This is a genomic window from Bacillus sp. 3255 (assembly GCF_031456485.1).
Taxonomy (GTDB): domain Bacteria; phylum Bacillota; class Bacilli; order Paenibacillales; family NBRC-103111; genus Paenibacillus_E.
This window is the reverse complement of sequence record NZ_JAVDUS010000001.1, coordinates 1-115,343: the sequence shown is the minus strand read 5'-3', so window position 1 is coordinate 115,343 and position 115,343 is coordinate 1. Positions and strand designations below refer to the sequence as shown.

Genomic DNA, 115,343 nt, shown 5'->3' with positions numbered 1-115,343 from the left:
TAGATCCTTGGTTTTTAGTTGGTGATTATCCTGACTTGACTAATCTGATTCTAACAGCTAGAAAAATCAATGATTCAATGCCTACCCATGTACTAGGACGAATTAGAGATATTATGAGACTGCATGATATAAAAGATATTTCAAAAATTGGAATATATGGTCTGACGTATAAAGAAAATGTTGATGATACAAGGGAGAGTCCAACAATTCAATTATTGGAAAGAATGGATGAGCATCTAGCTTTTGGAGTAAAAGTATTCGATCCAATGGTTAGAACAAGAATTGTAGACCATCAATTCATGAATTTTGAGGATTTTATTAATGAAATAGAAGTGCTTGTTATTATGGTTGGGCACGACCACATAAAGATGAACATGGATCTTATCAAAGAAAAACATGTATTAGACACAAGAAATGTTTGTACTTTTGAGTCGTGTTATAAGTTATAGCTTTCATTTTAATATTTCTAAATATGTGAATTGATATTAAAAAAGTCAAATGCTGATGATTGTAATCTTACAGGCTATGAGGCTTTAAGTTAACCACATGAAAAATAGTAAAGGGTTATCAAACATGACACATAACAATAAATTTTACTCACAATATTCAGAATCACTAAAAAGAAAGAAAATCATCGATATTAACTCGATGCTTTGTATTTTGTATTTTTTTCAATTCGGGTTGTTATTGCCTCTATCTAAATTTGTCGGATTACAAAGTATTATTCTAATATTTACAGTTTTAATAATTATTGTACTCGTAAAAAATAACTGGGGCGAAAAAATTAACCTATCAATGTTTTTTTTAATTATTATTCCTATACTTATTATTGGAATAAAATATTTTTTATATCCTAATAACAACGAAAATGCAATACAAATTTTAATGTATTTTGTTACAATTGGAATATCTGGAATTGTGATAGGAAGCTATCCAATTTCTTTAGAGAAATTCTTGGATTTTGGGTATAAAATTGGGGTTCTCAATTTTTTTTTACTTTTTTTGGATCCGTTTTTTGGGTTTTATGAAATAAATTATATGAGATTCGGATATGCTCTTTTACCTTCTGTTTTATTTATTTTTGTAAAGGTCTATAAGAATAAGAGAATGAGGGGAAAGATACTGCCTTTGATTTTCTTTTTAATTTCATTATTTGAAATATTTCTATTCGGAGCGCGAGGATGTTTTATAGCAACAATGTTTTTTGTTGCGATATATTTGATGATTGTGGATAAGAAGCATTATTTACTGAAAGGGTTATTGATTAGCTTAGGATTTGTTATGTGGATATATTTATATCAAGTATTAATATTTATTGCAAATCTTATATCATCGTTAGGTTTTTCTTCATATTCTATATCAAAATATATTAGGGCATTTGAAGAAGGAATTGCTGGAACCTCTTCAGGAAGAGCTGAATTATATGCACTAGCAATAGAAAATATTAAAGAATCTCCATTGATAGGTAATCAATTTACTTCTAGTAATTCTGAATCTTCATTTGAATATTACCATAACATATTCTTACAAATTGGTTCTGAGTTTGGTGTAGTTGTTTTAGCGTTTTTTGCAGTTTTTATTTTGTTTAGTTTGATAAAGAGTTTACTTTTTTCAAATCTAAACAAAAAAATAGTTTATATGATAATGTTTTCGGTTGTTTTTGGAAGATTGATGTTTAGTTCAGATTATTGGCAAAGACCTGAGTTCTGGCTTTTTATGGGGATATATTTCAGAGGTACTCTAGCTAGTAGAGTTGATGTGAGGAACAATAAAAATGAAATTAACGTTATGTGAAAAAAAAATCAAGAAATTTTTTAGTGATGTAGTTATTAATACTTTCGCCTTTGCCTTGCTAATTGTAGCGCAACAAATTATCGCTTTTCCAACAATAGCCAAGTTTGGTGATGCAAATGCGTTTGGAGATATACTGGCCTTAATGGCAATTGCTAACATTCAGTCCGTGTTTTTTGGCGAAAGTCTGGGCAACACGCGGTTACTTTTAAATGATCAATATAATTTAGAGATTGAGTATAGAAAACTAAATATTATATTACTTTTATTAAGTTTCATTTTGTCAATTCTTATGTTTTTTATGATTACAAAATCATTTAATTTACTCGACGTTTTTACCTTCGCTGCTATCTCTGTTTTTTCTTCAATAAGACTATATAATGTTGCTTTGTTCAGATTAAATAAAAAATTCAAGAAAATATTATTCTTAAATGTACTTTATTCTGCCGGGATTATTGTAGGGTTAGGAATTTCACTAATTTTTAATAAATTTTTAATGGTGTTTTTTATTGCAGAATTGTTTGCACTAGTAATAATGAATAAGGTTAAGTTTCCCAAAATTCTCCCTATCAAATTAAGTTTTAATAAAATAATAATTAAAACATATTTTAACCTTAGTATAAGTTCATCAATATCCTATACTTCGAACTTACTAGATAGATTTATTATATACCCTATCTTAGGTGCTCATGATGTATCTGTATTCTATAGTGCATCAATTATTGGCAGACTAGGTGCGCTTGTAATTAATCCGATTACAGGGGTAATTTTATCATGGATGCCTGATGTTAATAAAGAAAGTAGATCAAGAATTTTAATCATTACTCTAACAATTAGTAGTATATTTGCTGCATTGTATTTTTTTCTTATTATGCTATTCTCTCCGATGATAATCAAACTTCTTTATCCACAGTATTATATAGAAGCATTAAACTATATTTTGATAATTTGCATTACGCATTCTATAAGTATAGTTAATTCGCTTATCAAACCAGTACTTCTTAAAACTGTTAATTTAAATGTCCTGACAGGAATGAATCTTCTCTATGCAATTTTGATAATTTGTTTGGGGGCTCTATTAGCTTTAAGAATGGGTCTTTATGGGTTTGCGATAGCCTTCTTAGTTTCAACATTGTTAATTACTTTGATAAGATTAATTTATGTTTATATAATATTGAAGAAAGATAACAACCCTAGTCAAATTAGAAGTGGAAATCAAGTAGAGTCTGGTGCAAAATGATGATAGTGAAAAGTCATCGAAAGAGATTCAATAATTAAATTAAGAAGTACCTCTTTCAGAAAAATTAATATGATTAATCCTCTTAATACTTCTTAATATCGACGATGATAGCATTATCTATACTCCTAATTGACAATTACTATTTACTGTATATTGCTGTATATGTATCCAGGCTTTCTTTTTACTCAAGTTCTTCATTTAAATCATCGCGTTAAATGGTATTATTATGATAATAATATTGACATCTGAGGGTTGGTACCATGTCTCAAAAATCAGGCCGTGATGGATAAACTCAAATATCGTCGTTAGACGGGCTCGTGCAGGATACAAGCGCCTAGCAAGTCTTTTTATAATGTATAACTCCAATTCTTGAGGAAATAGGCCTACAAACCCCTCCTCTAGACCCTCAAAGTTTGTGGAATCTTTATGTATATTTTATAATATAAAGATAACTTTAACTTTGAGGAGGGAATTCATAGGATGATACTTATGTCGATTTGGCATCGTTTCTGGTACAAGTATAATTTAGAGCTGTTTGATAGTTGTATGGATAAGGAAATGAAGCTGAAATTGTTGCATAAGGCCCAGTATCATGAACAAAGATTGAATTTCTCATAATCTACAGAAGTAAACCAAGCTGACGTTTGTTATTACAGACGGCAGCTTTTTCGTTTTCGCTTATTTTGTAAATTTTCTTCGTTTAAATCCCCAGTATTTAATCCAAAGTGCCCCTTCATCATCTTTATAGAGCTTAATTCCAGTTAAGCTAAGCGGTGTCCAAAACTCTTTGAAATAGTAATTTGGCATGGGTTTAGCCCTCCATATTTATTTCTTAGGTTTAACATAGCAGTTCTTAATTGAGAAGTAAGTCGATTTTCGTCGGAAACGGAAAAATTTCCCTTAAAAGTTCACATTCATAATGTGACTTATAGTTCTTTAGAGCTTATAATAGTACGTATTCCCTATATAATATGGTTGGTGATTGATAGCTTGAGAAAGAAAAAGTGGAAAAAGCCACTGCTATGGGTATTAAGTGGTGTATTTGCGTTCGTTGTCATTGGGTATTTTGGAGTAAATATGACTATATCTTACGTGCTGAAGTCAATGGTTCCGCAGGTGCCGGTTGTCATAAGCGATCTAGCTGATGAGGAGAATAGCCTCCGGGGGACTATAACCGGAAATAGTGCGAATGAGAACGTCAAGGATACAGCTAATTCTAATTCCCTCCCAGATACTCAGGAGACAACGGAAAAGAGAGAGGATCATGCAGCAACTACTGTCTCCCCTAAAGATGCATCACATACAGCTGTTGAATCTCCTAATATTGAAATTCAAGATACTCAATCGAATGAGAAGGACCCAAAGGCAGTAAATGATGAATTAGGCTACCAAGCTCAAATCACAACTGAAAAAGCCAAAGTGGTTGAAGATTCGATATCTGTGAAGGAAAAGGTGGCTGTTACTTCGGTCCTCCTGAAGAAGTTGAGCTCTTCTGAGCTTCAACTTTTAGCCAAGTTGGCAGGAGGCGGGTTGACGGTTGAGGAGAAGAAGTCGGCCAAGGAGATCATTTTGAACAAGCTATCTGAGGATGAGTATAATCAATTAATTCAGATTGCTGCGAAGTATGGTTTGAGCCAGGGGAAAAATTATCAAGATTCGCAAAAGGAGTCTCACAAGTGAGAAGAAGATGGTTGTTACTTTTGCTCGGAGTGGGAGTTCTGGGAGTTGGCGGGTACGCGGGCTACACCTATTCGGTGAATGTGATCGCAGATAAGCTTGCAGCTCAACTCTTAGCTGAGACTGAAGCTAACCAGCAATTACTTGAGCAGGTGGAATTGCCGGCAATGCCACAATCCTCGGGGGATGTTTCTCTTCAAGGTAACGCAGATGCTCATGCACCAAACGCACTAGATAAGTTAAGTTCTCAATCTTCGAGTGCAAGTCCGAATACTAGGAAAGAAGACTCTTCGAAGAAACAAGCTTCAACTGCTGAAGAGGGAACTGATTCTGAGAGTGAAGGTAACGAGCAATCTAGCTTGGTTTTCGGCAGTAAGCAGGAAGCTGTGAAGTTTGCGATGAGTCGATTCTCAGCGTCCGAGTTGAACAAATTCCGGCAAATGGCTAGCGGAGGATTGACTTCTGAAGAGAAGGCGGAGCTGAAGAAGATAGCTTTTTCCAAGTTTACAGCAGCGGAGATAGCAGCAGTTCAAAAAGCAGTTACAACCAAATAACTATAAGAGGTGTCGATCTAGTGAAAGCGAAAAATCGAATGACAGCCACAGCAGGATTATCTTTAGCGTTGTTCATGGGAATGAGCACGGGAGCATCTGCAGCACAATCTCCAATCGATTTGAATGTTTATCAAGTTCCTATGCATTTTACCGTTGATGGCAAGGAGTATGCACCACCGGAGGGACAGCAGGGGTTCATCTATGAAGGCAGCACCTATGTGCCGATCAGGTTCATTTCTTACTCTTTGGATAAAGCAGTGAAATGGGATGCAGATACATATACAGTTACAATTGCTGAGCCTAATGATACGGACAAAATTAACATCAAAGAGTACAAGCTCAACGCGCAGGTTTACTCAAAAAGCAATGATAAATTCGATAAATCTAAGCTGGTATCCAGTAAGTTGAATGTGTACAAAGAGAAGATTTCCTATGTTTTTGATGGGGCATCGAAAAGTCCTTCTGAGGATTTACCTGGATACATTGTCGATGGCAATTTATATGTGCCTATGCGTTTTTTCTCGGAGTCTGTAGGCAAAACGATTAATTGGGATCCGGTAACTTACACGGTTTCAGCTGTAACGACTCCGGTTAAGAAGGATCCTGAGGTGAAGGGGCCGGAAACGCCTAAAACGGAACCGCAGGTTCCGGCTGCAGGAGGCGGCGGGGCAGTTGGTGGTGGAGGTTCCGCTGGCGGCGGAAGCGGTACAGTTGGTGATGGCGACGTGGCTAAGCCATCTTATGATTCGATTAAGTCTGAAGCGGAGACTCAGCTAAGAGAGCTTGAAGCGAAAAGCAAGGCGGAGCTCACGGAGCTATATAATCAATATAAAAGCACGAAAGATGCAAGCTTAATTGATGAAGCCTTTTCCAAGGTCGCTGAAGCTGACGCTGCTTTTGATCAAATTATGAGCGATTTGAATTCGAAGCTTTCCGATAATGGATATGATACAAGCATTATTGATACATACAAGGATCAATATGAACAAATCAAAACGGATGCGCAGGCTGATATCATTTCTAAATAAACCATAATCGGGGTGCTCCTTAGAGGGGGCATCCCGATTTATTTGCGCCCATTTTCATGTGGAACAAACACCAAATAGGCGATCGCACACATACTCTGTATTAGGCTATTGACTATACAAGAATGCGAGTGATTTCAGTTATGACGAAACCTGAAGAGCAAGAATTTCGCCCGCCGGTTGGCGGTGGTGGTTTACATGGGGGCGGCATCGGTCATGGCGGCCTGGGTGGCCACGGATTTGGGCATGGACATGGTCCAATTGGGCATGTAGGCCCTGGATTCGTTGGACATGGGCATGGCTTTTATCCGCATTATCCGCATTACGGATATGGCGGCTTTAACAATGTATTTCCATGGATTGCGGCCCCCCTACTCTTGAGTGCGACTCAGCCCTACTATCCATATCCTCCGTATCCAGAGTATCCTTATCAACCATATCCATATTATCCATATCCGCCGGTATATCCTGGTATTTAACTCCTTCAAAGCTTTTAAACCGAGGTGCTCTCTCAATGAGGAAGCGCCTCGTTTTTTTTGTTAGAATCGTTACTTGCCTAAGAAGGAGAATCTGTAATACGCAATATACAAAATGAGACATGATTGGTAAAATAGTCGTTAGGTCCTATATTTATTGCTTTTTCAGGAAAGGAGAAATAGATACGAACATTATTCGACAATCAAAAGCTTTTTGCATTTGTCTTTCCCTCTTGCTAATGCTATCCAGCATCGGTTTAGGCAATCTAACCTTTTTTGTCCCGACGGCATCTGCTTCAACGGATGTAAAGGCGATGGTATCCGGTGGAATGAACCACGCTCTGGCGTTGAAATCTGACGGCTCGGTGTGGGCCTGGGGTGACAATTCGAGCGGTCAATTGGGCAGCGGCGCCTCGGAGGGGCAGATGCCCAGCCCGCAGCAAGTCAGGTATGCGAGCGGAGAAACATTAACCGGCTTCGTCAAAGTGGCGGCAGGCGGCAATCATTCCATGGGTCTGAGAAGCGACGGCACTTTGTGGGAATGGGGAGGCTGGATTACAGCTAATAACAATGCGGTAAACATCGTAACTCCGCGTCAGGTGACGCTCCCCAAGCCCGTGAAGGACATGGTCACTGGCGGCTACTTCTGTTTAGCACTTTTGGAAGATGGAACCGTATGGGGTTGGGGGAAGAACGATTGGGGGCAGATGGCTACTGGCATTGGCGGGCTGCTTACAAGCTTTTATGAGGAGCCTGTGCAAGTAGTTGGCCCCCTTGGAATTGGTCATCTCACGGATGTTGTGAAGCTCGTTGCCTCCGATTCGTATGCAGCGGCCTTAACAAGTGACGGTAAGCTGTACGGATGGGGGAATAACTCTTCCAACCCTCTGGCTATCTTAGACTTCCTCGAAATTAATTGGAAGCTAAGTGTGCCGACGCTAATTACCGCCTTTCCGGAGCCAGTTGTTGATTTGGATGCTGGTGCTTATGGATTAGGAGCAGTTCTTGAGAGCGGTAAGGTGTGGGCAACTGCCGATCCGTGGGCTCATAACGGCCAAGTGTTTACCGGCGATGGCGATACCTCGACTCCCATGGTTACGGATGCCAAACAAGTCGCTATGGGAGCCAATTCGGCAGCGGCTTTAACAACCTCCGGTAAGGTTTGGACAAGAGGCGTCAACGGTACGGACGATAACCCTTCATCGTCTTTTATTCTAGGGAATCCGACTGTCTACTATCAGAGTCTGCAAGCACAAGTTATGGGCCCGAATGGAGAAGGTTATCTTACCGATGCCATTTACTTAGCTGAAGGAAATAATACGGCGTACGTGATCCGAGAGGACGGAACGCTATGGAGCTGGGGGAGCAACCAATACGGGCAATTGGGAATTGGAGTTGCAGGAGACGGCGTAAAAGCTAACGCTAGCAAGGTGCCTGCTGCAGTATCGGTCGATGGTGCGCAGTTTCGGTTAAGCCCATCCGCCGTTGCCAGCCTGAAGGCGATATCGCTGAATGGAGCAGCTATAAGCGGATTTTCCCCCGATGTGAAGCAGTACGCGTTGGGCATAGACTCCGGAACTGCTTCGGTGAGGATTGCTGCCGAGCCTTCGGATTCGGATTCCACAGTTAGGATTAATCATAGCCCGGTAGGCAACGAAGGCTATGCTGAGGTTGCTTTGCGAACGGGCACGAATGTTATTGGGATTGAGGTTACGGCATCTGATGGATTTTCCAAGGAAGCGTACAATGTGAAGCTATATGTAGGACCCGGCTCAGAAATTCCTGATAACGACTGGCAAATCCGGGTAGACGAAGATAATTCCGCAATGACGCAGTCTATCAATCTTCCTGATGGAGGAAGTATATTGATTCAGAGTCTGCCGACCGCCGATTCTCAAATTATCCGAAGTAAGCATAATGGCGAGATGCGGAAGGTGCTCACGTTCTCTAATCATAAGACAGTATCCGTGTTACCCATGGCAGATTCGGGTGATAATTTTGCCCTGGTGAGTAACGTTTCAAGTGGTATCGAGCTAGTCCAAATGGATCAGGATCTGAACCTGCAGACACCAAGTACGGTTATGGTTGGGAATGATAGCACATGGACCGGTAAAACCGCTTTGAAGGCTAAATCAACCTCCGACGGCGGTATAGTCATTATCGGTAAAGCAACGCAATCATCCGGATGGACAATGCCTTATATCGTGAAACTGGACGCGACTTGGAAAGTAGTAATGGAGACCGGTTTCGTCGTAAGTGAAGATTTGCCGGATGTTATCTATGATGTTGTCGAGGATGGGGCGGGCGGCTATGTCGTTACCGGCACGTTATCCGTTGGCGGAGATTCTCCATCACTGTGGGTAGCTCATTTGGCGAACGATGGTGAAATGGATAATGTGAAAACTTTCCAGCGTAATATTTATCAAGAAGGTCAAAGCATTGTTCATACGGAAGACGAAGGCTACTTGGTCGCCGGTACATCCGCATCCAGCGGAAATATGACGGATTTATCCGGAATATGGTTATTGAAGCTAGATTCTTCTTTGAATTTGGTATGGGATACTTTCACGGAGAGTAATGGACCTGTCTCTGTCAAATCGTTGATCCCTTTATCAGAAGGAGGATACGCAGCGGCAGGAATGCGTGATGGCATGGCTGACTTGACGGCATTCAGCGAGGAAGGATACGAGCTATGGCATCATTCTGACGAGTCCGGCAAGGAGTGGCTTCACGTGATCCGGACGCTGGACGGCGGTTTTATGACCGCTGGGGCAGTCGCGGATGGCAAGGCCTTGTATAAGAAATGGTCGGGGCCGAATCTGCGCTTGTCTTACATCAGCCTCGATGAGCAGACGGTTTCAGTTCCAGCTACAGTGGCCAATCCCCAAGAGCCGGATAAGATTCGTCTTGAAGTCGAGGGCAGCAGTTCATCTGTGGCACTAGTCCCCTATTTGGCGAAGTCTGAAATGAAGTTGACGGTTGACGGCACATTATCTGGCAGCGGAGAAACCATTCATATTGATTTGCCAGCCGGTACTTCTTCCAAGACGGTTGAATTAACGGTACAGACACCGGACAGTAGATATGCCAGATCGTATCTCGTTGAATTGATTGTCATCCCCGTCAATAAGGAAGATCTTCATGCCGCGATTCTTGAAGCGGAGACTTTTTTGGAAAAGGCTGTAGCAGGGACAGAAGTCGGTCAGTATCCATCCGAGGCGATAGAAAGCCTAAGAGAAGTGCTGGAAGATGCAATCCTTGTATATGATGAAGCAGGGAGCAGTCAATCGGAAGTCGACCGTGCATGGTCATACTTAAATGAAATGCTCGATTCCTTGCCTTATCAACAAATTCCGTATGCGGATAAGATTACGTTAGCCTCGACTTTGCAGCAAGCCTCGCAGTTGATGAAGCAAACGGTGAAAGGCTCCGTTCCCGGGGCTACGCCACCTTCGGCGTTTGATATGCTGCAAGCTGCTTATGTGACGGCGAAGACTGTTATGTTAAATTTTAACGCAGGTCAACAGCAAGTAGATTCAGCTTCTGAGAGTTTAATAGAAAGTATTGTGAGCTTTCAAAACGCAGTTATTCTCCCTTCTCCCGCATACTTTGAGGATTTTGAGGGCGGAGACGGCGGGTATCGCACGGAAGGTGAAAATTCTACTTGGGCTTACGGAACGCCGAACTACAGCTCGGGTCCTGCAGGTGCATACTCGGGGACAGCCGTTTGGGGAACGAATCTAACTGGGGATTATAAGGCTGAGGAGCGAAGCTTTCTCCTGTCTGGTCCCATTGACGCGTCCGGAAGCCGTGTTTCCAAAGTAGTCATTTCGGCTCAGGTATGGGAACAAACGGAGAAGGATTACGATTATATTTATATTGATGTCAGCAAGGACGGCGGCCAAACATGGCAAACGGTACATAAGTATACTGGTGGCAGGGATTCGGATGGAGGTGAAGGCGAGGGCGAAGGTGAAGTTAGGGAACCTTCTTCTCGGGTTTCAACCGACTGGAGAAAGCTGAATTTCGATTTGGACAGCAGTTACGCGGTACCGAATTTACAAATGAGATTTCATTTATCTACGGATGGATCGATACAAGCCCCTGGTATCTACGTAGATGATGTAGCTGTGTACGTTGTTGAAAACTCACTGAGACTTGAGCTTCTTACAGCAGAACAGACCATCGCTAATCTTACAGAAGGACAGCTTCCAGGTGAGTACAGGTACGGTGCCGGCAGTATGCTGCAAAGTTCATACGTTCAGGCTCGGCAGGTCGACCAGGACCCGAATTCAGACGCAGCCGAACGTGAAGCTCAATTGAATAAGCTTCATCATACTTTGGATCAAGCCGCGCAATTAAAGGTGAATACGCCACTGGGGACTACCGTTCCTAACGGCAGCATCGTTTCTTACGGCGGACATAAGTGGATCATGCTGGATAATGATTCGGGCAAAATGGTTTCTTTGGAAAATACAGGTACTTCAGCATGGAGTGAAGATGGTTCTAACGCTTTTGATCCTGAAGCTGAAGGCACATTGGCTTATAAGCTGAATCATTCTTTTCTGGAAGCTTTTGAACATCAGGATTGGATGCAGGAGCATGCTTGGGACGTAAACGGCATAGATGGCCGGAGTTGGGATGGAACCACATCGGTATCTGCTAAAGTGGGCTTGCTTTCCGCTAATGACTATTTGCAATACGGGTCAGTCTACCCTGGCGGAAGCGGTATGCTGGGTGATCTTGCACATGTATGGACATTAACTCCTGCATACCTCGCTAACTCTGAATCCATGAGCCGGCAGGGATTATATCAAGTCGTTGTTACTGGCGATCTGAGCGGGGCTTCCCCTCAAGTTGAAGGGGGTGTTAAACCTGTCATTTATGTAAGGACAGATCTTGTTCAGGCTGCTGGCAGCGGAACGTATGATGCTCCTTTTACACTCATGCCCGACACGGAAGATCTCCAAGTAGCGCGCACGGCTTCCCTATTGACTGATTGGTTCCAAAGCATTAATCCGGGGATAGATTCCGTGACTAATGAGGTGTATGCTGAGCGCTTAATGCTGCCTCAAAATGATGCGAACGGCGTTGTGCTACGCTGGGATTCAAATCAATCGAATGTGGTCGATCCGTTGACAGGCGAAGTTAAGAAGCCGTTGCCCGGGCAGTCTGACACCGAAGTCGAATTGACGGCAGTCGTGAGCAAAAATATGTCGGTTCGTAACGTGAATTTCACGCTGGTAGTAAAAGCGAACCCAATCTCGGAAGCCGAGATTGTAGCAGCCGACAAAGCGTCGCTAACGCTGGCATCGATCCTGGGAAGTAACGCGGATGCAAACCAAGTCACGACGAATCTCGTTCTGCCTAAGACAGGCGCGCTCGGATCCACGATTACGTGGGAAAGTGATAGCGTGGCGATCACGGCGGATGGAACGGTAACCCGGCCTGTAGCTGCAACCGGCGATGCGATCGTTCACTTGACGGCAACATTAATCAAAGGTGAGACGAAGCAGTACGCTGAATTCAAGTTTACGGTGCTTAGTAAAGAACCGATCCAGTATGGCGCCCCCTATGCAGTCACAGCTAATGAGCCGCTTATCTTCTCGGACGGTGTAGTGCTTGATTTGCAGGGCTTATCCATACCTGCTGGTACAACAGTAACCGCGGAATTAGTGAATCCGGATGTAACGGGGACAACGTTAAAGCAAGCGGGCCCTGTCATCAAATTCACTTTCCACGGGATGGATACGAATCAGCTTGAGATCCCAGTTAGACTGCAGTTCCCTGTCACACCCGGGACGGATCTTTCCAAGATCGGTATTTTCTATCTCAACGAGATGAACGGAAAATGGGAGTACCAGAGGACAAACCGTTCAAGTGGTGTTGTTACGACCTTGGTGTCTCATTTTTCCACTTACGGTGTCTTTACTGCCGATCAAGTATCGGCTCCTATCGCGAACCCGGCCAGTGGTTCGATTCTGCAAGCTGGTAAGTCGGTACAGCTTGCCACGGCTACCGATGGTGCGAATATTTACTATACGCTGGACGGATCTGATCCTACCTCAGAGAGCACCTTGTACGATTCTGGACACATGCCAACAGCTATAGATGCGAACGGTCTGACAGTTCGAGCTATCGCACAAAAGAATGGTATGCTGGACAGTGTGGTGCAGGCCTTTGCTTACACAACATCGACGGCAAGTGACAATGCCAAACTGAGGAGCATTCTGGCAAGCACAGAACGTTCATTCTCTAACTTGCTCGTGGTAACACCAGACGTTGCTACAGAAAGCAGCATTTATGCAGCTACAGTATCCAACGACGTATATTCCGTATACGTCAACGCTTTGGCAGAGCACCTTGGAGCCAATGTAAGTATGTATAAGGACGGACATCCGGTTACCGTAAGTGATGCTGTGTACTTGAATGTGGGTGTGAATCCGATTCTTATATCGGTAACTGCGGAGAACGGCAATCAGCGCGCGTATACACTGAACGTCAACAGGCTGGGATCCCATAATGCGGATATTAGTGATATTCAATATGGAGGTGTCCCGCTAGGACAATCTGGCCATACCTTTACGTTGAATGTGGATTGGCACGTGACAAACGTATCTCTGCTTGTCCACTTGTCGGATCCGAATGCTCAAATGTCCGTAACGGATGTGACCTACGATATGAATGGCATTAATATCACGAATATTAGTTTTGATGCAAGCCAGAACCTATATCCCCTTGTAATAACGGCACAGGACGGAACGGTTAAAACGTATCAACTGCAAATTGTGCGAAGCCGCGAGCCCTCTAAGGAGCTATTAGACACGAACCATGACGGTTTTATATCTATTGAAGACGTGACTAGGCTGGTGTTCGAACAGTTTGATGTCGATGGAAATGGATTTGATGCTAACGACGTAACTTATTTATTAAGCCAAATCGGACCGCTGTTCGTGAATAAGGAATAGGCTTGCTATCATCGATTGAGTGAAACACGGCAGCTTTGTTTATAAGAAAAAGGAGTAGCCTGCAGCTTGAGGAAGCTGAAAGCTATTCCTTTTTTTTAAATGGCTGAATCTGTTTGCGCAGTCAAGTAAGCTTATACCCATACGATCAATAATCCACAGGAGTAGTACTTTCGTACAACGACAAGAATATCCCTACAAAGTGAGAAAATTACCTGGAAAGAAATGGTATATAATTTTCCGAGATAAGTTGGTAATTAAGCTAAAATATGCCCGCCTTCCACATGGAGAACGGTTCCGGTCACGAAACCATTTTGGATCAGGTACAGTACGCTTTGCGCGACATCTTCCGCTTTCCCTACCCTGTTCACAGGGAGTTTGTCGGCGATCGCCCTATATAATTTAGCACGCGCGTCTTCTGGCATTTTGCTGCGTGATGGCGTATCGATGATACCGGGGGAAACGGTATTCACCCGGATTGGAGCAAGTTCCAAAGCTAGAGTCTGACTCAGGCTCGATACGGCTGCATTGACTGCGCCAAGTGCCGATGAACCCACCATCGCTTTGTAGGCGACAACTCCGGAGAACAGGGTGATTGAGCCGTTCGGCGAAAGTTTCGGAGCGCCGTATTTCGCTGCGTAGTATTGGCCCCAAAATTTGTTTTCAAAAAGCTGCCGCGCTTTGGCCGTATCCGTTTGTAGAAAAGATCCGCCGAATGTTTCGGCTGCACTGACAACCAGATGGTCGAACGGGCCCGTTTTTTCAAAAAAAGCTTTTACTTGCTCTTCATTTGTCGTATCCAGCGTATAAGCCGAAGCATTGGAGCCAAGAAACTCTTTTGCTTTTTGTAATTTATCTTCCGAGCGGCTCGCAATGATCACCTCCGCGCCAAGTGCGATGGCTTGCTTGGCTGTTTCCAAACCGATTCCGGAACTGCCGCCGATGATGATAATTTTTTGATTTTGTAACATGTGATTTCCTCCTTGTAGGTAGTTGAATTAAAATTTCAGTACATTTTTTAGATGTGCGTGGAGTTCGGTTACATACTTGTCGATGTTTGGGTTTTTGATGACATCGTAGCAGGCGAAGCTCTTTAAAGGGTGCATACCGAGAAACTCCTGAACGCGATGCAAGTGTCCCAGTGCCCCTTCCAAGCCGTCTCCTTTAAAAAACTGCGTAGGATCGTTAAATGCCTTTTCCGGCGCGTTCCAGGTAGTCGACAACATATAGGTTTTGTTCGTTAACAATCCGCCTCGTCCATATTGATCAGCACCCTTAAAAAATAAACCGTACGCAAACACTTCATCCATGTACGTTTTTAATAGCCCCGGCACGCTGAACCAATAGATGGGGGTTTGGTAGATAATCGTATCAGCCCAGATAAACTTCTGCTGCTCTTCTTCGACGGAATAGCCTTTTTGCAGCGTGGTTGTTTTTACGCTGTTGTTTTCTTGTAACAAACTAACCATACTGTCCACTAGAGTTTGATTCAGCTTTCCCTCGGATGAGCCGTATTTTTGGTGACCGTTAATGATTAAGATATTTTTCATTGTCAAAAATCTCCTTTGTAGTTTAGTTTTCAGTTACGACGCCGAGAAATGTGCCATGAGTAAAAGGAAGCAAGGATGCCATTAATTTCCTCCTCATGGTAGGGACGTTGTTGTTTGATAACAACGATATTATATATACATTAACTTTACTTTGGGAAGTAGTAGTATTTATTTCATATAGTTTCCGAAAGTGAATTAATGTGATATGATTAGGAAAATTCAAATAAAAAAAGTACGGGGGGACAGGTTCCCATGCATGAAGTAGAACCAATCGAACTGAACAAAGGAACACCGGGACAGCCTTGTCCTATTGCCAAAACACTGGATGTCATTGGGACAAAATGGACATTTTTGATTATTCGGGATTTGCTTATCGAAGGCACGTTGCGGTTCAGCGATTTGCTGAAGGCCATGGAGGGGATCAGTCCCAAAACACTCTCGCTCCGATTGAAGGAACTTGAGGACCATGGCATATTGGTAAGGAAGGTATATCCGGAGGTTCCTCCGCGTGTCGAATATACGTTGACGGAAAAGGGAAAGCGGTTGGAAGGCATATTTATTGAGTTAAAGAGATTCGGCTTGCAGCTATGAAAGATTGAGATGCATCATCAAATAAAAACAGAGCGCTAACGGAAAAGTGTATTCCGCTATTGCTCTGTTTTTGTGCCGTCCGGGTCATAAAGAAACCGGGTGGAGGTTAGGTTGCGACTTAATACGTTGACAGGCGAAACAGCTCACGCCCGGGATTCGCGCGCGTAACTCATCAACAACAACGCAAATTCAGCGAATAAGAGCTGCTATTTCCGTTAGAAGTTCGAGGAACAGCGGAGGCCGCCCTCGAAGGATAATCGATCTACCTTCGATAGGTGACCTCTCTTTTGCTATGGAAGCTTTAGAACCTTATGCCTGTTTTTTCAATTGTTTCAAGAATAATTCGGCATAATAGCTCAAAGTGAACTCAGCTTCGCTCGAAATATGCTCCTGCTGTTGCGTCTTATTTTTGCCAAGCAATTCGAGATATTTTTCTAAAAACTTGATCGCTTGCTGATCCATATTCTTATCCAGATGATGCTTTACTTGCTTCAGAGTGTTCGATAACTGGGAAGCAAGAGGACCCGTCAGGCCGCCGGTTCTTAAGAACTGATCCGTATAGGTTTCCAATACGGTCATCAGCCCCGGTGTAACCGTAATGCGATTGGACGCTTCGGATTCTCCGGCTGCGTTCGCGGCTTTGATGTAATATACGTATTGAACGCCAGGCACGGCCGTACGGTCGTAATACGTATGGACCTTGGCGTATCCTAGATTTTCGACTACACCATTGGCTTCCCGGTAGACGTTGACTTGGGTTTCCCCGCCATGGGAAGTCCAGATGAGCCCGACGAATGTATCGCCCACCAGTCCGACCGTCAGATCGGAAGGAGTGGCAGGCACCGGCATAGCGATCCGCAACTCGGACGTTTGCGCCGATTCGCCTCTTTCGTTAACCGAGGAAACCTTATACAGGTACCCTGTGCTGCTAATATTGACGCTGTCATCGACATAGGCAGATGAGGCGCTGTTGCCAATTAGAGCGTATGTCTCCTCACCATCTGCCTTTCTGTAAATGTTGTAGCTTTCCGCGCCCGCTGATGCTTGCCATTGGATAGCAAACGAGGAAGTCGAAACCTGTCCGGACGCCAGTCCCGCAGGCGTTTCGGGCATAATCAGAGGTGCTTTGGTGGTTGCCGTGATGATGCCGGAGGCTGCGGATTCGCCGCCAATCCCGGTTGCCGTCACTTTATACGTATAGGAGGTGGAGGGACTCACCGTTCTATCCGCATATACGGCGCCTGCGACCGTGCCGATTTTACTGTAATTTCCGTCGGGTTCAGTCGCCCGATAGAGACTATAGCTGAGCGCGCCTGCTACAGGCGCCCATTCCAGCTCGACGGAAAGGCTTCTTGCCGCCGTTACGCTAAGATTCGAAGGCGCTGCAGGTGCAGGCTGCGATGCGTCAAAGGTAAAAATCTCCACCGCGCGTGATAGCGGAGATTCCCCTCCGGCGTTCAAGGCGGATACTTGATAACGGTAAGTGACACCTTGCTCCACAGCCGTATCTGTATACGCCGCAGATTCGGTGCCGGCCATTGCTTTCCATACAGGCTCCTTGGAGGAGGAACGGTAGATGAGGTAAGCGTCCGCTCCATTCACAGGCAGCCAATTCAGCTGCACGGCTGAGGCGCTTGTCAGCACGCCGGCCAGGTCGGATGGAGCGGCTGCCGGGGGCTCAGCTCCCGGATTGACCGGCTTCAGGATAATAAAATACGGACATTTCGACGTGTTGTTATTCGAGCCCATCACCACATGCTCGCCTGCAGTGAACCGCTTCTTATAGAGCTTGTACTCAACAGGCTGGCTGTCTGCAATTGTCTCTCCCGTAAGCTCATAGGCAGACGTCAACCACTCAGGCTCTGTCGTAATTCGGGCATCGTAAGCGACATACACATCGGCATCTGCAGATAAATAGAAGGACACCAAATCGTCATTCGTCGCGCTTCTCGAGGCGACGGCCGTACGTATCCATTCCTGACCTTTTAAATGCTCCGGCATCGACAAGAACTTATAGATCTTGCTGCCGGTCATGCGGTCTCCGAATACAACGTCCCCCAGCTGCAGATTGCTTTGCACCGACCAGTTCGCTTCGTTGGCGCTGCCGCTGGAGCTATTGTCGTTGATCACCACATTGCGGAGCATGGCTCCATCGATGCTGGGTGCCGGTTCCGGCTCCGGTTCAGGTTCCGGCTCGACGACCGGCGGCGTAAATGGAGGACCGGACCATACCGGCGGCTTCATTGGGTAGTGAGCAGGGAAGCCGGGAGCCGCAAGCTCATTCAAATATGCCTCGAGATTGGTATAACCGTCCCCATTTAGATCGCCGTTCCGATCCTCGGCATCTCCCGGATTCAGCCCATTCGCAAGCTCCCATGCATCGGGCATGCCGTCCCGGTCTTGATCGGCGGGCGCTGTGTCCCTCTTGATCGGCGGAAAGCCGCCCATATCCTGCTCATCTCCGATAATAACGCCGGTCTGATTTCTCACACTGTTCGTTACTCGCGTATCCACCGCATCGCGTACGAGGGATGAACCCGCGTGATCCAATATGGACGCATAGGCTTCTTCCGGAGCTTGCGTGTTAACGAGTGGGTATTCGAAGCGTTCCGGCATGACAACGCTCGGCTTCTCCGCTTCGATGATGCCTGTGCCGGTGTCTGTCCCGTCCAGTCGGCCGTTCTTGTTGCTGTCTATCCGGTTGTTGTGGAGATACACCTGATAGTTCTCGTTGCCGCGAACGACGGCGTATTCGGGATCCGCTGAATTCCTGCCGGCGATAAAATAGTTTCCGACCACATTCCCATAGCCCTTCGTCCCGGATTCGCCGCCTGCTACATAAGGGAAGCCGCCCCAGTTGTAGACGATATTGTTCACGAAGTCGATTTGGCCTTTCGTTTTCGGATTTCGATCGTTGTTGTGGGCATACAGGTTGTGGTGCATCGTGATCGTATTCATTTCGATCAAGCCGCCCATCGAATGGGTGAGCAGTCCTTCCGAGATGATGGACCATTGGACGGTAATATTTTTGGAGCGCGGATTCTCGTAGTCCTTGCTTTTGATAGAAAGCACCTCGTCCGTCCCCCATGAGAAAGTGGAGTGGTCGATGATGACGTTCTGACAGTCTTCAAAATACATCGTATCGTCGTTAACGTTTAATTTCCCCATGCGAAAGCGTAAGTACCGAATGACAATATCGTTGGAATCGATGAACCGGATATTATTTCCCCGGATGGTGACGCCGTCTCCCGGTGCCGTCTGGCCTGCGATCGTAATATGAGATTTGTTCGTCACGACAATCTGTGGGATCGTAATCTCTCCGGATATGTCGAAAACGATCGTGCGAGGCGTGCTGCCGGCCGTCATGAGCGCATCATGAAAAGTACCGGGACCCGTAAGCTCATAGCTTGTGACGTGATAAACTTCGCCGCCGCGGCCCCCTGCAGCTGCATAACCGAAGCCCTCAGCCCCTGGGAAAGCCGGGAGCAGGGAGTTGTTAGCTTGTGCGGTCGGCATGCTCAGCGGAAACAACGATAATGCCATAACCATAATTAACATCAGTGCCAAATAACGCTTCATTGACTGCCTCCTTATGAATCTGTATTGGATCGTTTGGCGATGCGCTTGTCCGTCCTCCTTTTGACTGAAATGATGGGTGCCCGCAAGTTTCAGTATAGAGAGCGCTTTCACGAAGAGGCAACCAATCATAAAACCATGGAGTGCACATTTTATGGATTTGAAGGCGATTATTGGATTGGTTGATGCCAGGGAGGACTGGTTGATTGAACTTTGCAGCCGGATGTGTTATTAGGTAGCGTAAAACATCTGGAAGATTGCGAGAATGTATAGAGAACAGTAATTGCGGGAGTAAGCCGGCTTTTTAAGTATAAAAAAAAGAATCCGGCATGTTGGTTTGCAGGCTTCTTCCTCTGCCTCCCTCTCTCCTTATTTATAATAATTATAAAAAAGTATTGACTTCAGCCCACCCCTTATTTATAATCATTATTAACTGATATGGATTATCAGTGGACAAGCAGTTGATATGGATGAAAGGGTGCAGCCTATGTACGATGTCATTATTATTGGAGCCGGACCAGCAGGTGCTTCCGCAGCCATTTATACAGCAAGAGGAAACTTGAAAACACTTGTGATCGACAAATCGCCGAACAATGGGGCGCTCGCTATCACACACAAAATTGCTAACTATCCGGGTGTACCGGGCGAGATGTCGGGTAAGGATTTGCTCGATACGATGCGTGAGCAGGCGAAAGGCTTCGGGGCGGAGTTTATTCAGACGACGATAACAGCTGTCGATGTGGAGGATGAAACGAAGGTCATTTTCACCGCTGACGGGATTTATGAAGGCAAATCGGTCATCGTTGCAACAGGCTCCAAAGGACGGAACCGGATGCTGCCAGGCGAAGAAAATTTGCTCGGACGCGGGGTAAGTACATGCGCAACGTGTGACGGAGCCTTCTTCGAAGGCAAGACGGTAGCCGTTATCGGCGATTCGGAAGAAGCGTTGGAAGAGGCGCAAGCCCTTAGCAAATTCACGGATAAAATATATTTCGTCGTGCCGCGTCCGGAGCTGCAAGGTGTTCACCATATGCCGGAGCTGCCGGGAACGGAAATGTTTTACAAAGCCAAGCCGCTTGAAGTTCTGGGCGACAATCAGGTGGAGGGACTGCGAATTCGGACAGGCGCCGGCAGCGAGGAAGTGCTTAAGGTCGATGGCCTTTTCGTTTTCTTGTCTGGCAGTAAACCGGGCACGGACTTCCTGCAGGATCAAGTGCCGCTTGATGAGGATGGCTTTATGATTCTGGATGCTTCCATGCAATCATCGGTTCCTGGCGTATTCGGAGCCGGAGAAGTAAGACGCACCCCTGTGAAACAAGCCGTCGTTGCTGCAGCCGATGGAGCGATCGCGGCAATGGCCGTCGACAAATTTATTAATAAAAGGGCTCAAATGATCCCTCAATACAAATAATTTCAACCTATTCTAAGGAGAGATGATCGATGTCTAATGTTATCGTTTATTCCAGCACGAATTGCCCTTATTGCCAGCAGTTGAAAAAATACTTAACCGATCAGCAAGTGGCGTATGAAGAAAGAAACATCGACTTGAACGATCAATACGGCCAAGAGCTGCACGACATGGGCCTCATGTCTTTGCCGGTAACGGTGATTGGCGAACACAAAATTCTGGGACTGAACGTCACGAAGCTGAAGAAAGCTTTGGCCGAAGTTACAGCTTAATTTAACACGTTGACCAACCAAACATACATCAGGAGGAGACCATCATGACACAATCAACCGTTCAATCTGTACCATCATTTGCGAAAATAGGGCTGCCAGCCCCTAATTTTTCCCTGCTGTCCACGAAAAACATGGAGACCTTGGAAGAGAAAATTTCCCTCGAGGATTATAGAGGCAAATGGCTTGTGCTCTTCTTCTGGCCATTCGATTTCACGTTCGTATGTCCGACTGAAATTACAGCGTTCAGCGATCACTATGAGGAGTTCCTTGATTTGGATTGCGAAATCGTCGGAGCTTCCGTCGACAGCGTGTACACGCACAGAGCGTGGACACAAACGCCGCGCGACCAGAACGGCATCGGTCCTGTGAAGTTCCCGCTCGTCAGCGACTTCTCCAAAGAAACGGCCCGCGCTTACGGTGTGCTGGACGATGCAACCGGCGCGGCTCACCGCGGCTTGTTCATCATCGATCCGGACGGCGTGCTGCGCTACCAGGTTGTGACCGATATGAACGTAGGCCGCTCCGTCGACGAGACGCTGCGCGTGCTGCAAGCTCTGCAAGCAGGCGGTCTTTGCCCGGCGAACTGGAAGCCAGGCGACAAAACGCTATAAGTTCAAAGATAGAAGCAGCAAGCCCCGGTTCGCGCGCCACTCGCGGACCGGGGTTTATTCTGTATTCAAGCCCGCATTTGCAGTATAATAGAGAAGCAAATGAGGCGAAGGCAGAAAGGTTAGATCGATGATGCAGTCCTTATCGGACAAGTTATTTATGGGTTCTTTGATTTTACTTATGATTTCCGTTGTCGTCAGCGGCATCGGCTTTCAATTTGTGAATTGGCGCTCGCAAGTGACAGACGAGATGGAGGGAGAGATGAGCGACAGCTCCGCCCGGAAGAAAGCGGTCATGGACCGTCAGGATAAGAGCCTGAAGCGGGTGCTGCGCTCGTACTTATTTTGGATTTCCATCGCAGGCATTCTTATCTCCATCCTGCTCTCTCGATTGTAAGCTCTTCATACAGGAATAAGGCGTACAGCGGCTCTATCCGAGCGCGGCTGTACGCCTTATTTGTTTTAACCCGATTCGCGGGCAATGAGACGCGAGGAGAGGATGATTTTCTCGGTCTGTCTCCCCGGATGCTTCAACCTGTACAGCAGCGTTTCCACGGCCCGGATACCGAGCGATTCCTTCGCCAGCTCAATGGTGCTGAGCGGCGGGTGCGCATATGCGGAAGTTTCGATGTTGTCGATGCCGATAACTTTCACTTGACCTGGGATGTTGATACCGGTACGCCTCAAGATGTGCATAAGCTCCAGCGCCAAATGATCGTTCGCACAGATGATGCCGTCCGGCAGGTTCTCAGCGGTTAGGGCAGCTGCTTTGCGTTCGAGGAAGGGAACGATTTGCTGAGGGTGATAAGGGACGTTCCATTTCTTCAAGGAACAATCCTCGCCCGATGCAGCGAAATCTTCCATCGCATGGCGGCAGCCCCAATAGCGCTCCTTGAAGCTTACGGCGAATGTATCGTCGCCTATGAACAGGAGCCGTCTGGCGCCTGCGGATAACAGGCGCTGGCAGGCCATTTTGCCGGAATCCAAATTGTTATTCAGCACGCAATCCACATCCACCAGCGGTTCGGAATGATCGATTAAGACGAGCGGTATCCCTGTTTGCTTGAGCGAGATGACGGAGCTAGGGGGAAACGTTCCCGCCAGCAAATGACCTGCGCAATGATCGGGATTCACGTAGGAAGGGATCTTCAAATGCTCTTGATGATGCGCCGGAACGGGAATGATCAGATGCTCGTAGCCCAGCTCCTTGCTGGCTGCGCCGATGCCGGCGAGAACCTTCCCCCAGAACGGATTATCCTGTTGGTACATAGCTTGAATCCAAACCAGGATGTAAGGAGGATGACCGTGCTCGCGAGATTGCTGCGCATGTGCATCCGCTTGAGAGGCCGGCTGAGACGGGGCCGTTTGGATGAGGTAGCCCATGGCTTTGGCGGTCTCTTGAATTCGCAGCCGGTTCTCTTCGCTGACACCGGATTTGCCGGAAAGCGCTTGGGACACGGTATATTTGGACAAGCCGAGGCGGTCGGCGATTTGCTGCATCGATACTTTTTTGCTCAAAGCGTACCAGCTCCATGGGAATATTAGATGATTACATAACGAAACTAACAAGCTATATTGTTGATGATAGGAGGGGAGTTGTCAATGTTTGAGCAAGTGAACTTACTTCTTGGAAAAATCAATTGACGGATCACCATCGAATCAGTAAAGTATGGGATGAAAATAATATGTTAGGCTAACAAAACAAACAAAAACAAATTATCGTTTTGGAGGTTGACCAATATGAGTACGTGTCTTATTTTCTACGATGCCGGATTTCCGTATGAAGGAACCCGGCCGGACAGCGACAGCTTGCAGGCACTTCGGCAAGCCGGCCGCATCGTTGGGGCGGAGGAGCTTGAAGCGGCTTTGCGGCAAGGAGCGGATACGCTGCTGCATCTGCATGGCCGCTATTTCCCCAAAGCGGCATGGGGAGCGCTCATGGCGCATGTGAAGGAGGGCAAAGGGCTGATCCATATCGGGAGCGCACCGTTCCGCACGCCTGTGTACTTGAGCGGCACCGGCTGGATCGAGGAGACGGAGCAGACGGCTTATCACCAGCTCTTGCAAATTCATGAGGTGCTCACCGTCGATCCGGCTCCGATCGCGCGCTATGCCGCTCATCCGGAACTGCCGCTACTTGCGGGCAAGGAAGGGCTGTTCAGCATCCAGCCGACGGTCGGTATGGCCTTGCACGTTACGCGCTCGGATGATCATCCGGGGCAGATCGGCTCCAGCGGTCCGATGGATGCGCACCTTCTGCCGCTGTTGAAAGGCATCTCCCCGGAAGGCCGTGAGGTGGCGGCGCCGGTCGTGCTTCTGGAGAATACGAAGGGGGATTTCGCGGGAGGCCGCTGGATTTTCGCCAACCTCGTGACGAACGGCCACTTCTGGTCGCAAGGCGGCGCGGAGCTGCTGACGGAGTTGGCTGCCTTCACGGCGCGGGGCGTAACCGAAATATGGTTCAAGCCGAACTATGCTTGCTACGACCCCGGCGATCGCGCGGCGCTGACGGTGCAATTGCAAACGCTGCCGAATCGCCGGGAAAACCGTATATCGGATAATACCTCGTGGACATTCTCAGTGACCGTGAAGAAGGACGGGGCTTCGGAGCCGCTATGGTCGACAAGCTTTGCCATGGACGCTTCTCGCGAATTGACCTACCGGAAGCTCAATGTACCGGCAGATCTGGAGCCAGGCTATTACACGGCTGTCTGCACGGCTGCTTCCAATACGGGCGAAACGCGTGCGCTGCAGCAAGGCTTCTGGGGCAACGATGGCGAATTGCTCCGCCAAGGTACGCCGCTTACTTGTGATCGCGATTATTTCATCAAGGACGGGCGTCCGCTTCCGATCGTCGGCATGACTTACATGACGAGCGATGTCGCGAGGAAGTTTCTGTTCATGCCGAATGTTGCCGTCTGGGACCGGGATATTGCGCAGATGGCCAAGGCGGGCATCAATTTGCTGCGGACAGGGATCTGGTCGGCTTGGCGGCAGGTCATGTTCATCGACGGGCATCCTTACGAAGAGGTGCTGCGTGCCATAGACGCTTTCATTCTCACATGCAAAAGGCATGGAATGGAAGTCACGTTCAACTTCTTCGCCTTCACGCCTGAGCTGTGGGAAGGGGTGAATCCCTACCTGGATCCGCGCAGTGTGGAAGCCCAGAAACGGTTTATTTCCTCGATCGTCTCACGGCATAAGGAAACGACGAATGTCCATTGGGATTTGATCAATGAGCCTTCGATGTTTAATCCGCAGAAGCCGTTCGCCGGCCCGCAATCCGCGCATGACCGGTTCGAGCAGGAGGCTTTCGCTGTCTGGCTGGAGAACCGCCATGGCAATATCCGCAAGTTGCAGGAGCACTGGAATATGACGCCGGACGAGCTGCCGGATTTCCGAAGCGCGCGCTTGCCGGACGCTGCCGAAATGAACATGAAAACGACGGAAACGCTGGAGAAAAAGGGCGGGCCGTGGCTCGATTACACGTATTTCACGATGGATATGCATAATCGCTGGGCGCGGGAGCTGATTTCGACGATTCGCAGCATCAATCCGGCGCATCTGGCCACCGTCGGCCAGGATGAAGGGTTGGGGGCTCAGCGCCCGTCGCCGTTCTTCTATGAGGAAGCGGTGGACTATACGACGGTACATACCTGGTGGCTGATGGATCAGCTCGTCTGGGACGGCATTTTCGGCAAAGCGCCCAACAAGCCGAGTCTCATTCAAGAAACGGGCATCATGTACGTCGAAACGGCCGACGGCCGCGCCAAGCGATCGGAGCTGGAGCTGCGTAACATTTTGGAGCGGAAATATGCATATGCGTTCTCTACGGGCGGAGCGGGCGCCGTGCAATGGATATGGAATATTAATTTCTATATGAACAATATTAATGAATCGCATATCGGAGCGCTGCGGGCGGACGGCACTGAGAAGCCGGAGGCCGACGTCTCTTACGATTTCGGCGCTTTCATGGGCGGCATTCGCGATCTGTTCAAGGGGCGGAAGCTGGAGGAGGTCGTAGCGGTATTCCCGTATGCCAACGATTTCTCTACGAGAAAGCTGGCCGGGGAGGCGACAGCCAAGCTAACGCGTGCGCTTGCGTATGCGCTCAACGTACCTTTCCGCGGCATGGGGGAATATCACTTGGACGCGTTGGAGCAAGATCATCCTAAGCTGATTATCGTCCCAAGCGCTCACAATTTTAGCGACGAGGCCTTGGCGAAGTTGACCGGGCATGTGCGCGAGAATGGCGGAACGCTGTTGTTCACAGGTCCTCTCGGTCTTAACGAATACTGGACGCCGGTGACGCGCTTAGCGGATATTGTGGGGGAGACGGTACTCAGCAACGTGCTGCGGGAAGAGATGATGCTGCTGGACGGCAAGCTGCATCCGGTTTCGTTCGGCGGGGCGCGCATTGCCCAGGTGAACAAAGAAATCCCCGTTGGCGGCGGAAGCTCCCGGTTTAATGAAGTAACCCGTTATGCGCTTGGCAAAGGGCAGCTCATCTGGTGTCCGCTGCCGGTTGAATTGAATGAACGAAGCGCATCGCTTGAAGCGCTCTATCAATATGCGCTTGCGGAAGCGGGCTTGAAAGAGGAATTGAGCTGGCTGAAAGGCGGAGAGCTGCCGGGCATTTATGGGCGCAAGCTAAACTTTCACCAGGGTGCCTTATACATTTTCGTCTCGGAGTATAGCGCAGATACGGAGCTTGAAGTGAAGGATCCCGACACGGGCCGAATCTATACATTCGAGCTGGAAGCGGAACGGACCGTGATGTTTGCGGCAGATAGCGAAGGCGCTTTGACAGCCGTTTACAGGCCTCATCAAGTTCATATCGACGTGAAATAATAGCGAAAAGCCTCTGAACCTGAGCGCCGGCGGGAGCCGGCATCGTGTTCGGAGGCTTTTATGAATTTACACGATTTCATCGATGCAAGAGCTGCAGACCATTTTACCTTTGAAATACGTCATATTCTCGAAATTACCGCAAAAAACGCATGCGGGCATATACTTTTTGAGGGTAATGCGCTCCGGGTCGACATAAACCTCGATGGCATCGCCGATATCGATGTGAAGTGTTCGCCGCAATTCAATCGGCAGGACAATACGTCCCAACTCATCTACTTTTCTAACAATCCCTGTTGATCTCATGATTTACATCCTCCTATAACCGTATGAATGGAATCGATCTGTTTGATAGATACTAGTATTCCACATTTGGACTGGAATTCCTTTTATTTACTTGCATGTATTTGTATAAATTTTGCATACGGCCATCGAGTTTCCTATAATGAAGACAACTATTTTCGGATTAATTTAAAATAAATCGTGCATCTCTCTTATATAAACGGCTGCCCGCTATTGGTACTATAGACGTAAGCAAGACATCAATGACGAAATAGGGGGATTACACACGATGATGAAATGGAAGCGTTCTCTAGGCGTCGTATTAGCGACCGCGTTAGCAGGATCATTGGTAGCCTGTGCGAATGGCGGCAATACAAATAGCAATGCAGCACCGAATAACACAACAGCACCGGCAACGGCAGCGGCTTCGAATGAGCCGGTTAAGCTGCGCATTATGTGGTGGGGGGCAACGGTTCGTCACGAGGCGACGCTTGCCGCACTGAAGCTGTACACGGAGAAGCACCCGAACGTTACGTTCGAGCCCGAGTACTCCGGTATTGACGGTTATTTGGACAAGCTGTCCACACAAGCGGCGGCGAATAACGCGCCTGATATTATGCAGCTGGATCCGGGCTGGATTTCCGATTGGGCAGGCCGCAATCAATTGGCTCCGCTGACAGGTGTCAATGTGGAGAAGATCGATGCCAAAGTGCTGTCCGGGGGGCAGGCCGGTGGGAAGCAATATGCCATGCCGCTAGGCTCCGTTGCTTACGGGATGATTTATGACAAAGCGGCGATGGACAAGCTTGGTCTGAAGGCGCCGCAAAACGGCTGGACATGGGATGACTTCTTCGCCCTTGCCAAAGAAGCGAAAACGAAGCTGCCGGAAGGACAATACTTCACAAAAGATTATGCAGGGGATTATTTCGCTTATTCGGCTTACCAATATGCCAAAGGCAAAGGCATGGTCGTATCGGCAGACGGTAAATTCAATGTCGACCAAGCTTCTTTCCTGGAGTGGACGCGCAATTTCGAGGAGCTCCGCAAAGCGGGAATCGTGCCTCCGGCTGACGTGAACTCCTCGGACAAAGAGTTTGATCCGAAAATGGACTTGATGGTAAACGGCAAAATTTTGTTCCGCATGGGCTTCTCCAGTAACTATGGTTCTTGGGACAGCTTGAAAAAAGGCGCGTACGCGCTTGTCACAATGCCGCGCAGCGTGGAAGCGGGCGGATGGTTGAAGCCTTCGTTGTACTTGGGCGTTTCTGCGACATCCAAGAAAGCCGAAGAAGCCAAGAAATTCGTGGATTGGTTCGTGAACGATCCGGAAGCTGCGAAACTTTTGACTACGGTACGCGGTTTGCCGGTTAACAAAGAGATTGCCGCCTCCTTGGAATCCAGCATGAGCGATGTCGACAAAATCGGTTCGGCTCTCCTGCACGCGACGGAGAAAGACGGCCAAACGTGGAATCCAGGCGTGAAGGGCTGGACGAACTACATCGATAAAGACTGGCCGCTTATCCGCGATCAGCTCAGCTTCGGGAAAACAACGCCGGAGAAAGCCTTCGAACAATTGAAGGTAGCTGCGCAAGCTTACGAGAAATAAGGCACAATGGAGTCCGGGACATGCCTGTTCCGGCTCTTGCCTTTTATAAGGAGGAGCGGATGGCTGTGACGATTCGAATTCAGGATATCGTAGACCACTTGATTGAGCCGGTCGGAAAGCTGGATGTAACGGTAGATACGTTAAAATTCGGGGACCCTTCTGCTGAAGTGAAAGGGATCGCAACCGCCTTCATGCCGACTTATGAGGTGATTCGGCAGGCCATTGCGAGAGGGGCGAATTTGCTGATTGCGCATGAAGCTCCTTTTTATCATCATCATGATCAGACCCAGTTCCTCGCGAACGACCCGGTGTATCTCGAGAAGGTTAGGCTGATCGAACAATCGGGCATTGCCGTCTTCCGGTTTCACGATTATTGGCACCGGTATCGCCCGGATGGCATTATGGAGGGCTTAATTGAAGCGTTGGAATGGCAGCCTCATATAACGGAGAACAGACCGGCCGCAGCATTGGCTGCAGTGCCTGCTATGACGGTGAAAGCGCTGGCCGAGTATGTCAAAAGCAAGCTGAACCTCTCTTACGTCCGGGTTGCCGGGGATTTGAACATGACCTGCACGCGCGTCGGTCTGCTTGCGGGCTACAGAGGCGGAGGCGGGATGGCCATTCCCCTCTATCAGGATGGGGTCGATGTCATTCTCGCGGGTGAAGGGCCGGAGTGGGAGACGCCGGAATATGTGCGGGATGCCGTGCAGCAAGGGGGGCGTAAGGCGCTGATTATGCTGGGGCATGCGGAAAGCGAAGCGTCCGGTATGCGCTATTTGGCTGATCGGCTGGCGGCCAGGTTCCCGGATTTGCCTGTTCATTATTTGGAAGAACAACCTGTCTTTCATTCGTTATAACGGCATTATTTTCATACCTTTGGAGAGGACGATTATGTTATGAGTGAACGCAATGTGAATCAGACCGGCTATAATGCCTGGCTTGAATATCCTCCCCTGTCAGGGGGGCAATTCCCGCTGTACAGCCGTATAGTTTGTACGGAACAGCATGAAGTCATTCGTACGGCGGCAGAAGAATTAACTCGCGGCATCGGAAAGCTATTGGGCACGGAAATTGCCGTGGCGTCGAACGCCGAGGGGCATCCGGCTATCGCCTTGGGCACGTTCGGCAGCGGAAATGAGCTTGTCGATTCGGCATTCGGGGAAGAACGCCGTTTGGCTGTCGGACCTGAAGGTTTTGCTATTAAGACGGTTGAGGACGGCGGCCATATCGTAATCGGAGCGTCCGCGGCTTCCGGCGTTTTGTACGGAGCTTTTCATTTGCTGCGTCTGTTCAGTACGGGGCAGCCGGTGACCGGCTTGGACATAGTCGAGAATCCGGTTAACCAACTGCGGATGATCAATCAATGGGATAATATCGATGGGAGTATCGAGCGGGGCTACGCCGGTAAGTCGATTTTCTATGAGAATAACCGTATTACTTCGGATTTGACGCGGATTCGTGATTATGCGAGGCTGCTGGCTTCCTCCGGGATTAATGCGATTTCCATCAACAATGTGAATGTGCATAAATGGGAAACGATGTTTCTAACCGGGGAGTATCTGCCGGATGTCGCCAAAGTCGCCGCGGTGTTCCGCGCGTACGGCATCAAGCTGTTTTTGAGCATTAACTATGCGAGTCCGCTCGAAATCGGCGGCTTATCGACGGCCGACCCGTTGGACCCTGCCGTGTGCGAATGGTGGAAGGGCAAAGCGGCGGAAGTGTATGCGGCCATTCCGGACTTCGGCGGCTTCCTGGTGAAGGCCGATTCGGAGAATCGGCCGGGGCCGTTCACGTATGACCGCGATCATGCGGACGGCTCGAACATGCTGGCAGAGGCGTTGGCACCGTACGGCGGCATTGTTATTTGGCGCTGCTTTGTATACAACTGCAAGCAGGACTGGCGCGACCGAGCGACAGACCGGGCGCGGGCGGCGTATGATCACTTCAAGCCGCTGGACGGCCGATTCCTGGACAATGTCATTCTGCAGGTGAAGAACGGCCCGATGGACTTCCAAGTACGCGAGCCGGTGTCTCCGTTGATCGGAGCTATGGAAACTACGAACCAAATGATCGAATTCCAGATCACCCAGGAATATACCGGCCAGCAGCGCCACTTGTGCTACCTCGTGCCGCAGTGGAAAGAGGTGCTGGACTTCGAGACGTATGCGAAGGGCGAAGGGTCCAGCATTAAACGGATCGTTGACGGCTCTCTGCATGGCAACCGGTACAGCGGCTTTGCCGCTGTGTCCAATATCGGGAACGATGAGAATTGGACGGGACACCTGCTGGCGCAGGCAAACTTGTACGGGTACGGCCGATTGGCATGGAATCCGGAGCTGTCCGCAGAAGCGATTGCGGAGGAATGGATTCGTCTGACGTTCGGCGGGAATGAGCAGCTCGTCAGCGTTGTGCTGAGTATGCTCATGGATTCTTGGAGCATCTATGAAGCTTACACGTCGCCGCTCGGCGTGGGCTGGATGGTGAATCCGGACCATCACTACGGACCGAACGTGGATGGCTATGAATATTCGAAGTGGGGCACGTACCACTTCGCGGATTGCCATGGCATCGGTGTCGACCGGACGAAGGCCACCGGTACAGGGTATGCCGCGCAGTACGAAGGGGCGAACTCCGACATGTACGAGTCGGTGGCAAGCTGCCCGGATGAGCTGCTGCTGTTCTTCCATCACGTGCCATATACGCATGTGCTGCATTCCGGCCAAACGGTGATTCAGCATATTTATAACACTCATTTCGAGGGAGTCCAGCAGGCGGAGCAGCTGGTTGCGAGATGGGCGAGCCTCGAGGGCCTTATGGGCGAGGGGCTGCACAAGCAGGTCGCGGACCGGCTTGCGGAGCAGGCTTCGCATGCTCGGGAGTGGCGCGACATGATTAACACCTATTTCTTCCGTAAAAGCGGCATTGCCGATGCTTTGGGAAGAAAGATTTATTAGGTGTTCAGCAGTTAAAATGCCTATAGGGTAGCGAATGCAGCAAAAGCACCTATATGAGATTATTGCGAGAAAACAACCTATGTTAAGGTAGTGAAAAAACAACCCCACTGCTGCTTTCGTTGAAAGTAGCAATGGGGTTGTTTTGTTGCATGGATGCCAACATCCTCTGATGCCCCTTAGCTCACCGGCCGCCCCTTCCCCCAGCCAGCCTATACATGGAAAAACTCCCGTTATTCCGCCACCCAACTCCCTAAAAGAACGAATAACTGGAATACCTCCAGTTAAAATCAACACTAGTTGAACAAATGTGGCAATTTTGGCGAAATTAGCAGGAGAAATTCCAGTTGTGACTGTGGCGTGAGGAGGATTTCGACAATTTAACAGGAGAAATTCCAGTTACGGTGATCCGAGACAAGGCAAAGGATCAAAATAAATAATCGATCGCCTCCCGAGTCAGTTCATATCGGACAATTCTAACTTTACTTTCCCCATAGACAGGAGATAACAAGCCTTTAGCGCACATGCGCTTCAATAGGAGGATGGCCGTCTTGTGATCGACTTCGAGATGAAGCTCCACATCCTTCGGACGGATGGATTGAGCTCGATGTATAGCAAGGCGGATGATTTCTTTTTCGGTGAACAAAATACGCGGTATAGGTCCGGCGCCCGATATATATTTGCTCAGGACCATACGCAGCAAGGTGATGCAAAGTTCAGGTCGCTGCTCAACGTCATCGTAAGCGAAGGATATGACATGGAAGCCGACGGCGTGGAGAAACGTCTCGCGATTTAATTCCCTGCAATAGTTAGGCCGATCCATGTCGCGCACATGGGTGCCGAAGCCTTTGATTTCGATGACCAACTTAACAAATCCCGGCAGCCAAGCGAAATCGGCAAAATAGGGTCGTCCCCGCCAATCTAGTACTTCGTACTCCGGATGGAGATCTTGGAAGCTGCTCTGCAGCGGCCACCATACGTTGCTTAGAAACAGTTTTTCACCGTGCCGGTGACCCCTCTCCAGTCTGCCTTTGCGCTCGGCCGATCTCTTTTCCGTATGTTGATGGATAAAAGCGGCATGTGCTTCTTCAAACGTCATCATCAATGTCAACTCCCTCAATAAAAGTAGAAAACGCCCCATATCCACGCAACCGGCATGGAAAGGGACGTTCTTCGTCACTATTCATTATAAACTCTCCGACTATTCCAGTACCAGCTTAACTGTTGGGGAAAAGGCTGTCCGGGAGGAAGGAGTCAAATCCTTACTTATGGTTCAATCTGCGGTCACCGGCATGGCGAAAAGTGCAGCCAATTGTCCGGGTTAGGTTCACCGCACGCACACGCCGCGGCCACCGTATAGTGAAAAGATGCAGGGAGCGGTGCGCGGTAACCCGCTTTTTCGGGATATTTTGAAAGAATTCGATGATTCCTCTCATTTAGTCCCTCTGCCGCAACCTTTATACTTGAACTATATCAAGTTACTAGACTAACTGCAGAGGTGAAGCTACATGAATCGTTCCACAGCCGTTGCCGTGCAAGCCGCTGCGGGCACTAAGAAACGCCGCACATTCCTGAAACGCTGGGACGCGCCCATCGCGGGATATTTATTTATTTTGCCGTGGCTGCTCGGATTTTTCGGGCTTACCGCGTACCCGATGTTTTTATCTTTGTACTATTCTTTTACTGACTATACGCTGATGGAATCGATCCATTGGGTCGGTTTCCGTAACTATGAACGCATTTTCACGGCTGACGCCAAGTTCCTGCAATCGGTGAAAATCACGTTCTACTACGTCATCGCCTCTGTGCCGCTGAAGCTGGCTGCAGCACTGGGAGTAGCCCTGCTGCTCAATAAGGCGATGAGAGGGATCTCCGCCTACCGCACGGCAATTTATTTCCCGTCGTTGATCGGCGGCAGCATTGCCGTTTCCTTGCTGTGGCGGAACATTTTCGGAGTGGACGGAATTTTCAACGAAATTTTGGCCAAATTCGGCATCCAAGGGATCGGCTGGATCACGAATCCGAGCACGGCGCTTTGGACGCTCATTCTACTGACGGTTTGGCAGTTCGGTTCGTCGATGGTCATCTTCCTCGCAGGACTGAAGCAAATTCCGAATGATCTATATGAAGCGTCCGGTGTGGACGGGGCGAACAAGTTCGTGCAGTTTTTCAAAATTACGCTGCCGATGCTTTCGCCGACGCTATATTTTAATCTCATTATGGGCGTCATCAACGCGTTCCAAATGTTCACCTCCGCTTACGTAATCACGAACGGCGGACCGATGAACTCGACGTACGTTTATGCTTTATATTTGTACGAGCGGGCTTTCAGCCGCTACCAACTCGGTTATTCTTCGGCATTGGCGTGGATTATGCTGGTGATGATTGTCATTGTAGCAGCCATTATCGCCGGGACATCGAAGTACTGGGTATTTTACGAGACTGATACGGGAGGCAAGAAAAGCAAATGACCTTCAAATGGAGCCAAGCAGTCCGTCATCTGTTCATGATCGCCTTCAGTATACTGATGGCCTATCCGGTCCTTTGGTGGGTCGGGGCATCCTTGAAATCCAACAGCGAGCTGAGTTCGCCGAACTTATTCCCATCGTCTCCGCAGTGGAGCAACTTCGTTAACGGGTGGAACTCGGTTCCCGGGCATTCGTTCACGGATTTTTATCTCAACACGTTCGGACTTGAAATTGCCGTCCTTGCGGTAACGCTAATCTCCAGCACGCTGGTTGCGTTCGGCTTCGGCAGACTGGATTTTCCGCTAAAAAACCTCTGGTTCTCCCTGCTCATGGTCACGCTGATGCTTCCGGGGCAGGTGCTCATCATTCCGCAGTATGCGATGTTCCACCAGTTGGGCTGGGTGAATACGTATCTGCCGTTTATCGTGCCTCATCTGCTCGCCAGCGGTGCAGGCGGTACGTTCTTCGTCTTCCTGCTCATCCAATTCGTGCGCGGCATCCCCAAAGAGCTGGACGAATCTGCGAAAATGGACGGCTGCTCCTGGTTCGGCATTTATTGGCGGATCGTGATGCCGCTAACGAAGCCGGCGATTGTGACCGTCATGATTTTCTGCTTCCTATGGAACTGGGACGATTTCCTCGGGCACTTGCTGTACATTAACTCGGTTGATAAATATACGGTCGGGCTCGCGCTGCGGATGATTAACGATTCGCAAACCGGTCAAGAATGGGGACAGTTGCTCGCCATGTCGCTCGTATCTATCGTGCCTGCGACGCTGGTCTTCATGTTCCTGCAGAAGTACTTTGTTGAAGGGATTGCAACGACAGGTATTAAAGGATAAGATGAAAAACAAATAAAGCATGTCCAGAGCGGTAGAGCAGCGTCAGATTACGTTGTTTTACCGTTTCTTTCGCCTAATCGCAACGTTTACGGGAGTGCTATCAAGCATGAAGAATCCTTTCAAAAAATTTAGAATCGACCACCTGTTCTTCCGCAGCTTCGCCGGGCTCATTGTCGTCGTACTGGCTTGCAGCGTCTGGGCCAGCTACAGCATCTCCTCCAAAGAGCTTGTGCAAACGACGTTTCAATACCAGCAGAAGCTGCTCGACGAACTGAATAATGAGATTAGTACAAGGCTTGTGACCATCGAGCAAATCTCGCTCTCCACATCCCGCGATAATGAATTGATTACTTTCTTAACCAGCAAGCAGGATGAGTTCGACCGGTACAGGAGATCGATGAGCGTGGAGAAGGCGTTGGCGAATTTGACGTATTCGATCCCGCTCATCCAGGGGATTGATCTCTATATGAACCGCCCCCTGCAAGGCGATGCCAAAAGCTACATCCAGTTCCGGGACATCGCGGATTTGAACAATCAATCCTTTGCGCAGCTGCTCACCGGTAACGATTTCACATGGTCGATTGAGCATCTCATCCCAAGCTTTCAGGGCGATGTGCCGGTTCTTAGCTTTGCCCGCAAAATTGTGTACGACGACAAATACTTAGGCGTGCTCGTCATTCATGTGAAGGCGGACCAGATCAGGGCCCTGCTGACCGGGCATTCCACCGAATCGAACCGGCTGATGATCGACTCCAGAGGAGAACAGTTTCTGAAGATCGGCCGAATTCCCGACCATAACGAGCTCTCCAACTGGATCGGCAGCGATGCCAAGCAGAAGCAATCGGGGTATATTCGCATCCAGGGCAGCGGCGAGACCGTCGACTCCCTGCTCGTGTACTCCAAGCTGGTTGATTCGAATTGGACACTCGTCGAAATTACACCTTGGCAGCAGATTACGGCGGGGAGTTTTCGATTGGCCGAAGTAATCGGCCTTATCGGGATCGCCGCGGTGCTGCTCACGCTCATTCTCACTCATATTCTGAGCAGACAGTTCACGAAGCCGATCAAAAAACTCGTAAGCGCCATGGGCGTCTATTCCGTTGGGGGCAACAACGTAGAGCTTCCCCATGACTATGAGAACGAGTTCGGCTATTTGTTCTCCGGCTACCGCAAGCAAAATGAGCGGATTGAGGAATTGTATCTCTCCCTGCAGCGCAGGTACGAACAGCAGCGCAAGGCGGAAATTGAGGCGCTGCAAGCCAACATCAATCCGCATTTCCTCTATAATACATTGGACCAGCTGAATTGGATGGCGATTGAAGCGGGGCAGGATGAGATCAGCCGCATTCTGGAGCTCATGGGACGCATGTTCCGGATCGGTCTCTCCAACGGGGCTGCCTTCATCACGATCGAAGAGGAGCTCATGCATATCGAGAGCTATCTGGAAATTCAACAGCTGCGATGGCGAACGGGGCTTGACTACACCGTGGAAGCGTCCCCCGACATTCGGAAGCTGTTCATTCCCAAGCTCACGCTGCAGCCTTTCGTCGAGAATGCGATCGTTCACGGGTTTAACATGCGCAGTCAAGGCAGGATCGACATCCGCCTCGCGCTTGCAGACAGCAGCCTTCACATCACGATAGACGATAATGGAATCGGCCTGCAGCAGGCTGTGGACAAGCAGCATAAGCGCAAAACAGGCGGATATGGCATCCGCAATGTCAAAGAACGAATCGCCGGGTATTTCGGAGGCGGCTATGGCGTTACGCTGATGGAGCGGGAAGAGGGAGGTACCCGGGTCTTGATCAGACTGCCTATGCTCGAAGTGCCTCCAGTGAACGACCCGTTGTAGGATGCGGCATAGTTCGGTGTATTTTATAAAGAATCGTGCATCTGTCTTCTACCGCGCAAGCGCAAGGATTGATAGGATAGTTGTAGACATTTCCAATAACGTCACTCAAGCCTGGAACAGCTTCTGTTCCGGGCCGAAGTTATATGCTGTGCAGACGGTTCACAAGGTTGAAGTTTAGGAGGTAAGCGTTGTGTGGAAAATCGCGATCATTGACGATGAACGCCAAGTGCTTCAAGGGATGAAGAGAGCCATTCCCTGGGACGAGCTGGAAGCCGAATGGGTCGGGGAAGCCTTGAACGGACAGGAAGGGCTGGAACTGATTCGGAGAGCCGCGCCGGACATTGTCATTACAGATATTTATATGCCGGTGATGAGCGGTCTTGATATGATCGAACAGCTTAGGCGGGAAGGCTTTGGCGGTAAAATCATTATTCTGAGCGGATATTCCGATTTCGAGCATGCGAGGCAGGCGCTTCGCCATAATGTCAGCGATTATTTATCCAAGCCGATCTCCGTTCCTACGTTGAAATCCATTCTCGGCAAAGCCATCGAAGAGTTGATGGACGAGGAAGAGAAGCGTATCAAGCAGGACGAGCTTCAGCAGATATTGATGCTTTACGAGCCTTTTATCGAGAAGGAATGGGTGAAATCGGCGGTTGCCGGAACGCTGGACAGATCTTATCGGAGCGAGGACAGACTGCCGCAGCCATACCGTTTCTGGTGCGGACGCAAGCATGTGGTCGTCGGGATCGAACTGATCCGCGACGTTCGGTCGAGCCGTCTTTCGCTGCCGGATTGGAACTTGTTCCGCTTCGCAATCAGCAACATCGCTTGCGAGGTGGCCCGCGAATCGTTCCAAGCCATTGAATATGTAGAACTCCATGGCACGAGAGCTGTGCTTATTCTGCATCCCGAGGCGGACTGCCGGCAGGAAGACCTGGATCGGAGCCTCGGGGAGCTTGGCGTCAAACTTATCGACTGTATCAAAAATTACTTGAAGCTGGTCATTCGTATCGGCATCGGAGGCACCAAAGCCGAGTGGACGGCGATGCCGGACTCCACCGAGGAAGCGTTCCGGGCTATTGACTTGCGGGACCGCCGCGTCGAGCCGGCTTACGAAGTCTTCAATTATAGCGAAGAGACGGGGGCCGGTCAGGGAACGCTGGTCATGCGTCCGGCGAAGTTTTATTTCGAGCTGGCCGGCGCGATGAAGGCATCGCAGGAAACGCAAGCGCAGCAGCTGGTTGCTGGATATATGAAGCAGTTGAAGGAGCAAAAAGGCATTACACCCGAATATGTGCAAATGCTGGCGGGCGAGCTTTGGGGAATTTTCGCCTACTGCTTGTATGAGGTCGGCATGGTGTTGGACGATATTTTCTCGAACGAGCAGATTGTCCAAGAAATGGTCGGGCTGACGCAGCCCCAGCAGCTGGAGGAATGGCTGACGGCCAAAATATCCGTGATTTTCAGCAGCAGGCAGTGGAAAGGCAACAGCAAGCACAGGCAGGCGGTCGATTTCATGACGCAGTATATCCACGAGCATTATGCGGAAGATATGACGCTTGCGGATTTGGCGGACAAGGTATATATCTCGCGCAACCACTTGTCGATTATTTTTAAGAATATGACAGGCGAGACGTTCAATACGTACTTGACGCGCGTGCGCATCGAGAAGGCCAGAGAGCTGCTGTTGGAAAGAAACATGCTCGTCTACGAAGTGGCGGAGCAGGTCGGTTATAAGAACGTGCCGTACTTCAGCACGCTGTTCAAGAAGTTTACCGGAATGAACCCAACGGAACTTATCAAATGACGAAACAAGGAGAGAGCATGCGCATGAGCGAACTAGTACAATTACCCGTAACGATGAAAGCAGCCGTGATGACCAAGCCTGGCACGATCGTATTGGAAGAACGTCCGGTGCCTGTCCCTGGCCCCCATGAGGTTCTGATCAAAGTGATGGCGGTCGGCGTGTGCGGGTCCGATGTCCACTATTTCGAGAATGGCCGCATCGGCCGCTACGTGGTGGAGAAGCCGATCATTCTCGGGCACGAATGCGCGGGCGTTATCGCGGCTGCGGGAGCGGCGGTTACGAACGTGCGTCCCGGCGACCGCGTCGCCATCGAGCCCGGCGTGACTTGCGGGCATTGCCGCTCCTGCAAAGAAGGCCGCTACAACTTGTGCCCGGATGTGCAGTTCCTCGCAACGCCGCCGGTAGACGGCGCCTTCGTTCAATATATGACGATCCGTGCGGACATGGTGTTCCCGATCCCGGATCATCTGTCCTTCGAGGCGGCGTCTCTCGTCGAGCCTTTCTCCGTCGGCATTCACGCAGCCAAGCGCTGCAAGCTGCAAGCGGGCTCGACCGTGGCTATCATGGGCATGGGACCGGTCGGCTTGACGGCCGTGGCTGCGGCCAAATCGTTCGGTGCAAGCCGGATCATCGCCACCGACTTGGAGCAGGTTCGTTTGGATGCAGCCAAACGGATGGGGGCGACAGACGTCATCAACGTCAAGGAGACGGACGCGGTTCAGCGCATCCGGGAGTTGACGGATGGTGAAGGCGTGGATGCCGCTTGGGAGACGGCCGGCAATCCGCGTGCCTTGCAATCGGCGCTCTATTCGCTGCGCCGCGGAGGCAAGCTGGTGATCGTGGGCTTGCCGGCACAGGATGAGATTCCGCTCAATGTGCCCTTCATGGCGGATAATGAGATCGATATTTATGGCGTTTTCCGGTATGCGAACACGTACCCGACAGGGATTGGATTTCTTGCCGGGGACGGCATTGACGCCATGTCGCTCGTGACGGACCGCTACCCGCTCGAACAGACGCAGGAAGCGCTGGAACGCGCGATTCATAATAAGAGCGGCAGCTTGAAAGTTATGGTCTATCCGAACGAAGTTCTGTAACATGCAATCGGGAGGGATGTACGTTGAAACCAGTAAAATTCAGCATTATCGGCGGCGCCGGCTTTCGGGCGCAATATTTCCTGCGAATCGCTCAGGCGCTGCCTGAGCGATTCGAGGTTAGCGGCATGGTGGTCAGGAATGAAGAGAAAGGGCGGGAGATGGAAGCTGCCTGGGGAACGCCAACGTACCGAACCCTGGAAGGGCTGCTTGCTGAAGAACGGCCTGATTTTGTCCTCATTTCGGTCTCTCCGGCACAGAGCCTGGATTATCTGCTGAAGCTCGCCGAGCTGGATATTCCTGTTCTGCTGGAAACGCCGCCGGCTCCGGATTTAAGCGGACTTCAGCTGCTGCACGAGCGGTTGACGCTTCGCGGGGCGCGCGTGCAGGTTGCTGAGCAGTACCATTTCCATCCCGTCCAGCAAGCAAGGCTGGCACTCATTCAATCCGGCCGATTGGGCCGGATTACCGAAACGACGGTATCGATCTCGCATCTGTATCATGGGGTCTCTCTGATCCGCAAAATGCTGGGGATCACCTATGAAGACGTTCGGATTCGAGCGATGCGCTTTGCCTCCGAGTGGGTTCAAGGCCCGACGCGGAGCGGTCCGCCGACGGAAGATAAGCTCGTCCCTTCACAGCGGGATTTGGCTTGGCTCGACTTCGGCGACCGGCTGGGAATTTACGATTTCACGAAAGATCAGCATCGTTCATGGACGCGCTCCAATCACTTGTCCGTCAGGGGCGAACGCGGGGAGATTTTCGATAACCGGGTGCTGATTCAGCAGGATTCATGCGCAGAGCTGCGCATGGAGCTGAAACGCATGAACCGGGGCGAACTGGAGAACGCGGAAGGCTACTATTTGAAGGGCATCCTATGCGGGGAGCAGTGGGTGTATGAGAATCCGTTTGCCCCGGCGAGATTATACGACGACGAAATTGCCATTGCCTTCTGCATGCAGAAGATGGCTGAGTATGCTGCCGGCGGTCCCGGCTTCTATAGTCTGGCGGAGGCTTCGCAGGATCACTATCTCGGCATGATGATCGAGAAGGCTATTGCAACCGGAGAAACCGTAACATCGGTGCCCCAATGTTGGGTACCCTCATGAGGTACATAACCCAAAGACTGATGCGAATAGCATTGGTCTTTTTATTATTTTGGGGTTTGGGGGAAACCGGCCGTTGTCCCGTGCCTTGTTAACGGACACAGTTGACCTTTTTCGATGAAAAAGGGCCCCTTGGAAAGTGTAACGGACACCAGTATCGTTATTTGCCTGTTTTGGGCCTGATTTGGTCCCGAAGACGGCGAATAAGGTCCATGTTGTCCGTTAGCAGCGATATGCAACGTTTTGCACGAGGATAACGGCTGCAGTGTCCATTAGCGCGATACACATCTACATTGTAGATTTTTCAGAAAATTATGTCAATATACCTTACATGATATTTTCTTAGGATGACGGATATAGGCCGAAAGTATTACAGATTCAAGAATTTAACTACTTTTGTCTTGCTTTACGATAGAAATCGCTATAGAATGTCGAATAAGATGATGAATGTCATAGAAAATCACACCATATGTGATTAAAGGGGGATGGGGTATGTTTGATTGGCTTGGGTTTCGAAAAGGACTGCCTTTATGGTGGTCGTATCGCCTGAATCGGCATCTCAAGGAAGATGTAGAACATATCTTTGAAGGTATTGCCCATACGCGTACCGAGATTTTGCGCAGTTGGGTCGAGTCTTATTGGCTGCATTTGGACAGGTTGAACGTACAAATCGCGAAGTCGGCAGCGGCGCAGGATGCAGTGGGTCTGCACAAAATGCTGGCCATCACGCTGAAAAACGGTGCCGATTTCTCGGAAATTTTCATGCTGGACGACAAGGGGACCGTCTGCGGCTCCACCTATCCCGCTCATGTCGGGAAATCTTACGAGGCTGGAAGTGTACTGGCAAAAGGGCTGGAGATGAGCCGCAAAGGGGACAAATGCTTATTCGGGCCCTTTTCCGACGAGATGACGCTGAAGATCGGCCCCAGCACCTCGCCGTTTCACGATGCGATGACGTTGGCTTTCATTCTGCCTGTGATGGAAGGCGGCGTGTGGAAAGGGGCGCTCTGCGGACGCGTGCCCAATGATGTGCTCGGCGATCTCATTCAGCGGGAATCCGGGCATGTATACCCGGATTCCGGCGACAATTATTTGTTCATGGCGAAGCCTGTGCTCAATAAGCATATCGCTCCGGGTACGGCGCTGTCGCGCAGCCGGTTCGAGGATCTGACCTTCACGCACGGGGATAACTTGAAAGACGGCGTACGCACGGATTTCGGCATCGTGCGGGTCAAGGAGCATACGGAGCTGGAGCTCGTCTTCACGGATCCGGCTACGAGCCAGCTGCATCCCGGGGTTGCGGGAACGATTGCCCAAGGACACAACCTCTTCGTAGAGTTTCCCGGCTATTCCGACTACCGGCATATCCCGGTTATCGGCAAAGGGGTGACGTTCCAGCTGCCGCATTGCCCGGACGTATGGGGCATGATGTGCGAAGGGGATCTGGAAGAGGTGTACCGGATCCGCAGCATTGACTGGAAGCTGTTCAGCTTGCAGCTGTGGTTCCTCGCAGGCTTTATCGTTTTATCGGGCGCAAGTTTCTGGCTGTTGTCCGGCCATGTTTCCGGCTGGCTCGGCGGAGTGATCACCGCAGCCGCCAGCGCGGTGTACGGTGTCATTGGCTCTAGCTTGATCCGGCGCCAAGGAAGTAAACCGCTCGTCCGGCAGCTCGCACAAATCAATAAATTCATCCGTGTGAACGCCGAGGGCAGCGGAGACTTAACGCAGCGTCTGCAGGTGCAGGAGTTCGCCGGGGATGAAACGCGGGAGCTGGCGAAGTGGATCAACAATATGATCGACTCGCTGGAAGGGATTATGCTGCAGGTCAAGCAGGCGGCCGCCGAGGTGCAGACCAGCCAGGAGCTGATGAACGAGTCGACGGGGTCCACCGAGCAGTCGACCGGCCGCATGAGCACCCAGATTCACAACATGATCCGCTCTTTGCGCGGCCAGCTGAAGGACATCGATATCGCCAAGGATGTCACGCAGAATATGAGCGGCACGCTGCGCGAGCTGGAGGATAAGGCATCCGATCAAATTGCCGTCGCCCAGGACGAAGTAGGCCGCATCGGTGATAAGATGGATCAGATCTCCGTCAAAGTCGCCGAAACGAACCGCACGATCCAGACGTTCCTGCTCACGACGCAGGAGATTCCCAAGCTGCTGAAGGTGATTGAGGAAATATCCGCGCAGACCAACCTGCTCTCGCTGAATGCCTCCATCGAAGCGGCCCGGGTCGGCGAGCACGGCAAAGGCTTCGCCGTCGTGGCCGGGGAGATCCGCAAGTTGGCGGATCTGACGAAGAAATCGACGGAAGAGATCAACGAGACGATCGAGCAGATCGAACGCCATGCCAATGAAGCGTTCCTCTCGATGGAGGAAGGCACGAAGGTCGTCCTGGAAGGGACGCAAATCGTTGCGGCGGCCACGGAGATTCTCAGCAGCGCCAGCGCCCGCGACACGAAGAAGACCCAAGTCGTCGAAGAAGTGGTGGCGCTGATGGAGAAGGTTGCCGGCGTGAGTAAGGAGAACCGCCAAATCTCGGCGGAGGTGGAGCAAACCGTGCAGGAGCTGCTGCACGATATGCTGCACGTGCGCCAAACGACGGAAGAGGTCGGAGCGATTACGGAGTCGCTGCTCCAGCTCGTGAAGCAGTTCAAATTGACCGAAAGCCGCATTCGATAATTGCCCTTGTTTTCCTTCGCATGTTAGCTGACCCCTTCTGCATACAATGGTAATGCGGAAAGAGTCAGTTTTTTTCTTGCGCAACAAAACTTAAAGGAGGATGACGAATGAACCACCGTTTGAGCATTCAAACGAATAGGGAGTATGTCGCGGATCCCGGGAATTTCCCGTTGCTCGTAGAGCGTCTGAAGGAGGAGCACGTGCAGATGCGTCAGCAGCTCTCCGAGATTCGTATGATGGCGGCTTCCTTGTACTCCCTCGAGGATTGCTCAATAGGAATGTGCAAGCTGATTGAACTCCAAGACAGGATTCTATTCCTGGTAGAAGAGCTGGAGCAGCATTCGGAATGGGAAGAGAGGGTACTGTTTCCCCAGCTGCAATCGTATTTGCATCCGACCACCGCGCTGTCTGTCTCCCGTTCCATCTCTGTGCTGGAACAGGATCATGACTTGGCCAAACGGGTTGTGCAAACTTTCGTTGACGGTGTGAATGCGATGAAAGTGCCGATAGATGAGGAGTTTCTGCATTTGATGGCATCGGAGCTGTCGACAGCCTGCCTCATACTGCTTAAACATTTCACATTGGAGGAGGAGTTGGTGTATCCGCTAACCGACCGGATTATGGAGCAGTTCACGTAGCTTTACATAGCAAAGGGCCTTTCGCAAGTCGGATGACTTGCAGAAGGCCCTTTCAAATTGACATGCCGGATGGTGAAACGCCGTTAAGCCTCAAGCCGGCTCATCGTTTTCTCTTCGCATTCCGTGGAGCAGAAGCTGTTGTGCTCCTCTTCGCAAGCCTCGCAGCAAATATGCTTCAAGTGGCAGAGGTCGTTCGCGCAATTGATGTAGCGGTCCTCCGCCTTGCCGCAGTGGTAACATTTGCCTACGATGACATCTTCTTCCGTACGGTTGATCGGAACGGAGATGCGCTCGTCGAAGACGTAGCATTTGCCGTCGAAGAGACGGCCTTTCACTTCTTCGTCTTTGCCGTAGGTGACGATGCCGCCATCAAGTTGGTACACTTCCTTGAATCCTTCGTTGATCAGGAAGCCGGACAGTTTCTCGCAGCGGATCCCGCCCGTACAGTACGTTAGAATCGGCTTGTCCTTATACTGCTCAAGATTGTTGCGGATCCACTCCGGGAACTCCCGCGTCGTTTCCACTTCCGGACGAATCGCGCCGCGGAAATGGCCGATATCGTATTCATAATGGTTGCGTCCATCCAGAACGATGACATCCTCCTGCTGGAGCTTCTCGTAGAAATCCTTCGGCTTCAGATGAACGCCGGTAAGCTGATTCGGGTTCACATCTTCCTCAAGCCGGAAGGTGACGAGCTCTTTTTTGGGGCGGACGAACAGCTTCTTGAAAGCATGTCCTTCGCTCTCGTCGATCTTGTACACCATATCCTTGAACAGAGGCATCTGGCTCATCATCTTCATGTAAGCATCGGTCTGCTCGACAGTTCCCGAGAGCGTTCCGTTGATGCCCTCCGGGGCGATCAGAATCCGGCCTTTGATGCCGAGCTTCTTGCAGAAGGCGAGATGCTCGCTTGCTAATGCTTCATGATCTATGACGTTAACGAATTTATAATACAACAAAATGCGGTATGGAGCGTTTTGTTCTGCCATGATTTGTTTAACCACCTATACGTATAAAATGCATGCTCCCAGCCTGAAGGCAGAGAGAGCATAAGCATAGTGTGACATAAAACCGCACATTTTTCAATCGAGGGGCAATTTTTGGATCGTATGAAACACCTCTTCCAAGGCAATGGCCAGCGCTTGCAGCTGGTTGTGGACGAGATTGGACCGGGATTCGTCCGGCGGCGCCGCATCGGACAGCATGTCTTCCAGAGCCGTTGCCGCGGCAAGGACACGATAAGCGGACAAGTTGCTCGCCGAGCCGCGAAGCGTGTGCAGCAGCTTCAGGGCTTCCTCGTATTTGGTTTGCCGAATGGCTGTACCCAACTGCTCGACGAGACCTTGGGACTGCTCATGGAACTTGCGCAGCATGTGATGATAGATATCGGTTTTCCCGAGCAGCCGTCCCAGCGCTTCATCCTTGTTCAATCCGGGAGTCGCCATGTTGGCCCGCTCGTTCAAGATGCCGTTGACGGCTTCGAACAGCCGGTCCGGTATGATCGGCTTGGAGATGACCTCATTCATGCCGGCACGGATGCAGGCAAGACGCTTCTCCAGAGTCGAATCGGCCGTAACTGCAATGATCGGAATATGCCGCCACTTGGGTTGAAGCCGGATGTGCTTCGCGGTTTCGATGCCGTCGAGCTCTGGCATATGAATGTCCAGCAGGATCAGATCGTAATCCTCCGCCTCCATGAGCGCCAAAGCTTCGAAGCCGTTGGATGCGACATGCACGTCAGCGTTCATGCCGGCAAGGAGGTTCCTGGCGACCGTTTGATTAATTTCGTTATCTTCGACTAGCAAAATGCGCGGGGCTGAAGTCCACGATTCTATGGCGCTGATGCCCCCGCTGCCGGATTCGGCGCCGCCGGTCAAGTTCTGCAGCGTGTGATACAAGCTGCTTCTGGAGACGGGTTTCACCAGGATCGCGTCCGGCGCGGCCTCAGGAGGCAGCTGTTCCAGAGCGTCGCGGCCCGGAAGCGTCGTGTAAATAATCGTTCTCAGGTTATGGCGCTTGCACGCCTCCAGCATGTCCAGCCACACTTCTTCCCCGTACATGTCAGAAGCCTCCATATCCAGCACGATTATATCGAGCGGGATGGCCCCAACCGCTTGCCTCGCTTCCTTCCACGCGTACACGCCTTCCGCATCAGTGCACATGGCGTGAAGCGTACGCAGCAGCACCCGATGCAGCTCGGGATGATCCTCGACGAGGAAGGCCCGAAGCGGGAACGGCTTGGGCGTCTTCACCGCCTGTGAAGATAAGGAGAACGGAAGGCTCACTCTGAACTCGCTGCCGGTGTCAGGCTGGCTGAACGCTTCGATCCAGCCCCCCATGTTCTCGATAATATTCTTGGCAATGACAAGGCCAAGCCCTGTACCGCCGAATTTGCGGCTGGTTCCTTCGTCGGCCTGCACGAAGGGCTGAAACAGCTTGGCGAGCTGTTCCTCGCTCATGCCGATGCCCGTGTCGATGATGCTGAAGCGGATAGCGGCGAAGTCGTCCCTTTGCTCTTCGACATGAATTCGCAGCGTGACCGTCCCTTGCTCCGTGAATTTGATGGCATTGCTGGTGAGATTCAGCAGCACCTGGTACAGACGCAGCGAATCGCCGATGAGACTGAGCGGAACATCCTCTTCAATATCGCAAATAAAATCAACCGGCTTATGTCCCAATAGCACGCTGAGTGTTTCGCACACTCTGTCGACCGTGTCGTCTAGCAGGAAGTCGTGGTGTTCGATCAACAGCTTGTCGACCTCCAGCTTGGAGAAGTCCAGAATATCGCTGATGATTTGGGACAGCGAGAGCGAGGATTTCATGATTTTGCTCATATAATCGCGCTGCAGCGGGGACATGGCGGTCCGCTCCATGAGATGGGATAAGCCGACGATGCCGTTGAGCGGGGTTCGAATTTCATGGCTCATCCGTGCCAGGAAGATGCCCTTGGTCAAATTCGCGTCATCGGCTTCCTGCTTCGCGCGGATGAGCCCCTCTTTGGCCTGCCGCTGCTCGGTAACATCCCGTGAAATGGCGGAGAAATAGCGTTCGCCTTTCTCGGCAGGGCTGTGCGGGACGACGACGACGTCGATGAATATTCGGCGTTGCTCCTTGGTCAAGACCTCCGCCTCGAATTCCCAGAAGCCATCGGTTATAGCTGTAAGCAGCCCTTCGTCCAGATCGACGTCCGATTGGATGTCTACGTACTCGCTGAAATGGTAACGCGGGTTTGTGTCGCGCTCCAGGTCGAGCAGGTTTCTGCAGGCTTGATTCATATAGAAAATGTTGCCCTGCATATCGAAGGAGAGGATGGCGTCCCTGGCGCTTTCTACAATCGTCAGCAGCCGCAGCTTCGTTTCATTGCTTTCTTTGATGTCGGAGATGTCGCGGGCAATGAAGACGAAGCCTTTGAGATCGCCGCCAGGGTGCGTAATGGCGCTCACACTGAGCTGGACGAAGATGCGCATGCCTTCCTTGTGATACCAGATCCATTCCAAATCTTCATTCATCTGGCGCAAGGACCGGATGACGAGCGCCGTACAATCGGCCGGGATGTGCTCTCCCAGCTCCTGCGAATATTTGGCGGCCCGTTCGGCGAGCTGCTCTTGATCCAGCCATAGCATCGGCGTAGCCTTCTTATGCACCTCGCTTAACGAATAACCGAGCAGCTCCATCGCTCGACGGTTCATATGGTTAATAGAGAAATGAGGGTCCGTGACGATCATCGCATATTGATTATGGTGAATGAAAGCTTCGAAGGGCTCGAACAGCTCGCGCAAATTGTCGATCATCCCGTTGACGGAATGGGCGAGCGCGCCGAGCTCATCTTTGCTGGTGAAGCTGAGCGGTTGGATGTAAAAGTCGCCGGCTGCGACCGATTCCGTTACCCGCAATATTTGTTGGACGCGGGAGATGATCAAGGTATTGGCCGTCAAGCGAATCAGCAAGAAGATGACGACCGTCGTGACGAAGATCAATCCGACAGTCCACCACAGCAGCGTGCTGGCCGGCGCTTGCACCGCTTTGGCCGGCATCGAGTAGGCAAGATGCCAGTTCAGATGGGGGACGCGGGCATAGAACCACTGCGCTTCGCTGCCGTTATCCAGAACTTGATCGAAATAACCGGCATCATGCTGGAAGGCTTCATTAAAGTCCTTCGTTAGCCCGGGATTGTTCTTGAAAATGTTTTGGGTCAATATTTTGCTGTTGTCGGAATGGTAGAGAATCATGCCTTCATGATTCACGATAACCGTCTGGCCGCCCGCCAGCGGCGGATACAGATGCTCGCGGAACGTTCGGTCCGCATCCAGCGAGATATCGACGATGCTCGTTATCTGTTTGTTCTCGTTATAGATAGGCGCTGTAATTGTAATGATGTACGTCTTGGATACTTCGCCGATGTGCGGATCGGAAATGAACGTTTGGCCGAGAAGAGCTTCTTCGAATCTTCGCTCGCCTTTAATGTTCAATCGCTGTCCGTTGGTTAACAGCAAATTGCCCTGCAAATCAACGACCCCCATAGAGGAGAAACGATTATTGCCCGCTTGCAGCTCTTGGGTCAAATATTGAATCTGCGCTTTCGGCGTTCCTTTTCTCATGTCGCTCACGCGGCTGACAAGCTCCACTTCGGCTACGCGAATGGACAGGAAATCGTACAAATTTTGCGCGGAATTGGCGACGGAAGCAACGGCCTGATTTTTCATTTGCTCGATTAATTTGTCTTTGGACAGCTTGTAGTTCGTAAAGCCGACGACGGCTAGTGAAATCGTTGTAATCAGTACCATCAGCGCAACCAGCTTAAAACGCAAGGAAGATGACATGGAAACCTCCATAATTCGACAAAATGTTAGGAAAACTCATAATTTTTACGAGATCTATGCAGAATTCCTTTAACGTTTACCAATTAATATCAATGATATCAAGGATGAATTGAGTATACATCATAGTTCGAACATTCATTCACAAATGGAGGGGTTTGGTTCAATGCGTTTTACGGTGAAAACGAAATTGATGTCGGTATTTGCGATTATTCTGCTCATGGTCGGCGGTTTAAGCTATACCGATATGACGCGGATGGCCGTTCTTAAGGAGAACAGCACGAAGATGGCGACAGAGTGGATGATCGGCGTACAAATCATGGATGAGATCCACTACAACTCGGAGCATTTATTGACGGTATACTATCAGAAAAAGATGGAGCCGGATACGAAAAAGCATGAGCCCTTGGATGCGGCTATTGTCGGGACGATGACAAACATCGACAAATTGTTAGAAAACTATAAGGGAAGTTTGTCCGGCGATGAAGACGTTGTCAAATTCAATGAGCTTAACACGAATTGGAATGGATTCAAAGAGGCTTTTGCAAATAATAAACAGCTATCGGGTGACCCGGCTAAAGGGAAAGAAGCGGCGGAAAGTTTGCAAGCGATGTCGGCGGCGTTCGGCAAAGCGCAAAAAACGATGGCGGAAATGGTCGTCTACAACCAGGAAGGCGGAAAGCTGGCCGACGAAGAGAACAAGCACCTCTATGATGAGAGCGTGAGGATATCTCTGATTGTGCAAGGCGTGCTGGTCGTCTTCATGATTGCTGCCTGCGTGGGGCTAGTGCGCAACATTTCTACCCCGGTTCGGAGAACGTCGCAGGTGTTGAGCCGGATTGCAAGCGGCGATCTGACGAGCGAGCCTATTGTCGTGAAAAATAAAGACGAAATCGGCGAACTGGCCTCTTCCGTGAACCGGATGGTCGAGCATCTGCGCGGATCGGTCCTGCAAATGATGACAGCCGCAAGCAGCGTGGCGGCCTCTTCCCAGCAGCTGTTCGCCAGCTCGGAGCAAAATGCGTCCGCGTCCCAACACGTCGCCACAGCGGTTCAGGAATTCGCAACCGGCGCCGACTCGCAGGCCCAGAGCTCGATGGAATGCGGCAGAGCCATGGAAGAAATGTCTGTCGGCATCCAGCGCATCGCCGAGACGACCTCCGACGTGTCCGAGCTGTCCGTATCCGCGACGCAAATCGCCGAAGAAGGCACGCATTCGATGGAACGCGTCGTGAGCAAAATGACCGCGGTCAGCCACTCCGTGGATGCTGCGAATAAAGTGATTCAAGAGCTGGAGAAGCATTCGCAGAGCATCGGGCAAATCTCCACGCTGATCGGCAGCATCGCTTCCCAGACGAATCTGTTGGCGTTGAACGCAGCGATTGAGGCGGCGCGTGCAGGTGACAGCGGCAAAGGCTTCGCGGTCGTGGCGGGCGAGGTTCGGAAGCTGGCTTCTCAGACCGACGACTCGGTCCGCGGCATTTCCGAGCTTATCTCGAGCATCCAAAGAGATTCCATACGCGCAGCCGCCGTCATGAACAGCGGTCTGCTGGAAGTGCAGGAAGGCTTGCGAGAAGTCGGCCATGCCGAACAGGCTTTCGGCCAAATCGTGTCGGCTTCGCAGGAGGTTGCCAGCAAAATTCAAGAAACGGCGGCTGCCGCTCAACAAATGGCCGCATCCTCCGAACAGGTGGCGGCGACCGTAGCGAACGTCGGCTCCGTGGCGCAGATAACCTCGGGAACGGCGCAATCGGTTGCCGCAGCAACCGAGGAGCAGCTGGCCTCGACGGAAGAGATCACTTCCTCCGCCAGAAATTTGGCGACCATTGCCCAAGATTTGCATCAAGCCGTTACGACATTCCGCATTTCCTAAATGAAATGCCAAATCCAACAAGAAACAGCAACGAAGCCTTCGGTTCGCCCAAACATTTGGGTGAGGCGGAGGCTTTTCCTGTTCACATTATTGAAAGCGCTTGCGTATACTAATATATCTCGTAATTTCCATATCGGATTCACGATGATGCCAAAAACTTGTAGGAGGTGGAAGATGACCATGTATATGAAAAATTTGATTTCGGCGTGCATGGGACTCTGGTTTGTGCTTAGCCCCTGGGTATTTGGATTCTCGGATCAAACGAATGCGCTCTATGCCAGTGTGCTGCTTGGAAGCTTACAGTTCGTAGGATCCCTGCTGGCATTAGGGAAGTCGGGGAAGCGGGTATGGCAGAATTGGCTCTGTTTGGCCATTGGCGCCATCTTCATTCTCGTTCCTAATTTGTTTCATGTCGGTTTAATGGCTTACTTCTCTTTTGTGTTCCTCGGCTTCATGACCATTCTCGTGAATTACGCCAACTTGTACGCCGATGAGCAATAATCGTTTATACTGGAAGGAAACGACCAGGAACTAATAGGAGGATACAAATAGACATGCTCCGTTCATTGGAATTGATCCACAAATATCGAACAGGGGACGCCGGCGCAGCCAGCGGGCACCCATGGCTGACCTACCTGATTTCGGCGGAAGAACGCATCGTCAATCTGGAGCGGATTCAGTCGATTCGGGAGCTGGCTCAGGCGAACCCTGTTCTTGATTATGTTGAGCGCACGCTGCGCATTTTGGACGGGCTGGCGTTGTCTTTCTGGAAGAAGGAAGTGTTGGAGGAAGTGCTGATATGGTCCGAGGTCGCCAAAGGCGGAACGTTGAGAGACCGTCTCAGGTGGCAGGAACAAGGCATTGGTTACCATGTACATAATCTGGGCTCGGCACAGCTGTACAAGCTCCATGACGATCTCAGCAGCGACAAGAGCACCGTGATCCATACGTTGATCGTCACGCACGGGCTCATCGGCCAAACCATACGGGGCGAGGTCCCGGTTCAAGAGCACGAGCCTTTGAGACAGCTTGTGAAGAGCGGTCATCTCTCCGAGGAGGAGCTGCGAGAATTGCTGCTTCCGCTCAATCGCTGCATCATTGCGGCGGTATCCGAGGAGCTGTGGGTTTCCGTCCGCCCTCAAGTCGAGACATGGGTCGCGCTCATCGCATCGGAGGAACGGCTCAAGGAGCCGGAGTTCTCTGAAAGGCTTGCGCGCTTGCGCGGAAACAGCATTCGGAAGGGCGAGAACTTCGAAGCAGCCTTCCGGAAGCTGCAGGAGGAAGCTCCTGCCCTTCTGGACGGACTTGCCGGTTACCTCGACGGGACAACGCTGTGGTACGTGGAAGCGGGCCTGCAGGAGTTCTCACTGGAGCAAATGGTCAAGGTTCTCCTGCTCGTTCAGCTTGCATGCGCGCCTGGGGAGAATGTCCGGCATATCAGCTTCGAGCCGCTAATGAACACGATGTATTATGACTACAAAGGAAGCAAGAAAGTTAATGTTTATAAGAAGCGGATGATTGAGAAATATGTGGACGAGCTGTCGTGGGAGGACATCCTTCAAGGGCGTCTTCAGCGGAATAACGCGCATTTGCGGCATCGCGCGGAATGGATGGCGACCCTACCGGACACGCTGTTCGTGACGTTCGAATTCTCGCCGGCAGCGGAGAAGCTGATCGAATTTTGCGTGGAAGCCGAGAAATCGCCGCTCTACGAGAAGGCGGTTCTGCTGCTGTTCGATCTGTTCGAACTGCGCCGGGATGCCTATGACCGTTTCCATAACGAGGAGGAATATTTGGCCACGATGAACCGGACGGCGGATTACAAGAAGTTGATGCTGGACTATGTCGTCGGGCAAAGGGTCGTCGATATAGGGCCGGGCGGCGGTGTCATGCTCGATCTCATCGAGCAGTATTTGCCTGACAAGCAGGGAATCGGAATCGATATTTCGGCGAATGTGATCGAGGCGCTTCTGCGCAAGAAGCAGTTGGAGGGCCGCAAATGGGACGTCATGAAAGGCGATGCGCTGGACCTTAAGCGATATGTAGAGCCGGGGACAATCGATACCGTCATCTTCTCTTCGATTCTGCACGAGTTGTATTCGTACATCCCCTACGAGGGCCGGAAATTCAACCACGCGACCCTTGCGGCCGCACTTCGCAGCGCATTCGAGGTGCTGTCGCCGGGAGGGCGGATCGTCATCCGGGACGGGATCATGACAGAGCCTGCGGAGCAAATGCGCAGAATCCGGTTTCTGGACCCTGGGGCTATGGCCGTCTTGGAGCGGTATGCCAAAGACTTCGAGGGGCGGGCAATCCGTTATGAGGTCGTCGGACCCGACGAAGTGGCGATGCCAGTGAACGATGCCATGGAATTTCTATATACATACACGTGGGGGGAAGAAGCCTATGTGCATGAGGTCCAGGAACAGTTCGGCTATTTCACGCCGAGCGGATTCATCGCTTTCATTCAGCATACGCTCGGTGCGGAAGCCCGTATTGTAGAATGCCGCCATTTTCTCCAGGAAGGATATACGGAAGCACTGCGGGACAAAGTAAAGCTGATGGATGATCATGGCAACGAAGTGGCGCTGCCGGACAGCACTTGTTTGATTGTGATAGAAAAATAGGCGCTCCAGGCTCAGGTTTTAAGCAAAAAAGCTGTTGCATACGGATTTTATTTATGTCATAATGAAAATATCAAATTGATAATATCAAGAAGCGAATCAAGCAGGTGAGTACCTTGAACACAGAGAACGAAAGCAATTATCGAGCAAGCAAATATCGCACGCCGGACGGTGCGCCTGCGGACATTGTCATATTCACCATTACTTCGGAGGGCAAAGGCTCTGTGAAGAAGTCGCTCCCGCTGCGGGAGCTGCAGGTACTGCTGATTCAGCGCAAGCAATGGCCGTTCGAAGGCCAGTGGGCGCTGCCGGGCGGATTCTCGGCCGAAACGGAAACGATACACGAAAGCGCGCGCCGCGAATTGACCGAGGAGACGGGCGTCTCCGACGTCCACCTCGAATATTTCAACGTGTACAGCACGCCGGGCCGTGATCCTCGGGGATGGATCATCTCGCATGCCTACTTCGCTCTAGTGCATGAACGTTTCCTGGAGAAGCGCCAGGCAGCGGATGACGCCGCGGATGTGCGGCTGTTCCCGGTGGAGGAAGCGCTCGCGATGGATCTCGCGTTCGATCATGAGACCATCCTCCGGGATGCGCTGGAGCGGGTTCGGCAGAAGATGCTGACGACGACGATCGCCAAGGAGTTTCTGTCGGAGGAATTCACGATTTCCGAGCTGTATCAAGTGATTCAGACCGTTGTTCCGTCGTTCAATGAGCGCAATTTCATCCGCAAAATTACGTCCACGCAGAGCCGCAAAGGGATCATCGAGGAAGTGCTGGATAGGAATGGCCATGGGAAAATGTCCAACCAATACTCCCAACGCGCTGCCCAGTTATACCGGTTCACGGATTATGTGCCTCAGCTGTCCATCTACAGCTAGGCCTCTCTTTTAGGGATTGATATTGTCAAAATAATAATATTAATAGTACTTAATAAGGAGTGTTGCTAGATGCGAGCACTGATTGTCATTGATTACACGTTTGATTTCGTTGAAGGGAAACTCCCCTGCGGAGAGCCGGCTATCGACATCGAGAACCGGGTATGTGAGATTACCTCCAAGTTCGTCGCCGAGCATGATTTCGTCGTTATGGCGGTGGATCTGCATGATGAAGACGACCCCTATCATCCGGAGACGAAGCTGTTCCCGCCGCACAATATTCGCGGCACGGCGGGACGCGAGCTGTACGGCAAGCTGAAAGAGGTGCATGAACGGCATGCAGACGAGATTTACTGGATGGACAAAACGCGATACAGCGCGTTCTGCGGGACCGATCTGGAAGTGAAGCTGCGGGCCAGAGGCATCCGGGAGCTGCACTTGATAGGCGTATGCACGGACATTTGTGTGCTGCACACCGCGGTGGATGCTTACAACAGAGGCTTCGGCATCGTCGTGCATGAGGATGCGGTCGCCAGCTTCAACGAGCAAGGCCATGTATGGGCGCTGCAGCATTATACAGGTACGCTGGGGGCCAAAGTTGTTCGCGGCTGGTAGTATGAAACGGCGGTATGAACAGGAATGCTAGAATCATCCAATCCAATTCCAAGGAGATGTTTCTTATGTCACAGGCACAACAACGCGAAATACAAGCGGCACTGCACGTACAGCCGGCCATCAGCCCGGCAGGCGAGATCCGGCGGCGTGTGCAGTTTCTGAAAGACTATCTTCGGTACACCGGAGCCAAAGGCTATGTGCTGGGCATGTCGGGCGGTCAGGACTCGACGTTAACGGGCAAGCTGGCTCAGCTGGCCGTCGACGAGCTGAACGCCGAGAGCGGCAAGGACGCATACCGGTTCATGGCGGTGAGGCTGCCCTACGGCGTGCAGCAGGATGAGGCGGACGCGCAGGCGGCGATTCGGTTCATCGGGCCGAGCTCCGTCGTTACGGTGAACATCAAGCCTGCTGTGGATGCATCCGTTCAGCAATTCGCGGAAGCGACCGGCGAGACGTTAGGCGATTTCCATAAAGGGAACGTGAAGGCGCGTGAGCGCATGAAAGTGCAGTACGACTTGGCGGCGCATTACGGACTGCTCGTGCTGGGGACAGATCATGCCGCCGAGGCGATTACCGGTTTCTACACGAAGCATGGCGACGGCGCTTGCGATGTCGCACCGATCTTCGGCCTGGATAAACGGCAAGGCCGGCAAATCCTGAAGGAGCTGGGCTGCCCGGAGCATCTGTATTTGAAGAAACCGACGGCCGACCTGGAAGATATGAAGCCGGGTCTTCCGGACGAAGAAGCGCTTGGGCTTACGTATGAGCAGCTGGACGATTATTTGGAAGGACGCCCCCTCCCTGCTGACGCCGTACGGAAGATCGAGGAGCGCTATGGGATGACGGAGCACAAACGAAGAGGACCGGTAACATGCTATGACACATGGTGGAAGGGTGACGGGGAATGAAGGGGACTGAAATGAACTATGACAATTTGACGCTTCATACGGATAAATATCAAATTAACATGATGTACGCGCATTGGCTGCAGGGCACTCACCGGAATCGGGCGGTCTTTGAGGTGTATTTCCGCAAGCTGCCGTTCGGCGGCGGGTATGCGGTGTTCGCCGGCTTGGAGCGGCTCGTCCGCTACATTCAGAATTTGCGCTTCGGCGATGACGAGATCGCCTATCTGCGGGAGCAGGAGGAACAGTATCGCGAAGATTTCCTTGAAGCGCTGCGCGACTTCAAGTTCAGAGGCGACCTGCAGGCCGTACCCGAAGGGACGCTCATCTTCCCGAACGAGCCGATCGTGCGCGTCGTGGCGACCATCTTCGAAGCGCAGCTTGTGGAGACGGCGATTCTCAACTTCGTGAACTACCAGACCCTCATCGCGACGAAAGCGTCGCGCATCAAGCAGGTCGCCCCGAACGACGTGCTGCTGGAGTTCGGCACGAGACGCGCCCAAGAGGCGGACGCCGCGATCTGGGGCGCAAGAGCGGCTTACATCGCGGGCTTCCATGCGACTTCGAACTTGCGGGCCGGGATGCTGTTCGGCATCCCGGCCAAGGGCACCCACGCGCATGCCTGGGTGCAGGCGCACGACACGGAAGAGGAAGCCTTCCGTGCTTATGCCGAGGCGCTGCCGGAACAGGTGACGCTGCTCGTGGATACGTACGACACGCTGCGCAGCGGCGTGCCGAACGCGATCAAGATCGCGCAGCTGCTCCGCCAGCAGGGCAAGCGAATGAACGCCATTCGCCTCGACAGCGGCGATTTGGCGTATTTATCGCAGCAGGCCAGGCGGATGCTCGATGAGGCGGGCTTCCCCGATGTGGCGATCGTGGCATCGAACGATCTCGATGAGAACATCATCGAGGGCTTGAAGGCTCAAGACGCCAAGATTACCGTCTGGGGCGTCGGCACCCAGCTCATTACGGCCGCCGACCAGCCTGCGCTCGGCGGCGTTTATAAGCTGGTCGCCCGGGAGAAAGACGGCGAGTTCCTGCCCGTCATCAAGATTTCGGGCAACCCGGAGAAAGTGACCACGCCCGGTTTTAAGGAATTGTACCGGATTGTGAACAAGCAAACCGGCAAAGCCGAAGCGGACTACCTCGCTTTGGAGCACGAAACGGATATTCGCCGCGGCGCGCGGATCAAGCTGTTCGATCCTACCCACACGTACATCTACAAGTATATTGAGGATTATGAGGCCATTCCCCTGCTGCGCTCGATTTTCGCCGGAGGCGAGCTTGTGTACGAGCTGCCGGCGCTGGATGAGATTCGCGCCTACCATACGGAGCAGATCGGAACGTTCTGGCCGCAATACCTCCGGAAGCTCAATCCGGAAGGTTACCGTGTGAATTTGAGCGCCGAGCTGTGGGAGCTGAAAATGAATTTGATTCATGCGCACACGATTATGTAATCCCTGTCTCCGGTGGTATGATAGTTAAGTATGCAGCTATGTATCTCTTACACGATTCATACGAAAATGGAGGTAGATTAGGATGACGACAGGTGCATTCACACAAGGAGTTACTTTGAATAACGGCGTGCACATGCCATGGCTGGGATTGGGCGTTTGGAAAACCAAAGAAGGGCAAGAAGTGATCGGCGCTGTCCGGACGGCCCTGCAGCTAGGCTATCGCAGCATCGATACGGCGGCCATCTACGGGAATGAAGAAGGCGTCGGTCAAGGTCTGCGCGAAAGCGGCGTGCCGCGCGAGGACATTTTCGTGACGACGAAGGTGTGGAACTCGGATCAGGGTTATGAGTCCACCTTGCAGGCGTTCGAAGCAAGCCGCAAGCGTCTGGGGCTGGAAACGATCGATTTGTATTTGGTTCACTGGGCGAAACCGGCGACATATAGAGAAACATGGAAAGCGCTCGTTCACCTGTATAAGGAAGGCCACGTGCGCGCTATTGGGGTCAGCAATTTTCAAATTCATCATCTGCAGCAAATTATAGAAGATACAGGCGTAGTGCCGGCGGTGAACCAAGTCGAGTACCATCCTCTGCTCGCTCAGAAAGAGCTGCTCGCTTTCACCCGCGAGAACCATATTCAGCTGGAAGCCTGGAGCCCGCTTATGCAGGGCAATCTCGATCAGCCGGTGCTGTCGCAGCTGGCAGCCAAGCACGGCAAATCGCCGGCCCAAATCGTGCTGCGTTGGGACATCCAGAACGGTGTCGTCACGATTCCGAAATCGGTGACCGAGCAGAGGATTCGCGACAATGCGAATATTTTCGATTTTGAGTTAAGTTCCGAGGATATGGCGCTTATCGATACGTTGAATCAGAACAAACGCCTTGGCGCGGACCCGGACAACGTACCGTTCTGAGGATGGCTTCGGAGGAATTTCCGCTTGCAGCGGGAATTCCTCTTTTTGCTGTGCCGGCGTCACTTCAGGAGCGCAATCATCTGGTACACCTCGCGGTGATCACCGGGCAGCAGATCGTCCGCGACCTTGAGCTGGGAAGAACCGTCGCCGTCCAGGAACAGCCCGTCCACCAGCTGTCCGTCCCCCACCTGCTCCTGCACGGCAGTGCGGAATTGCTCGCCGGTGCACGGCGTCGGAGCGACAACGAGATAGACGTTGTTGTTCCGATCATACACGATGCCGGAGCGCATCCGCTTCTCGTCGATGACCGGCATCTCTTCCGCCACCGCCTGTGCGGCCCATCCGTCCGGATTGGCCAGTCCCATGCTTACGCCCCCTTGCGCCCAGTAATGCCCGCGGTCCATCACCTTCAGCTCACCGGCATGCCGGGCGACTTGAACGGTGAAGGTTTGCGCCTTCTCATCCCAGACCAAAGTGCCGCGTTTGCGGTCGATGTTGTACCACCCGGACCCGTAATCGCCAGGCTGGCCCTTCACAGGCCGGTCATTCATCACGGCGATGCTGAGCAGATACCCCTGCCAGAAAAATCCGCCATTGATCCCGTTCTCAAGCGTGTCCGTGACGTTGGATGCGATCGCTCGCAGCCCGATGTTCTGCGGCAATGTCCGGATGCTGTGAAGCGTCACGCCGTTGCTCGCCTGGTGAACGCTGTATTCGGATACCGGCAGCGCTGGTGCCGGGTTCTTAGGCGGCGCCCCCAGAATGACCGTCCATATGAAACTAGTAATGGCAACTAGGACATAGATAAGCAGGGAGGCCGCTTTGGATCTGACAGGAGGGAACGTGCGCATCAGGGCAACACTCCTATTCTTCAACTCTCTTATTTCTATTAGTCTATGAAAAAAAATAGGGGATATGCCTGCTACAATGAAAAAAAAGCCCATCCGCCAAAGCGATGGATCGCATGGACGAGAGGGCTTTCTTTTGTATGTAGGCGTGCATTTAGAAAATCGGAATTCTGGCTTTATTTCCATCCTTTGCATATAAAATGGCTTCCGAACTAAATAAATCCACGTGTTCTAACGTATGAACAAGGTTCGTCGTCGTAAATTTGTTATAACGAAGAGCGTTGATCAGAGAGGGAATCAATTTGTGGTCGGTGCCAATAAAGTTGACAGAAATCGGCTTCTTGTTAAATAAAATATTCATTCTCAATTCAACTCATCTCCTAACATGAAAATTATTATCAATTAACTGAGTTCTAAGCGTACCATGGACATGACAGGATGTCCGTCGATTATCGTTGTCGAGAAAGCACTTCTTTTGTCACAATGAAAAGAGAGAATAAAGATTGTTTGCAATGTTAATATATTGTCATATAACCTCACATATGATAAGATGATGTCACTTGAAGTCGAAATGGTTGACGGCCTTTACAGCGGCGTAAAGGCTTGTCGGAGCAAAGAAGCTCTAATTACCTGTCGTGCAAGCCATGCAGGCAAACTCACGTTTGTCATGCTTTGCTGCTCCGGGTGAGGAGGGCTTCTTTTTGTTTTTCTACAAATTGTGGTCATAGGGGTGGCGCTTATGAAGATGTTCCGTTCTTCTGCAAGCAAATGGATGGAAGAGAAATTACTTAACATGGCATCGGGCGACTTCAGCATGGCACTGGCTGCCAAAGGCAAACCTCCGTTACTGATCGTTTCTCTCCGGAAGGCGATCGGCAGCCTTAAAGGGATGATCAGGATCGTGAATCGTGCTTCCGAGCGTCTGCATGCCAAAATGGTTGATATGAGCAAGCAGTCCGCAGTAATGGCCGAGCAGGTAGAAGGCGTGACGAGCACCGTTCGGGAAATTGCCGTCGGCATGCAGGATACGTCGGAGACGATTCAGCATATGGCGGAGGAAATGGCGGGAATTCATCAGGTTCTCGGACATGTGGGCCACAGCAACGGCGTGCTGGTCCGGGATGCGCATCTTTTTGCGGAGAAGCTGGCCGCAGGCAAGCAGGACATGCGTACCTCCAAGGAGCAAATGCTGGGCATTTCCGAAGACAGTGCCAGCATTCATGCGGGAATGCAGCAGCTGCAGAGCGCCATTAACCGGATTACCGGGATCGTCAAGCAAATTAAAGAGATTTCCAATCAAACGCAGCTGCTTGCGTTGAACGCGAATATCGAAGCTTCCCGCGCGGGCGAGCAGGGCAAAGGCTTCGCTGTCGTTGCCGAGGAAATATCCAAGCTTGCCGTTCAAGCGCAGCAAGCTACGGTTTCCATCCATGAGCAGATCGCCTCGGTTACGGAGAATGCCGACGGTTTGAAAGACGGCATCGACCGGCTGCAGCAGGCGGTCGGCACCGGCGTTGTCACGATGGAGGCGTCCGAGCATGAGTTTGCAGAAATGTCCCTGTTCCTTGAACGCATTCTGGGGCAAATGCAGGAGATGGATGGCCGGTTTACCGACATGCTGTCGAACAGTTCTTCGGTTTCGGCATCTTTGAACGAAACGTCGGCGGCCATCGAGCAGGTGGCCGCAGGCTGTGAAGAAGTGCTCGCCTCGACCGAAATCCAGCAGCTGTCCATGCACCGGATGAACGATGATATCCACGAAACGACCCGGGCGAGCTCGTCGCTTCGTTCCGTCATCTCCCAATTCAAGCTGCCTGCCGGGCAGGATGACCATCCGCTGCAGACGGAGATGGACCGTTGGGTGGAGCATGCGCTTGGTTTGCGGGCTATTATGGTTTCCATGATCGATGCCAGAGAGATCACCGAGATCCGGTATTGGAACGGGCAGAAAGCCGCGAAGAACGGGAGCTGGCAGCGTGCCTGGAGGAGCTGGAGAGGAAGGTCGCCAGCGGGCGGGACCGGCACTATTTGGCCATTTTGAAACAAAGGTGGCAGGAGTTCAGCAAAGCGAAGGAGCAGAATGTCAGATGGATGCTGAATGGCGAGTATGAGAAGGCGAGAAGCGGGTTGGTGAATGCGGGGCGGCTGGGCTTCAAGAGCACGATGGATTTGGTGAATGAGTGGATGGAGGAGGCGGTTGCTGAGGGCGGTAATTCGCGGTGATTGAGCCCGGAGTCCAGGCTGCGGCGCGATGACCTATACAGCCCTACGTTTGGCGGGCGGGGGATTCATATACAATTGCTTCAGCTCCCATGTTTGGAAGGAGCACCTGATTGTATATGAAAAATCATATGCAATTCTCGCAATTGAGGGGATTTTTGATGATTATATAATCATATTCAGCCCCGGAGTCGACGATGACGAAGCGTGACTTGTCTTCGACCCGTTCGTTACACTTGAAGGTTGTCCATCCTTCACGACGATATAGGAGAACCAGCCGTTAACGCGCGAAGCAAACAGTTGATTGCGATATTTTCCCGCGTTTTATCGCTGTTCACAATCAGATTAGCTGATATCCATTAATTTGTTCTATGCATCAAAGGTGATATACCTGAATTTACTCCAGTCCCTACGATAAAGCGCGGTGAGCTCTAGTTGAACATACAGTGGACCGAAAAGGCACGGCATCTCTTTTAACAAATTCATAGTGAATATTTTAGTCAACAGGAAACAATTGAATATAAAATTAAGTTAATCAGAAGAGTCGAGGAGAAAGTATCCTTATGGGAAAGTCCGTGCCTTCACGAGAATTTTGAATAGCACCAAACATCCGAGTACTCCAAAGAACCGCCAAAAGCCCATGCTTATAAGCATGGGCTTCATTTCTTCTATAGAAATCTGCGATGATGCTTCTTTCCGTCGAAAGTGAACAAGACCGGCTTCTCTTCCACCACCGTATGCAAATGGGTCGGTTTGCCCCACAGCTTATAAATATAAGGGAGCGTACGCTCCACATATTTGAGGTCCAGCTCGACGCCTTCATAGCTGTGCTTCAAGTAGAGCTCGCCGTTCCGCTGGTAGTCGCCATCCTCCACCACAATGTAAGGGAATCCGCCGTTGACACGCGAGGCGAACAGCTGATCCCGGACATTTTCCCACGTTTTATCCGTAATTTTCCACTCGGGCCCTTTCTTCTCAAAAACATACAAATCCAGCTCTTCCACCAGCGGCTTATTCATATAGTTCCGGATGAACGACGTATCCGATTCGTACTCGCGGACCTCGAATATTTTGCTGCGGCCCTCGCCTTTTTTGCGCCCTTGGGTCCGTATTTCTTCTTCGGTCGGATTGTCCCAGCGCTTCTCGATGTCCTCGAAGATTTTGAGCCCTAAGTAATACGGATTCAGCGTGTGGCGGGAAGGCACGACAACCGAGGAGTTCAGCTTGGAGTATTCGATCGTTTCTTCCTCCGTCAAATCCAGCTCGCGCAGGATGCGCTGATGCCAGTAGGAAGCCCAGCCTTCGTTCATGATTTTGGTCTCCAGCTGCGGCCAGAAATAGAGCATTTCATCCCGCAGCATCGTTAGAATATCCCGCTGCCAATCCTCCATATACGGCGCGTTCTCTTCGATGAAGAGCAGAATATCTTTCTCCGGTCTCGGCGGGAAGCGTTTGACTTCCTCTTTATCCGTTGCGGGCGCGGGTTTGCTGCGGTTATCCAAACTCCATAAATCCTCGTAGCCGTATGTGACTTCTTTGGGCGTTTCAGGCGCTTGCACTTTGTTATATTCCTGGCGCTTGCGGGCCTGCCGGTAGGATAGGGTCAGCACGGGATCGATATGCTCCTGAATGGCGAGAACGGCGTCGATGAATTGCTCGACTTCATCGATGCCATGCTCGAGCTCGTATTGGCGAATGCGTTCGGCCGTCGCGGACATGCTTTCGACCATATTCCGGTTCGTTTTGGAGAAACGGACGTTATTTTTGAAGAAGTCGCAGTGCGCCAGCACGTGCGCGACAATCAGTTTATTTTGAATGAGCGAGTTGCCGTCCAGCAGGAAAGCGTAGCATGGGTCAGAGTTGATGACCAGCTCGTAAATTTTGCTCAAGCCCAGGTCGTACTGGGTTTTCATGCGGTGAAAGTTTTTACCGAAGCTCCAATGGCTATAACGGGTTGGCATCCCGTAAGCCCCGAACGTATAAATAATCTCGGCAGGGCAGATTTCATAGCGCATGGGATAAAAGTCGAGACCGAATCCTCTGGCAATTTCCGTTATCTCGTCAATAGCGTATTCAAGCTGCTCGATTTCGGATTTACTCACGTTGCAGCCACTCCCTCCTGCTTGCTAAAAAAGGTTTTCAACGCTTTGTAGACTTCGCCTTTTTCACGGATGACGTAGTGCAGGAATTTGGGGTCGTGAATATGGCGAAAAGCGGACATCAGCGTAGAGCTGCGGTTGTACTGGTTGACCTCTCCATAGCCGAACATGTTGCACCGCTCCATCAATTGGGAGATCAGCTTGACACAGCGTTCGTTGTCGGACGTTAAATTGTCGCCATCCGAGAAGTGGAACGGATAAATATTAAACTGGGAAGGCGGGTAACGTTTGTCGATAATATCGATCGCCGTTTGGTAGGCGGAGGAGCAGATCGTGCCGCCGCTTTCGCCTTTGGTGAAAAACTCCTCTTCCGTGACTTCTTTGGCTTCCGTATGATGGGCGATGAATACAATCTCCACATTCTCGTATTTCGTGCGCAGGAACCGCGTCATCCAGAAGAAGAAGCTGCGGGCGATATATTTCTCGAAGGAACCCATGGAACCGGATGTATCCATCATGGCGATGATGAGCGCGTTGGAATGCGGCTTCTCCACTTCATCCCACGTTTTGAAACGTAGGTCATCGGGGGAGATATGATGAATGCCCGGCGCGCTTGAGCGGGAATTACGGCGCAAATTCTCAATAATGGTGCGCTTCTTATCGATGTTGGACATGATCCCTTTCTTCCGGATGTCATTGAAAATGACTTCGGTTGTGGTCATGTTCCGTTTTTCTTTTTTCTGCAAATTGGGCAGCTCCAGCTCGGAGAAGAGCATCGCCTGCAGCTCCTCCATGCTTACTTCGGCTTCATAGTAATCTTCACCGGCCTGATCGCCGGCACCCTCGCCTTTGCCGGGACCTTGGGCTGGCTGCGGATCGGTCCCCAGCACATCGCCGACTTGTGAATCGCCGTCTCCCTGACCGACGTGCTTCCCTTTGTTGAAATTATAACGGAAGCGGTATTCATCCAGGCTTTTGATCGGCACTTTCACGACCTGCTTCCCGTTGGACATGACAATACTCTCATCCGTTACCAGATCGGGGAGGTTCTGCTTGATGGCTTCTTTAACCTTCTCTTGGTGTCGGGTTTGATCTTGATACCCTTTGCGGTGCAAGGACCAGTCCTCACGAGATACGGTAAATAGGGGTTCTGTCATGCTGACACCTCCTTAGGCGTGATCAATCTTGACAAGTTGCAGCTTACAGTGACCGTATGGCATGCATAAAGCAATGATTTAGAATGGAAAAAATAGCTTGTTACTAAATATATTCAAGTCCGCGGGGGATATGTGATGGGAAATTTTTCAAGTGGCGGGGATGCGGGGAAATGCAGGCGTTGGGTGTCCGTTAAGTGGGGGTCTAACGGACACCACAGCCGCTAATGTTCTGGGAAGCGGCTGGTTGCGATTCTAACGGACACAGGTGACGTTATTTGGGGATATCGGGGCAAAATCTCGCCCCATAAGGCCAAATAACAGCACGGGTGTCCGTTAGAATGTGTGATCGGCCGAAATGGGCCGATTAAGAGCATCTGTGTCCGATAGCCGGCCGCGGCGGACACAGCACCCAGGATGCCCACGGCCCAAGGCGCGCATCTAACGGACACCACAGCCGCTAATGCCCTGCGAAGCGGCTGGTTCCGATTCTAACGGACACAGGTGACGTTATTTGGAGAAATCGGGGCGAAATCTCGCCCCATAAGGCCAAATAACAGCACGGGTGTCCGTTAGAATCTCCAATCGGCTGATATGGGCCGATTAAGAGCATCTGTGTCCGTTAGCCGGCCGCGGCGGACACAGCAACCAGGATGCGCGCGGCCGAAGGCGCGCATCTAACGGACACCACAGCCGCTAATGCCCTGCGAAGCGGCTGGTTCTGATTCTAACGGACACAGGTGACGTTATTTGGGGAAATCGGGGCGAATTCTCGCCCCATAAGGCCAAATAACAGCACGGGTGTCCGTTAGAATGTATAATCGGCCGATATGGGCCGATTAAGGGCATCTGTGTCCGTTAGCCGGCCGCGGCGGACACAGCACCCAGGATGCCCACGGCCGAAGGCGCGCATCTAACGGACACCACAGCCGCTAATGCCCTGCGAAGCGGCTGGTTCCGATTCTAACGGACACAGGTGACGTTATTTGGAGAAATCGGGGCGAAATCTCGCCCCATAAAGCCAAATAACAGCACGGGTGTCCGTTAGAATGTGTAATCGGCCGATATAGGCCGATTAAGAGCATCTGTGTCCGTTAGCTGGCCGCGGCGGACACAGCACCCAGGATGCCCACGGCCGAAGGCGCGCATCTAACGGACACCACAGCCGCTAATGCCCTGCGAAGCGGCTGGTTCTGATTCTAACGGACACAGGTGACGTTATTTGGGGAAATCGGGGCGAATTCTCGCCCAATTAGGCCAAATAACAGCGCTGGTGTCCGTTAGAATGTATAATCGGCCGATATGGGCCGATTAAGGGCATCTGTGTCCGTTAGCCGGCCGCGGCGGACACAGCACCCAGGATGCCCACGGCCGAAGGCGGGCATCTAACGGACACCACAGCCGCTAATGCCCTGCAAGGTGACGTTATTTGGAGAAATCGGGGCGAAATCTCGCCCAATTAGGCCAAATAACAGATCTGGTGTCCGTTAGAATCTCCAATCGGCTGATATGGGCCGATTATGAGCATCCGTGTCCGTCAGCCGGCCGCCCCAGCCTTTTTTCACTTTAACAATGATAATCATTATCACTTGTGCTATAATGATCATTATTCAATTACGTCACGTTTATGGTGTTCATGTCGGAAGGAGATTTTGTTCATGAGTGTTACTGCAGCATCTGGCGATGCAACGCGCCCTAAGCTGCGCAGCCGCCCGCTCGTTGCGACTTTGATTATTTTCGGAGGGTTGGCCGCGCTGCTGTTAGGATTAGCCGTGTCTGTATCGGTCGGAGCCGCTGATATTAAGCTCGCAACCGTGTGGGAAGCCGTATTTCGATTTAATCCCGAGCTAACGCAGCATCAAATTATTCAGGAGCTTCGGCTGCCGCGAGCGCTTGCCGGAGCGTTAGTCGGCGTTGGATTTGCCGTATCCGGGGCGATCACGCAGGGCATGACGCGCAATCCGCTAGCCGACCCCGGCCTGCTTGGCATTAATGCGGGAGCTGGCTTCGTGCTTGCGCTTTGCTTCGCTTTCTTCCCGGGGCTGCCTTTTCGCTATTTAATTTTATTTTCTTTCGTAGGCGCCGCTATCGGAACGGGTCTCGTGTACGGGATTTCCTCCATAGCCAAAGGCGGGCTATCCCCCGTTCGGCTGGCGCTGGCCGGCGCCGCGGTAAGCGCGCTGCTTGTGGCGCTTAGCGAAGGGATTGCGCTCTATTTCCACATCTCGCAGGATTTGGCGTTCTGGTATGCCGGAGGCGTAGCCGGAACGAAATGGCTGCAAGTCAAGATCGTCTGGCCTTGGATCGTGGCCGGCGTCATCGGTGCGCTCATGCTGTCGCGGTCCATCACGGTGCTCAGCCTTGGCGATGAAATCGCCGCAGGACTCGGACAGCGCACCGGATGGGTCAAACTAGCCGGCATGCTGTTGTCGCTTGTGCTGGCCGGGACATCGGTTTCGGCGGTCGGCGCTGTCGGGTTCGTCGGACTCGTCATCCCGCACGTGGCCAGAGCGCTTGTCGGCGTCGACTACCGCTGGATTATCCCATGCTCGGCAGTGCTCGGCGCGCTGCTCATGGTGACGGCGGATATCGGCGCGCGCCTGATTAATCCGCCATTCGAAACACCGCTCGGCGCTCTGATTGCGCTGATCGGCGTGCCTTTCTTCCTCTATCTGGCACGCCAAGAAAGGAGGGAGCTCTAATGGCCTCTCCCGTCGAAGTTTCGATGCGCAAACGTTCTTCGAAAGCTTATACGATGCTCGCCATTCTAGTGGCGGCAATCGTTGTCGTTTTTATCATCTCGATGAATACCGGCTTCATTCGGCTGTCGCCGCTCGACGTCTTGCGGACGCTCTTCGGCCAAGGGACGGACCAACAAGAGCTGATCTTGTTCGAGTTCCGCTTGCCCCGGATCATCATCTCCGTGCTCGTCGGCGCCGGTCTAGCCTTATCGGGCGCTATACTGCAGGGACTATCGCGCAACGCGCTCGCGGATCCGGGCATACTCGGCATCAATGCCGGAGCGGGGCTAGCCGTCGTACTGTTCATTTCGTTCTTCCCCATCAAGCAGGCGGCTCCGGTTTTCATGATGCCGTTGCTGGCGATGTTGGGCGCTGGGGCAGCGGCGGCGCTGATCTATGTCTTAGCATTCAAAAAAAGCGCAGGCATCTCGCCCACCAGGCTCGTTCTTGTCGGCATCGCCGTAGCGGCGGGCATAAATGCCGCGATGCTCGTGCTGACGATTAAATTGAATCCTCAAAACTATCAGTTCGTTGCGGTGTGGCTTGCAGGCAGCATATCGGGGAACAGCTGGAAATTCGTCGGAGCCCTGCTGCCGTGGCTCATTATCATCATCCCGTACGTGCTCTACAAAGCTCAATCGCTGAACGTGCTGCAATTGGGAGATCAGTTGGCGAACGGGTTAGGAAGCGCCGTGGAACGGGAACGGCTTGGCCTGCTTGTAGCGGCTGTTGCATTGGCCGGATCTTGTGTGGCTGTCGGCGGAGGCATCGGCTTCGTCGGATTGATCGGACCTCATCTGGCCAGACAATTGGTGGGACCGAAGAATCAATTCCTGCTTCCGGCTTCGATGCTGACAGGCGGATTGCTGCTTATCGCGGCGGACACGATTGGCCGCTGGATCCTGCAGCCGAGCGAAATACCGACCGGAATCGTTGTCGCCGTGATCGGCGCACCGTATTTTCTGTTTTTGCTGGCTAAATCCAAAGCATAAAGAACCTAACCATGAGAGGGGAACCCCAAATGACTCGTTTGTATACCGAGCAAGTAGACATTGCGTATGATGACCGCTTAATCGTCAGCAACCTGAATTTAACGATTCCCGATGCCAAAATAACGGCGCTCGTCGGCGCCAACGGCTCCGGCAAATCCACGATTCTGAAGTCGCTAGCCCGCATCATGAAAATAAAAGGCGGCCAGGTGTATCTCGACGGCAAATCGATTCATCAGCGCACAACGAAGGAAGTTGCCCGAGAGCTGGCCATTTTGCCGCAAAACCCTACCGCGCCCGAAGGACTTACGGTCAGCGAGCTGGTATCGTACGGCAGGTTCCCGCACCAGAAAGGCTTCGGCTCGATGACCAAGGAAGATAAAGAAATGGTTGCCTGGGCCATTGAAGTGACGGGCATGATGCCGTTCGCGGACCGTCCGGTGGACCAACTATCCGGAGGCCAGCGCCAGCGGGCGTGGATTGCGATGGCGCTCGCGCAGCAGACGGATATTTTGTTCCTGGATGAGCCGACAACGTTCCTCGATATGGCCCACCAGCTGGAAGTGCTGAAGCTGCTGCAGAAGCTGAACCGGGAAGAAGGAAGAACGATCGTGATGGTCGTACACGATTTGAATCACGCGACGCAATATGCGCATCACATGGTTGCGATCGTGCAGGGCAAGGTCGTCAGCGAAGGGACGCCGGAGCAAGTTGTGACCGCACCGGTGCTGCGCGAAGTGTTCGGCATTCATGCGGACATAGTGCAGGATCCTCGCACGGGCGTGCCGCTGTGCATCCCTTACGATCTGGTAGGGGCGGAGACGGCGAAGAGTCAGGCGCAAGAGCCGGAATTGGTTGCGGCTGGAGAAGCCCGCTAAATCGAGAAGGGAGGCAGGAGCATGAGTTCATCCATACAGCAGGCTATCGCGGAGCAGTTCGGAGTGACGACGGAGTTTCATCCAGATCCGCTTTATGCGATCGCAGGGAGCCGTCTAATGACGGAGTGCGGAATGCAGGAGTTGATCGACGCCTACTCGCCGCTTATGAAGGCGCTGGAGCCGGCGGCGGCCGGTGCGTATTTTATCGGCCGACTGAGCGTTTTGAACATGGCTATGCATTATATGTTGACCCAGGATGAGCTGATTGATTTGGCTCCCGAGCTTTGGACGCTGCAGATTTACATGCATGACAAAGGGTATGTCGAGTTCCGGTACGCGCTTCACGAGATCCGGCCGCTGGAAGGCCCTGCGGATGGAGAGCGCAGCGCTTGGCGCGAGGAGCGTTTAAGCCATTGGTACGGCACGCATCTGCGCCCGATCGTCGAAACGACCGCCCAAGCGGTTGACATGGATCTGCTGCATCTATGGAAACTGTTTCCGATTCGGCTGCGCTATATGTTCGACCAGTTGAAAGAGAAGGCGGCTTCCGAGCAAGAGCGGCTGCGCTTGGAGGAGGAGTGGGCGTTCGTTTCGCAACAGTTGGACGGCCAAGTATTCGGACGCGCGAGAAATCCGCTGGATGTGAAGTTCGTCACCATTGATTATCCCGGAGCTCCCGGCGAGCCGGATAAGCAAATGCGGATGAAAACGGCCTGCTGCATGTTTTACCGTACGGATGGCGGCTACAAATGCTACACATGCCCACGGATGAAGCCTGCTGAACGGGAAGAGCGCAAGGTGCAGATTCGAGAGAAGCTGGCACAGGAGGCTGCGGTCCAAGCAGCCGCCCGATAATGACCAAAAAATCTGCCTGGAGGCTCAGCTCCGGCAGATTTTTTTGGCATTTCCCTTTATTTTTTTAACGCCTGCTCAACGAACTTGCTCTCAAGCACCTTCGATGTATCCAGCTTCTTGTTAATAGCGCCTACCGATTGAAGGAAATCGGCCTGTTCTTGATGCGCTTTGGCGAATTCCGGGGTAATCGGCGATAGAATCGGAAATGTATTTTTTAGAACGTCAACAATAATGGCTTTGTCCAGCTTCTGTGTCTTGGAGAGCTCGTTCGCAATTTCATCCTGATGCTCGACGTAGTATTTGCGGGCTTCCTCATAAGTTTTGAGGAACAGCACGGTGAGATCGGGATGCTCCTGCGTGAATTTGGTCCGCGCAATCAAGAAGGAAGGCGCATTGATGTTCAGGTCCTCGCCGCTCACCAGAACGGAAGAACCGGTCTGGTACACGGCCGTTGTCGCGTAAGGCTCCCAAATGGACCAAGCGTCGATGGCGCCGCTGTCGAGCGCAGGTCTCGCTTCATCGGGCTGCAGCTGAATGACCTTCACGTCGTCGCCTTTAAGTCCGGCTTTATCGATGGCCATGTACAGGAAGTTATAGGCGCTGCTTCCTTTGGCTACGGCGACCTTTTTGCCTTTGAGATCTTTCAGCTCCTTGATCGGACTGTTTTTGGGCACGACAATCATATTGCCTTTCTTCCCGTCGCTCGTAACGGCAATGCCCTTGAAATCAACGCCTCCGACTTGCCCGGAGATCAACGGAGTCCCGCCGGTGGCGCCGAAATCGAGCCGGCCTGCTGCGATCGCTTCGAAATGCGGAGGGCCGCTGGCGAATTCGTTCCATTTGACCTCGGCGCCTACAGCGGAGAAGGCTTTCTCGAAGTATCCTTTATCCCGGGCAAAGACGAGAACGCCTGTTTTGCCTTGGATCCCGATGTTGACCACGACTTTCTCCTTGGAGGAGGAGGCGGGAGTGGAAGAAACCGCGCTGCTTCCGGCAGCGGGGGAACCGTTGGGAGCGGCTGTGCCGGCACCGGTCGGCGCTGTCGTCGTTTTCGCCCCGCAAGCGGCGGTCAGCAGCATGAACGTTAGCAATGTAAATAATGATGCGCTTTTATAATAAAATGATTTCTTGACCATATCGATTTGACCCCTCTCAAGTATGAATAAAGATTAGTGAACCGAAGATGCCGATGCGGCGCGCGCGGCATAACGATTGACAGGCTTGGCTAAGCCGAGGTGCTCACGCAGCGTCGTACCCTCGTAATCCGTCCGGAACAACCCGCGGCGCTGCAGCTCAGGTATGACAAGCTCGACGAATTCATCCAGCCCGCCGGGCAAGTAGGGAGGCATGATGTTAAAGCCGTCGCAGGCTTTGCTCACGAACCATTCTTCCAGCTGGTCGGCGATTTGGACCGGCGTGCCTGCGATCGTCCGGTGCCCGCGGGCGCCGGTCACCCGGTTGATCAGCTGGCGGATCGATAACTGCTCTCTGCGCGCCATGTCGAGGAGCAGCTGATAACGGCTCTTGCCGCCATTGATCTCGGTGGAATCCGGCAAATCGGGCAAAGGACCGTCCAGCGGATAGCCGGTGAGATCGACCCGAAGGATGTTCTGCACCATGCCAAGGCCGACTTCGGGCAGAACGAGATGTTGGAATTCGGCTTCCTTCTCGCGGGCTTCCTCCTCGGTCGCGCCGATGAAGGGAAGAATCCCGGGCAATATTTTCAACTGGTCCTCCGAACGGCCGTATTTGGGCAGCTGGCTCTTCAAGGAGGCGTAGAAGCTCTGCGCTTCCTCCAGCGTTTGCCAAGCGGTAAACACGACCTCTGCCGTCTGCGCGGCGAACGCTTGGCCTGTTGTCGAAGAGCCGGCCTGCACGATGACAGGACGTCCCTGTACGGAACGATGAATGCTCAGCGGGCCGCGCACGGAGAAATGCTCGCCCTGATGATTAAGCGCATGGACTTTCGCAGGATCGGCGAATATGCCGGAGGCTTTATCCACGACGAGCGCGTCCTCCTCCCAGCTGTCCCATAGCCCGGTGACGACATCGACGAATTCCTTGGCTCGCTCGTACCGGAGAGAATGATCCAGATGATGGTCGCGTCCGAAGTTTTTGGCCGTATTTTCCATGCTTGTGGTCACGGCGTTCCAAGCGGCACGCCCCCTGCTCAAATGATCGAGCGAGGCGAACTTCCGAGCGACGTGATAAGGCTCGCTGTAAGTGGTGGACACCGTCCCGACAAGACCGATTCTGGTTGTCACGGAGGCGAGTGCGGACAGCAGGGTGAGCGGCTCCGCCCGGACCGGCAACGTATACTGAACCGCTCTGGCCAGCGGCTCGGGAAGCACCGGGATGTCCTCGATGAAGACGAGATCGAACTTGCCTCGTTCCGCCGTCTGCGCGAAGCGTTTGTAGAAATCGAGCTTAAGCAGTCCGTTCGTATCGGTGTGCGGGTAACGCCATGCGGCGATATGATGGCCAACGCCGAAGATGAATGCCCCAAGATGAAGCTGTCTTTGTCCCATTGTCTGATTCCTCCTTAGTAGCCGCTTGCCGATTCAGCACTGCTGCTGTAACGGCTTACCGGTCTGGTTAATCCCAAATGCTCGCGCAGCGTCGTGCCTTCATAATCCGTCCGGAACAACCCGCGCCGCTGCAGCTCGGGAATGACGAGATCAACGAACTCCTCCAGCCCGCCGGGCAAGTAAGGAGGCATAATGTTGAAGCCGTCGCAAGCGCCGTTCCGGAACCATTCTTCCAATTGGTCGGCGATTTGCACCGGCGTGCCATAGATGGTGCGGTGACCGCGGGCGCCTGTCACCCTGTACATCAGCTGGCGGATCGTCAGGCCTTCGCGGCGCGCCATGTCGGATACGAGCTGGAAGCGGCTCTTGCCGCCGTTCACCTGAGCCAGCTCGGGAAGCTCCGGCAGCGGTCCGTCGAGCGGATAGCCGATCAGATCGACATTCAGCGATGCCGACAGCATCGATAAGCCGACGGCAGGAAGCACCTGCGACTGAAGCAGCGCCTCTTTCTCGCGGGCTTCCTCCTCCGTCGCTCCGATTACCGGGAAAATGCCGGGCATAATCAGGATGTCGTCCGGAGAGCGGCCGTATTGGACCGCGAGCTCTTTGACGCTGCGATAGAAGCGCTGGGCTTCTTCTAACGTCTGCCACGCCGTGAAGACGACCTCCGCCGTCTGTGCGGCAAGCTCTTTCCCGGTTTCGGAGGCGCCTGCTTGAATGACGACAGGTCTGCCCTGCGGCGAACGCGGCAAGTTCAACGGACCGCGCACGGCGAAAAATTCGCCCCGGTGATTCACTTCATGCACTTTGCGGGGATCGGCGAAAATGCCCTTCTCCTTATCGGCGACAATGGCATCGTCCTCCCAGCTGTCCCATAGCGAGGTGGCCACATCGACGAATTCACGCGCTCTGGCGTACCGTTTGTTGTGATCCGGATGCCGGTCCTGGCTGAAATTATGCGCCTCCTCGTCGCGGCCCGAGGTCACGACGTTCCATGCGGCGCGCCCGCCGCTTAAGTGATCCAGGCAGGAGAACTCCCGCGCCAAGTTAAACGGCTCATGATACGAGGTGGAGACGGTTGCGGCCAAGCCGATCCGTTCGGTTACGCCCGCCAGATAGGAGAGGAGCGTAATCGGTTCGGGCCTAACGGTTACCGTATGTTTGATGTTCGTTTTGAAGCGGTCGATGACGGCTAGCGTGTCGGCCAGAAAAATCATATCGAACTTCCCGCGTTCCGCCGTACGGGCGAAGTGTTCATAAAATTCATGCGTTAAGATCCCCTGCGCATCCGTATCCGGGTAACGCCAAGACGCGATATGATGTCCGACCTGGAATAGAAAGGCGCCCAAGTGCAATTGACGCTGCTCAGTAGTTGGCTGACTCATCGTTCATTCCTCCAATTTCGATAATGATGCCCTTTAATAAGAAGAAAGGCCCTCGCAAGCAGCCGTTCGGAAACGGAGCCTGGAGAGCCTTTGGTTGACCAATGGGCTTTCGGGTTATTGATTAGTTATGCTAGCATATTAAATCCGATAAAACAAGTGGGAAATATAAGATTAAAGTGTTGACTTCCAAAAAATGTGATGATATGATCCTTTTATATCCAAGTCGTTTACTATGAATTAAATGGTCGACCAGCCATCTGGAGACTTTCTTACATCCCCGAGAGGGATATGGTGAGGAGGTCTCTTTTTTATTTGATCATAAGGGGGAAGAGCGCATGAGCGTCATATCACTGGATATCGATCTGCCGAGCAAAACGTTCGAGACGCCGCAAGGGCAGCGTGTCGAAGCACTGCATGACATTCAGCTTAAGATTAAAAAAGGAGAATTTATTACCATTATCGGGCCGAGCGGCTGCGGCAAAAGCACATTGCTCAAAATTATCGCCGGTCTGGACACGGATCATAACGGGAACGTGCTGCTTGAAGGCAAGCAAGTAGAGAAGCCGGGGATCGATAAGGGGTTTATTTTCCAGGAGCATCGCTTATTCCCTTGGTTGACCGTCGAGAAAAACATCGCCGCCGACCTCAATCTGAAGGATCCGGACGTACGCGAGCGGGTGGATCGTCTCATCGAGCTAGTGCGGCTCCAAGGCTTCGAGAAGTCGTATCCGAGGGAGCTCTCCGGCGGCATGTCGCAGCGGGTTGCGATTGCAAGAGCGCTGCTGCGGAATCCGAAGGTGCTGCTGCTCGATGAGCCGTTCGGCGCATTGGACGCGTTCACGCGTTCGCATCTGCAAGAGGTGGCGCTGGATATTTGGCAGAAGAACCGGACCACGATGATTCTCGTGACCCATGATCTCGACGAAGCCGTATTTCTGGCGACCCGCGTCGTTGTGATGAATGCGCGTCCGGGGACGATTCGCAATATCATTCCCGTTGACCTGCCATATCCGCGCAAAAAGACGACGGTTTCCTTCCAGGAGCTGCGTAAAAAGGTACTGAGCAAATTCGAGCCTGTCGATGAGTTAGAGCTGATTGACAGCTCGGGCATTTAATAGATGAAAGCGAGGGAGCAGCAATGAGTCAAGCAGAAGTGATTGTTGGCCAAAACGGGCCGGTTACCCGGCCGAAAACGTCCGAACCGCAAGTGTCGTCGGAACTTCCTCAAGTCACGAAGCCGCTGAGGAAAGAAGGCAAGTGGGGGCTAATCGTGCGGGGGAGCATTTTACCGCTTACCGTTTTGATTTTATGGCAAATCTTCGGTTCACTGGGCATCGTCTCTCCGACCCTGCTGCCTACACCGTATGCCATCTGGCAGGCGTTCTATGATCTGCTCATCAGCGGCGAGCTGTACATGCATGTCAAAATCAGCATTTGGCGGGCGGCGATCGGCTTCCTGATTGGCGGAAGCTTAGGTCTCGGGCTGGGCCTCCTTGTCGGACTATTCCGCAAGTTCGAGCAAACGGTCGATCCTTCCGTCCAGATGCTGCGCACGATTCCGCATTTGGCCATCACGCCGCTCTTCATTCTGTGGTTCGGGTTCGGCGAGTTCTCGAAGGTGCTGCTGATCGCCAAAGGCGCGTTCTTCCCGCTATATGTGCAGACGTTCTTGGGGATTCGCAATGTCGATTCGAAATTGTTCGATGTTGCGAGAGTGCTGGAATTCAGCAAGTTCAAGCAGATTACGAAGCTGGTGCTGCCGGCGGCTCTGCCGAACATTTTGCTTGGCCTGCGGCTTTCGATCGGCGTCGCCTGGTTGGGGCTCGTGGTGGCGGAGCTGATGGGATCGAGCGAAGGGGTCGGCTACTTGATTCTGGATGCCAGACAGTTCTCGCAGACGGCGATCGTGTTCGTCGGGATTATTATCTTTGCTTTCGTGGGCAAAGGATCCGACTCCTTAGTGCGCATTCTGGAGAAGAAGCTGCTGAAGTGGCGCGATAGCTTTAACGGATGAAGGCTGCTGCACGCCGGTTGAGCATATGGGGTTAGCGAGGAGGACACAGGCCTCGTTAACGGACAAGGAGGTCCCTATTCGATGAATGAGGGCCTCTTTGTACTTGTAACGGACACGAATGCCGTTATTTACTCAATTTGGTCTGATTTTGGCTAAAAATCGGCGAATAAGTTCTCTGGTGTCCATTAGGCTGCGAGATGGTTCTTTATCGTACGTATAACGGCCGCTGTGTCCGTTAGCGAACGAATCCCGTCACTGAGGGAATGAGAGGGGGATGCTTGAAGCGGTTGCGGGGACGAGTCTCGGATTCGAGGCTGCCATTAAGTCCGATTTTACCAATCGCCTCATTTCGACAGACAATAGCTCACTTATGCTCTATGATGTATAATAAATTGGAAGCGCTTTCCCGTAGAGTGCGTACAAGAAAATAATGAGGTGAGCCGTTCGTCATGAAGCTAATGCTCAATCCGAGACGCCATGCATCGACTAACCATAAACCTAAGATCAAACCGATCCACTCCCCCATCTTCAGGAGCTTCCTTATTTCCTATGTGCTGATTCTCATCATCCCCATGCTGACAGGCTTCATCTCATACTACGTATCCGCCGGCATTATCAAGAGCAGTTCGCTGGAAGCAAGCACCATGCTGCTGAACCAGAGCAAGGACGTGCTGGACCGCCGCATGGAAGAGGTCGAGAACATTACGAGACAGCTGTCGCTGGATCAGGAATTGAACTATGTGCTGAACGAGCAGGTGGATACGGACAGCTATAATGTGTACGCGTTATGGAAATCGTGGCGCAATACGGCGGCGTACAGCTTAACGAACACGTTTCTGGAGGACTTTTACATTTATTTGAACAACTATCATGCGGTGTTTACGCCATCCGGCGTGTTTGTTCGTCCCGATGATTTTTTCGACTTATACCATTATCAGAATGTGGAGCCGAAGCAGTGGAAGGAGCAAATTTTGGGCAAAATTCACCGCAGAGAAACGCTGCCTTTGCAGCCGTACAACAATAACGGCAAGAAAACGAATGTCATCACGTATTTGCAATCCATTCCTTTTGACAGCTTTCAGCATTCGCTTGGAACGGTGGTCATCTTGATCGATGAAAGTGAAATCGTCAAAATGCTGGAACGCATCCCGCAGCAGTACGGGGGCTGGGCTTACATTAGCGATAAAGACGGCAATGCCATCGCCCGAATCGGCATTGACGATACGCAGTTCCATGCGCTTAACATCCCGGAGCCCAACCTTAATCAGCCCAGCAGCACGCTTGTCGCTGACAAAACCCTGCTGATCTCTTCCCGTTCTGCCTACAACGGATGGACGTATGTCGTAGGGCTTCCGAAGAGTGTGGTTATGCAGCAATCGGCGTTCATTGCCAAAGTTACGTGGACGATTACGGCTTCGACGCTTCTGCTGGGGATTGTTGCCGCGCTGTTATTCGCCTATAGGAACAGTGCGCCGATTAACCGGATCGTGACCGTTTTCCGCGAACAGACGGGCCAGGGCGGTTACAGAGGGAAGAATGCTTTTGATTTCCTGCAGGGCAACATTTCCAATTTGCTCGCCAGTCAGCGTTCCTTGGAAGAGGAGCTTAAGCGCCAACTGCCTTTGTTGGAGGACGCTTTCGTGAAGCGGCTGCTCAAGGGGGAGTTCGATTCCCTCCAGGAAGTCCGTACGTCGATGTATCTGCTCCCGAATTTGAATTTGAAGAGCGAAGCAGGGTACACGGCGATCATTCGCATTAACGGCTACAGCGGAGTCGTGTCCAAAGAAATTATCCGCGAGCTGAACGCAGCCCGATGGTTAGTTAAGAAATGTCTGCTGGAGGAGGCAGGCGCATGGCAGTTGAGCGTAACCGATATCGATTCGGATAAAATCGGGCTTCTCCTGACATTGGGCGAGGAGGAAACCGACCCCGATTCGCCGGATATGGCGTCCGGTATCGAAGCGATGTTCGCCAGACTGAGGGAAGAGGTGAAGGAGGAATACCGGATCCAGATTACGGTCGCGCTCGGAGGCAGCTTCGATGCGCTCTCGGATATCAGCCGTTCGTTCGAAGAAGCGAAGGGCGCTCTGGATTATTCCATGCTGAGGGAAGAAGAGGCATTCATCCGTTATCGGGATGTGATTAAAGAATCTACGTCCTATTATTATCCGATCGATATGGAGCTGCGCATGCTGAATGCCGTCAAAATCGGCGAGCTGCAGGAGGTGCACCGCATTTTCGAACAGCTGCTGGAGCACAATTTCTCGGAGCGCCAGCTGTCCGCAGAGATGGTCCAGCAATTGTTCGGCGAGCTGAAGGGGACTTTCTTCAAGCTGCTCCAGCATAGCCCTTTCACGGACCAATCGGTATCCCAAGGACTGAAAGCGCGGGTCGAGCAGCTTCAGCTGTCCACCAGCCTGGAGCGGTTCCGGAACGAAGTGCTGGGACTACTGGAAGCGTTCTGCAGCCGGGTATTGAAGATGAAGGAAGACAGCACAGGCGAAATGATCGGCAAAATCATCGCCTATCTGGATAATCATTATTCCGATGCCGATATGAATCTGTACAAAATTTCACTCGCTGTCGAGCTGCCGGAGAAATCGATCTCCCAACTGTTCAAGGAGCAGACCGGGGAGCATGTCTCCGACTATCTGGAGAAGATCCGCATCAAGAACGCTACGGACTACCTGTTTAATAGCGAGCATACCATTGACGAAATCTCGCAATACGTTGGCTATAACAGTGCACATGCGTTTCGGCGGGCATTCAAGCGCGTATCGGGGGTATCGCCCAGCATTTACAGGAAAACGGTCAATTAGATTGTTTTATGCAAAAGTACCTTAGTATTGTGCTATCCTTCACCATCGGTTTTATGATGAAGTGGAAGTGTTCATTATTCACTCGTACATAGGAGCTGATGATTATGAAATTGCGCTATAACAGCTGTGCCAAAGCATGGACGGAGGCGCTTCCGGTCGGCAACGGACGACTGGGAGCGATGGTGTTCGGCGATCCCGAAACCGAGCGTTTGCAATTGAATGAAGATACGCTGTGGTCGGGCCCGGGGCCGGTCGACGGCAACAATCCGGGAGCCAAGGAGGCGCTGGCCGAGGTGCGGGCGCTGATCGCGGAGGGCCGCTACGCGGAAGCCGATACCAAGAGCAAGGAAATGATGGGACCTTACAATGAATCATATATGCCGCTTGGCGACCTGTATGTGAAATTCCGGCATGGAGGCGTTATCCGGGACTATGCGCGCAGCCTGGACTTGACGAATGCGCTCTCGCAGGTGACATACCGGATCGGGCAAGTAAGCTATACGCGCGAAGTATTCGCTTCTTTCCCCGATCAGGTCATCGCTTTGCGGTTAGAGGCAAGCGTTCCCGGCACCTTGCATTTCACGGTGAAGCTGGACAGCCCGCACCCGTACCGGTCAGGCACGGCGGCGGATCAGCTGTATATGCAAGGCATCTCCCCGGAGCACGTCGATCCCAACTACTACAATACCGATCAACCAGTCGTGTATGGAAGTCTGGATGAAACCGAAGCGATGAGGTTCGAAGGCCGGGTGGCCGTCCAACTGGCGGGCGGGACGTGCCGTGCCGATCACGACGGGCTGCATGTGCAGGATGCAACAGCGGTGACGCTGCTGTTCAGTGCGGAGACCGGCTTCCAAGGCTATGACCGTCCTCCCGCCGGGACGAACAGCGAGCTGGCTTCCGCTAACATCGAGCGTTTGCAGCGGGCTATTGCCAAACCTTACGCGGAGCTGAGGCAGGCCCATATTGACGATTACACGGCGCTCTACAACCGCGTGGAACTGGATCTCGGCGAGTCCCTGGCGCCTGAGGAGATGCCGACCGACCGGCGAATCGCCGAGTTCGGGGCGAAGGATCCGGGCCTCGTCCAGCTGCTGTTTCAATACGGCCGTTATTTGCTGATAGCCAGCTCCCGTCCGGGATCGCAGCCTGCCAATTTGCAGGGCATATGGAATAAAGAGCTTCGGCCGCCATGGAGCTCCAACTGGACGCTGAACATTAACGCCCAGATGAACTATTGGCTGGCGGAGACGTGCAGCTTGTCCGAATGCCACGAGCCGCTGCTGCGGTACATCGGGCAGCTGTCCCAGAACGGCCGCAAGACGGCCGAGGTGAACTACGGCTGCCGGGGGTGGGTCGCCCACCACAACGGCGACATCTGGTGCCAATCCGCTCCGGTCGGCGATTATGGCGAAGGCGATCCGGTGTGGGCGATGTGGCCGATGTCGGCCGCATGGCTGTGCCAGCATCTATGGGAGCATTATGCGTTCACGAAGGACGAACGCTTCCTCCGGGATCAGGCTTACCCCGTCATGCGGGAAGCGGTGCTCTTCTGCCTGGACTGGCTGCATCCGGATGAGAACGGTCATCTGATTACATCGCCGTCCACATCGCCGGAGCACAAGTTCGTAACAGCGGACGGTCAGCTGGCGGCTGTCAGCCAAGCGACGACCATGGACTTGTCGCTAATCTGGGATTTGTTGACGAACGCGATCCAGGCCGCTGAGCTGCTGGAGTCAGATGAAGGGCTCAGAGCCGAGATGGCGGCAGCGCTGGATAAGCTGAAGCCGCTGCAGATCGGCAAACACGGCCAGCTGCAGGAATGGTCGGTCGATTGGGACGATCAGGATGTTCACCACCGCCATGTGTCGCACTTGTTCGGGATTTACCCTGGCCGGCAGCTAACGCCTCAAGGCACGCCGCAGCTGTTCGAAGCCGCCAAACAATCGCTCGAGCGGCGGGGTGACGGCGGAACAGGCTGGAGCCTGGCCTGGAAAATATGTCTATGGTCCAGGTTCCAAGACGGGAACCGGACGCTGCAGCTTATTTCCAATCTGCTGCAGCTGGTCGGTGAGGATGGGACGAACTATCATCGTGGCGGCGTGTACGCGAACCTGTTCGACGCTCATCCGCCGTTCCAGATCGACGGCAACTTCGGCTTTACCGCCGGCGTGGCGGAGATGCTCGTCCAATCGCATGACGGGGAAATCTGCCTGCTGCCGGCGCTGCCGGATGCGTGGCCGAACGGATCCGTGAGAGGGCTGCGCGCCAGAGGCGGGCATACCGTCCATCTGATTTGGGCGGAAGGCGCGATGCAAGAAGCCGAAATTGAAGCCGGATTCGGCGGCAGCTGCCGTGTCCGTACCCAAGGCAAGGTACAGGCAGTCGAGTCGGATGGCAAGAGCATCCCGTTCGAACGGGTGGCGGACGATGTCATTCGTTTCGATGCGGAGGCCGGGCAAGTCTACAGACTCAAATAAGAAGGGTAACGGCGGGTTCCACCGAAGGAACCCGCCGTTTTCTTATCTGCAGCGTGTAATGTACCTGCCCGAAGGAAGTGTACGCTGCCGTGAGGAAGCTGTTGTACGCAGCGATTTGAGGTGTACCTTTACGGCGAAGGCCGGAATGTGGTGTTGTAGACATATAGAAAGCGCTACCAAACAGGAGGGATGGTTTTGGAAACAGCAGCAGTCAGAGAAACGCGCGCTCCTAGTCTTGCGAAGAAAGCTTCGCTATGGACCGAGATGAAGCGAAGCTTTCGGAAGCATTGGCAGTTTTATCTGCTCATTATTCCAGGTATTCTTTACTTCCTCATCTTTAAGTACATTCCAATGGTGAATGCGGTCATTGCTTTCAAGGATTACAGCGTCGTCAAAGGGATTTGGGACAGCCCTTGGGCAGGGCTCAAGCACTTTCGCCTCTTCTTCAATAACCCGCAGTTCTGGACGCTCATTAAGAATACGCTGGTCCTCAGCCTGTACCAGATAGCGGTCGGCTTCCCCGTTCCGATCCTGCTGGCCTTGGCGTTGAACGAGATACGAGGCGGTATTTTCAAAAGAACGGTTCAGCTGGTGACTTATGCGCCTTACTTCATTTCAACGGTTGTCATGGTCTCGATGATCATGCTGCTCCTATCGCCGAGACTCGGCGTGATCAACATTTTACTTCAAAGCTTCGGCCTGGAATCGATCAACTTTCTCGGCATTCCGAGTATGTTTCGCAGTGTCTACGTGTTCTCCGACGTATGGCAGGGAGCCGGTTACTCGGCCGTCATCTATTTGGCGGCGCTCGCCGGGGTAGATCCGTCGCTGTATGAAGCGGCCAAAGTGGACGGGGCATCCCGTTTTCAGAAGATCATCCATATTGACATTCCCGGCATCATGCCTGCGGCCGTTATTATTTTGATACTGAGCGTCGGCAGCATCATGTCGGTCGGGTTCGAGAAAATTTACCTGCTGCAAAATCCGCTAAATCTGGAAACGGCTGAAATCATCGCGACTTACGTGTACAAAATAGGTCTGCTCAATGCCAATTTCAGCTTCGCCACGGCTGTAGGTTTATTCAATTCGATCGTGAATCTGATTCTGCTCTTAATCGTGAATGCGATCGCCAAACGAATTTCCAGTACAAGTCTATGGTAACAAGAGAGGAGGCTTCCTTATGATCAAGGCAGGTCGCGGAATTCGCGAATCGACGGGAGACCGGTTGTTCCTTGCGGGGGTGTATACCCTACTGGGCATCGTGCTGGTCGCCGTCCTCTATCCACTCATATTCATTGTCAGCTCGTCTCTGAGCTCCCCGCTTGCGGTTTCGTCGGGCAAGGTTTGGCTCTGGCCGGTCGATCTGACCTTTGTCGGATACAAGGTCGTCTTAAGCAATCCGCAAGTACTGCAAGGCTATGGCAACTCGTTATTTTATGCTTGTATCGGAACCTTAATCAGCGTCACGCTGACGATCGTACTTGCGTATCCGTTGTCGCGCCGAACCTTTTTCGGCCGTAATGCGCTCATGATGTTCATTACGTTCACGATGCTGTTCTCCGGCGGATTGATTCCTACTTATCTGGTTGTGAAGCAGCTCGGCATGCTCGATACGCGGTGGGCGCTGCTGATTCCGCAAGCGATATGGGTATGGCAAATCATCATTGCCAGAACGTTCTTTCAGTCATCCATTCCCGAAGAGCTGGCGGAAGCTAGCGAAATGGACGGCTGCAGCGATCTTCGCTTCCTGTTGAGTGTAGTCATCCCTTTGTCGAAGCCGATCATTGCCGTGCTGATCTTGATGTATGCGATCGGGCAGTGGAACGCTTATTTCGATGCATTGATCTATTTGAAAACGCAATCCTTATACCCGCTGCAGTTGATTCTGCGCAGTATTCTGATCTTGAACTCGGCGGCGTCCAGCAACATCGATGCGGCTGAGCAGCTGAGAAGGCAGCAATTCGCCGATCTGACCAAATATTCGCTTATTGTCGTTGCGAGCCTGCCTGTGCTGGTCATTTATCCTTTCGTTCAGCGGTACTTCGTGAAAGGGATGCTGATTGGCTCCGTGAAGGGCTAGGCTGCCCGGCAGGAAAGGAGGTGAGGCCAAGAGAACTTGGGTACGGTACGGCAAAGCGTATACAGGGGTTATCATTTGAACATGAAAGGGAGAGATCGCATTTGAAAAAAACAATTTCGACAGTCTGGATTATGCTGCTTACCATCAGCTTGGTGCTTACCGCTTGTACATCCGGGACAGATTCCAATACGAACTCGCCCGATGCGCAGTCGACAACGAATAGCTCGGGGAGCGGCAGCGCGCCGGTGCCGATCAAAATTTTCGCCCAACAGGACACGAATACGGATTTGGCGACGAACAGCTTTTCCAAATTGGCTGAGCAGAAATTTAATATCAAATTCGAATGGCAGACGGTTCCGTTCGACGGAGCTGCTGAGAAAAGGCAGATTTCGCTGGCCAGCGGCGACTATCCGGATGTGTATATGCTGATTCCGTGGGTAGATAAATTCTCACAAACGGATATTCTGCGGTATTCCCAGCAGGGCGTCATCCTTCCGCTCGACGATCTCATTAACCAATATGCGCCCAATGTGAAAGCGGCCTTGGACAAATTCCCTTATTTTAAAGCGATGAATACGGCCCCTGATGGCAAAATATATGGACTAACGCAGCTGGTTGAGTGTTACCACTGTTCTTATCCGAACAAAATGTGGATCAATTCGTCTTGGCTGAAAAAGCTGAATCTGACGATGCCCGCCACACTGGACGATTACAAGAACGTGCTTGAGGCTTTCAAGACGAAGGATCCGAACGGCAACGGCAAAGCGGACGAAGTGCCGCTCAGCGGTTCAATTGAAGACTATGGGGTTCATATCATCCCGTATTTCATGAACGGCTTCATCTATGATGACGACCGTACGTATCTCCTTCTGAAAGACGGCAAGGTGGATGTGGCGGCGGATAAAAGCGAGTGGAAGCAAGGCTTGCAATTCGTGAAGTCCCTGTATGACGGAGGATTGATCGATAAAGGCGCATTCACGCAAAATGCAACGGCATATAAGAAAATCGGCGACAATGCCGATGCGCAAATTTTGGGCTCCGGCGCAGCGATGCACCCTTATATTTTCGTAACGGGAGGGTCGGATGCTTCCAAAACGTATGATGCCGTGCCGCCATTGAAAGGGCCGAACGGGGCTTTCGCTACTTATAACTATCCGAGCGACCCCGGCGCGACCTTCGTCCTGACGAATAAAGCGAGCAAAGAAGCGCAGATCGCCGCCATGAAGCTGGTGGATTACATGTTCTCCCAGGAAGGCCAAATTCGCGGTCACTTCGGCGAGGAAGGCAAAGACTGGAGGAAGCCGAAGGATGGCGACGTGCCGGTTGAGAAATCGGCGTCTCCGCTGCTGGCGACGATTCCGACGCCGACGGGCGAAGCTCCGCATAACTCGGCATGGGGGGCGATGGCGCAATATTTCCAACCCAAAGCGTTCCGTGACAGCTGGGTTGCGGCTACCGACATTTATGATACGACCGGTTATGAGCGCAGATTGCAGGAAGCTACCCATCTCTATGACGGTAAGCAGCCGAAAGACGTGTTCCCGCACTGGGCGATCTGGATCGATCCGTCTACGGCTGACGAAGCGGCAATGCTCAAGACGAACATCAAAAACTACATCGATCAGAATGCGCTGCAGTTCGTTACGGGCGCCAAAGATTTGAACAAGGATTGGGATGCCTACGTCGCCGGCCTCAATAAACTGAATTTGAAGCGGTACCTGGATATTATGCAGCAATCTTACGATAAATCGTTCAAAAAATAATGCCGCCGAATTCGAAGTCCTGCGCAGCCTGCCGGCTGCGCGGGATTTCGTGCGGCACATAAGGGAGCGGAAACGATGAATCCAACCGAGCAAGCGAAGCGGCACGGGATCGTTCACGATAAGCCGGCGCCGGATTTCTTCGAAGGGGCGCTGATGGGCAACGGCGGACTGGGCGCCGTCGTGACGACGCGTCCGGATGCGGTCGTCATCCATTTCGGACATAACAATGTGTGGGACATTCGCATCGCCGAGGATAACGCGGACAAGATCGGCACGTTTCAAGACGTCTTCGAGCAGTTGAAGCAGATTCCGCAAGAGCTGGATACGTTCCAGGAGCATGCTTGGTATCGCGAATATTGCGATATGACGCAGGAGAACTATCGCAAGCCGTATCCCCGACCCATGCCGTGCGGTTCTCTGCTGCTGGGCTACGACAGGCGCAGGGCGGAGGTGCTGGGCCATAAAGTGCATATTCACGACGGCCTCTGTGAAGTTTATATGAAAGCGGATGCGGCTGAGGTCACGCTGCAGCTGTTCATCGAGCCTGATACCGACCGCATGTGGCTGAGGTTGGTGGCTGCCGGAACGGAGGCCGGTGCTGCTGGGGGAGCTGCAGGAGACTCTGCCTCTATGCGAGGCGTGTTCGACAGAATCAAGCTCATTCCGGACCCGGATACGCCGAAGGTATTTGCGCCGGCGGAGAAAGCGGCGTCCGCCGAGCTGGGGCAGCTGTTCTTCCGGCAGACGCTTCCGTTCACGCCGGAGGGCGGCACAGGCCATCCCAAGGACAAGGCTTTCCGCCTTGCTGTTCGCACAGCCGAAGCGATTGCACCGGCGCATAATGTCAAGGACGGTGTGCAGGCAAGCTTGCTTGGCACGGAGGATTTCCTCGTCTGCGTGGAGCTGGCGGAAGGGGCGGATACAGCGGTTTCGAAGGGTCTGACGGTCCTTCACGCACCGGCTGCCGAGGGCTGGGTTGAGGCATATGCCGCATGCCGAAGCAGCTGGGCTGACTATTGGAGCCGTTCGGGCGTGAAGCTCGGCGATGAGTTCCTGGAGCGGATCTGGTATTGGAACTTGTATTTCTATCACTGCTCCGTCAAGCCGGAGGCGACCTGTCCCGGCTTGTTCGCGAACTGGAGCTACCGCTCCATCGGCTCGGAGTGGCACGGCGACTACCATATGAATTACAACACGCAGCAGCCGTTCTGGCTCGCGTTCTCCAGCAACCATGTCGACAAGCATCTTGCTTATGTCAACATGGTCGATCATATCCTTCCCGTGAGCCGCAAGTGGGCGAAGGATTATTACGGCATGCGAGGCGCGTATTATCCGCATTCCGCCTATCCGGTCGAGATGAACCTCATGCCGTATCCGGTGCCTCATTGGGGGTGGGAGGTTTGCGAGACGCCATGGACCGTCCAAAGTTTATGGTGGCATTACTTATATACGATGGATCGGGAGTTCTTGGCGAACCGGGCCTTCGTGCCGATGAAGGAAGCCGTGCTGTTCATGGCGGATTACATGGACCGTCCGGATACGCACGGGGAGGCGTGGGGCGATGACCGGTACCATGTGTATCCCACCGTTGTTCCCGAGCTTTATGAGCTGACGCCCGGGTTCAAGAGAAATTACGATTGTCTCGTCGATCTGACGTTGACGAAGTTTCTGTTCCATGCGTATGCCGAAGCTTGCAAGGTGCTCGGCGTCGAGCAGGAGGAGGCGGAGCTGCTGGGCAGCGTTCGGAAATTGTTGCGCCAATTCCCGGAATACCCGACCGCCGAATCCCGGCGCGGAACCGTGTTCGTCTCCGTGCCCGGAGAGGATCCCGAAGTCGTCTATAATACGCCGAACGGCATTATGACGATATTCCCGGGGGAAGAACACGGACTGCATTCGCCGGAAGATCAATACCGCATCGCCGTGAACTCGTATTGGAACCACCGCAACGAAGGCGGTAACGAGCTGGTGTTCTACCACCTGGCCGGGGCGCGTCTGGGGCAGCTCGATTTGGAGCGGTTCAAACGGCAAATCAGCTACTGCATGCTGCCCAACGGCACGTGCACCGACCGGGTTCTGCTGTCGGGAGGCAGGTACAGCGACACGCTCAGCTTCGACTTCATGCGCCGTGTCGGCGTATGGTTCGAGAATTTTGCGCTGCCGGTCGTCATTAACGAGTGCCTGCTCCAAAGCTATAACGGCATCCTGCGTTTCTTCCCGAATTGGCCGGCAGAACAAGAGGCCGAGTTCGCCACATTGCGGGCGGTCGGCGCTTTCCTCGTCAGCGCTTCCTTCTCCGGCGGCGAGGTGCGGTGGGTAGAGATTGAAAGCGAAGCGGGCGCAGCGCTGAAGCTGTACAATCCGTGGCCGCAAGGAGCCGTATGCCGGATGGCCGGAGGCGAATCGACGATTCATGCCGATGTGATCGAGCTTCCGACTTCGCCCGGCGACAGAATTCGGCTCGTGCGAGCGGATGTTCAAGCGGCTGCGGGGTGAGAGATTGGAGGCCTCCATGGTGCTGCCTCATGACAGATGTTCCGGCGCGCCGAAGTGTCAGGCGGATTGATCGCCAAACGCCAAACCCCCAGCCTAAGGCTGGGGGTTTGACGTTTTTATGCTCGGTAAGCACGTTCTATTCTTCGTAAATGACAACGGATTGCGTTTCGGCTTCCCATTTAACGGCTGCTTTCAAAGCTTCGCTCACGAAGCGAACCGGAACTACCGTGCTGCCGTTCTCGATTGCCGCCGGAACTTCCAGCGTCACTTCATTTCCGTTCACCGTAGCGGTTTTGCTATCGATGAAGAGCTTCACTGTGATACCGTCGCGCGTTACCGTGACGGAACGCTCTTCCGGATCCCAGCTCACAGTTGCTTTCAGAGCTTCGGAAATCGCACGGAAAGGGACAAGCGTGCTGCCTTCACGAATGAAAGGAGCTACTTCAAATGCCGGCTCTTCACCGTTGACATACAGCTTAACGCCTTTTTTGCCCAATTTGTCATATAACTTTCCAAGCTTCTTGTAAGAATCGATGTTTTTCACATTTGCCGTGATCGCTTCTTTTTGAACATAAACGGCTTCCGTTACGCTGCCGTTTTGAACCAGAATATCAGCGACGGCCGACAATGCGGCAACCTTCTCAGTAATCGCTTCAAGCTCAGCCTTCATCTCGTCTGTCAGTTTCGTTTCATACTTCGTCAACAGAAGATCAGCAATGACGGCGCCGGCAGGCTTGTCCTTCACATTGTTGATTGCATTCAGAAGCCCTTTGTAGCCATTGCTTCCATGGCTGCCGTACGTGTCGGATGTTACGCTTGCATCTGCATTCGCGTTCACGTCCACATCAACCGTAATGCTCTTGTCCGGCTTGTTGTCGCCGTTGCTGCCGTTGTTGCCGTTCTCCGATTTCGCGAATGCCGATCCTGCCATCAAGCTTGTTGCAAGCGCGCAGGATGCGAGGATGGTCCAAGTTTTTTTCATATGTCATTTCCTCCCTTGTTATGTACAATTCATATATTCGGTATAGCGAACGAGAATTGTGAGGGTAGGGGCGTAAAAAATTAAATTGACCAGGGACAGGGGGAAAGGTTTTCCGCTTTAAATTTTCATGTAAAATTAAGGTAACATTCAGCTAATTTTCAGTTTAGCTTGCTATGCTTTTAACACTACACGGTGTAGTGTACTTATAAACTTACAGAAAAGATGAATATCGATAGGAGGCAGGATAATGAAAATGAAACTTGCAGCATGGACGGTGGGCGCTTTTGTAGTGCTGGGAGGAGCTTATTATGCTTACGACTATTATGCAGGCAACCATGTGACGATTCAAGAGGCAATCCCCGCGGGAGCGGCAGCTGCAACGACGAGTGCGGCTTCGGCTCCTGTCGGGGAAGCTCTGAACGGAAATTGGAACATCCGCCCGGACTCGAAAGTGTATTTCACGGTGAAAACCTCTAAGGAACAAGTGAATTTTGAAGGCAGCTCCGTTGCGGGGAAGTGGGCGCTGAATAGCGCGGATCCCGCGAAAATGGCGGCCGACGCCGTAGTCGGCATCGCTGCGCTGCAATCCGGCAATTCCCAAAGGGACGGCCATATCAAAGGGGCGGAATACTTGAATGCCCAGACGTTCCCTGAAGCCAAATTCAAGCTGAAAACAGTCAATAATTTTCCGAAAGAATGGAAAGAAGGCGAAAAGGTTTCTTTTGATATGACGGGAACTTTGACGATCAAAGATATTTCCAAGGACGTCACGTTCAAGACGGACGCTGCGTACAATCAAGGCATTATTAATATGGGAGGCACCGCGGTGGTTACGTTTGACGATTTCGGCATGAAGAATCCGCATGCGGTTGTGCTGGACACGGAGAATAACGTCACGATAACGCTGAGCCTTGCAATGGAGCAGCAAAATTCATAATTTCATTAACGAGCTCATCCAGATCGTTAATCGGAGAGGTGCCCGCGCGGGCGCCTTTCTTTGTTGTTGGCATACCGTCCGGGCGGCTGCATTCTTACTTTCGGCCCGTTTTCCGGTTATAATGGTGATAATTGCAGCGGAGCGAAGGGGGAAAAGGATGGAACATATCACGCTCTTGCTCATCGAGCGGATGGGGATTTTGCTGCTGCTGACGTTCATCTTGACCAGGATCCCCCAGTTCCGGTATTTGCTTGACCGGCGGTTGGACTTGCGGACAGGAGTGACGTTCTCCCTGTTCTTCGGCTTGATCAGCATCGCAGGTACTTACGCAGGCGTTGTGGTTACCGAGAGCGGGCTGGACTCGACCTTCTTCGTCCGTTCCCTGAACGCCCATGAAGCGATGGCCGATTCCGCGCTGATCGGCGTGATGGTTGCGGGACTTCTTGGAGGCGCTTTCGTGGGCACGGGAGCGGGGCTTATATCGGGGATTCATGCTTATTGGCTGGGCGGAGTGACGGGCGCAGCCGATGTATGGTCCACGCCGATCATCGGGCTTCTAGCCGGATTCGTGGCGCGCTTTTTCGCGGAGGAACGGGTGATCGCACCGGTGAAGGCGCTGTTTATCAGCGTGTTCGCCCCTATTCTGCAGATGGGCGTTATTCTCATCGTCAATGAGTCTTCGCCGCTTGCGATCCATACGGTGGACGGGATCGGGGTTCCGATGGTTGTGGCGAACAGCATCGGGGTCGGCATCTTCGTGGCGATGATTCTGGCGGCCATGAAGGAGGAGGAGAGGGCGGCGGCTTCCGAGACGCAGCGGGCGCTCCATATCGCGGAGATGGCGTTACCGTATTTGAAGAGGGGCTTGACGTTCGAAACGGCCGAAGCGACGGCGAATATTTTGCGCCGGGAGCTTCATGCGAATGCGGTGGCGCTTACGGATACAGAGAAAATCTTGGCTCACGTGGGGCTCGGGTCGATGCGGCACGTACAAGGTGAGCGGATCGTCACGGAGCTGTCTTTGCGGGCTATTCAAACCGGAGTCATCCAGATCGCCGTCAGGAAGGAGCAAATTCAACCGCACCATCCCGCCATCGGCGCTGCGTTGATTGTTCCGTTCCGCAGCGGGGGACAGGTGGCCGGGTTAATCAAATTATATTATCAGAGCGCCCGGCAGATTCGCCCGGTAGAGGAAGCGTTCGCCCAAGGTCTCAGCAAGCTGGTATCCATCCAGCTGGATATGGCGACAACCGAACATTTGAGAAATCTGATGAGGGAGGCGGAGCTCAAGGCGCTGCAGGCTCAAATTAATCCGCATTTTCTATTCAATACGCTCAATGCCATTGTGACGTTGATTCGCATCAAGCCGGAGGAAGCAAGGCGGGTCACGGTGAAGCTGGGGACGTATATGCGGATGAATTTGACGCTGACCCAATCTCCGCTCGTCCCGCTGTATAAGGAAATGGAGCACCTGCAAACGTATTTGGACATTGTCAATATCCGCTTCGAGGATCAATTGCACGTCCATTGCGGGTGCGAGCCCGGTTTGGAGTCTCTCGGCATACCGCCTTCTACGCTTCAGCCGCTCGTCGAAAACAGCATTAACCACGGTTTTAAGGGAAGGACGGACAGAGGCGAAATTCATGTAGAGCTAAGGAGAGCGGAGAACGGCGTCCAGATAACGGTTATGGACAACGGCAACGGATTTCCGCCTGAGGTGCGGACGGTATTAGGCCATTCACCGATTACGAACAGTGACAGCACCGGCTTGGGCGTATTCAATGTGAACCGACGGCTGATCGCCTTGTTCGGTCCGGAGGCATGCCTCCGGTTCAGCAATCCGCCGGGCGGAGGCGCACGCATCGACTGCATAATTCCTTACCCGGATGAAAGGAGTGGAGCCTGATATGAAAGTGATGATCGCCGAGGATGAGAGACTGGCTCGCGAGGAGCTGATCTATTTGCTGTCGCAGGAGCGGGACGTCGAGCTCCTTCCGTCAGCCACGAACGGTGCGCAGCTGCTTGAACTGGCGAGCGTACATAAGCCGGATGTCGTTTTCCTCGACATTCATATGCCGGGATTGGACGGGGTGCGGGCGTCGCAGAGCTTGATGGCCTTCACGCCCAAACCGCTCGTGGTGTTTGCAACGGCCTATGAGCAATATGCCGTCGAGGCGTTCAGGCAGGAGGCGGTCGATTATTTGCTTAAGCCATATGACGAAGAGCGCCTGCGATTCACGCTGCAGCGAATCCGCAAAATGCGGGCTGCGATGGCAGCGCCGCCCCAAGCGGCTGTTATTCCCGCCCCGCCTGCGGCGAAGCCGAAATTGCTGGTTGACGACGGCAGCCGCATGGTCGTGATCGAGCCGGTGAAGATCAGCTTTGCCGTGAAGGAGGAGAAGTTGACGCGGATTCATTTGTCGGACGGGCAGATGCACACGACGAGACAGACGCTGCAGGAGCTGGAAGACAAGCTGGTCGGGTATTCTTTTTTTCGCACGCATCGCAGCTATTTGGTTAATATGGATTTCATCGATGAAATCGAGCCATGGTTCAATGGCGCTTACAATGTCATTCTGAAAGATGCGAAGCGCAACCGGGTTCCGTTATCGAGAGTGGCCGCCAAGGAGCTGATCCGGCGGCTGGAAGGCGGGTAGCAGCTTTGGGCCTGAACGGTTCAAGGTTGTTTTCTGCTGTTTGAGGAACGATTACCGACGTTTCGCGCCGGGAAACGAACAGGAGAAGACGGCTCGTGATAAAATGATAAAGCGCTTACAAGAACTGCGGAATCACGAGATTGTATCATTCAGGAGGGACTGTATGAAAGAGCAGCATAACCACAATCGTTACAGTGAAATTGTAAGATCCGAATCTTTCCAGAAGCTTCTTGCCAAGAAAAAGCGATTTATTTTACCGATGTCCATTTTCTTCCTGGTGTTTTACTTCGTACTCCCAATTATGACCTCTTATACGAAAGTGCTGAATGAACCTGCGATTGGCTCGATTACATGGGCGTGGTTATTTGCTTTTGCGCAATTCATTATGACTTGGGTGCTGTGTTCGCTGTATTCGCGCAAGGCCGCCGAGTTCGATGCTTTATCCGATCGAATTAAAGCGGAAACGGAAACGGCCAATCAGAGAAAGGCGGGGTAAGCGATGAATACGGCATTTTTATTATTTCTGGTCATTGTTGCGGGAACGCTGGTCATCACATATTATGCAGCCAAAAAAACGAAGACCGCCAGCGAGTTTTATACGGCCGGAGGCGGCTTGACGGGATGGCAGAACGGGCTTGCCATCGCCGGCGACTACATGTCGGCGGCATCGTTCCTGGGCATTGCCGGGATGGTGGCGCTCTTCGGCTTCGACGGCTTCTTCTACAGCATCGGCTTTCTCGTCGCCTACCTCGTCGTGCTGTACCTGATCGCCGAGCCGCTGCGCAATTTGGGCAAATATACGATGGCCGATATGATCGCGGCCCGTTTCGACAATAAAAAGGTGCGCGGTGTGGCCGCACTCAATTCGATTACGATCTCGATCTTCTATATGATCGCTCAATTGGTCGGAGCGGGAGCGCTGATTAAGCTGCTGCTCGGCTTGGATTATATGACATCCGTCCTAATCGTCGGGCTGCTGATGACGGTCTACGTCGTGTTCGGCGGGATGACGGCGACGAGCTGGGTGCAGATAATCAAATGCGTGCTGCTTATTGCCGGTACGTTCATCATTTCGTTAATCGTCTTTGCCAAGTTCGATTTCAATGTGATGCACATGTTCGAACAAATGCGAACGGCGACGCCGCTCAAGGAAGCGTTCTTGAACCCCGGCAATAAGTTCACGAACGGTCTTGACACGATATCGCTCAATCTGGCGCTCGTCCTTGGAACAGCGGGCTTACCTCACATTCTGATCCGCTTCTTTACGGTGAAAGATGCTCAGACGGCAAGGAAATCGGTCGTCGTGGCGACGTGGGTCATCGGAATCTTTTATGTCATGACGCTGTTCCTGGGCTTCGGTGCCGCCGCATTCGTCGGTAAGGACGTCATTGTCGCGGCGAACGCAGCCGGCAATATGGCGGCGCCGCTGCTGGCGAAGTCGCTCGGCGGGGATTTCCTCTTTGCTTTTATATCGGCCGTAGCTTTTGCTACGATTCTTGCCGTCGTGGCCGGACTCGTTCTGTCTGCCGCCTCGGCGTTTGCACATGATTTCTACAGCCATATCGTCCGTAAGGGGAAGGCGACAGAGAAGGAGCAGGTCGTTTCCGCGAAGCTCGCTTCCGTCGGTGTTGCGCTGATCTCCATCGTTCTGGCGTTGTTCGCCCAGAAAATGAACGTCGCCTTCCTGGTCGCTTTGGCCTTTGCCGTTGCCGCAAGCGCCAATCTGCCCGTGCTCGTGTTCACTGTGTTCTGGCGGAGATTTAATACGGCCGGTGCCGTGACGGGAATGCTCGTCGGCTTAATCAGCGCTCTGATCCTAGTTATCGTGAGCCCCAACGTCTGGGATCCGGTTGCCGGCAAAGCGATCTTGGTCGGAACTCCGCTAATTTCGCTAACTAACCCGGGGATTATTTCCATTCCTTTAGGCTTCTTGGGAGCTATCGCCGGCACCTTGCTTTCCTCCAAGCGCGCCGATGCGAAATATGATGAAATTCTGGTTAAAGCCAATACAGGCTTATAGATAGGATACATGCTGAAATCCTGAAGAAAATAAGTATAACCAATCTTTCCGCCCCGGGCGGATTGACGCGAAGCAGGTTTGACTCGTATGATGTTTGTAAATGAATGGAAAGGGGGCCGATGGCTATGATTCGCAATCGAATTCGTAATCTGACAATTGAAGCAAGCGGCATACCACCGGTCTCGCACGCACGTTTGACATAGCAGCGCAGGCACTCCGCGGAGTGGCCTCCGTTCATTGCACATGTTAAGCCGTAGACGATGTCGGTCTATGGCTTTTTGGCGTTCCTACCTAATTAACGAAGAAAGGGTGAGTCCCATGACATTGGATACAGCTACAATCAAAGATCAGCTTCAGCTTATCGAGCAAACAGAAGGCGTCAAGATCATATATGCCTGTGAGTCAGGCAGCCGGGCATGGGGATTTCCGTCGCAAGACAGCGATTATGACGTGCGGTTCATCTATGTAAGACCGGTGGACTGGTATTTGTCCATCTTCGAGAAACGGGACGTCATTGAGCGTCCGATCAGCGATCTTCTCGACTTGAACGGTTGGGATGTGAAGAAGGCGCTGAATTTGTTCCGCAAATCGAATCCTCCCCTGCTGGAATGGCTGCAATCGCCGATCGCTTACATGGAGCCGTACGGCATCACAGAGCAAATTCGCCGGTTATCTCCGCTTACCTTTTCCCCGCGTTCGAGTATGTACCACTACTTGCATATGGCGAAAGGGAATTTCCGGGACTATTTGCAGGGCGATGTTGTCAAAATCAAAAAGTATTTCTACGTGCTGCGCCCGATTCTGGCGTGCATGTGGATCGAGAGGCACGGCGGTATGCCGCCGATGGCCTTTGAACAGCTGGTGGAGGGCGTGCTCCCAGAATCCAGGCTGAAGGAAGACATCGATACATTACTGGCGCGCAAAAAAGCCGGTGTGGAATTCGATTTGGAACCGAAAATATCGGCGATCCACGATTTTTTGGAAAAGCAAATTGCTTATTATGAGGAAACCGCCAAACATACGGCTGTTTCGGGAGAACAGCAGGACGCAGCGCTCGATGCTTTGTTCCGCGAAGCGCTGAAGGAGGTTTGGGGTTCATAGAGAGGATAGAAACAGATGAAAGAAAATTATACACATCAGGTGCAGCTTCCTTCGGGGGTTGTACATGTCTACGCAGCTCCTGAGCTGTTTAAATCGTTGGACTATCAGGTGTTCCAGATGGCCAACAACAATCTGCAAATACCGAACCAAAGGTTCATGAGCTATACGCCGGACGTGCACGTAGGCATCGGAACCTGCATCGGCACGACCGCCGCCTGGTATACCCATGACGGCTACGTATCTCCCTCGATCGTCGGCAGCGATATCGGCTGCGGGATGAGGGTGCATCTGACCAATCTGCACCGGAATGAGCTCAAGGATGTGAAGCTGCGCCGCAAGCTGGTGAAGGCTATCGAGAAATATTTGCCCGTCGAGGATCATGCCCGGGGGCATTTCTCGGACATTCGCCTGGAGCACGTCGTGACCAAGGGTTTGCACGGGCTGCCTAAGAAATATGTGCCGAACGGCTACACGCCGAGGAAGGCGACATCGCTTACGCATGTGGAATGCAGCAAATTTACTGTGGATGAAAATGATTTGAACCGTTTCCCGAATGCAGTCTGGCACCGGTCGCACCGCCAGCTTGGCACGCTCGGGAACGGAAACCATTTTGCCGAGATCCAAGCGATAGAGATTGCCGAGGAGAACCGGGCTGTCGCGGAAGCATGGGGGTTGTTCGACGGGCAGGTGGCCGTCATGATCCATTCCGGATCACGCGCATGGGGAGGTTCTGTGAACCTCAGCTGCACCAGCGACATGCAGAAGGTGATGCGTACGCTTGGTTTAGGGACGGCGGACCCGAAGCTCGTGTTTGCTCCGCTTGCCCATCCGGCTGCAGAAGCTTATGTCAATTTGATGTATTCCGCGCTGAATTATGCTGTGGTTAACCGGCATCTTATTGCGTATGCCATTCGTGAAGCGGGCAAGGATGTCTTCGGCTCGAAGTTTGAGATGACGACGCTGTACGATTTGATGCACAACTATGCCTGGGAGGAGCGGCATGAGGGCGAATCGTACTTCGTTCACCGCAAAGGGGCGACGAGATCGCTGCCGGCCGGCCATCCGGACAATCCGCAGCCCTATGCGGCTACCGGCCACCCAGCGCTCATCCCGGGGTCCATGGGGACGGCCTCCTACTTGATGGTCGGCGCGCCGGGCGGCAAGGCCAACTTTCACTCCATCTGCCATGGAGCGGGCCGCCTCCGCTCGCGGGGGGCTACGAAGCGGCTGGTTACGCTGAGTGAATTCGCCTCCGCGATGCGTGTGGGGACGGACGAGGAGGTCGTCGTCAATCAGAAATCGCTGGAAGCTATTCTCGATGAATCGCCGCAGGCATACAAAGATGTCGATCAAATCATCGAGAGCGTCGTAGGAGCCGGTTTGGCTCAGGTTGTAGCCAAGTGCAAGCCGCTTGCAGCGATTAAAGGCGCCAAATGAGTTATGAAGGAGGCCGCTGTGTGTTAACGAACAAGGAGCGGACGGCTTTAAGCAAGTTGATGAGTAAAATATTGCGGCATTCGCCTGAGCCATTCGGCGTGCAGCTTCATCCGGCGGACGGTTCTTGCCAGCGGAAATACAGTTCGCTATTACGGCTGAATTAGCGGTTCTGGAAGGTAAAGCGGAAATACAATGCGTTATCCTTGCTGAATTTGAGTGTTTCGCAGCTCAATCAGCAAAATAGCGCATCTTATTTCCGCTTCGGCGGCTATTGGCCCTCGTTATACTGAAATAAGGGCCTGTATTTCCGTTCCGCTCCCGCACCGCCAAGCTTCCCGCCCGAATCTACCTGCCAACACAAGCACGAACTCCACCCTCGCACCCTTGATGCCTGTTCCTTCAACGTCGCACACATCCACCAAACAAGCTGCCGCACCGGAATGACCTCGCTACTCCTTATTGCCTAACAACCGCACGTGTTCCCCCCTTGGACTCTCGCGCCAGCGGAAATACAGTTCGCTAATACGGCTGAATTAGCGGTTCTGGAAGGTAAAGCGGAAATACAATGCGTTATCCTTGCTGAATTTGGTTGTTTCGCAGCTCAATCAGCATAATAGCGCATCTTATTTCCGCTTTCGGCGGCTATTGGCCCTCGTTATACTGAAATAAGGGCCTGTATTTCCGTTCCGCTCCCGCGCCGCCAAGCTTCCCGCCCGAATCTACCTGCGAACACAAGTACGAACTCCATCCTCGCACCCTTGATACCTGTTGCTTCAATGTCGCACACATCCACCAAACAAGCTGCCGCGCCGGAATGACCTCGCTACTCCTTACTGACTAATAACCGCATGTGTTCCCCCCTTGGAAATTCTGTGGCCAAAGGACCCTCACGCCAGCGGAAATACAGTTCGCTAATACAGCTGAATTAGCGGTTCTGGAAGGTAAAGCGGAAATACAATGCGTTATCCTTGCTGAATTTGGTTGTTTCGCAGCTCAATCAGCAAAATAACGCATCTTATTTCCGCTTCGGCGGCTATTTTCCCTCTTTATGCTGAAATAAGGGCCTGTATTTCCGTTCCGCTCCCGCACCGCCAAGCTTCCCGCCCGAATCTACCTGCCACCACGGCACGAACTCCATCCTCGCACCCTTGATGCCTGTTGCTTCAATGTCGCACACATCCACCAACAAGCTGCCGCGCCGGAATGACCTCGCTACTCCTTACTGCCTAACAACCGCACGTGTTCCCCCCTTGGAGTCTCGCGCCAGCGGAAATACAGTTCGCTAATACGGCTGAATTAGCGGTTCTGGAAGGTAAAGCGGAAATACAATGCGTTATCCTTGCTGAATTTGGTTGTTTCGCAGCTCAATCAGCATAATAGCGCATCTTATTTCCGCTTCAGCGGCTATTTTCCCTCTTTATGCTAAAATAAGGGCCTGTATTTCCGTTCGGCTCACGCCGCCAAGCTTCCCGCCCGAATCTACCTGCGAACACAAGTACGAACTCCATCCTCGCACCCTTGATGCCTGTTCCTTCAACGTCGCACACATCCACCAAACAAGCTGCCGCGCCGGAATGACCTCGCTACTCCTTACTGCCTAACAACCGCATATGTTCCCCCCTTGGAAATACTGAGGCCAAACGACCCTCACGCCAGCGGAAATACAGTTCGCTAATACGGCTGAATTAGCGGTTCTGGAAGGTAAAGCGGAAATACAATGCGTTATCCTTGCTGAATCTGGTTGTTTCGCAGCTCAATCAGCAAAATAACGCATCTTATTTCCGCTTCGGCGGCTATTGGCCCTCGTTATACTGAAATAAGGGCCTGTATTTCCGTTCCGCTCCCGCACCGCCAAGCTTCCCACCCGAATCTACCTGCCAACACAAGTACGAACTCCATCCTCGCACCCTTGATGCCTGTTCCTTCAACGTCGCACACATCCACCAAACAAGCTGCCGCACCGGAATGACCTCGCTACTCCTTATTGCCTAACAACCGCACGTGTTCCCCTAGCAAATATGCTCTTTGCACCTGCCAGCCGTACGCCTTTTAGAAAATCCAACCTGAGACCGTATCTCAGGTTTTTTTCGTTCTAATTAAGGCGGAAAAGCCATACCCATGAAAAAGGAAAATTAGGAACTGCGTGGAAACAGTTTCTATACCAAGTCATGAGGGGTAGAAGATGAATCATTTAACGGAAGCTTATGTCGATAGTCTGGCACTTAACAGCAGCGCGATCAAGAATGGCAAAGATTTGGTGAAGAAAAACAGCTTCCCGCTGCTTTGCCGGTCGGAAGACGGAACGATCATTTTCGGGGAATGCAAAGGCAGCGGCAAGGAGCCCTATAAGTGTTCGGTCGATGCGCTCAAGGAAGGAAGTCCTGTGTTCCGCTGCACTTGCCCAAGCCGTCAGTTTCCATGCAAGCACAATCTCGGGCTGATGTATGCATTTACCTCAGGGAAAACGTTCGTCACAGCCCCTATTCCCCAAGATATCGCCGGCAAAAGGGAAAAGGCCGAGAAGCGGGAGGAGAAGAGGAAGGAAGCCGCCGCTGTCGGGACGGATGCCTCGATAGCTTCGACAGCTTCGACTGCATCGACATCTTCAACGGCTGCCGCAGCCGCAACGGCCACCAAGCGCAAAACGAGTAAAGCGACCCTCACGAAGAAGATAGCCGCTCAGCTCGAAGGGATCGGCATCGCTGAGAAGCTCATTCTGCAGCTGGTCACGTCAGGGCTGGGCTCCCTGGACAAGAAGGGGCTGCAAACCGCTGAAGATCAAGCGAAGCAGCTCGGCAATTATTACATTCCCGGCATTCAGTCCCAACTGCGGGAATTGACGCAGCGATTCCGAGCCGAAGACAATCGCGAAGCGGCATACCCCGCCGCGATTGAGCAGTTGACAACGCTCCATGCGCTGATCAAGAAAAGCAAGGAGTACTTAGGCGGGAGATTGGAGAATCCCGATGCGCCGGTTGACAGCGAGTCCACGCTGGAGGAATGGATCGGCCATGCCTGGCAGCTCGCGGAGCTGAGAGAGCTTGGCCGCGTTCGCAGCAGGGCGGAGCTGCTTCAGCTCTTCTTCCGCTCGTACGCGGATCAGGCGAGAGGCGAATATATCGACGAGGGCTATTGGGCCGATCTCCAAACCGGACACATACACCTCACGAGAACGTACCGACCGTTTCGTGCGGTGAAATACATACGCGAGGAAGATTCCGTTTTCCAAGTCGTCCAAGCGAAGGATTTGGCCCAATACCCAGGAGAGCTGAATGCGAGGGTGCGCTTCGAAGAAGCGACCTACCGGGAAGCCGTTGCAGACGATTATAAAGCTGTCATTGCCTCCGCCCGTCCGTCTTTCCCGGAAGTCGTGAAGCTGGTGAAGAATCAAATCAAGAACCCGCTGTCCGACAAGCATCCGGTCATGCTGCTGCGGTTCGCCGAGATGATGAGGAGCGGTTCGGGCTTCGTGCTTCTGGATCAGCAGGGGAAGCAGCTGCCTCTGGCGGACATTCCGCATCTCGGCGAGCCGACCATGCATTTGCTGACCTTACTGCAGGAGTCCAGCCTGCATGACCAAGCGATTGTGGTTATGTTCGAGCATAACCGTGAACATAACCGGCTGGAAGCGCAGCCTCTGAGCATTGTAACGGCGACTGCCATCATTCGCCTGCTGTATTGATGATGAGAATTAGGAGACGATTCCATGAGCATAGACATTTTGTATGAGCTGCAGCATGAGGTGCGGCGCTTGTTTATTGCGGGGAGCGGTATGGCGGCGGGCGATTTGCGCTTGCAGAAGATGCTTCCCCGCCTGCAGTCGCTGGGCGAGTCCGCTCCGGTGTTCCAACGAATGGCGCAAGCTGTCAGCCAAGTGCTGGAGACGGAAGCGAGCGGCTCGGCCGGGAAGCTGCTGGAGCTGGGCATGCTGCTGAACTCGGTGCTGTATACGCAGGGGAGAACGGAGACGAAGGAATCGCTCGAACCCGTTGCATCAGCATCAGCATCAGCATCAGCAACGGCTGCGCCACTGCCTGCCTCCATCCCTTACCGCAAGCTACATCCGCTCAAGGAGGCACTGACACAGAAAGGCCAGGGCCGAATGGAGCAGCTGCGGATCGGATACGATGAGGGACTGTTTCACGATCTCCGCGTGATTCCCGCAGCAGTGTCTGCGTTAGACGACAGCTACGCGGAGATTCCTGAATTCCTGCACCGTCAAGTGCTGCCCTCAATCGGCGCTGCGGCGCTCCCCGCACTGCGGCAGCAGTTCAACCGGGATGGCGGCAGAGGCGATGCCCGCCGGTTAGAGCTGCTGCATGCCGGGCTGCCTGCCTGGGAAAGCGAGAAGCTCCTGCTTGAAGCTGCGGCGGAAGGCTCGATTGAAGTGCGGGCGGCGGCAGTTGAAAGGCTTGGCGATTATCCGCAGCATGAAGATTTGATCATGGGGTACGCGGACGACAAGAGGAAAGAGATCCGTAAGGCGGCGCTGTACGCTCTATCACGGCTTGGCACGGACGAAGCCGCCGCCCGTCTGTACAAGGCGCTGGGCTCCAAAGATCAGGAATTGGCGATCGAGCCGGTTCAACTATGCGCAGCCGGGGGATTGACGCTCGCCGTTCTAGAGCAAGCCGACAGCATGCTGGCGCGCATCGTTCAGGGAACGAACGTCAAGGACGCAGCCCAGCATTTGATGGCTGACATTCGCAGCCTGCGTGGCAAGAGAGTGCCGGAAGTCGTCCACTTCCTGGAGAAGTTGCTATCGTCGCCGGGCTTCCTCTTACCGGAGACGGATGCCGTACAAGAGGAGGCCGCCGACCTGCTGCTGGCACTGGATATGCCGGAGGCGTACCGTGTGGCCGTTACGCTGTATGAAGCATGCGACCGCAAATTTACTCCGTACAGCTTTCGGGCGGCTCTGCGCATTTTGCCTCCAGAGGCTGTATACGACCGCTTCGCCCGCGAGCTCAAGGACCTCAAATCTCCCGCTGCCAAGGGACTGGTTCGGGTACTCTACGATGAGACCCCTTCGATACATGAACAGCTGTATGGTCAGGAAGACTTCGAAGAGAGTAGATGGGATCCGAGATGGGTGCATCTCTTCATCAAGTTAAACGAAGTGGAGCTGGTCTGCCGGTTCGCCCGGGAGCCCGATCCGAAGGTGACGAAATTTATCGTCGCCAAATGCGAGGAACGGCCTAATTTCAACACGGCGAAGACGGTTCATCTCTTGCTCGTGCTGTTCCGTCAGCAGCATCCGGAGGCGCCGAGGCTGCTCATGGACATCCTGGAAAAGGGTGGAAACAAGCCGTTTTATTATTTGGACCGCCTTCAGCTTACTCTGCTTTCGCTGCTGCCCAAGTCTTATGCGCCTAGCTTACAGCGGTTCGCAGAAGGTTTATCGTACCAAGGAATAAGAAATCAGCTGCTGGACATTGCGGAAACCGTCGCCTCCGCGCAGGAGGCGGAACAGGAGCAAGCGGACAGCTCAAATCAGGAAAAGAAGGGACAGGGATTATGGGGATGGCTCACAAGCAGGATGTTGTAAGATTGCCCTCCGAGCGGCTGTACGCGGAAGAGCTGGAGGCATTGAAGAAACTGGACCAGGACGCGAAACCGGCCGGATGGCAGCTGTCTCCCAAAGCCGTTCTGACCTTTCTGACGGGAGGCCAAGTCAGGGGAGTCAACATTACGCCGAAATACATCGGAAACAAAAGACTCGTCGAGATGGCGATCGCCACGCTTCTGACGGATCGGGCGCTCCTGCTGATCGGGGAGCCGGGTACGGCCAAGTCATGGCTTTCGGAAAATTTGACGGCTGCAATAACCGGGGATTCGGGCCGGGTTATCCAAGGTACGGCAGGCACAAGCGAGGAGCATATCCGCTATTCGTGGAATTATGCGATGCTGCTGGCGCAGGGGCCGTCCGATCAGGCGATTATCAAGAGCCCGATCTTCCGGGCGATGGAGACCGGCGGAATCGCCCGGTTCGAAGAAATATCCCGCTGCGCCTCCGAGGTGCAGGACGCGCTGATCTCCATCCTCTCGGAGAAGACGATAGCGATTCCCGAGCTGAACCGGGAAGTGTTCGCCGCCAGAGGCTTCTCCATCATTGCAACGGCGAACACGCGCGATCGCGGCGTGAATGACATGTCGGCGGCCTTGAAGCGCCGCTTCAATATGATCGTGCTTCCGCCGCCTGCGGATATGGAGACGGAAGTGGAGATCGTGCGCAAGCGGGTCGGCGAAATAGCGGTCAGCTATGAGCTGAAGGCAGCGCTGCCCGACGAAGAGGCCGTGCGGAAGGTGGTGACGATATTCCGCGAGCTGCGCAGCGGGATGTCGCTGGACGGCAAGGAGAAGGTGAAGGGGCCGAGCGGGGTCATCTCCACGGCGGAAGCGATCTCGCTGCTGACCGGCAGCATGGCGCTGGCGGGCAGCTTCGGCAGCGGCAGGATTGAAGAGGAGGATATTGCCGCCGGGCTGCAAGGGGCTATCGTGAAAGACGAGGAGAAGGATCGTCTGGTCTGGAAGGAATATTTGGAAAATGTGATGAAAAAGCGGGGATCGACATGGAGAAATCTGTACTTCGCGTGCTCGGAGATGAACAACTAGCGGACGGCTCGGGATTTCATGTTTTCGGAATTCGGCATCTGTCGCCTGGCGGCGCGCATCATCTGCTGGCCTTCCTGGATGCCGTCAAGCCTACGGCCGTCCTGGTGGAAGGGCCGAGCGACGCGAGCCCGCTCATCGCCGAGCTCACGGCGGACGGCGTCAGTCCGCCGGTGGCCATTTTGGCCTATACGGATACGCTGCCGGTAAGAACTTTGCTGTACCCGTACGCCGAATATTCGCCGGAATATCAAGCTTTCCGCTGGGCGAGCCGGCACGGTGCGGAGGCAGCCTTCATCGATCTCCCCGCCGGGCAGGCATTGGCTTTGTATGAGCTGAGGCAGCAGGTGCCTTCGGAGAGCTTTCTAGCCTATGCTCACGAACAGAACGATCTGTACCGGCAGCTGGCCGAGCTGTCCGGAGAGCCGGATTATGAGGCCTATTGGGAACGGCATTTCGAGCATAATTTGCACGAAGATGCTTACCGCCAAGGCATTTACCGGTTTTCCCTGCAGATGCGGGAGCTCACCTCCCCGGGCGAAATGCAGCATGCCCCGCAGGAGGCGGCATATAACGAAATTCGGGAAGCTTATATGCGGCGCCGAATCCGGGAAGCCATCGCATCCGGCCATGACCCGCAGCGAATCGTCGTCGTGACCGGCGCGCATCATGCCTCGGCTATGGATCATCGCCTCCCGGCGATGACGGACGAACAGTGGAAGGGACTGCCCAAGACGAAGGCGAAATTGACGTTAATGCCTTACTCCTACTACAAGCTTTCGTTGCATTCCGGCTATGGGGCAGGTAATCAGGCGCCGGCTTATTTCGAGCTCTTCTGGCAATGCCTGCAGCGGGGGGATCTCCATAGACTTCCGGCTCTGTACTTCTCCCAAGTCGCCGCTTATCTGAGAAAGCATGGCAACTACAGATCGACAGCTTCCCTCATCGAGGGCGTGAGGATGGCGGAAGCGCTGGCCGCTCTGCACGGAGGGAGCCTTCCGACCTGGAAGGATTTACGTGATGCCGCGGTCGTATGCCTCGGCTATGGCGAGCTGTCGACCATCGCGGAAGCGCTGGCCAGAACGGATGTCGGCACGGCGATCGGGAGGCTGCCGGAAGGCGTTAGCCAAACGCCGATTCAGGACGATCTGAACAGACAACTGAAGCGGCTTAAGCTGGAGAAGTACAAGTCGGCCGTAGCAGCGACGCTGGAGCTGGATTTGCGCGAGAACCGCAGGGTGAAATCGGAGGAAGCGGCGTACCTGGACTTGAATCGCTCCGTTCTCCTGCAGCGGCTTACACTGCTCGGCATTCGCTTCGCCAAGCCGCAAAGGGTGAACCAGGATTCCGCTACATGGGCGGAGCACTGGGTGCTGCAGTGGACGCCGGAAGCGGAAATTCAGGTCGTGGAGTCGACGCTGAAAGGGGAGACGATTGAGCTGGCGGCGGCGTTCGTGCTGAAGGAGCGGCTCGAATGCTGCGCAGATATCGCCGAAGCATCCCGTATCGTTCGCATTGCCTGCGACTGCGCTCTAACGAAGGAGATGGAGCGGGCGATAACCGCACTGCACAGGCTAGCGGTGGATGCGGGCAGCTTCGAGCAGGTGGCGGCGGCCGTCTATGAACTGTCGGTGCTGATCCGTTACGGCTCGATCCGCCGGATTGAAACGGAGGTGCTCCTGCCGCTGCTCCGGCAGCTCTTCCTGCGCGGAGCGCTGCTGCTTGCGGGCGCTTCAAGCTGCAACGACGATGCCGCCCACGGCATGGTTCGGGCGATTCAATCGCTGCATGCCGTTGCCGGTGACCACTACGACGTCGTCGATGACGGCTTATGGCTGGCCAAATTGCAGGAGCTGGCTTCACGCGATGATTGCAATGCCAAGCTGTCCGGCTTCGCCTTCGCCCTTTTGCTGGAACGTAATGAAATTCCTGAGGAACGCGTTGCCAGGGAAGTTTCCCGGCGGCTTTCGCCGGGAATACCCGCCGATCTGGGAGCGGGTTGGTTCGAGGGCATGTCCATGCGCAACCGGTATGCGCTGCTCTCAAGAGTTGCGCTGTGGCAGCAGCTGGATAGCTATATCGGTTCGCTGGATAAGGAAGCCTTCCATCGTTCGCTCGTTTTCCTGCGCCGGGCCTTCGGCTCGTTCGAGCCCAGGGAGAAAGCGGCAGTGGCCGAAATGATGGGCGACATATGGGGCGTCGGCTCCGTGGCGGCAGGCTCTGTCTTACAGCAGCCTCTAAGCGAGGAAGAGAAGGAGAAGTTGGATGAGCTCGGTGAATTTGACTTTGGAGATTTGTAGCCTATGACGACAATCGATCAGGAGCAATTAAACCGTTGGCGGTTAATACTTGGTGCAGCCGTCGAAGAGAAGCTGCAAGCTTATGGCACAGGCGAAGCTATGCTTGATGAGGAAACGCGGCTTATGGATGAAGCGCTCGCCGCCATTTATGACGACACCTTCGGCGGAGGTGACGCCGGAACGGGTGCGGGCGGTCCCCGCAAAGCGGGGCTAGGCGCATCCATGCCGAAGCTGGCCAAATGGCTGGGCGATATCCGCACGTTCTTCCCGCCGGATGTCGTTTCTGTCATCCAGGGGGATGCCATCGAGCGCAGGGGCCTCAAGCAGCTGTTGTTCGAGCCGGAGCTGCTGGCTCAGGTGAAGCCGGATATTCAGATGGTGGCCACGCTGATGGCGCTCAAAGGGAAAATCCCCGAGAAGACGAAGGACACGGCCAGACAACTGGTTAAGGCGGTTGTGGATGAGATCGTGAAGCGGCTGTCGCAGGATTTGCGCCGGGCGGTGACCGGCGCGCTGAACCGCAGACAGCACTCGCCGCTGCCGTCGGTGACAGGGCTCGATTGGAAGACGACGATCCGCAAAAATCTCAAGCATTTCGACAAGGAACGAGGACTCCTGCTGCCGGAGAAGGTATATTTCTTCGATCGTGCCAAGCGGAGCAAGGAGTGGACGGTCATTCTCGACATCGATCAGAGCGGTTCGATGGCGGGCTCCGTGATCTACGCCTCGATTGTCGGCTCGATATTCGCCAGCATGCCGGCGCTGGATACGCGCGTCGTTGCTTTCGATACGGAGGTCGTCGATTTGAGCGAGCAATGTGCCGAGGATCCGGTCGACATGCTGTTCGGCATACAGCTTGGCGGCGGAACGGATATTAACAAGTCCATCACATACTGCGCGCCGTTCATTACCGAACCGAAGAAGACGCTGTTTATTCTGGTCTCGGACCTGTACGAAGGCGGCAACCGGACGGAGATGATCCGGAAGCTTGCGGAGATGCACCAAGCCGGCGTCAAGACGATCTGTCTGCTGGCATTGACCGATCAGGGCGTGCCGTCTTACGATGAGGCCGTGGCCAAGAAGCTGTCGCAGTACGGCATTCCATGCTTTGGCTGTTCGCCCGATAAGCTGCCTGAGCTCATTGAAGGCGCCTTGAAGGGGCACGATCTCGGCGTGCTTGCCGAGCGCGTGAAGCAAGGAGGCGGGCAGGGATGATAAGCTGGCTGCAGCGTCTAGTCAGCCTAGTGCTTGTGCTGGTCGTGCTTGCAGGTATTCAAGCGCCGCCGGCGCAGGCCTGCTCACGCGGGCCGACAACGCAGGAAGCGGATTATTTGGCCGCGAACGCTATTTTCTCAGCCACCGTACTGCGCCTGGAGGACGTCTATCCGTCGCAGACGCTGGCCGTTCTCCAGCCGCTCGACGTATATAAAGGGAAGGCCTCTTCTTATGTAGTGACGAACGACGATTCGGATCAATGCGGCGCAAGCCTTGAAGCAGGGAAGACGTATTTATTTTTCGCACAGGGATGGGATATTCCGTATATTAGTGTGTTTGATGCGTATGAGGATGGGACTGAACACATGAAGGCGCTTGTGCAATGGCTTGAGGCGAGAGCGGAGGAGCCTTCGGGCTATAAGGCGGTAGAAGCGTTCAGGCAGGGAGAGATCCGCCTTACGCTGGAGCAGCAGGACCAAGGAAAGATGGATCAAGCGTTCATCTCAAATCATACGGTATATGCTCCTCTTCCGTATATACTCGAAGTATTGGGAAGCATTCCTGCATCTGCAAGGGAACGGCTTCAAGCGGAAACGATCGCATACGGTAAAGAGCGGTTCGTTCCTGTACGGCTCGCCGCCGAGAGCATGGGCTACGAGGTCGGGTGGATCGAGCACAACTCGATGGTCGTGATCCATACGCCGATCGACAAGCGGAAGGGACCGATGACGCTCGCAATGCGCTATCTGATTCAAGTCGGTTTGGAAGGCAGCCTTGAGGTTGACCGTTTGACAAAGGATGAGATTGCGTACCGCTCTTATCATGGACATATGCCGCCGGGTCTGGAGGTTCAGCCACAAACGCACCCTTTCTCCGATATGCTGCAGGAAGAGATCGGGCACAGGAAATACATCCTTGAGTTTTATATGAAAAATGGGCAAAATGATATCCGGCTGTTAGCAGCCCCCGAACTGGTTCACCGAATCGAAAGCGATTCCGCATTCCGCGCACAGGTAGGGAAGAGGCTGGGCAAGCCGGCCGGCGCGCTGCCGGCGCATCGGCTGGTAACTGCAGCGGATTTCGAGTGAAGAATGTCAAAGGGGAGGATTCGATGAAGCTATTTCAGAATATACCCCTGCTGCCGACCAAATTAAATAGGCCGCAGCAGCCATCGTATCATATCCCCCGGGAGCATTTGATGGCCGGCATGTCCAAGGCGCTATCCTGCAAAGTGACCTTCGTCACGTCGCCGCCGGGCTTCGGCAAAACAACGCTGGTCGGCGAATGGCTGCTGCACGGGTCCGTACCCGTCGCATGGGTTTCCTTGGATCAAGGGGAGAATGACATGCTCCGGTTCTGGACTTATGTCATAGCAGCCTTTCATCGGCTGTATCCAGCGCTCGGCCACAAATCGCTTTCCTTATTGCGAACGATTTCGTTCTCGGCGGAAGAAATGATTGATTGGCTGCTTCATGATTTATTTGACATCCGTCATGATGTGCTGCTTGTACTCGATGATTACCATGTGATCGATTCCCAAGAGATCCATTCCCAGGTTGCTTATTTCCTTGACCGTATGCCGCCGCATGTCCATCTTATTCTGCTAAGCCGCAAGCAGCCGCCGATTGCCGTCGGCAAGCTCCGTGCCAGAGGCCAGCTGTGTGAAATCGGTTTGAAGGATTTGCGTTTCTCCCCGGATGAGATGAAGGCGTTCTGGCTGAAGCAAACCGGCGACACGCCTAGTGAAGCGGTTATGCAGCTGTTAACGGAGCGCACGGAGGGGTGGGCGGCCGGCGTTCAGTTGGCTGTGCTCACCCATCTGTCGGGTCATCCCCAGGCGTTGAACGATTTCAAGGGAAATCACCGGTATGTCGTGGATTATTTGATGGAAGAGGTTTTCGACCATATGCCCGATCGCGTTCGGTCGTTCCTGGTGAAAACGTCGGTGGCGGAGCGGATGAACGCCGGACTTTGCTCGGCGCTTATCGGGCGCGATGTTCAGGTGGACGAGCTTCAGGACATGGAGAAAGCGAACTTATTCGTTATTCCCTTAGATGCGGAGAGGCATTGGTACCGGTATCATCATTTGTTCGCCAGCTTCTTGCGCAGCAAGTTGGAGGGGGCGGAAGCGAGCGGTCTCCACAGGGCGGCATGCGAATGGTTTGCGGAGCAAGGCTTCACGGCAGAAGCCGTCGAGCATGCGCTATCGGCAGCGGCGTACGGCCGGGCAGCGGGTCTCATCCTGCAGAGTGCGCCGGAGATGCTCAAGCGAAGGGAGCTGGCCACCCTGCACAGATGGCTGCTGCAGTTGCCGTCCGCTGTGCGGGAGCGTCCGGAAATGCTGATGATTCAAGTGTGGACGGAGCTGCTTCTGGGGCGCAAAGAGCAGACGGAGGTCCACATCCATACGCTGCACCGTGCGCTGCAGCTGCCTGCTCATGCCCTCACGCCGCAATTGATCGGAGTCAGAGAGGATTTGAAAGTGGTCCGGTGCTTTCAGGCCATGCTGGCGGGCGATTTCCCTCTGTGCTATTCCTTGCTGCAGCAGATGTGCGAGGAGGAGAGCCTGCCGGACCTTCAAGATGTGCCGATGCTGTTCAGCATGGGGGTGGAGATGAACGCCGGAAGTTTGCCGCTGATTCGCAGCTATTACGGGTTTCGCGGACGGATCAAACAGGCGAAGCGCTATCACCGGTTATACGGCTCATTCATTGACAAGCACGGGTTTCACGATTACCCGTTCACGGCTTATCAAAGGGCGGCGCTGAGCGAAGTTTGTTATGAGCAGAACCGGCTCGACGAAGCGCTGCGTTGGGCCGACGATGCGGTTCGCCTTGCGAGGTTGAACCGGGTTATGGGGGCTTATGTGCCTGCAGAGATCGTTCGTTCTAAGATCACAAGAGATCGAGAAGGGGCGGAATCTGCTCTTGCCATCCTTCGGGAAGCTATGGCGTATGTGAACGCAGAGGATCTCCCAGGTTCCCGGTGGCACGACCTGCTCTATGCGTATTACATTCGCTGCCGGCTGGAGGTTGGCATTACGGAGGATACCGGCCCATGGATGGCGGCTGCCTCATGGGGCAAAAGAAACGAGATGATCGGCGACCAGGACGACGAGCTGCTGACGTTCATCCGTGTCTTAATGGCCGGAGGCGATATCCGCGAAGCACTTCTATGGTGCGCGAAGCTCATGCGGAAGGCGCAGTCCTCCGGCAGCATCATGACGGAGATCGAGGTTCGGCTGTGTCTGGCGCAAATTCATCACTGGTTGGATGAGCCTCATACGTCGCTGCTTCAGCTGCATAAGGCGCTTTGCTTGGGAGAGCAGGAGGGTTACTTGCGCATATTTGCCGGAAAGGAGTTATCGGCTTTGCTTACCCGCTATGCCGAGGTACGGCGAAGCAAATATATGCCGGACATTCAGTCGGACGGGGTATCGCTGTCTTATCTGCAAAGCATAGTATCCATCGCTCAGGAGGGGCACGCGGAGGAGCGTCAGAGCGCAAGCTCCGTGCATACGCTGACTCCTCGCGAGCGGGAAGTGCTGCAGCTTATGGCGGAGGGCTTGTCGAACAAGGCCATTGCCGAGCGGCTGGTGTTGTCGGAAGGCACGGTGAAGCTGCATCTCCACCGGATCTATAGCAAATTGCAGGTGAACGGGAGAGTGCAGGCGGTTCAGAAAGCGAATGAAAGTAAAATATAACGATCGCATATATCTTTCGTTAGCTGGCCGCCCCCCTCGCATCTGTTAAGCTGAAAACAGTTCAACAGATGAGGAGTGGAAAGCATGAATTATGATGTGATTGTCGTCGGGGCGCGCGTTGCCGGATCTTCGCTCGCTTATGAATTGTCGCAGGCCGGCTTCAAAGTGCTGCTCGTGGAGCGGTCTGTTTTTCCAAGCGATATGTTGTCGACGCATAACTTTTTTAACAATTCGGTGGCTATGCTTAGGGAAATGGGTGTACTGGACAAGCTGCTGCAGACGGGCACCCCCTTGTACCGGAGGGCTTATGTGCGAATGGACGATGCCGTAATTGACGGCCTGTATCCCGAGGTGTCCGGTGAATCGTACTGCTTGTGCATCAGACGCAAATATTTGGATTCCATTCTGTTCGAGCATGCGGCAGCTTCACCGCTCGTTACCGCCATTCAAGGGTTTCGGGTTACGGATGTATTGCGGCAAGGCGATGCGGTCACTGGTATTGCAGGCGTGGGACGCGATGGCCGTAGAGAGCAATTCACAGCCAGGCTGGTGGTCGGAGCGGACGGCCGCCATTCGACGGTGCGCGATTTGGTGCGGAGCGAGCGGATAATGGCTGTGCCGACGGACTATGCTTCGTATGTAGGTTACTTTTCCGGGTATCGGCAAGAGGGGGAGCCTTGTGTGGAGTTTTATAAAATGAGAGATCGTCTGGCGATCCTATTCCCCACTAGCGACGAACTCGTCGTTGTTGGCGTCATGTTTCCGCTGGCGAGCACGGAATGGATGGACAAATTCAAATCCGGACCGGAGACAGCTTTCCGCGAGCTTGTCGATTGCGGTTTCCCGGACACAGGCTTCCCCGAGCGGTTGCGCGCAGCGAAGCTGGAAGAGCCGGTTCGAGGACTGCTGGGCTATGATAACGACTGGTTTCAAGGGCTGGGCCAGGGCTGGGCGCTTGTCGGAGACGCCGTTTCTTTCAAGGATCCCGCGGTTGGGCAGGGCATGCACGATGCGATCTACGGCGCTCGATTGCTGACCTCGCTCTTGTCCGAGGAAGAGGATTGGGCCGGCAATTGGGAACAGTTGGCAAGGCGTTATCAAGCGGCGATGGAGTCCAAGCTGATGTCCCGCTACGGGATGGCTTGCCAAATGACGAAAGTTACTCCCGTTACGGCAGAGCAAGCGATCGTGAATCAAGTTATCGCCGCGAATCCTGCAGTGACGCAGGCATTCCTTGGCATTTATAATTATGCGAACGAACCGGAGGCTTTCGGAGAGATGGTGATGCAGGCGATGCAGGCGATGCAGGGGCCGTAGAACGACTCTATCATTTTGTATGCCGCCTTTCCTCCATTTTCATAGTATAATAGTTCCTAATGACATATGGAGGAACTAAAATGACGTTAATTAAGCACATGCAAGCCCCAGATGAATTTCTCGGTTTCTATCTAATTAAAGAATTGGAAATTAAACAAACGAATACGACGCCGGCCAAAGATTTCATGGATATCGTGCTGTGCGATGCCAGCGGGCAAGTCACCGCCAAGATGTGGGATGTCAGCGCGGCGGACAAGGAAACCTTTTTCCCGATGACGCTCGTGAAGGTCCAAGGGCTCGTGCAGACATACCGGGATAAATTACAGGTGAAAATCGGGAGAATCCGCAAGGTGCTGCCCGAAGATGGCGTGCAGATGACGGACTTCATCCGGTCGGCTCCCATAAGTCCGATGGAACTCATTCATACGATAAATAACGTTATGGCCAGCATCACGAATGAGGCGGTGAAATCCATCGTATCGTACTGTGTGGCCAAAGTAGGAGAGAAGCTGAACCACTATCCGGCCGCCAAAACGCATCATCACGCATATTTCGCAGGTCTCGCCTATCACATTGTGCGTATGCTGGAAATCGGCGAGTTCATTTGCAAGCAGCGCCCATTCCTTAATCCCGACCTGATTAAAGCGGGTATCATTCTGCACGATATCGCCAAACCGGAAGAAATGACCGCCCAGCTGGGCATCGTCACGGAATACAGCGTGCAGGGCAAGCTGCTCGGTCATATTTCGATGGCGTCGAGCTGGATCACGGAAGCGGCACTGCACCATGGGCTGGACCTGCAGTCCGATGTGGTGATCGGGCTGCAGCACATCGTGCTGTCCCATCATAATTTGCCGGAATGGGGAAGCCCGGTGCTGCCGCAAATCCCGGAAGCCGTCGCCCTGCACTACATCGACTCGATGGATGCGAAGCTGCAGATGGTCGAGGATAGCTTGCAGGTAACGCCGGAAACGGATGCCTGGACCCCGGTTATCCGCGGGTTGGAGAATAAAGCGATGTATCGTTTGAACTTATAATGGGAAGCCGTCAGGATAGTCTGGCGGCGCTTAATAACCGCTTTCCCCGTTATGTGAACAGGGGGGCGGTTATTTTTGCTCTTCTAATGTTTACTTGGTAAAAGAAGGAAAGGTGGTCGGATTGTCGAAATAATGTTAATGCCTATGTCATTGTTCAAGGCTGTAAGTTTTGTCGGGGAAGGTGAAAGCGTGAAGCGGGTCATTCAGATGTGCTGGATAGGTTTAATTATTGTCATATTATCTAGTGTATGGACAGGTTCGCGAGCTCATGAAAATGAACAATCTATTGAAATGAAAACGATTCCAGAATGGAGCGTTATGTGGGGCGATCCTCCGGGCGGATTGGAGGAAGTGGAATTAATTTCACCGGATAAGTGGATTGCCGTGAGAAACGGTCAACCTGCACCGCATAAACCGGCGCTTGTTACATCGGCTTGGATCAAAATTCAGCTTCCGTCCAGCATACCTAAAGACTATGGGATGTACATAGAAGATATTCGGTCACAACGAACGAAAGTATACATAGACCATCATGTCGTTTGGGAGGCGAATTATCATTTTCCCTACGATACCCAACGAAGCTTATTTCCGATCAGCAGCGAGGATGGGGAGAAAACGGTCTATTTGAAGCTTGAGACTTCAATGGACCGGTTAAGCATATACTCCGATGTCAGACTCGGCCATTACACAGCGTTAATGCGGTCGTTCATGCTGAAGGATCTGCAAAATATCATTTTCGGATGTTCATTTCTTTTCATCGCTGCGATCATGCTGATCGGTTCCGTTTTTCTGAACCGCGGTCAATTCCAAAGCTGGGCGATCATCAGTGTGCTTAGTTTATCGGTAGGCGTTATTTTCATCACTTACTCGCCCTTCATGTACGCCAACTTCACGCAATATGGCGGTATTTATAGTGCTTCATTCGATGTCGCGCTTTTTTTATTTTTGCCGGCACTCACTTATTTTATTGAACGGATCTTCGATGACGGCAGGTTTACATGGGTACGCTGGTTTCGGAAGTTCCAAATGGCTTACTCCGGCTTGTTAATTTTACTCATGTGCGTGAATCTGCTGAGTCGTAATCAACTGCTCAATGTCTACTTTTTCGCATCCGTTACGGTTTTGGCCGTAATCATGGTTTGCCAATTCATATTGATCATTGGTTTATGCATTAAGCTGGTTCGCAAAGGGAATAAGGAAGCGGTCATTTTTTCCAGCGGTTTTGCGATGTTGGCGTCTATGGGCATATTGGATTTGACCAACTATTACGCCTCTTCCGGGAATTACCAGTTTTTTCTGTGGAAATGGGGGGTGATCGCCTTATTTATTGCCCTCGTGGTCATTCTGGTCAGACGCTTCGCCATGAATCAGGCACTGATGATGAATTATTCCAAGGAACTCGAATTTTACAATCACCAGCTCCAGCTGTCTGAGAAAATGGAAATCATTAGCGCGCTGGCTGCATCCGTCGCCCATGAGGTGAGGAATCCGCTGCAGGTCACAAGAGGTTTCCTTCAGCTTGTCGCTTCCCGTACGGATGGCAAAAATCAAGAATACATGCGAGTAGCCATCGAGGAGCTGGACCGGGCTTCGACGATTATTACCGATTTCCTGAGCTTCTCGAAACCGCAGCTGGAAGACTTGGCGGACCTCAATGTAGCCAATGAAATCAAACAAATCGAAGGCATTATTGTGCCTCTCGCTACTTTGCATGGCGGACGAATTACGGTTCATGTTCCTTCCGGGCTTTATATTCGCGGCAATGTTTCGAAGTTCAAGCAAGTGCTGATTAATCTTATCAAAAATAGCATAGAAGCTTTCCAAGAGGATGGTGAAGGCCAGATTCATATCTGGGCTTATGAGAAGCAGGAGCACATCTACATTCATATCAAAGACAATGGGGAGGGAATTGAACCGGCGAAGTTGGCGAAGTTAGGGGAGCCTTATTTCTCGACCAAAACGAAGGGTACAGGCCTCGGTCTCATGGTTACCTTCCAAATCGTAGAGGCCATGAAGGGGACGATCGAGTTCAAGAGCCAGCGGTATATCGAGACGGAGGTCGTCATGTGCTTCCCGCGCGTGAAAGAAGCGGAGGCGGGGTGAGTTGGCGAGCGGTCGGGCTCTAACGGACACCACGGCCGTTAATGCCGGGGAACGCGGCCGGTTTGCGCTCTAACGGACAGGAGAGCCGCTATTTGCCAGTTTCCGCGCGAGAATCGCGCTGATCGAGGCAAATAACGTTCACTGTGTCCGTTAGGACCCGGAATCGGCGCAAAACCGCCGAATAGCGGCTTCTGTGTCCGTTAGCCGATTCCGGGGGCGCGGTGCTTCGAACGCCGTGAACAGGCGCGGCCGTGAACACCGGAGCCGAGCTGTGCCGGCGGCCCACAACTGCCGATCGCTCCGAGGTACGCCGCTCTAACGGACACCACGGCCGTTAATGCCGGGGAACGCGGCCGGTTTGCGCTCTAACGGACAGGAGAGCCGCTATTTGCCAATTTCCGCGCGAGAATCGCGCTGATCGAGGCAAATAACGTTCGCTGTGTCCGTTAGGGTCCGGGATCGGCGTAAAACCGCCGAATAGCGGCTTCTGTGTCCGTTAGCCGATTCCGGGGGCGCGGTGCTTCGAACGCCGTGAACAGGCGCGGCCGTGAACACCGGAGCCGAGCTGTG

82 protein-coding genes and 1 pseudogene (1 of these 83 running past the window's edge) are annotated in these 115,343 nt (G+C 52.7%); 65 read left to right on the top strand and 18 right to left on the bottom strand.

Features of this window, described 5'->3' with window-relative positions:
- The 3 genes from J2X61_RS00410 to J2X61_RS00400 all read left to right on the top strand — a co-directional run.
- Positions 1-449, top strand: the 3' portion of a protein-coding gene (locus J2X61_RS00410) for a nucleotide sugar dehydrogenase (RefSeq protein ID WP_310185010.1). It extends 772 nt beyond the left edge of the window; the window shows 449 of its 1,221 coding nt (coding positions 773-1,221); its start codon lies off the left edge, out of view; its stop codon occupies positions 447-449.
- A gap of 97 nt (positions 450-546) precedes the next feature.
- Positions 547-1,794: an O-antigen ligase family protein gene (locus J2X61_RS00405; RefSeq protein WP_310185009.1), complete on the top strand. Its 1,248-nt coding sequence runs from the start codon at positions 547-549 to the stop codon at positions 1,792-1,794.
- Positions 1,775-3,031 carry a lipopolysaccharide biosynthesis protein gene (locus J2X61_RS00400; protein ID WP_310185008.1) on the top strand — a complete coding sequence of 419 codons (1,257 nt, stop codon included), beginning with the start codon at positions 1,775-1,777 and terminating at the stop codon, positions 3,029-3,031. The genes J2X61_RS00405 and J2X61_RS00400 overlap by 20 nt, the downstream gene beginning before the upstream one ends.
- 678 nt (positions 3,032-3,709) lie before the next feature.
- On the opposite strand, the gene J2X61_RS00395 is transcribed toward J2X61_RS00400, so the two are convergent.
- A complete protein-coding gene (locus tag J2X61_RS00395) occupies positions 3,710-3,838 on the bottom strand; it encodes a hypothetical protein (protein WP_310185007.1) in 129 nt (42 codons plus the stop codon).
- Between the two features lie 183 nt (positions 3,839-4,021).
- On the opposite strand from J2X61_RS00395, the gene J2X61_RS00390 reads away from it, so the two are divergent.
- The 4 genes from J2X61_RS00390 to J2X61_RS00375 all read left to right on the top strand — a co-directional run bounded on the left by J2X61_RS00390 (position 4,022) and on the right by J2X61_RS00375 (position 13,731).
- On the top strand, positions 4,022-4,711 hold the full coding sequence (locus tag J2X61_RS00390; protein WP_310185006.1) for a hypothetical protein: 690 nt from the start codon (positions 4,022-4,024) through the stop codon (positions 4,709-4,711).
- On the top strand, positions 4,708-5,262 hold the full coding sequence (locus J2X61_RS00385; protein ID WP_310185004.1) for a hypothetical protein: 555 nt from the start codon (positions 4,708-4,710) through the stop codon (positions 5,260-5,262). The genes J2X61_RS00390 and J2X61_RS00385 overlap by 4 nt, the downstream gene beginning before the upstream one ends.
- A 20-nt stretch (positions 5,263-5,282) precedes the next feature.
- Positions 5,283-6,290, top strand: coding sequence for a copper amine oxidase N-terminal domain-containing protein (locus tag J2X61_RS00380; protein WP_274466513.1), 1,008 nt, complete (start codon positions 5,283-5,285; stop codon positions 6,288-6,290).
- Between the two features lie 595 nt (positions 6,291-6,885).
- Positions 6,886-13,731, top strand: coding sequence for an immunoglobulin-like domain-containing protein (locus J2X61_RS00375; protein WP_310185002.1), 6,846 nt, complete (start codon positions 6,886-6,888; stop codon positions 13,729-13,731).
- A gap of 254 nt (positions 13,732-13,985) precedes the next feature.
- Here the strand turns inward: J2X61_RS00375 and J2X61_RS00370 are convergent, their stop codons facing one another.
- Positions 13,986-14,699 (bottom strand): SDR family oxidoreductase, encoded by a 714-nt coding sequence (locus J2X61_RS00370; protein WP_310185000.1) that lies wholly within the window; start codon positions 14,697-14,699, stop codon positions 13,986-13,988.
- 27 nt (positions 14,700-14,726) lie between these two features.
- On the bottom strand, positions 14,727-15,278 hold the full coding sequence (locus tag J2X61_RS00365; RefSeq protein ID WP_274466508.1) for an NAD(P)H-dependent oxidoreductase: 552 nt from the start codon (positions 15,276-15,278) through the stop codon (positions 14,727-14,729).
- Between the two features lie 252 nt (positions 15,279-15,530).
- Between J2X61_RS00365 and J2X61_RS00360 the strand changes: the two genes are divergently transcribed.
- On the top strand, positions 15,531-15,869 hold the full coding sequence (locus J2X61_RS00360) for a winged helix-turn-helix transcriptional regulator (RefSeq protein WP_274466507.1): 339 nt from the start codon (positions 15,531-15,533) through the stop codon (positions 15,867-15,869).
- Positions 15,870-16,178: 309 nt separating this feature from the next.
- Here J2X61_RS00360 and J2X61_RS00355 read toward each other — a convergent pair whose 3' ends face one another.
- Positions 16,179-19,448 carry an FIMAH domain-containing protein gene (locus J2X61_RS00355; RefSeq protein WP_310184998.1) on the bottom strand — a complete coding sequence of 1,090 codons (3,270 nt, stop codon included), beginning with the start codon at positions 19,446-19,448 and terminating at the stop codon, positions 16,179-16,181.
- Between the two features lie 463 nt (positions 19,449-19,911).
- Between J2X61_RS00355 and J2X61_RS00350 the strand changes: the two genes are divergently transcribed.
- The 4 genes from J2X61_RS00350 to J2X61_RS00335 all read left to right on the top strand — a co-directional run bounded on the left by J2X61_RS00350 (position 19,912) and on the right by J2X61_RS00335 (position 22,130).
- Complete coding sequence (locus J2X61_RS00350; RefSeq protein WP_310184996.1) at positions 19,912-20,856, top strand: NAD(P)/FAD-dependent oxidoreductase; 945 nt, start codon at positions 19,912-19,914, stop codon at positions 20,854-20,856.
- 29 nt (positions 20,857-20,885) lie between these two features.
- Positions 20,886-21,125, top strand: coding sequence for a glutaredoxin family protein (locus J2X61_RS00345; protein WP_274466442.1), 240 nt, complete (start codon positions 20,886-20,888; stop codon positions 21,123-21,125).
- 44 nt (positions 21,126-21,169) lie between these two features.
- Entirely contained in the window at positions 21,170-21,736 is a 567-nt protein-coding gene (locus J2X61_RS00340) for a peroxiredoxin (RefSeq protein WP_310184994.1), read from the top strand.
- A 127-nt stretch (positions 21,737-21,863) separates the two neighbouring features.
- The gene (locus tag J2X61_RS00335) at positions 21,864-22,130 is read left to right on the top strand and encodes a hypothetical protein (RefSeq protein WP_274466440.1); all 267 of its coding nucleotides are present in this window, start codon (positions 21,864-21,866) and stop codon (positions 22,128-22,130) included.
- 65 nt (positions 22,131-22,195) lie between these two features.
- Here J2X61_RS00335 and J2X61_RS00330 read toward each other — a convergent pair whose 3' ends face one another.
- Entirely contained in the window at positions 22,196-23,251 is a 1,056-nt protein-coding gene (locus tag J2X61_RS00330; protein ID WP_310184992.1) for a LacI family DNA-binding transcriptional regulator, read from the bottom strand.
- Between the two features lie 222 nt (positions 23,252-23,473).
- On the opposite strand from J2X61_RS00330, the gene J2X61_RS00325 reads away from it, so the two are divergent.
- Entirely contained in the window at positions 23,474-26,584 is a 3,111-nt protein-coding gene (locus J2X61_RS00325) for a beta-galactosidase (RefSeq protein ID WP_310184991.1), read from the top strand.
- A 66-nt stretch (positions 26,585-26,650) separates the two neighbouring features.
- On the opposite strand, the gene J2X61_RS00320 is transcribed toward J2X61_RS00325, so the two are convergent.
- Complete coding sequence (locus J2X61_RS00320) at positions 26,651-26,890, bottom strand: AbrB/MazE/SpoVT family DNA-binding domain-containing protein (RefSeq protein ID WP_274467450.1); 240 nt, start codon at positions 26,888-26,890, stop codon at positions 26,651-26,653.
- A gap of 262 nt (positions 26,891-27,152) precedes the next feature.
- Here J2X61_RS00320 and J2X61_RS00315 point away from each other — a divergent pair, with 262 nt between their 5' ends.
- From J2X61_RS00315 to J2X61_RS00305, 3 genes are all read left to right on the top strand, one after another.
- Positions 27,153-28,469, top strand: coding sequence for an ABC transporter substrate-binding protein (locus tag J2X61_RS00315; protein ID WP_310184989.1), 1,317 nt, complete (start codon positions 27,153-27,155; stop codon positions 28,467-28,469).
- Between the two features lie 65 nt (positions 28,470-28,534).
- Positions 28,535-29,326 (top strand): Nif3-like dinuclear metal center hexameric protein, encoded by a 792-nt coding sequence (locus tag J2X61_RS00310; protein WP_379239632.1) that lies wholly within the window; start codon positions 28,535-28,537, stop codon positions 29,324-29,326.
- A gap of 39 nt (positions 29,327-29,365) precedes the next feature.
- Positions 29,366-31,423: an alpha-glucuronidase family glycosyl hydrolase gene (locus tag J2X61_RS00305; protein ID WP_310184988.1), complete on the top strand. Its 2,058-nt coding sequence runs from the start codon at positions 29,366-29,368 to the stop codon at positions 31,421-31,423.
- 424 nt (positions 31,424-31,847) lie between these two features.
- On the opposite strand, the gene J2X61_RS00300 is transcribed toward J2X61_RS00305, so the two are convergent.
- Positions 31,848-32,522, bottom strand: a complete 675-nt coding sequence (locus tag J2X61_RS00300) for a hypothetical protein (protein WP_310184986.1) — start codon at positions 32,520-32,522, stop codon at positions 31,848-31,850.
- Positions 32,523-32,928: 406 nt separating this feature from the next.
- Between J2X61_RS00300 and J2X61_RS00295 the strand changes: the two genes are divergently transcribed.
- The 8 genes from J2X61_RS00295 (at position 32,929) to J2X61_RS00260 (ending at position 43,915) form a co-directional block, all read left to right on the top strand.
- Positions 32,929-33,891, top strand: coding sequence for a carbohydrate ABC transporter permease (locus tag J2X61_RS00295; RefSeq protein ID WP_274466435.1), 963 nt, complete (start codon positions 32,929-32,931; stop codon positions 33,889-33,891).
- On the top strand, positions 33,888-34,730 hold the full coding sequence (locus J2X61_RS00290; RefSeq protein ID WP_274466434.1) for a carbohydrate ABC transporter permease: 843 nt from the start codon (positions 33,888-33,890) through the stop codon (positions 34,728-34,730). The genes J2X61_RS00295 and J2X61_RS00290 overlap by 4 nt, the downstream gene beginning before the upstream one ends.
- Positions 34,731-34,836: 106 nt before the next feature.
- The gene (locus J2X61_RS00285) at positions 34,837-36,582 is read left to right on the top strand and encodes a cache domain-containing sensor histidine kinase (protein ID WP_310185640.1); all 1,746 of its coding nucleotides are present in this window, start codon (positions 34,837-34,839) and stop codon (positions 36,580-36,582) included.
- Positions 36,583-36,772: 190 nt separating this feature from the next.
- Entirely contained in the window at positions 36,773-38,392 is a 1,620-nt protein-coding gene (locus J2X61_RS00280) for a response regulator transcription factor (protein ID WP_310184985.1), read from the top strand.
- A gap of 23 nt (positions 38,393-38,415) precedes the next feature.
- On the top strand, positions 38,416-39,489 hold the full coding sequence (locus tag J2X61_RS00275) for an NAD(P)-dependent alcohol dehydrogenase (RefSeq protein WP_274466430.1): 1,074 nt from the start codon (positions 38,416-38,418) through the stop codon (positions 39,487-39,489).
- A gap of 23 nt (positions 39,490-39,512) precedes the next feature.
- Positions 39,513-40,595: a Gfo/Idh/MocA family protein gene (locus J2X61_RS00270; RefSeq protein ID WP_274466429.1), complete on the top strand. Its 1,083-nt coding sequence runs from the start codon at positions 39,513-39,515 to the stop codon at positions 40,593-40,595.
- 489 nt (positions 40,596-41,084) lie between these two features.
- Positions 41,085-43,277, top strand: a complete 2,193-nt coding sequence (locus J2X61_RS00265) for a methyl-accepting chemotaxis protein (RefSeq protein ID WP_310184983.1) — start codon at positions 41,085-41,087, stop codon at positions 43,275-43,277.
- 107 nt (positions 43,278-43,384) lie between these two features.
- A complete protein-coding gene (locus J2X61_RS00260) occupies positions 43,385-43,915 on the top strand; it encodes a hemerythrin domain-containing protein (RefSeq protein WP_274466427.1) in 531 nt (176 codons plus the stop codon).
- Between the two features lie 83 nt (positions 43,916-43,998).
- On the opposite strand, the gene trhO is transcribed toward J2X61_RS00260, so the two are convergent.
- Both trhO and J2X61_RS00250 read right to left on the bottom strand, forming a co-directional pair.
- A complete protein-coding gene (trhO, locus tag J2X61_RS00255; protein WP_274466426.1) occupies positions 43,999-44,904 on the bottom strand; it encodes an oxygen-dependent tRNA uridine(34) hydroxylase TrhO in 906 nt (301 codons plus the stop codon).
- Positions 44,905-44,997: 93 nt separating this feature from the next.
- A complete protein-coding gene (locus tag J2X61_RS00250) occupies positions 44,998-48,735 on the bottom strand; it encodes a response regulator (RefSeq protein ID WP_310184981.1) in 3,738 nt (1,245 codons plus the stop codon).
- A gap of 145 nt (positions 48,736-48,880) precedes the next feature.
- Between J2X61_RS00250 and J2X61_RS36255 the strand changes: the two are divergent.
- The 9 genes and pseudogenes from J2X61_RS36255 to J2X61_RS00210 all read left to right on the top strand — a co-directional run.
- Positions 48,881-49,660, top strand: a pseudogene (locus tag J2X61_RS36255) (MCP four helix bundle domain-containing protein); the annotation flags it as partial.
- Complete coding sequence (locus J2X61_RS36250; RefSeq protein ID WP_396135391.1) at positions 49,655-50,605, top strand: methyl-accepting chemotaxis protein; 951 nt, start codon at positions 49,655-49,657, stop codon at positions 50,603-50,605. The pseudogene J2X61_RS36255 and the gene J2X61_RS36250, both read left to right, overlap by 6 nt.
- A gap of 174 nt (positions 50,606-50,779) precedes the next feature.
- A complete protein-coding gene (locus J2X61_RS00240; protein ID WP_274466423.1) occupies positions 50,780-51,106 on the top strand; it encodes an SPW repeat protein in 327 nt (108 codons plus the stop codon).
- A gap of 53 nt (positions 51,107-51,159) precedes the next feature.
- Complete coding sequence (locus tag J2X61_RS00235) at positions 51,160-53,232, top strand: class I SAM-dependent methyltransferase (protein WP_310184979.1); 2,073 nt, start codon at positions 51,160-51,162, stop codon at positions 53,230-53,232.
- Positions 53,233-53,345: 113 nt separating this feature from the next.
- Positions 53,346-54,113, top strand: coding sequence for an NUDIX hydrolase (locus J2X61_RS00230; RefSeq protein ID WP_274466421.1), 768 nt, complete (start codon positions 53,346-53,348; stop codon positions 54,111-54,113).
- A gap of 69 nt (positions 54,114-54,182) precedes the next feature.
- The gene (locus J2X61_RS00225) at positions 54,183-54,725 is read left to right on the top strand and encodes a cysteine hydrolase family protein (protein WP_310184976.1); all 543 of its coding nucleotides are present in this window, start codon (positions 54,183-54,185) and stop codon (positions 54,723-54,725) included.
- A 65-nt stretch (positions 54,726-54,790) separates the two neighbouring features.
- Positions 54,791-55,633: an ammonia-dependent NAD(+) synthetase gene (nadE, locus tag J2X61_RS00220; protein ID WP_310184975.1), complete on the top strand. Its 843-nt coding sequence runs from the start codon at positions 54,791-54,793 to the stop codon at positions 55,631-55,633.
- A gap of 11 nt (positions 55,634-55,644) precedes the next feature.
- Positions 55,645-57,090 (top strand): nicotinate phosphoribosyltransferase, encoded by a 1,446-nt coding sequence (locus J2X61_RS00215; protein WP_310185638.1) that lies wholly within the window; start codon positions 55,645-55,647, stop codon positions 57,088-57,090.
- A gap of 82 nt (positions 57,091-57,172) precedes the next feature.
- Positions 57,173-58,003 (top strand): aldo/keto reductase, encoded by an 831-nt coding sequence (locus tag J2X61_RS00210; protein WP_274466418.1) that lies wholly within the window; start codon positions 57,173-57,175, stop codon positions 58,001-58,003.
- A gap of 59 nt (positions 58,004-58,062) precedes the next feature.
- Here J2X61_RS00210 and J2X61_RS00205 read toward each other — a convergent pair whose 3' ends face one another.
- Both J2X61_RS00205 and J2X61_RS00200 read right to left on the bottom strand, forming a co-directional pair.
- Positions 58,063-58,854, bottom strand: a complete 792-nt coding sequence (locus J2X61_RS00205; RefSeq protein WP_274466417.1) for a hypothetical protein — start codon at positions 58,852-58,854, stop codon at positions 58,063-58,065.
- Positions 58,855-59,005: 151 nt separating this feature from the next.
- Positions 59,006-59,218, bottom strand: coding sequence for a hypothetical protein (locus tag J2X61_RS00200; RefSeq protein WP_274466416.1), 213 nt, complete (start codon positions 59,216-59,218; stop codon positions 59,006-59,008).
- Between the two features lie 372 nt (positions 59,219-59,590).
- Here J2X61_RS00200 and J2X61_RS00195 point away from each other — a divergent pair, with 372 nt between their 5' ends.
- On the top strand, positions 59,591-60,892 hold the full coding sequence (locus J2X61_RS00195) for a methyl-accepting chemotaxis protein (protein ID WP_310184973.1): 1,302 nt from the start codon (positions 59,591-59,593) through the stop codon (positions 60,890-60,892).
- Positions 60,880-61,074, top strand: a complete 195-nt coding sequence (locus J2X61_RS00190; RefSeq protein WP_310184972.1) for a hypothetical protein — start codon at positions 60,880-60,882, stop codon at positions 61,072-61,074. Before J2X61_RS00195 ends, J2X61_RS00190 begins: the two co-directional genes overlap by 13 nt.
- A 665-nt stretch (positions 61,075-61,739) precedes the next feature.
- Here the strand turns inward: J2X61_RS00190 and J2X61_RS00185 are convergent.
- Positions 61,740-63,173 carry a SpoVR family protein gene (locus tag J2X61_RS00185; protein WP_310184971.1) on the bottom strand — a complete coding sequence of 478 codons (1,434 nt, stop codon included), beginning with the start codon at positions 63,171-63,173 and terminating at the stop codon, positions 61,740-61,742.
- Positions 63,170-64,327, bottom strand: a complete 1,158-nt coding sequence (gene yhbH / locus J2X61_RS00180; RefSeq protein ID WP_274466413.1) for a sporulation protein YhbH — start codon at positions 64,325-64,327, stop codon at positions 63,170-63,172. Before yhbH ends, J2X61_RS00185 begins: the two co-directional genes overlap by 4 nt.
- A 1,655-nt stretch (positions 64,328-65,982) precedes the next feature.
- On the opposite strand from yhbH, the gene J2X61_RS00175 reads away from it, so the two are divergent.
- Genes J2X61_RS00175 through J2X61_RS00160 form a run of 4 tightly spaced genes read left to right on the top strand, consistent with a single transcriptional unit; the run spans position 65,983 to position 69,787 of the window.
- The gene (locus tag J2X61_RS00175; RefSeq protein ID WP_310184970.1) at positions 65,983-67,026 is read left to right on the top strand and encodes a FecCD family ABC transporter permease; all 1,044 of its coding nucleotides are present in this window, start codon (positions 65,983-65,985) and stop codon (positions 67,024-67,026) included.
- A 23-nt stretch (positions 67,027-67,049) separates the two neighbouring features.
- Complete coding sequence (locus J2X61_RS00170; RefSeq protein ID WP_396135390.1) at positions 67,050-68,057, top strand: FecCD family ABC transporter permease; 1,008 nt, start codon at positions 67,050-67,052, stop codon at positions 68,055-68,057.
- 29 nt (positions 68,058-68,086) lie between these two features.
- Positions 68,087-68,932, top strand: a complete 846-nt coding sequence (locus tag J2X61_RS00165; RefSeq protein WP_274466408.1) for an ABC transporter ATP-binding protein — start codon at positions 68,087-68,089, stop codon at positions 68,930-68,932.
- Positions 68,933-68,953: 21 nt separating this feature from the next.
- Positions 68,954-69,787, top strand: a complete 834-nt coding sequence (locus tag J2X61_RS00160; RefSeq protein WP_274466407.1) for a (2Fe-2S)-binding protein — start codon at positions 68,954-68,956, stop codon at positions 69,785-69,787.
- Between the two features lie 56 nt (positions 69,788-69,843).
- Here the strand turns inward: J2X61_RS00160 and J2X61_RS00155 are convergent, their stop codons facing one another.
- Genes J2X61_RS00155 through J2X61_RS00145 form a run of 3 tightly spaced genes read right to left on the bottom strand, consistent with a single transcriptional unit; the run spans position 69,844 to position 73,700 of the window.
- Positions 69,844-70,923 carry an aliphatic sulfonate ABC transporter substrate-binding protein gene (locus J2X61_RS00155; RefSeq protein ID WP_274466406.1) on the bottom strand — a complete coding sequence of 360 codons (1,080 nt, stop codon included), beginning with the start codon at positions 70,921-70,923 and terminating at the stop codon, positions 69,844-69,846.
- A 33-nt stretch (positions 70,924-70,956) separates the two neighbouring features.
- Positions 70,957-72,315 (bottom strand): LLM class flavin-dependent oxidoreductase, encoded by a 1,359-nt coding sequence (locus tag J2X61_RS00150; RefSeq protein WP_274466405.1) that lies wholly within the window; start codon positions 72,313-72,315, stop codon positions 70,957-70,959.
- Positions 72,316-72,329: 14 nt separating this feature from the next.
- On the bottom strand, positions 72,330-73,700 hold the full coding sequence (locus J2X61_RS00145; RefSeq protein ID WP_310184966.1) for an LLM class flavin-dependent oxidoreductase: 1,371 nt from the start codon (positions 73,698-73,700) through the stop codon (positions 72,330-72,332).
- Positions 73,701-74,035: 335 nt separating this feature from the next.
- On the opposite strand from J2X61_RS00145, the gene J2X61_RS00140 reads away from it, so the two are divergent.
- The 8 genes from J2X61_RS00140 (at position 74,036) to J2X61_RS00105 (ending at position 87,352) form a co-directional block, all read left to right on the top strand.
- On the top strand, positions 74,036-74,815 hold the full coding sequence (locus J2X61_RS00140) for an ABC transporter ATP-binding protein (RefSeq protein WP_310184965.1): 780 nt from the start codon (positions 74,036-74,038) through the stop codon (positions 74,813-74,815).
- A 23-nt stretch (positions 74,816-74,838) separates the two neighbouring features.
- Positions 74,839-75,714 carry an ABC transporter permease gene (locus J2X61_RS00135; RefSeq protein ID WP_274466401.1) on the top strand — a complete coding sequence of 292 codons (876 nt, stop codon included), beginning with the start codon at positions 74,839-74,841 and terminating at the stop codon, positions 75,712-75,714.
- Positions 75,715-76,163: 449 nt separating this feature from the next.
- The gene (locus J2X61_RS00130; RefSeq protein ID WP_274466400.1) at positions 76,164-78,533 is read left to right on the top strand and encodes a helix-turn-helix domain-containing protein; all 2,370 of its coding nucleotides are present in this window, start codon (positions 76,164-76,166) and stop codon (positions 78,531-78,533) included.
- Between the two features lie 104 nt (positions 78,534-78,637).
- Positions 78,638-81,013, top strand: coding sequence for a glycoside hydrolase family 95 protein (locus J2X61_RS00125; protein WP_310184962.1), 2,376 nt, complete (start codon positions 78,638-78,640; stop codon positions 81,011-81,013).
- 189 nt (positions 81,014-81,202) lie between these two features.
- Entirely contained in the window at positions 81,203-82,174 is a 972-nt protein-coding gene (locus J2X61_RS00120) for an ABC transporter permease (RefSeq protein ID WP_274466398.1), read from the top strand.
- 19 nt (positions 82,175-82,193) lie between these two features.
- On the top strand, positions 82,194-83,093 hold the full coding sequence (locus J2X61_RS00115) for a carbohydrate ABC transporter permease (protein WP_274466397.1): 900 nt from the start codon (positions 82,194-82,196) through the stop codon (positions 83,091-83,093).
- 101 nt (positions 83,094-83,194) lie between these two features.
- The gene (locus J2X61_RS00110; protein WP_310184957.1) at positions 83,195-84,856 is read left to right on the top strand and encodes an extracellular solute-binding protein; all 1,662 of its coding nucleotides are present in this window, start codon (positions 83,195-83,197) and stop codon (positions 84,854-84,856) included.
- Positions 84,857-84,931: 75 nt separating this feature from the next.
- Positions 84,932-87,352, top strand: coding sequence for a glycosyl hydrolase family 95 catalytic domain-containing protein (locus J2X61_RS00105; RefSeq protein WP_310184954.1), 2,421 nt, complete (start codon positions 84,932-84,934; stop codon positions 87,350-87,352).
- A gap of 136 nt (positions 87,353-87,488) precedes the next feature.
- Here J2X61_RS00105 and J2X61_RS00100 read toward each other — a convergent pair whose 3' ends face one another.
- Complete coding sequence (locus J2X61_RS00100) at positions 87,489-88,334, bottom strand: stalk domain-containing protein (protein ID WP_310184952.1); 846 nt, start codon at positions 88,332-88,334, stop codon at positions 87,489-87,491.
- A 247-nt stretch (positions 88,335-88,581) separates the two neighbouring features.
- Here J2X61_RS00100 and J2X61_RS00095 point away from each other — a divergent pair, with 247 nt between their 5' ends.
- The 18 genes from J2X61_RS00095 to J2X61_RS00010 all read left to right on the top strand — a co-directional run bounded on the left by J2X61_RS00095 (position 88,582) and on the right by J2X61_RS00010 (position 114,773).
- Positions 88,582-89,271 (top strand): YceI family protein, encoded by a 690-nt coding sequence (locus tag J2X61_RS00095; RefSeq protein WP_274466393.1) that lies wholly within the window; start codon positions 88,582-88,584, stop codon positions 89,269-89,271.
- Between the two features lie 157 nt (positions 89,272-89,428).
- Positions 89,429-91,177 (top strand): LytS/YhcK type 5TM receptor domain-containing protein, encoded by a 1,749-nt coding sequence (locus J2X61_RS00090; RefSeq protein WP_310184950.1) that lies wholly within the window; start codon positions 89,429-89,431, stop codon positions 91,175-91,177.
- A gap of 1 nt (position 91,178) precedes the next feature.
- Entirely contained in the window at positions 91,179-91,928 is a 750-nt protein-coding gene (locus tag J2X61_RS00085) for a LytR/AlgR family response regulator transcription factor (RefSeq protein WP_310184948.1), read from the top strand.
- A 163-nt stretch (positions 91,929-92,091) separates the two neighbouring features.
- Positions 92,092-92,424, top strand: a complete 333-nt coding sequence (locus J2X61_RS00080) for a DUF485 domain-containing protein (protein WP_274466390.1) — start codon at positions 92,092-92,094, stop codon at positions 92,422-92,424.
- 3 nt (positions 92,425-92,427) lie between these two features.
- On the top strand, positions 92,428-93,948 hold the full coding sequence (locus J2X61_RS00075; protein WP_310184946.1) for a solute symporter family protein: 1,521 nt from the start codon (positions 92,428-92,430) through the stop codon (positions 93,946-93,948).
- 318 nt (positions 93,949-94,266) lie between these two features.
- Positions 94,267-95,049 (top strand): nucleotidyltransferase domain-containing protein, encoded by a 783-nt coding sequence (locus tag J2X61_RS00070; RefSeq protein WP_310184944.1) that lies wholly within the window; start codon positions 94,267-94,269, stop codon positions 95,047-95,049.
- 15 nt (positions 95,050-95,064) lie between these two features.
- Positions 95,065-96,486 (top strand): RtcB family protein, encoded by a 1,422-nt coding sequence (locus J2X61_RS00065; RefSeq protein WP_310184942.1) that lies wholly within the window; start codon positions 95,065-95,067, stop codon positions 96,484-96,486.
- A gap of 20 nt (positions 96,487-96,506) precedes the next feature.
- The gene (locus J2X61_RS00060) at positions 96,507-96,650 is read left to right on the top strand and encodes a hypothetical protein (RefSeq protein WP_274466386.1); all 144 of its coding nucleotides are present in this window, start codon (positions 96,507-96,509) and stop codon (positions 96,648-96,650) included.
- A gap of 2,018 nt (positions 96,651-98,668) precedes the next feature.
- The gene (locus tag J2X61_RS00055) at positions 98,669-100,168 is read left to right on the top strand and encodes an SWIM zinc finger family protein (protein ID WP_310184940.1); all 1,500 of its coding nucleotides are present in this window, start codon (positions 98,669-98,671) and stop codon (positions 100,166-100,168) included.
- 24 nt (positions 100,169-100,192) lie between these two features.
- A complete protein-coding gene (locus J2X61_RS00050; protein ID WP_310184939.1) occupies positions 100,193-102,034 on the top strand; it encodes a HEAT repeat domain-containing protein in 1,842 nt (613 codons plus the stop codon).
- Entirely contained in the window at positions 102,010-103,101 is a 1,092-nt protein-coding gene (locus tag J2X61_RS00045) for an ATP-binding protein (RefSeq protein ID WP_274467446.1), read from the top strand. Before J2X61_RS00050 ends, J2X61_RS00045 begins: the two co-directional genes overlap by 25 nt.
- Positions 103,059-105,398, top strand: coding sequence for a DUF5682 family protein (locus tag J2X61_RS00040; RefSeq protein WP_310184938.1), 2,340 nt, complete (start codon positions 103,059-103,061; stop codon positions 105,396-105,398). Before J2X61_RS00045 ends, J2X61_RS00040 begins: the two co-directional genes overlap by 43 nt.
- Positions 105,399-105,401: 3 nt before the next feature.
- Positions 105,402-106,613 carry a VWA domain-containing protein gene (locus tag J2X61_RS00035; protein WP_274466382.1) on the top strand — a complete coding sequence of 404 codons (1,212 nt, stop codon included), beginning with the start codon at positions 105,402-105,404 and terminating at the stop codon, positions 106,611-106,613.
- On the top strand, positions 106,610-107,701 hold the full coding sequence (locus J2X61_RS00030) for a stalk domain-containing protein (RefSeq protein ID WP_310184937.1): 1,092 nt from the start codon (positions 106,610-106,612) through the stop codon (positions 107,699-107,701). Before J2X61_RS00035 ends, J2X61_RS00030 begins: the two co-directional genes overlap by 4 nt.
- Positions 107,702-107,724: 23 nt before the next feature.
- Entirely contained in the window at positions 107,725-110,316 is a 2,592-nt protein-coding gene (locus tag J2X61_RS00025; protein ID WP_310184936.1) for a helix-turn-helix transcriptional regulator, read from the top strand.
- 84 nt (positions 110,317-110,400) lie between these two features.
- Positions 110,401-111,633 (top strand): FAD-dependent oxidoreductase, encoded by a 1,233-nt coding sequence (locus J2X61_RS00020; RefSeq protein WP_310184935.1) that lies wholly within the window; start codon positions 110,401-110,403, stop codon positions 111,631-111,633.
- Between the two features lie 80 nt (positions 111,634-111,713).
- Positions 111,714-112,670, top strand: a complete 957-nt coding sequence (locus J2X61_RS00015; protein WP_310184934.1) for a 3'-5' exoribonuclease YhaM family protein — start codon at positions 111,714-111,716, stop codon at positions 112,668-112,670.
- Positions 112,671-112,961: 291 nt separating this feature from the next.
- The gene (locus J2X61_RS00010; protein WP_310184933.1) at positions 112,962-114,773 is read left to right on the top strand and encodes an ATP-binding protein; all 1,812 of its coding nucleotides are present in this window, start codon (positions 112,962-112,964) and stop codon (positions 114,771-114,773) included.
- A 384-nt stretch (positions 114,774-115,157) separates the two neighbouring features.
- On the opposite strand, the gene J2X61_RS00005 is transcribed toward J2X61_RS00010, so the two are convergent.
- On the bottom strand, positions 115,158-115,343 hold a 186-nt coding region (locus tag J2X61_RS00005), incomplete at its 5' end, for a hypothetical protein (protein WP_310184932.1).

Bases quoted from the DNA above. Each gene is read 5' to 3' on its own strand.
- nadE (WP_310184975.1), top strand. From the start codon at position 54,791: ATGTCACAGGCACAACAACGCGAAATACAAGCGGCACTGCACGTACAG.
- J2X61_RS00225 (WP_310184976.1), top strand. From the start codon at position 54,183: ATGCGAGCACTGATTGTCATTGATTACACGTTTGATTTCGTTGAAGGG.
- J2X61_RS00080 (WP_274466390.1), top strand. From the start codon at position 92,092: ATGAAAGAGCAGCATAACCACAATCGTTACAGTGAAATTGTAAGATCC.
- J2X61_RS00035 (WP_274466382.1), top strand. From the start codon at position 105,402: ATGACGACAATCGATCAGGAGCAATTAAACCGTTGGCGGTTAATACTT.
- J2X61_RS00210 (WP_274466418.1), top strand. From the start codon at position 57,173: ATGACGACAGGTGCATTCACACAAGGAGTTACTTTGAATAACGGCGTG.
- J2X61_RS00350 (WP_310184996.1), top strand. From the start codon at position 19,912: ATGGATGAAAGGGTGCAGCCTATGTACGATGTCATTATTATTGGAGCC.
- J2X61_RS00075 (WP_310184946.1), top strand. From the start codon at position 92,428: ATGAATACGGCATTTTTATTATTTCTGGTCATTGTTGCGGGAACGCTG.
- J2X61_RS00250 (WP_310184981.1), bottom strand. From the start codon at position 48,735: ATGTCATCTTCCTTGCGTTTTAAGCTGGTTGCGCTGATGGTACTGATT.
- J2X61_RS00375 (WP_310185002.1), top strand. From the start codon at position 6,886: ATGATTGGTAAAATAGTCGTTAGGTCCTATATTTATTGCTTTTTCAGG.
- J2X61_RS00235 (WP_310184979.1), top strand. From the start codon at position 51,160: ATGCTCCGTTCATTGGAATTGATCCACAAATATCGAACAGGGGACGCC.
- J2X61_RS00395 (WP_310185007.1), bottom strand. From the start codon at position 3,838: ATGCCAAATTACTATTTCAAAGAGTTTTGGACACCGCTTAGCTTAACT.
- J2X61_RS00115 (WP_274466397.1), top strand. From the start codon at position 82,194: ATGATCAAGGCAGGTCGCGGAATTCGCGAATCGACGGGAGACCGGTTG.
- J2X61_RS00340 (WP_310184994.1), top strand. From the start codon at position 21,170: ATGACACAATCAACCGTTCAATCTGTACCATCATTTGCGAAAATAGGG.
- J2X61_RS00025 (WP_310184936.1), top strand. From the start codon at position 107,725: ATGAAGCTATTTCAGAATATACCCCTGCTGCCGACCAAATTAAATAGG.
- J2X61_RS00260 (WP_274466427.1), top strand. From the start codon at position 43,385: ATGAACCACCGTTTGAGCATTCAAACGAATAGGGAGTATGTCGCGGAT.
- J2X61_RS00315 (WP_310184989.1), top strand. From the start codon at position 27,153: ATGATGAAATGGAAGCGTTCTCTAGGCGTCGTATTAGCGACCGCGTTA.
- J2X61_RS00275 (WP_274466430.1), top strand. From the start codon at position 38,416: ATGAGCGAACTAGTACAATTACCCGTAACGATGAAAGCAGCCGTGATG.
- J2X61_RS00170 (WP_396135390.1), top strand. From the start codon at position 67,050: ATGCGCAAACGTTCTTCGAAAGCTTATACGATGCTCGCCATTCTAGTG.
- J2X61_RS00010 (WP_310184933.1), top strand. From the start codon at position 112,962: ATGAAAACGATTCCAGAATGGAGCGTTATGTGGGGCGATCCTCCGGGC.
- J2X61_RS00360 (WP_274466507.1), top strand. From the start codon at position 15,531: ATGCATGAAGTAGAACCAATCGAACTGAACAAAGGAACACCGGGACAG.
- J2X61_RS00100 (WP_310184952.1), bottom strand. From the start codon at position 88,334: ATGAAAAAAACTTGGACCATCCTCGCATCCTGCGCGCTTGCAACAAGC.
- trhO (WP_274466426.1), bottom strand. From the start codon at position 44,904: ATGGCAGAACAAAACGCTCCATACCGCATTTTGTTGTATTATAAATTC.
- J2X61_RS00155 (WP_274466406.1), bottom strand. From the start codon at position 70,923: ATGGTCAAGAAATCATTTTATTATAAAAGCGCATCATTATTTACATTG.
- J2X61_RS00400 (WP_310185008.1), top strand. From the start codon at position 1,775: ATGAAATTAACGTTATGTGAAAAAAAAATCAAGAAATTTTTTAGTGAT.
- J2X61_RS00295 (WP_274466435.1), top strand. From the start codon at position 32,929: ATGAATCGTTCCACAGCCGTTGCCGTGCAAGCCGCTGCGGGCACTAAG.
- J2X61_RS00085 (WP_310184948.1), top strand. From the start codon at position 91,179: ATGAAAGTGATGATCGCCGAGGATGAGAGACTGGCTCGCGAGGAGCTG.
- J2X61_RS00095 (WP_274466393.1), top strand. From the start codon at position 88,582: ATGAAAATGAAACTTGCAGCATGGACGGTGGGCGCTTTTGTAGTGCTG.
- J2X61_RS36250 (WP_396135391.1), top strand. From the start codon at position 49,655: ATGGTCGAGCATCTGCGCGGATCGGTCCTGCAAATGATGACAGCCGCA.
- J2X61_RS00205 (WP_274466417.1), bottom strand. From the start codon at position 58,854: ATGCGCACGTTCCCTCCTGTCAGATCCAAAGCGGCCTCCCTGCTTATC.
- J2X61_RS00125 (WP_310184962.1), top strand. From the start codon at position 78,638: ATGAAATTGCGCTATAACAGCTGTGCCAAAGCATGGACGGAGGCGCTT.
- J2X61_RS00090 (WP_310184950.1), top strand. From the start codon at position 89,429: ATGGAACATATCACGCTCTTGCTCATCGAGCGGATGGGGATTTTGCTG.
- J2X61_RS00015 (WP_310184934.1), top strand. From the start codon at position 111,714: ATGACGTTAATTAAGCACATGCAAGCCCCAGATGAATTTCTCGGTTTC.
- J2X61_RS00150 (WP_274466405.1), bottom strand. From the start codon at position 72,315: ATGGGACAAAGACAGCTTCATCTTGGGGCATTCATCTTCGGCGTTGGC.
- yhbH (WP_274466413.1), bottom strand. From the start codon at position 64,327: ATGACAGAACCCCTATTTACCGTATCTCGTGAGGACTGGTCCTTGCAC.
- J2X61_RS00065 (WP_310184942.1), top strand. From the start codon at position 95,065: ATGAAAGAAAATTATACACATCAGGTGCAGCTTCCTTCGGGGGTTGTA.
- J2X61_RS00130 (WP_274466400.1), top strand. From the start codon at position 76,164: ATGAAGCTAATGCTCAATCCGAGACGCCATGCATCGACTAACCATAAA.
- J2X61_RS00215 (WP_310185638.1), top strand. From the start codon at position 55,645: ATGAACTATGACAATTTGACGCTTCATACGGATAAATATCAAATTAAC.
- J2X61_RS00290 (WP_274466434.1), top strand. From the start codon at position 33,888: ATGACCTTCAAATGGAGCCAAGCAGTCCGTCATCTGTTCATGATCGCC.
- J2X61_RS00300 (WP_310184986.1), bottom strand. From the start codon at position 32,522: ATGATGACGTTTGAAGAAGCACATGCCGCTTTTATCCATCAACATACG.
- J2X61_RS00135 (WP_274466401.1), top strand. From the start codon at position 74,839: ATGAGTCAAGCAGAAGTGATTGTTGGCCAAAACGGGCCGGTTACCCGG.
- J2X61_RS00325 (WP_310184991.1), top strand. From the start codon at position 23,474: ATGAGTACGTGTCTTATTTTCTACGATGCCGGATTTCCGTATGAAGGA.
- J2X61_RS00370 (WP_310185000.1), bottom strand. From the start codon at position 14,699: ATGTTACAAAATCAAAAAATTATCATCATCGGCGGCAGTTCCGGAATC.
- J2X61_RS00120 (WP_274466398.1), top strand. From the start codon at position 81,203: ATGGTTTTGGAAACAGCAGCAGTCAGAGAAACGCGCGCTCCTAGTCTT.
- J2X61_RS00165 (WP_274466408.1), top strand. From the start codon at position 68,087: ATGACTCGTTTGTATACCGAGCAAGTAGACATTGCGTATGATGACCGC.
- J2X61_RS00030 (WP_310184937.1), top strand. From the start codon at position 106,610: ATGATAAGCTGGCTGCAGCGTCTAGTCAGCCTAGTGCTTGTGCTGGTC.
- J2X61_RS00335 (WP_274466440.1), top strand. From the start codon at position 21,864: ATGATGCAGTCCTTATCGGACAAGTTATTTATGGGTTCTTTGATTTTA.
- J2X61_RS00285 (WP_310185640.1), top strand. From the start codon at position 34,837: ATGAAGAATCCTTTCAAAAAATTTAGAATCGACCACCTGTTCTTCCGC.
- J2X61_RS00020 (WP_310184935.1), top strand. From the start codon at position 110,401: ATGAATTATGATGTGATTGTCGTCGGGGCGCGCGTTGCCGGATCTTCG.
- J2X61_RS00265 (WP_310184983.1), top strand. From the start codon at position 41,085: ATGTTTGATTGGCTTGGGTTTCGAAAAGGACTGCCTTTATGGTGGTCG.
- J2X61_RS00345 (WP_274466442.1), top strand. From the start codon at position 20,886: ATGTCTAATGTTATCGTTTATTCCAGCACGAATTGCCCTTATTGCCAG.
- J2X61_RS00175 (WP_310184970.1), top strand. From the start codon at position 65,983: ATGAGTGTTACTGCAGCATCTGGCGATGCAACGCGCCCTAAGCTGCGC.
- J2X61_RS00040 (WP_310184938.1), top strand. From the start codon at position 103,059: ATGGAGAAATCTGTACTTCGCGTGCTCGGAGATGAACAACTAGCGGAC.
- J2X61_RS00355 (WP_310184998.1), bottom strand. From the start codon at position 19,448: ATGAAGCGTTATTTGGCACTGATGTTAATTATGGTTATGGCATTATCG.
- J2X61_RS00160 (WP_274466407.1), top strand. From the start codon at position 68,954: ATGAGTTCATCCATACAGCAGGCTATCGCGGAGCAGTTCGGAGTGACG.
- J2X61_RS00145 (WP_310184966.1), bottom strand. From the start codon at position 73,700: ATGAGTCAGCCAACTACTGAGCAGCGTCAATTGCACTTGGGCGCCTTT.
- J2X61_RS00070 (WP_310184944.1), top strand. From the start codon at position 94,267: ATGACATTGGATACAGCTACAATCAAAGATCAGCTTCAGCTTATCGAG.
- J2X61_RS00365 (WP_274466508.1), bottom strand. From the start codon at position 15,278: ATGAAAAATATCTTAATCATTAACGGTCACCAAAAATACGGCTCATCC.
- J2X61_RS00305 (WP_310184988.1), top strand. From the start codon at position 29,366: ATGAGTGAACGCAATGTGAATCAGACCGGCTATAATGCCTGGCTTGAA.
- J2X61_RS00405 (WP_310185009.1), top strand. From the start codon at position 547: ATGAAAAATAGTAAAGGGTTATCAAACATGACACATAACAATAAATTT.
- J2X61_RS00055 (WP_310184940.1), top strand. From the start codon at position 98,669: ATGAATCATTTAACGGAAGCTTATGTCGATAGTCTGGCACTTAACAGC.
- J2X61_RS00140 (WP_310184965.1), top strand. From the start codon at position 74,036: ATGAGCGTCATATCACTGGATATCGATCTGCCGAGCAAAACGTTCGAG.
- J2X61_RS00050 (WP_310184939.1), top strand. From the start codon at position 100,193: ATGAGCATAGACATTTTGTATGAGCTGCAGCATGAGGTGCGGCGCTTG.
- J2X61_RS00045 (WP_274467446.1), top strand. From the start codon at position 102,010: ATGGCTCACAAGCAGGATGTTGTAAGATTGCCCTCCGAGCGGCTGTAC.
- J2X61_RS00240 (WP_274466423.1), top strand. From the start codon at position 50,780: ATGACCATGTATATGAAAAATTTGATTTCGGCGTGCATGGGACTCTGG.
- J2X61_RS00105 (WP_310184954.1), top strand. From the start codon at position 84,932: ATGAATCCAACCGAGCAAGCGAAGCGGCACGGGATCGTTCACGATAAG.
- J2X61_RS00195 (WP_310184973.1), top strand. From the start codon at position 59,591: ATGAAGATGTTCCGTTCTTCTGCAAGCAAATGGATGGAAGAGAAATTA.